At 56.9% G+C, this 81,105-nt stretch carries 70 protein-coding genes and 1 pseudogene; 61 read left to right on the top strand and 10 right to left on the bottom strand.

Translation table 11 applies throughout. From position 1 onward, the window contains the following. Nucleotides 1-254: 254 nt before the first annotated feature. Both MRX98_RS16395 and MRX98_RS16390 read left to right on the top strand, forming a co-directional pair. A complete protein-coding gene (locus MRX98_RS16395) occupies nt 255-401 on the top strand; it encodes a hypothetical protein (protein WP_246912427.1) in 147 nt (48 codons plus the stop codon). Nucleotides 402-477: 76 nt separating this feature from the next. Further along, complete coding sequence (locus MRX98_RS16390) at nt 478-2,037, top strand: acyl-CoA carboxylase subunit beta (protein WP_246912424.1); 1,560 nt, start codon at nt 478-480, stop codon at nt 2,035-2,037. Nucleotides 2,038-2,169: 132 nt separating this feature from the next. Here the strand turns inward: MRX98_RS16390 and MRX98_RS16385 are convergent, their stop codons facing one another. The 6 genes from MRX98_RS16385 to MRX98_RS16360 all read right to left on the bottom strand — a co-directional run bounded on the left by MRX98_RS16385 (nt 2,170) and on the right by MRX98_RS16360 (nt 8,432). Then, nucleotides 2,170-3,093 (bottom strand): DMT family transporter, encoded by a 924-nt coding sequence (locus MRX98_RS16385; protein ID WP_246912417.1) that lies wholly within the window; start codon nt 3,091-3,093, stop codon nt 2,170-2,172. A 4-nt stretch (nt 3,094-3,097) separates the two neighbouring features. After that, the gene (locus MRX98_RS16380) at nt 3,098-3,787 is read right to left on the bottom strand and encodes an ABC transporter permease (protein ID WP_246912415.1); all 690 of its coding nucleotides are present in this window, start codon (nt 3,785-3,787) and stop codon (nt 3,098-3,100) included. A 7-nt stretch (nt 3,788-3,794) separates the two neighbouring features. Next, entirely contained in the window at nt 3,795-4,490 is a 696-nt protein-coding gene (locus tag MRX98_RS16375; protein ID WP_246912413.1) for an ABC transporter permease, read from the bottom strand. A 77-nt stretch (nt 4,491-4,567) separates the two neighbouring features. Beyond that, on the bottom strand, nt 4,568-5,347 hold the full coding sequence (locus MRX98_RS16370) for an ABC transporter substrate-binding protein (RefSeq protein WP_246912411.1): 780 nt from the start codon (nt 5,345-5,347) through the stop codon (nt 4,568-4,570). Nucleotides 5,348-5,398: 51 nt separating this feature from the next. Beyond that, the gene (locus MRX98_RS16365; RefSeq protein WP_425523888.1) at nt 5,399-6,205 is read right to left on the bottom strand and encodes an ABC transporter ATP-binding protein; all 807 of its coding nucleotides are present in this window, start codon (nt 6,203-6,205) and stop codon (nt 5,399-5,401) included. 223 nt (nt 6,206-6,428) lie between these two features. Beyond that, complete coding sequence (locus MRX98_RS16360; RefSeq protein WP_281432387.1) at nt 6,429-8,432, bottom strand: ATP-dependent helicase; 2,004 nt, start codon at nt 8,430-8,432, stop codon at nt 6,429-6,431. A 365-nt stretch (nt 8,433-8,797) separates the two neighbouring features. Here MRX98_RS16360 and MRX98_RS16355 point away from each other — a divergent pair, with 365 nt between their 5' ends. Both MRX98_RS16355 and MRX98_RS16350 read left to right on the top strand, forming a co-directional pair. After that, entirely contained in the window at nt 8,798-9,178 is a 381-nt protein-coding gene (locus tag MRX98_RS16355) for a hypothetical protein (RefSeq protein ID WP_246912398.1), read from the top strand. 188 nt (nt 9,179-9,366) lie between these two features. Then, nucleotides 9,367-12,246 (top strand): M16 family metallopeptidase, encoded by a 2,880-nt coding sequence (locus MRX98_RS16350; RefSeq protein ID WP_246912396.1) that lies wholly within the window; start codon nt 9,367-9,369, stop codon nt 12,244-12,246. A gap of 215 nt (nt 12,247-12,461) precedes the next feature. Here the strand turns inward: MRX98_RS16350 and MRX98_RS16345 are convergent, their stop codons facing one another. Next, nucleotides 12,462-12,914, bottom strand: a complete 453-nt coding sequence (locus MRX98_RS16345) for a MaoC/PaaZ C-terminal domain-containing protein (protein WP_246912385.1) — start codon at nt 12,912-12,914, stop codon at nt 12,462-12,464. A 256-nt stretch (nt 12,915-13,170) separates the two neighbouring features. On the opposite strand from MRX98_RS16345, the gene resB reads away from it, so the two are divergent. The 19 genes from resB (at nt 13,171) to MRX98_RS16250 (ending at nt 34,328) form a co-directional block, all read left to right on the top strand. Further along, nucleotides 13,171-14,652 (top strand): cytochrome c biogenesis protein ResB, encoded by a 1,482-nt coding sequence (gene resB, locus MRX98_RS16340; RefSeq protein ID WP_246912375.1) that lies wholly within the window; start codon nt 13,171-13,173, stop codon nt 14,650-14,652. Nucleotides 14,653-14,765: 113 nt separating this feature from the next. Next, the gene (gene ccsB, locus MRX98_RS16335; protein ID WP_246912371.1) at nt 14,766-15,608 is read left to right on the top strand and encodes a c-type cytochrome biogenesis protein CcsB; all 843 of its coding nucleotides are present in this window, start codon (nt 14,766-14,768) and stop codon (nt 15,606-15,608) included. 217 nt (nt 15,609-15,825) lie between these two features. Then, nucleotides 15,826-16,515 carry a menaquinone reductase multiheme cytochrome c subunit QrcA gene (qrcA, locus tag MRX98_RS16330; RefSeq protein WP_246912368.1) on the top strand — a complete coding sequence of 230 codons (690 nt, stop codon included), beginning with the start codon at nt 15,826-15,828 and terminating at the stop codon, nt 16,513-16,515. Nucleotides 16,516-16,608: 93 nt separating this feature from the next. After that, on the top strand, nt 16,609-18,909 hold the full coding sequence (locus tag MRX98_RS16325) for a molybdopterin-containing oxidoreductase family protein (protein WP_246912354.1): 2,301 nt from the start codon (nt 16,609-16,611) through the stop codon (nt 18,907-18,909). A gap of 19 nt (nt 18,910-18,928) precedes the next feature. Next, entirely contained in the window at nt 18,929-19,765 is an 837-nt protein-coding gene (gene qrcC, locus MRX98_RS16320; protein ID WP_246912351.1) for a menaquinone reductase iron-sulfur cluster-binding subunit QrcC, read from the top strand. Nucleotides 19,766-19,927: 162 nt separating this feature from the next. After that, nucleotides 19,928-21,238 (top strand): menaquinone reductase integral membrane subunit QrcD, encoded by a 1,311-nt coding sequence (gene qrcD / locus MRX98_RS16315; RefSeq protein ID WP_246912348.1) that lies wholly within the window; start codon nt 19,928-19,930, stop codon nt 21,236-21,238. A 12-nt stretch (nt 21,239-21,250) separates the two neighbouring features. Continuing rightward, nucleotides 21,251-21,415 (top strand): hypothetical protein, encoded by a 165-nt coding sequence (locus MRX98_RS16310; RefSeq protein ID WP_246912346.1) that lies wholly within the window; start codon nt 21,251-21,253, stop codon nt 21,413-21,415. 119 nt (nt 21,416-21,534) lie between these two features. Next, nucleotides 21,535-22,788: a UDP-N-acetylglucosamine 1-carboxyvinyltransferase gene (murA, locus tag MRX98_RS16305; protein ID WP_246912343.1), complete on the top strand. Its 1,254-nt coding sequence runs from the start codon at nt 21,535-21,537 to the stop codon at nt 22,786-22,788. 482 nt (nt 22,789-23,270) lie between these two features. Further along, nucleotides 23,271-23,921 (top strand): prepilin-type N-terminal cleavage/methylation domain-containing protein, encoded by a 651-nt coding sequence (locus MRX98_RS16300; RefSeq protein ID WP_246912331.1) that lies wholly within the window; start codon nt 23,271-23,273, stop codon nt 23,919-23,921. 4 nt (nt 23,922-23,925) lie between these two features. After that, nucleotides 23,926-24,399 carry a hypothetical protein gene (locus MRX98_RS16295; RefSeq protein ID WP_246912328.1) on the top strand — a complete coding sequence of 158 codons (474 nt, stop codon included), beginning with the start codon at nt 23,926-23,928 and terminating at the stop codon, nt 24,397-24,399. Then, nucleotides 24,396-25,688, top strand: a complete 1,293-nt coding sequence (locus MRX98_RS16290; protein ID WP_246912325.1) for a hypothetical protein — start codon at nt 24,396-24,398, stop codon at nt 25,686-25,688. Before MRX98_RS16295 ends, MRX98_RS16290 begins: the two co-directional genes overlap by 4 nt. After that, nucleotides 25,685-26,251, top strand: a complete 567-nt coding sequence (locus MRX98_RS16285) for a hypothetical protein (RefSeq protein WP_246912323.1) — start codon at nt 25,685-25,687, stop codon at nt 26,249-26,251. The genes MRX98_RS16290 and MRX98_RS16285 overlap by 4 nt, the downstream gene beginning before the upstream one ends. Further along, nucleotides 26,248-27,762: a hypothetical protein gene (locus tag MRX98_RS16280; RefSeq protein WP_246912321.1), complete on the top strand. Its 1,515-nt coding sequence runs from the start codon at nt 26,248-26,250 to the stop codon at nt 27,760-27,762. The genes MRX98_RS16285 and MRX98_RS16280 overlap by 4 nt, the downstream gene beginning before the upstream one ends. Next, nucleotides 27,759-28,895: a tetratricopeptide repeat protein gene (locus MRX98_RS16275; RefSeq protein WP_246912318.1), complete on the top strand. Its 1,137-nt coding sequence runs from the start codon at nt 27,759-27,761 to the stop codon at nt 28,893-28,895. The genes MRX98_RS16280 and MRX98_RS16275 overlap by 4 nt, the downstream gene beginning before the upstream one ends. Beyond that, nucleotides 28,895-29,389: a hypothetical protein gene (locus MRX98_RS16270; RefSeq protein ID WP_246912309.1), complete on the top strand. Its 495-nt coding sequence runs from the start codon at nt 28,895-28,897 to the stop codon at nt 29,387-29,389. The genes MRX98_RS16275 and MRX98_RS16270 overlap by 1 nt, the downstream gene beginning before the upstream one ends. Before the next feature lie 85 nt (nt 29,390-29,474). Beyond that, complete coding sequence (locus MRX98_RS16265; RefSeq protein WP_246912306.1) at nt 29,475-31,010, top strand: ExeA family protein; 1,536 nt, start codon at nt 29,475-29,477, stop codon at nt 31,008-31,010. Beyond that, nucleotides 31,007-32,695 (top strand): GspE/PulE family protein, encoded by a 1,689-nt coding sequence (locus tag MRX98_RS16260; protein ID WP_246912297.1) that lies wholly within the window; start codon nt 31,007-31,009, stop codon nt 32,693-32,695. Before MRX98_RS16265 ends, MRX98_RS16260 begins: the two co-directional genes overlap by 4 nt. Nucleotides 32,696-32,730: 35 nt before the next feature. Continuing rightward, the gene (locus MRX98_RS16255; RefSeq protein WP_246912295.1) at nt 32,731-33,966 is read left to right on the top strand and encodes a type II secretion system F family protein; all 1,236 of its coding nucleotides are present in this window, start codon (nt 32,731-32,733) and stop codon (nt 33,964-33,966) included. 131 nt (nt 33,967-34,097) lie between these two features. Then, nucleotides 34,098-34,328, top strand: coding sequence for a hypothetical protein (locus MRX98_RS16250; RefSeq protein ID WP_246912292.1), 231 nt, complete (start codon nt 34,098-34,100; stop codon nt 34,326-34,328). A 131-nt stretch (nt 34,329-34,459) separates the two neighbouring features. Here the strand turns inward: MRX98_RS16250 and MRX98_RS16245 are convergent, their stop codons facing one another. Together MRX98_RS16245 and MRX98_RS16240 are read right to left on the bottom strand one after the other, a co-directional pair. Then, nucleotides 34,460-36,901, bottom strand: coding sequence for a type II secretion system protein (locus MRX98_RS16245; protein WP_246912288.1), 2,442 nt, complete (start codon nt 36,899-36,901; stop codon nt 34,460-34,462). A gap of 171 nt (nt 36,902-37,072) precedes the next feature. Beyond that, nucleotides 37,073-37,504: a hypothetical protein gene (locus MRX98_RS16240; protein WP_246912278.1), complete on the bottom strand. Its 432-nt coding sequence runs from the start codon at nt 37,502-37,504 to the stop codon at nt 37,073-37,075. Between the two features lie 293 nt (nt 37,505-37,797). On the opposite strand from MRX98_RS16240, the gene eno reads away from it, so the two are divergent. From eno to MRX98_RS16050, 38 genes are all read left to right on the top strand, one after another. Beyond that, nucleotides 37,798-39,075: a phosphopyruvate hydratase gene (gene eno / locus MRX98_RS16235; protein WP_246912276.1), complete on the top strand. Its 1,278-nt coding sequence runs from the start codon at nt 37,798-37,800 to the stop codon at nt 39,073-39,075. 87 nt (nt 39,076-39,162) lie between these two features. Next, the gene (locus MRX98_RS16230) at nt 39,163-40,098 is read left to right on the top strand and encodes an outer membrane lipoprotein-sorting protein (RefSeq protein ID WP_246912270.1); all 936 of its coding nucleotides are present in this window, start codon (nt 39,163-39,165) and stop codon (nt 40,096-40,098) included. Between the two features lie 237 nt (nt 40,099-40,335). After that, a complete protein-coding gene (gene pyrG / locus MRX98_RS16225) occupies nt 40,336-41,988 on the top strand; it encodes a CTP synthase (protein WP_246912267.1) in 1,653 nt (550 codons plus the stop codon). A gap of 202 nt (nt 41,989-42,190) precedes the next feature. Next, nucleotides 42,191-42,421: a PEP-CTERM sorting domain-containing protein gene (locus tag MRX98_RS16220; protein ID WP_246912264.1), complete on the top strand. Its 231-nt coding sequence runs from the start codon at nt 42,191-42,193 to the stop codon at nt 42,419-42,421. Between the two features lie 414 nt (nt 42,422-42,835). Next, nucleotides 42,836-43,207: a response regulator gene (locus tag MRX98_RS16215; protein ID WP_246912260.1), complete on the top strand. Its 372-nt coding sequence runs from the start codon at nt 42,836-42,838 to the stop codon at nt 43,205-43,207. A 12-nt stretch (nt 43,208-43,219) separates the two neighbouring features. Next, the gene (locus tag MRX98_RS16210) at nt 43,220-44,305 is read left to right on the top strand and encodes a sigma-54 interaction domain-containing protein (RefSeq protein ID WP_246912258.1); all 1,086 of its coding nucleotides are present in this window, start codon (nt 43,220-43,222) and stop codon (nt 44,303-44,305) included. Between the two features lie 1,029 nt (nt 44,306-45,334). Continuing rightward, nucleotides 45,335-46,711 (top strand): sigma-54-dependent transcriptional regulator, encoded by a 1,377-nt coding sequence (locus tag MRX98_RS16205; protein ID WP_246912256.1) that lies wholly within the window; start codon nt 45,335-45,337, stop codon nt 46,709-46,711. 14 nt (nt 46,712-46,725) lie between these two features. Continuing rightward, a complete protein-coding gene (locus MRX98_RS16200) occupies nt 46,726-48,321 on the top strand; it encodes an XrtA system polysaccharide chain length determinant (RefSeq protein WP_246912234.1) in 1,596 nt (531 codons plus the stop codon). Nucleotides 48,322-48,353: 32 nt separating this feature from the next. Beyond that, nucleotides 48,354-49,187 (top strand): polysaccharide biosynthesis tyrosine autokinase, encoded by an 834-nt coding sequence (locus MRX98_RS16195; protein WP_246912231.1) that lies wholly within the window; start codon nt 48,354-48,356, stop codon nt 49,185-49,187. Nucleotides 49,188-49,303: 116 nt separating this feature from the next. After that, nucleotides 49,304-50,695 carry a TIGR03013 family XrtA/PEP-CTERM system glycosyltransferase gene (locus MRX98_RS16190; protein WP_246912218.1) on the top strand — a complete coding sequence of 464 codons (1,392 nt, stop codon included), beginning with the start codon at nt 49,304-49,306 and terminating at the stop codon, nt 50,693-50,695. A 170-nt stretch (nt 50,696-50,865) separates the two neighbouring features. Continuing rightward, complete coding sequence (locus MRX98_RS16185; protein WP_246912208.1) at nt 50,866-52,227, top strand: UDP-glucose dehydrogenase family protein; 1,362 nt, start codon at nt 50,866-50,868, stop codon at nt 52,225-52,227. Nucleotides 52,228-52,496: 269 nt separating this feature from the next. Next, complete coding sequence (locus tag MRX98_RS16180) at nt 52,497-53,507, top strand: NAD-dependent epimerase (protein ID WP_246912206.1); 1,011 nt, start codon at nt 52,497-52,499, stop codon at nt 53,505-53,507. 103 nt (nt 53,508-53,610) lie between these two features. After that, nucleotides 53,611-53,871 (top strand): type II toxin-antitoxin system Phd/YefM family antitoxin, encoded by a 261-nt coding sequence (locus MRX98_RS16175; protein ID WP_246912203.1) that lies wholly within the window; start codon nt 53,611-53,613, stop codon nt 53,869-53,871. A gap of 270 nt (nt 53,872-54,141) precedes the next feature. Beyond that, nucleotides 54,142-54,729: a polysaccharide biosynthesis/export family protein gene (locus MRX98_RS16170; protein ID WP_246912200.1), complete on the top strand. Its 588-nt coding sequence runs from the start codon at nt 54,142-54,144 to the stop codon at nt 54,727-54,729. Nucleotides 54,730-54,815: 86 nt separating this feature from the next. Next, complete coding sequence (locus tag MRX98_RS16165) at nt 54,816-56,156, top strand: outer membrane beta-barrel protein (RefSeq protein ID WP_246912191.1); 1,341 nt, start codon at nt 54,816-54,818, stop codon at nt 56,154-56,156. 204 nt (nt 56,157-56,360) lie between these two features. Then, nucleotides 56,361-57,359, top strand: a complete 999-nt coding sequence (locus tag MRX98_RS16160; RefSeq protein WP_246912189.1) for a DUF3473 domain-containing protein — start codon at nt 56,361-56,363, stop codon at nt 57,357-57,359. A gap of 14 nt (nt 57,360-57,373) precedes the next feature. Then, entirely contained in the window at nt 57,374-57,799 is a 426-nt protein-coding gene (gene mntA / locus MRX98_RS16155) for a type VII toxin-antitoxin system MntA family adenylyltransferase antitoxin (protein WP_246912187.1), read from the top strand. After that, complete coding sequence (gene hepT / locus MRX98_RS16150) at nt 57,792-58,214, top strand: type VII toxin-antitoxin system HepT family RNase toxin (RefSeq protein WP_246912184.1); 423 nt, start codon at nt 57,792-57,794, stop codon at nt 58,212-58,214. Before mntA ends, hepT begins: the two co-directional genes overlap by 8 nt. Before the next feature lie 85 nt (nt 58,215-58,299). Further along, entirely contained in the window at nt 58,300-59,286 is a 987-nt protein-coding gene (gene nadE / locus MRX98_RS16145) for an NAD(+) synthase (protein WP_246912175.1), read from the top strand. A 172-nt stretch (nt 59,287-59,458) separates the two neighbouring features. Further along, nucleotides 59,459-59,647, top strand: a complete 189-nt coding sequence (locus tag MRX98_RS16140; protein WP_246912172.1) for a hypothetical protein — start codon at nt 59,459-59,461, stop codon at nt 59,645-59,647. Between the two features lie 173 nt (nt 59,648-59,820). Continuing rightward, a complete protein-coding gene (locus MRX98_RS16135; protein WP_246912169.1) occupies nt 59,821-60,036 on the top strand; it encodes a hypothetical protein in 216 nt (71 codons plus the stop codon). Between the two features lie 125 nt (nt 60,037-60,161). Then, nucleotides 60,162-60,380, top strand: coding sequence for a type II toxin-antitoxin system VapB family antitoxin (locus MRX98_RS16130; RefSeq protein WP_246912166.1), 219 nt, complete (start codon nt 60,162-60,164; stop codon nt 60,378-60,380). Next, nucleotides 60,377-60,679 (top strand): nucleotidyltransferase family protein, encoded by a 303-nt coding sequence (locus tag MRX98_RS16125; RefSeq protein WP_246912163.1) that lies wholly within the window; start codon nt 60,377-60,379, stop codon nt 60,677-60,679. Before MRX98_RS16130 ends, MRX98_RS16125 begins: the two co-directional genes overlap by 4 nt. Beyond that, the gene (locus tag MRX98_RS16120; protein ID WP_343217770.1) at nt 60,672-61,040 is read left to right on the top strand and encodes a HepT-like ribonuclease domain-containing protein; all 369 of its coding nucleotides are present in this window, start codon (nt 60,672-60,674) and stop codon (nt 61,038-61,040) included. Before MRX98_RS16125 ends, MRX98_RS16120 begins: the two co-directional genes overlap by 8 nt. 71 nt (nt 61,041-61,111) lie before the next feature. Beyond that, nucleotides 61,112-63,091 carry an asparagine synthase (glutamine-hydrolyzing) gene (gene asnB, locus MRX98_RS16115; RefSeq protein ID WP_246912150.1) on the top strand — a complete coding sequence of 660 codons (1,980 nt, stop codon included), beginning with the start codon at nt 61,112-61,114 and terminating at the stop codon, nt 63,089-63,091. Between the two features lie 488 nt (nt 63,092-63,579). Next, nucleotides 63,580-64,437, top strand: coding sequence for a N5-glutamine methyltransferase family protein (locus MRX98_RS16110; protein WP_246912148.1), 858 nt, complete (start codon nt 63,580-63,582; stop codon nt 64,435-64,437). A gap of 89 nt (nt 64,438-64,526) precedes the next feature. Continuing rightward, the gene (locus tag MRX98_RS16105) at nt 64,527-64,796 is read left to right on the top strand and encodes an acyl carrier protein (RefSeq protein WP_246912140.1); all 270 of its coding nucleotides are present in this window, start codon (nt 64,527-64,529) and stop codon (nt 64,794-64,796) included. A gap of 8 nt (nt 64,797-64,804) precedes the next feature. Continuing rightward, nucleotides 64,805-66,367, top strand: a complete 1,563-nt coding sequence (locus tag MRX98_RS16100; protein WP_246912138.1) for a class I adenylate-forming enzyme family protein — start codon at nt 64,805-64,807, stop codon at nt 66,365-66,367. A 67-nt stretch (nt 66,368-66,434) separates the two neighbouring features. Next, nucleotides 66,435-67,502, top strand: a complete 1,068-nt coding sequence (locus MRX98_RS16095) for a FemAB family XrtA/PEP-CTERM system-associated protein (RefSeq protein WP_246912135.1) — start codon at nt 66,435-66,437, stop codon at nt 67,500-67,502. 128 nt (nt 67,503-67,630) lie between these two features. Then, nucleotides 67,631-68,794 (top strand): DegT/DnrJ/EryC1/StrS family aminotransferase, encoded by a 1,164-nt coding sequence (locus MRX98_RS16090; RefSeq protein ID WP_246912132.1) that lies wholly within the window; start codon nt 67,631-67,633, stop codon nt 68,792-68,794. Nucleotides 68,795-68,906: 112 nt separating this feature from the next. Then, nucleotides 68,907-70,439, top strand: a complete 1,533-nt coding sequence (xrtW, locus tag MRX98_RS16085) for an exosortase W (protein ID WP_246912125.1) — start codon at nt 68,907-68,909, stop codon at nt 70,437-70,439. Between the two features lie 226 nt (nt 70,440-70,665). Further along, nucleotides 70,666-72,093 carry a DUF362 domain-containing protein gene (locus tag MRX98_RS16080; protein ID WP_246912123.1) on the top strand — a complete coding sequence of 476 codons (1,428 nt, stop codon included), beginning with the start codon at nt 70,666-70,668 and terminating at the stop codon, nt 72,091-72,093. Nucleotides 72,094-72,137: 44 nt separating this feature from the next. After that, nucleotides 72,138-73,553, top strand: a complete 1,416-nt coding sequence (locus MRX98_RS16075; protein ID WP_246912121.1) for a polysaccharide deacetylase family protein — start codon at nt 72,138-72,140, stop codon at nt 73,551-73,553. Then, nucleotides 73,544-74,944, top strand: a complete 1,401-nt coding sequence (locus tag MRX98_RS16070; RefSeq protein WP_246912119.1) for a glycosyltransferase — start codon at nt 73,544-73,546, stop codon at nt 74,942-74,944. The genes MRX98_RS16075 and MRX98_RS16070 overlap by 10 nt, the downstream gene beginning before the upstream one ends. Then, on the top strand, nt 74,928-76,010 hold the full coding sequence (locus tag MRX98_RS16065; RefSeq protein WP_246912117.1) for a GNAT family N-acetyltransferase: 1,083 nt from the start codon (nt 74,928-74,930) through the stop codon (nt 76,008-76,010). The genes MRX98_RS16070 and MRX98_RS16065 overlap by 17 nt, the downstream gene beginning before the upstream one ends. 81 nt (nt 76,011-76,091) lie before the next feature. Then, nucleotides 76,092-77,522, top strand: a complete 1,431-nt coding sequence (locus MRX98_RS16060) for a lipopolysaccharide biosynthesis protein (RefSeq protein ID WP_246912115.1) — start codon at nt 76,092-76,094, stop codon at nt 77,520-77,522. A 16-nt stretch (nt 77,523-77,538) separates the two neighbouring features. Beyond that, nucleotides 77,539-79,233 carry an asparagine synthase-related protein gene (locus MRX98_RS16055; protein ID WP_246912112.1) on the top strand — a complete coding sequence of 565 codons (1,695 nt, stop codon included), beginning with the start codon at nt 77,539-77,541 and terminating at the stop codon, nt 79,231-79,233. A 9-nt stretch (nt 79,234-79,242) separates the two neighbouring features. Beyond that, on the top strand, nt 79,243-80,451 hold the full coding sequence (locus MRX98_RS16050) for an O-antigen ligase family protein (RefSeq protein ID WP_246912104.1): 1,209 nt from the start codon (nt 79,243-79,245) through the stop codon (nt 80,449-80,451). Nucleotides 80,452-80,648: 197 nt separating this feature from the next. Here the strand turns inward: MRX98_RS16050 and MRX98_RS16045 are convergent. Then, nucleotides 80,649-80,948 (bottom strand): annotated as a pseudogene (locus MRX98_RS16045) (transposase); the annotation flags it as partial. Nucleotides 80,949-81,105: the final 157 nt, after the last annotated feature.

Below are 81,105 nucleotides of genomic sequence, written 5' to 3'. Positions count from 1 at the left end.
CCCCACCCGCCGGCGGTCGTTCAACGCTCCAAACAAGGGCCGTTGATGGCTCAACACATCGGTTGTTCAAGACGCAAAACAAGGGACGTCCAATGCTGACTTCAAACTTCCTTCGCGACTCCACCTGATCGCCCGGCACCAATGCGCAATGCCCATCATCACCCACCTTCACTGAATTTTATTCACCGTGCTCTCCGGTTGTTGTCTCACGCCTTTTTGTGATAGGCAGGGGCGATCCGCTGGATTGGCAGGGGGTGACGGATGCCGGGTTTGATGCACCGGCGGTGGCGCAGTTCGATTTCGGTATTGTCGAGGCCACCCCTTACACCATCGTGGATACGGACGCGCAACGAGGCGGTTGGCACATCAGCGACGCAGGGAGTTTGATGAAAAATGAGTGATTTCAATTCAAATGACGATGGGACCGGGACACCAGGGAACAACGATAACGCTCCGGCAGGAACGCAGGCGGGCGGATTGCGCCCGGAATTGGCCGAGTTGTACGCGCGGCTCTCCTTCGGGCTGGACGCCAACCGGCCCGATGCGGTGGACAAGCGGCGGCGGCAGAACCGGCGCACGGCGCGGGCCAACGTGGAGGATTTGTGCGATCCGGGCACCTTTCTCGAGTACGGGGCTTTGGCCATCGCCGCCCAGCGCAGCCGGCGTTCCATGGAGGACCTGATCCGCAAAACCCCGGCCGACGGCCTGATCGCCGGGGTCGCCGCGGTCAACGGGCAGTGGTTCGCCGAGGAGCGCAGCCGCTGCATGCTCATGGCCTACGACTACACCGTGCTGGCCGGCACCCAGGGCCACTTCAACCACAAGAAGATGGACCGCATGTTGAAGCTGGCCTACGACCAGAAACTGCCCCTGATCTATTTGGGCGAAGGCGGCGGCGGGCGGCCCGGCGATGTGGACGCCTCCGGGGTGGTGGTGGCCGGGCTCGACCTGGGCACCTTCGCCTCCTTTGCGCGCCTCAGCGGGCACGTGCCCGTGGTGGGCGTGGTCTCCGGGTTCTGTTTCGCGGGCAACGCGGCCCTGCTGGGCTGCTGCGATGTGATCATCGCCACCAGCAGCTCCAACATCGGCATGGGCGGGCCCGTGATGATCGAAGGTGGTGGGCTGGGGGTGTACCGGCCCGAAGAGGTGGGACCCATGGAGGTGCAGACCGAAAACGGCGTCGTGGACATCGAAGTGGCCGACGACGTGCAGGCCATGGCGGTGGCCCGGCAATGCCTCTCTTACTTTCAAGGCACATTGCCCGTCTGGGAAGCCGGCGACCAGCTGCGTTTGCGGGATCTGGTGCCCGAAAGCCGCCGGCGGGCCTATGATGTGCGCACGGTGATCGAGGGGCTGGCCGACATCGGCTCATTCCTGGAGCTGCGGCCCAAGTTCGGCCCCTCCATGGTCACCGGCCTGCTGCGCATCGAGGGGCGGCCCATGGGGGTGATCGCCAACAACCCGGCTTACATGGCCGGGGCCATCGAGGCCGAAGGGGCGGACAAGGCGGCCCGCTTGATGATGCTGTGCAACGCCCACGGTCTGCCCATTCTATCGCTGTGCGACACACCGGGCTTCATGGTGGGCCCGGAGGTGGAAAAGCGGGCCCAGGTGCGCCACGTGTGCCGCATGTTCGTGGTCGGGTCCCACGTGAGCGTGCCCTTTTTCACCGTGGTGCTGCGCCGCGGTTACGGCCTGGGCGTGATGGCCATGGCCAAGGGGGGCTTTCACGAGTCGTTTTTCTCGGCCGCCTGGCCCACCGGGGAGTTCGGCGGCATGGGGCTGGAGGGTGCGGTCAAGGCCGGTTTCAAAAAGGAGCTGGCCGCCGTGGAAGACCCGCAGGCGCGCGAGGCCCTGTACAACAAGTTGGTGGCCGGCATGTACGAGCGTGGCAAGGCCATCAACGCCGCCGCCCAGCTGGAAATCGACGCGGTGATCGACCCGGCGGTCACGCGCCAGTGGCTCCTGCAGGGGCTCAAGTCCTTACCGCCGCGTCCCCCCGGCGCGGCCCAGCACGCCTTCGTGGATCCGTGGTAGATTTCTCAGGGCACGCGCAACAATAACTTTCCATTTCATGCATTCCTGCTTGCGGCCCAAATCCGGGCGCCTGAAATGCGAATGGATTGTTTCGCGCGCCCTTGCCGGCGGCGGGCGCACCGACCCGACGGGTCATCCCGTGCCCGCCGCCTTCTTTTTTTCCTCCTGTTTGTCGCTTCCCCAAAGCTGCGACGCCAGCATGCCCGCCAGCATGAGGGCGCATCCTTGCCACCCGCGACCGGAAAGGGTTTCACCCAGGACGACAATGCCCGCCAATACGGCGAACACGGTTTCCAGGCTCATGAGGATGGCGGCGTGGGTGGGCGGCACGCGGCGCTGGGCCACCACCTGCAAGGTGAAGCCGATGCCGACGGAGAGCAGGCCGCCGTAGAGGATGGGCATCGCGGCGGCGGCAACCGCCGACCAGCGCAAGGTTTCCACGAAAAAGCCCGCCGCCAGGCTGATGGCGGCGCAGACCCAGAACTGGAGCACCGCCAGCTTGAGGGCGTCGAGGCGGGGCGCGAACCAGCCGATGACCAGTACGTGCAGGGCGTACATGACGGCGCAGAGCATCACCAGCAGGTCGCCGGTGCCGATGGTCAAACCGTCTTCGACGGTCAGCAGATAGAGGCCGCTGACCGCCAGCACCGCGCCGACCCACCCGCCGGTGCCGGGGCGGACGCGCCACACCATGCCCAGAAGCGGCACCAGCACCACATAGAGGCCGGTGATGAAACCGGCCTTGCCAGCGGTGGTGTGGATGATGCCGATCTGCTGCAAAATGGTGCCGCCGAACAGCAAGGCGCCGGCCAGCAGGCCGACGGGCAGCAGCGGGGGCGGCGGCTTTTGGGGCCGCACGACAAGCTGTGGTGCGGCGCGGCTGAACACCAGCATCAGCGGCGTGACGCAAAGAGCGCCCAGGGCGAAGCGGATGCCGGTGTAGAAGAAGGGGCCGATGTGTTCCATGCCGGCCTTCTGGGCCACGAAGGTCGAACCCCAGATCATGGCCGTGAGCAGCAGCAAGAGATCGCCGGTGAGGTGGGGGCGCAGGGACATGGGTTCAGAGGGCTTCCGCTTGCAGATGGGTGTTGAGCCGGCTTTCGATGCGCCGGAACACCCACAGGACACCGTAGACGATGACGATGTAGAGGGCCGCCGCGAACAGATAGACCTCGTAGAAGGCGAAGCTGCGGGTGGCGATTTCGCCGGCCACGCCGGTGATGTCCATCACCGTGATGATGGAGACCAGGGAAGAGGCTTGCAGCAGGAAGATCACTTCGTTGGTGTAGGCCGGCCAGACGACGCGCAGGGCCCTGGGCAGGATGATGCGCCGGTAGAGCAGCGCGCCCGACATGCCGCAGGCCCTGGCGGCCTCGATTTCACCGAAGGGCACGCCCTGGATGCCGCCGCGGAAGATTTCGGTGGAGTAGGCGGCGGTGTTCAGGGTCAGGGCGAGCACGGCGCAGAACCAGGGATTCTGGAAGAAATACCAGAGCCCCACGGCCTCGAGCTGGGCGACGAATTGGCCGGAGCCGTAGTAGATCAGAAAGATCTGCACCAGCAGGGGCGTTCCGCGAAAATAGAAGGTGAAGGCGTAGACCGGCCAGGAGAGCAGGGGCGAGCGGGAGACGCGCAGCACCGAGAGCGGCAGGGCCATGCAAAAGCCGATGAAGACGCTCAGGGCGGTGATCTGCAGGGTCAGCCAGGTGGCGCCGATGAAGCGGGGCAGGCTTTCAATGAGGATTTCCATGGTCGGCTCAAGCCCTCCGCAGGCCGCGCGCGGCGCGACGTTCGGCCCAGTGCTGCACGATGTTGGAGATGATGGTGATGGCCAGGTAGATCAGGGAAGCCGCGAAAAAGAAGGTGAAGGGCTTGCGGGTGTTGCGGGCGGCGATGTCGGCGCTGCGCATCAGCTCGGGCAGTTGGATGACCGAGATCAGGGCCGTGGCCTTGATCAGGATCATCCAGACATTGCCCAGGCCCGGCAGGGCGAAACGCATCATCTGGGGCAGCAGGATGCGGCGGAAGGTCAGGGGGCCGCTCATGCCGCAGGCCCGCGCGGCTTCGATCTGCCCCTTGGGCACGGCCAGCCGGGCGCCGCGGAACACCTCGGTGGCGAAGGCGCCGTAGATGAAGCCGATGGTGGCCACGCCGGCCGTGAAGGGGTCGAGGGCGATGTAAATATTGCGGCCGAAGTGCGCGGAGACATCCTGGATGAAAGTGGGCACGCCGTAGTAGACCAGCAGGATCAGCACCAGCTCGGGCACACCACGGACCACGGTGGTGTAGGTGTCCACCACAAAGCGCACGAGGGGCGACGGCGAGAACTTGCACCACATGCCGATCAGGCCCAGCAGTACGGCGAGGGCCATGGCGCAGACGCCCACGTAAACCGTCAACCGGGCCCCCTCCAGAAGAAGGGGGCCGTATCCGTGCAGATCGAACCGGCTCACGTCAGGGGGTGCCCTCCCGCGGTTCGGAACGCATCACGATGCACGCGATGCGCCGGTTGATGATTACGCCGCGGCCATCAATCGCCGTAGACGTCGAAATCGAAATAGCGGTCGTTGATCTTCTGGTAGGTGCCGTCCGCGCGGATGCGGGCGATGGCGGCGTTGAAGGCTTCCCGCAGGTCGTCCTCCCCCTTGCGGATGGCGATGCCGATGCCCTCGCCGAACCACTTCTCGTCGCTGTAGCTGGGGCCCACGAACGTGAAGTCCTTGCCGGGGTCGGTGTTCAGAAAGCCGTCCAGCAACACCACGGCATCGGCGAAGAGCAGGTCCAGGCGGCCCGAGACCATGTCCATGTTGGCCTCTTCCTGGGTCGCGTAGGAACGGATGTTGAGGATGTCCTTGAAGTTGTCGTTGATGAAGTTGGCCGACACGGTGGCCCGCTGCACGCCGACGGTCTTGCCCTTCAAGCCTTCGGGGTTGATTTCGATGTCCCTCTCCTTGTGCTTCACGAAACGGGCCGGCGTCTGGTAGTACTTCTTGGTGAAGTCCACGCGCCGCTTGCGCTCCTCGGTGATGCTCATGGAGGCGATGATGGCGTCGTACTTGCGGGCCAGCAGCGCGGGGATCATGCCGTCCCAGGCCTGGGTCACGAAGGTGCATTCCATTTCGGCGGCCGCGCAAAGGGCCTTGGCGATGTCGATGTCGAATCCCTGCAGGTTGCCGTCCTTGTCGGTGAAGTTGAAGGGCGGGTAGGCGCCTTCCGTGCCGATCCGGACCACCTGGTTCGCGCCGGCGGCGGTGGCGGCCAAGAGGAGGCAGAGGGTCAAAAGCAGGGCGATGGGCAGTATCCGTTTCATATTTCCTCCATTGGTAAGGGTTGGATGGATTTCGCGCTTTTGCCGGCCGCGTCAGGAAAACCGGGCCAGGAAACGGCGGCAGCGTTCCGAGGCCGGTTTTTGAAATATGTAATCGGGCGCACCTTCGTCTTCGATGACGCCGTCGTGCAGGAAGACGACATGGCTGGAGACGTCCCTGGCAAAGGCCATCTCGTGGGTCGCCATGACCATGGTGCGGCCCTCCCCGGCCAGATCCTGCATGACCCGCAGCACTTCCCCCACCAGTTCCGGGTCCAGGGCCGAGGTGGGCTCGTCGAACAGCAGCACCTCCGGCTCCATGGCCAGGGCGCGGGCGATGGCGGCGCGCTGCTGCTGCCCGCCCGAGAGCCGGGCGGGATAGTAGTGGGAGCGATCGGCGATGCCCACCTTTTCCAGATAGGCCATGGCCATTTCCCTGGCGGCTTTTTTGGGTGTTTTGAGAACGTGCACCGGCGCCTCCATCACATTCTGCAGCACCGTCATGTGGGACCAGAGATTGAAGTGCTGAAAGACCATGCCCAGCTTGGTGCGGATGCGGTCCACCTGCCTGCGGTCGGCGGGCACGGTTTCGTGCTTGCGGTTCGTGACAAGGCGGATCTGCTCGTCCCCGACGAGAATTTCCCCGGAGGTGGGCATCTCCAGCAGGTTGATGCAGCGCAGCAGGGTGCTCTTGCCCGAGCCGGAGGAGCCGATCAGGGAAATCACATCGCCCCCGCGGGCGGCCAGGGAGATGCCCTTGAGCACCTCCAAGGCACCGAAGCGCTTGTGCAAATCCTTCACCGCCACGGCGAACCGCGGAGCGTTGCTGCTGCTGTTGCTGTCGTTGTTCGATGAGATCACTGCGTTTTAGACCCGAACAGATGGCGGAATGGTTTCTTGGAATTGGGCGACATCTGTGGTTTTGCCGCCAGCTTGTCCACGGTTGTTCAGGAACGCTTTCATCCGCAGGATACTCAAGCGGGGGAGTCGCGTCAAGGGCCCTGACAGGCAGTTTCAAGTTTTGCGTTATAAGTTTTAAGTAATTGAAATTTATTGGGGTAATTGGTATGGGGTGCTCCTGACCCTACCAATCCGGATAGTTTTCCCTTCTAAGCACGTTTTCCGGAATCCCATCCAGAAACCGCGACGGGTCGCAGAGCAGGGATTGGGTGGCGCGGTCGAAGATTTGAACCGGGCAGGTAAAATGGAGTTCCCGCTCGGCACGGGTGGCGGCGACATACATCAGGCGGCGTTCCTCTTCCAGATCATCGGGGTCTTCCATGCTGCGCATGGAAGGAAAGCGGCCGTCCAGGGCCCAGAGGATGAACACGGTATCCCATTCCAGGCCCTTGGCCGAATGGATGGTGGAGAGGGTCAGGCACTCGGCGGTTGGTTCGGCGGCTGCCAGGCCGTCTTCGATGGCCGTGCTGGGCGGTTCCAGCACCATGTCGGACAGGAAATCGTCCAGGTGCCGGTACCGAGCCATGATGGCCAACAACTGTTCCAGGTCCCTTTGCCGCCGGGGGTGGTCGTCGTACTTGGCCCGGAGAATGGGCAGGTAGTAGGAGAACACCAGTTCGCCCCACCGGGCGACCGCCTCGGGGGCGTCCGTCAGGGCGCCGATCAGATCTTTCAGGGGTTGGAGCTTGGCCTGGTTCTTCATCTTCAGGGGCGCGCTCAGCAGTCCGCCGGCGCCTTGGCTGTGGGCACGCACGGCGGCGAAGATGCGGTCGGCGGTTTTGGGACCGATTTTTTCGATCAGCCCTAGCACCCGGCGCCAACTGAGCTGATCGTCGGGGGCCGCCACGATGCGCAGATGGGCCAGAAGATCCTTTATGTGGGCCGATTCGGTGAATTTAAAACCACCCACCTTCTTGAACGGGATTCCGGCCCGGTTCAGCTCCAACTCCAGGTCGAAGGCGTGAAAACCGGCCCGGAAGAGGATCGCCATGCGATCCAGTGAAGTTCCTTCGCGGCGCAGCCGCGCCACTTCCCTGACCACGTAGCGTGATTGGGCGTTTTCCCCCGCGGTCATCACCAACACCGGCGGCAGGCCGCCATGGCGGCGGGTGAAGAGACATTTGCTGTACTGCGCGTCGGCGCTTTCGATCAAACGGTTGGTGAAATCCAGGATGGGTTGCAAGCTGCGGTAGTTTTCCTCCAACTTGACGATGCGGGTACCCTGGAACCGTTTGGGAAAGTCGAGAATGTTCTGGTAGTCGGCGCCGCGAAAGGCGTAGATGCTCTGGGCATCGTCGCCCACCACCATCACGTTGTGATGGGCATCGGCGAGCAAGGAGACGATATCGGCCTGGATGGGATTGGTGTCCTGGTATTCGTCCACCATGATATAGCGGTACTTGGCGGCCAGGCGTTGCCGAACCGCTTCGTATTCGGTGAGCAACAGGTGCAGATGGATCAGTAGATCGTCGTAATCCAGAAAGTGATGTTCGCGTTTGCGCCGGGTGTATTGTTCCCGAATCGTTGTGATGGTGTCCACCATGTCGGAGAAGTGGCCGTAGTCGTCATAGAGCACGTCTTCAAGGGGGCGTTGTTTGTTGACGGCCCGACTGAAGATGGTGGCCAGTGTGGACTTGCGGGGCAATTGACGACCATCTCCCGGGGGGTCCATCTCCTTGCGGATGATGCCGATCAAATCCTCCGCATCGCCGCGGTCGATAATGGTGAACCCTTGTTCGAACCCGATAACCGCGGCATAGCGCCGCAGGGTGGCGTTGGCGAAGGAGTGAAAAGTGCCGCCGGCCACATCGCGGCAGCGTGCATCCAGCAAAAGGGAAGCCCGTTGCAACATCTCCTGTGATGCTTTGCGGGTGAACGAGAGCAAAAGAATGGACCGTGGATCGACGCCTTCTTCGACCAGGCGCGCCACGCGGTAGGTGAGGGTACGCGTCTTGCCGCTGCCGGCGCCGGCCAGCACCAGCAAAGGGCCGTCGCCGAAACGCACCGCCTCCAGCTGGGCCGGATTGAGGGCCTGGTGGTAGGCAATGCCGGCACCGGCCTCTGGTGGCATGGGGTCGGGAGGTGCGGTTGTTTTGGTGGGCGTCGATGGTTTTTTTGGTGCTGCCATTGGGGGACGACTCCATTGTTGTCGGGTTGTTCATCGGGTGACCCGTTCACTCCTAAGGCGTTTGATGAATATTTGTCAAGGGGGGCAGTTCTTTACTCGCGGTCCCTAAGGGTTGCAAGGCAAGAAAATGCCTTCGTCGGGACAACTTCGATCAGCGGTGAAGAGTTATTCGAGTTTGCCCTTATTTTAAGGCAGATGCAGCACACATGAGGATGTATGCCGATTGCAACAAAAAGAAAAAGGGGGAAAAAAAGAGGATACATACTTTTCTTTCAAGAAGTTGTTGACAATTGAAACAGTATATATTACGGCTGACTTATGACGCAAATTTCGTAAGGAAATTAAAACATTAAGGAGGTAGTGATATGAAGAAACTGCAAACTCAGATCAAGAACATTGCCAAGAATCTGGTGACCCTGGCGGACAAGCTGGAAAAATTGACCGCGCAACTGGAAAGCGCCCCCGCCGCCAAAACCAAGGCAAAAGCCGCTCCCAAAAAGGCCGCCGCCAAAACGAAGAAAAAAGCGGCACCCAAGAAAAAAGAGGCTCCAAAGGCCGATAGCGGCAAGAACACGGTGCTGGACAATGTCTACGATGTGATTGCCAGAAGCCGCAACGGCGCCAATATCGCCAGCCTGCGGAGCAAAACCGGTTTGGAGTCGCGCCAGTTGAGCAACGCGCTTTACAAGTTGGGCAAGAAGGGAAAGATCAAGACCATCAGCCGCGGTGTTTACGTCAAGGCATAGTTTTCGTCGCTCCCTGTTTCCAACCGAATGGATCGTCCGAAGCAGCGTCCGCCAATGAAAGGCGGACGCTGCTTCTATTTTTTGCGCACCACACCCTTGCCGCCGAGCCGTAGCGCCTTATTTTACGCTTCATGACAATGCGCAAAGGCACCCAACGCAACTTGGATGTAAAAAAAGGGAAGTCGATCATGAAACATCAAGGCCTTCGCCCCGTTGTTTTTGCACTGCTTGCAGCGATCCTGCTGTTGTTGCCCGCGGGCTGCGCCCACCTGTCCGTGGAAGAAGGGTACGTGCCACCGCGCAGCCTGGTGACCCTGTCCCAGTGGCCCCACGAGGGCAGCGACCTGGCGCCTGATCCGGACACCACCTTCGGTCGTTTGCCCAACGGCCTGCGCTACCTGCTCAAAGAGAATCAAACCCCCCGCGACCGTGTCAGTATGCACCTCTACGTTCAAGTGGGGTCGCTGGCCGAACACGATGGCGAGGAGGGGTTGGCCCACTTTCTGGAACACATGCTTTTCAACGGTTCGACCCACTTTTCACCCGGCGAGCTGGTCAAGTACTTTCAGCGCATCGGCATGCAATTCGGTCCCGATGCCAATGCACGCACCGGTTTTGCGCAAACGGTGTACGACATTCTTTTGCCCCGGGGTGACGCCGAGAGCATTGCGGAAGGGCTGTTGGTGCTGCGCGATTTTGCCGCCGGCGCATTGCTGTTACCCGACCAGGTGGAAAAGGAGATTCCGGTGGTGCTGGCAGAGAAGCGGGCGCGGGATTCGGCGCGCTACCGTGCTTTGGAGGCGGCCTTCGCCTTTGAAATGCCCGACAGCCTGCCGGCCCGTCGTTTTCCCATCGGCACCGAGGCGGCCATTGAATCCTTCGATGAAGCATCGGTGCGCGAATTTTATGATGCCTGGTATCATCCGGAGCGGATGTTTCTCGTGATGGTGGGCGATTTCGATCACGCCACCGCCCGGGAGTGGATCGTCGAAAGGTTCGGCGATTTGCAGCCCAGAGGGGCAGAGCGTGCGTTGCCCGATTTCGGAAGGTTCGCCCACCATGGGGTGAAAGCATTTTACCATTTCGACCGAGAGCTCGGGGCAACGAGTGTGAGCATCGGCACCGTTACCCAATCTTCCACGCCTCCGGACAGCACGGATCGTCGGCGACGGATGCTGCAGGAAGAGATCGCCTACCGCATCCTGCAACGGCGCCTCGATGCTTTGCTGCGACAACCGGAAAGCGTCATGACCAGCGTCCGCGCTTCGGCGGGCGACTATTTGCAGCAGATACGGTATTCCGAAATCACCGCCGAGACGACACCGCAGCAGTGGGAAGAGACCTTGACGACCTTGGAGAACACACTGCGCCAGGCGCTGGTGCACGGTTTTGCGCAGGCGGAATTGGATCGTGCGCGACGGGCCTATCTGGCCGAACTGCAACGGGAAGCGGACGAAGAAAACACCGTGGACAGCAAACGGCTGGCCGGTGCCATCATGGACAGTCTGGGCAGGCGACACGTCTTTCAGTCTGCGGCGCAACGCCTGGAGTTGCTCGCTCCGATGCTGGAGGAAATGTGCGTCGCACAGGTGAACAAGGCCTTCGAAACGAGTTGGGCGGCACCCCACCGCTTGGTGGCCGTCAGCGGCAACGCCGAGATCGCCCCCGCAAGTCTTTCAACCGAAGCCTATATCCGGCAGCGCTTCGAAATCGCCGGCGAGCAGCCGATCCAGCCACCGGCGGCCGGTGAAGCGATCGCTTTTCCCTACCTCGAACCGCCGGCCACACCCGGCGCGATTGCCCGGCGGACAGTTCACGAAGATTTGGGTATCGTGCAGATCGATTTCGCCAACGGACTGCGTCTTTCTCTGAAACCGACCGACTTCAAACAAAACGAAGTGCTGGCCGCGCTCTCCTTCGGCCACGGAAAATCGATGGAGCCGGCCGACATGCCCGGGCTGGCCCAGATGTCCCAGGCAGTGGTCAACGGCTCCGGATTCGGCGCCCTGGACCGTATTGAACTGGAGGATGCGTTGGCCGGCCGGCTGGCGGAGATATCCCTGGAAGTTCGCGAAGAGATGTTCGTCGTGCGCGGTGAAGCCGTGCCGCAGGAGTTGCCGCTGTTGTTTGAGTTGTACCACACACTGCTCAACGACCCCGGTTTTCAGCCCGACGCCTTACAGGTGGCACTGCGCCGTTTCGAGCAGCAGGACCGCGCCTTGCGTCACAGTGCCGAAGGGGTGCTCCAGCGTGAAGGGATTGCCTTTCTGGCCGGCGGCGACAGCCGCTTCGGCTGGCCGGCATGGGAACAACTGCAACAGGTATCCCTCGGACATATCGCCAGGTGGTTCGGTCAACCCTTGGGTGAAGCGCCCCTGGAACTGGTGATGGTCGGTGATTTCGATGTGGAGGAAGCGGTGGCTCTCGCCGCCCGTTATTTGGGCGGCCTGCCGGCCCGGCGGGAGAGCGACGGGCGGCCGGATCGCCCTGGCCCCCGCTTCCCCGCCGGGCAGGCACTGCAGCTGCACCCCGACACCGCCATGGAAAGGGCGCTGCTTATGGTGGCCTTTCCCACGGACGACTTCTGGGACATCCGGCGTACTCGGCGGCTCAACGTGCTGGCCGATTTGCTTTCCGAGAGGTTGCGGGTCGGCATACGGGAAAACATGGGCGCCGCCTACTCCCCCTTCGCCTACCATCGCGCCCATCGGGCGTATCAGGGGTATGGCTTTCTGGCCGCCTACCTGTTGGTCGATCCACGCCAGGTGGAGGCGGTTGCCGCGGAGGTGGACAGCATTGTCGACCGGTTGAGAGATGGGGGCATCGCTGACGATGAGTTGCGGCGGGCCTTGGATCCCACCTTGACCCAGATCAAGGATCTGCGTCGTCTGAACGGCTATTGGCTCAACAGCGTCCTGATCGGTTCCCGCCGTCACCCGGAACAGCTGGATTGGGCCCGTGAAATGGAAAAGGACTTTGCCGCAATCACCGTCGACGCAATGAATAGCTTGGCCGCCAAGTACTTGGATCAATTTAAGGCGGCGCGCATTGTGATTAGGCCGGAATAGAAGAGTTTTAAGTGTTAAAAAGAGTTTTAAGTTTTAAGTGTTAAGTTTTAAGTTGAGGAATTCTATCGATTACAGTGTGTTAAGTTTTACCTGGGTGGCACGGGCAACTTTTTGCCGGGGGCCGAAGGCCGGGAGGTTTTGCACCGAAGTTGCGTCAAGTGTACACCCGCCGACCTGTTGAGCAGATAGCCGATCGGAGCCGCGGCCGTCGCACGTCAGGGGGTGCGGCGGATCATGCGTTTGACGGTGTAGGTCATCACTTCGGCGCCATCTTGATTGCAGACGCGATGGCGATAGGTGACGATGCCGCGGTCCGGTTTGCGGGATTCCCGCTTGTCCACCACTTGGATCTCCACCATCAGGGTGTCCCCGATGAAGACCGGTTGCACGATGTTCATTTCAACCCCCAGCAGCGCCATGCCGGTGTCGTGCAGCATGCCGGACAGGATGGTGAGCCCTTCGGCCACGGAAAAGGTCAGTGCGCCGGGCACGATCCTTTTGCCGTAGGGGGTGCGGGTCGCCACATAATCCTTGTCCATGAACAGCGGTTCAAAGAAGCCGAAGGCCGTGGTGAACTGTACATGGTCGGTTTCGGTGATGGTGCGGCGGTCGGTGGTGAAGGTTTGATCCAACCGATAATCGTCGAAAAACAGGCCGTTGGTTTTCATGGCGCCTCCTATCCGGGTTTCCCTCCGTTTCGAATTGCCAGCCATAGCACGATCTGATATGAAATCCCAGCGATGCGGGATTGCAGGGCCGACCGAGTATTGAAAGTCAGCCGCCCCTGGTTGTGTTTGCCGCCATGGATGGACACAACGGGTTGAGTCCCAGGGGATGACGGCTGACTTTTCGTGTGCGCCCCATGCCTTGATCTTCAACGGCGCAGCGCGCCGGTATTCACCTGATAGCGAGGATCTTTATATAATGCAGGAAAACAAGGAACAGCCAAGCGGTCCGGGTCCGTCGGAGCGCTTGGCGGAATATATCGACCTCTGGTGGCGTTTTCTGGCCTCCGTCAAATTGAGCGTGGTGCTGCTGCTGTGCCTGGCGGCGTTGTCCATCATCGGCACCGTCGTACCCCAGAATTTGGCCGGCCAGGAGTATGCGCGCATTTATGGCCCGTTTTGGGCCACACTGGTACTGGTACTCGACCTGGACGGCATGTACCAGTCCTGGTGGTTTCGGGCCCTGTTGCTTTTGCTGGTGATCAATATCGTGATCTGCTCCGTGGACCGCCTGCAGAGCACCTGGAAAACCATCTTCGTGCGACACCCCAAATTCGATCTGAACGGTTTTCGCAACCGGCGACAGCGCCACGAAATGGATCTCAAGGTGGGCCCCGCCGCGCTGCAGGCGCCTTTCGAGCGCGCGGTGGGCAAGTCCTTTCGCTATCGCAAGGTGGTGCCCACGGAGAACGGGTACGCCATAACGGCGGAAAAGGGGCGCTGGACCCGGCTGGGGGTGTATGCCGTTCACTTGAGCGTGGTGGTGATGCTGTTGGGCGGGCTGATCGGATCCCGCTTCGGCTTCGAAGGTTTTGTGGCCGTGCCCGAGGGAGAAAGCGCCGATACCATCCAACTGCACGGCAGCGGTCAGCGGATGCGGTTGCCCTTCACCATTCGCTGCGACGCTTTCACCGTTGAGTTTTACGAGGGCACGCGCCGTCCCAAAGTGTATCGTTCCCGGCTCACCATCATCGAAGGCGGACAGGAAGTGGTGCAAAGGGAGATCGAGGTCAATCAGCCCTTGTACCATCAGCGCATCGGCATTTTCCAATCCAGCTATGGCCGCGCCGACGGCCGGGCGCCTGCCGCCGCCGCGCCCCGCGAGGCGCCCGATGAGGTGACCGTTACCCTTCGCAGTGCCGCCTCGGGCATGGTCTACACCCGTACGGTGGCCATGGGGCAGGCCATCGAGATCCCCGAAAACCTGGGATGGTTGGTGCTGGAGCGCTTCGAGGCCGACGCCGACTTTCAGGGAATGGATTTGGGGCCCGCCTTCATCGGCACCCTCACCACCGCCGAAGGCACCAGCCGGACCGTGACCCTTCCGCTGGACTATCCCCGGTTCGACGCCATGCGGCGCGGGGATGTGGTCATCGGCGTGGTGGACGGCGCCGCCGGCGATGCGGCCCCGGCGGAGCGTTACTACACCGGGTTGCAGATCACCTACGACCCCGGTGTGCCGGTGGTGTACACCGGTTTCACATTGATGATTATCGGTTGCTGGGTCGCTTTTTTCATGTCCCACCAGCGGTTGGTGGTGGAGGTGACCGCCCGCGGCGACGGCAGTCGGGTGATGGTTGCCGGCACCGCCAACAAGAACAAAACGGGCATGCAGGTCGTCGTCGAACGCATGACCGAAAAATTGACCGCCCTGGCCGAAGACCGGCAGGGGCGATCGTAACAGAGAATAGAACCCGATCACCGCGGGTGTGCCGATGCAAAACCGGACCGGCACCGCTCAGCCGGCGGTACGACCCGCGGCTTCAGCAGACATAACAAAATCGAGGACACACAATGGCCTACAACTCCCTGATTCTCTCCATCACCACCTTTATATACGGGTTGGCGGGGGTGTTATACATTTTCGCCTGGATTTTCGAAAAACCGACGGCGGGCCGCCTGGCCACCCGGGTGACCGTTCTGGCCGTGGTCGCCAACACCTTCGGTATTCTCCTGCGCTGGTACGAATCCCACCAATTGCACACGGGATACGGCTACGCGCCCTTGTCCAACCTTTACGAATCGCTGGTCTTTTTCGGTTGGACCATCGGCGTCATCTACTTGTGGGTGGAATACCGTTACCGCAACAAGACCATCGGCGCCTTCGCCGTGCCGCTGGCCTTTTTGACCATGGCCTACGCTTCCCTTTCACCGGACAAATCGATCCAGCCGCTGATTCCCGCCCTTCAGAGCAACTGGTTGATCGCCCACGTGATCACCTGCTTTCTCGGCTATGCGGCCTTCGCGGTGGCCTTCGCCGTCAGCGTCATGTACCTGATCAAGGCCGGCGACGAGAAACGTGCCGCCGCCAACGGCGGCTTGCGGATGCCGTCGGCCCTGGTGCTGGACGATATCACCCATAAGCTGGTGATGTTCGGATTCCTTTTTCTGACCGTCGGCATCATCACCGGCGCCGTGTGGGCCAAACAGGCCTGGACCCGCTATTGGAGCTGGGACCCCAAGGAGACCTGGTCCCTGATCACCTGGTTTATCTACGCCGCCTTGCTCCATTTTCGCTTGATGCGCGGCTGGCGCGGCAAAAGGATCGCCGTGCTCTCCATCATCGGCTTCGCGGCGGTGCTGTTCACCTATTTCGGGGTCAACTTCCTGTTGTCGGGATTGCACAGCTATGCATGATTAGACTTGACAAATCGAGGCGGTCTGGATAGTAAAAGGCCTTTCGTGGCGCCTTGGCACAAACGCCGCAAAGCATTGGATGATCTCATAAATAATCAAGCATCGATCGGGCAATGGCCCGTTTTGCATATGGCAGGTACGCCGCGGTACGGGCAACCCCTGTCCATGGGTGCAATAAAAGCGTGACTCGGATTTCCAACAACATGACGGAGTGTCCATGAGCAGCAATGACGATCCCAAAACCAACGGTGCCGACAGCGATGCCCACCTCCCTTCGCCCAGCGCGACAACCCACACCATCCCCCACATTCTCCTCTTTTTCATCCTGGGGATGGCTGCGAGCATGATCCTGGGATGGCTGATTTTTCCCCAACTGCTCTACAGTCAAAAAAACCAACCCATCGATTTCAACCACCGCCTGCACATGGAACTGGTGGACCAGGGGTGCCAGAGTTGCCACTTCTTCCGTGAGGACGGCACTTTTTCCGGCTCCCCCAAACTGGCCCAGTGCATCTCCTGCCACGATCAGCGGCTGGGCCTGAGCGAGAACGAGAAGATCTTTTTCGAGGAGTACGTCGCCAAGGACCGCGAAGTGCCTTGGCTTGTATATGCCCGCCAGCCGGATTGCGTTTTCTTTTCCCATGCGGCCCATGTGGAAGGCGCCCGAATGGATTGCGTGACCTGCCACGGCAACACCGGCACCTCCGAATCCCTGCGGCCCTATGAAGAGAATCGCCTCACCGGCTACAGCAGGGACATCTGGGGGCGCAAGATTTCCGGCTTGAAGGTCAACAGCTGGGATCGCATGAAAATGAGCGACTGCGCCAAGTGTCACGCGCAATACGCCGATATTCATGATTCGAGTGAGCAAACCCGTCGCGACGCCTGCTTTGTGTGCCACAAGTAAGTTTACACCCGGGCACGACAGGGCGGGATGCTGTGAAAATATCCCGGTAACCTTTTTCCACCAGCGATGAGCGACACAGGCCGAGGTAAATCTATGAAACTGTCCAGAAGATGCTTTTTATCCTTTGTCATCGGCGGCGCCGCGGGCACCGCGCTCTCCCCGTTGCCCTGGAAACTGACCGATGACATCGCCATTTGGTCGCAGAACTGGCCGTGGACCCCGGTGCCGCCCGACGGGGCCTACAGCTACACGCCGAGCACCTGCACCCTCTGCCCCGGCCATTGCGCCATCCAGGTGCGCAAAGTGGACAACCGGGCGGTGAAGATCGAGGGGCGCGGCGAGAAGGGACCCGCCGGCGGTATCTGCCCTTTGGGCCTCTCGGGTCTGCAACTGCTCTACGGCCCCACCCGCATCCAGGCGCCCCTGCAGCGGGTCGGTGATCGCGGCGCCGGCCATTGGCGCACCCTCACCTGGGCGCAGGCCATCGACGCGGTGGTCACCAAATTGGCGGAGATACGCGCAAAGGGCACCCCCCAAGCCCTGGCGGCCATCGCGCCCACCGATCAAGGCACCGTGGCGCAGCTGCTGCAACGGTTGCTGACCGCCTACGGCTCCCCCAACTTCCTGCGCATGCCCTCGGCCGACGATTCCGCTGAAGCCGCATTGCGGCTGACCACCGGCACCGATGCCTACACCGTCGCCGATCTGGACAAAACCGATTTCATCCTCAGCTTCGGCTGCGCCTTGATGGACGGCTATGGCGCGCCCGTGCAAACCATCCGGGCCGTCACCCGCATGCGCGAGCGCAAGGGCACACTGGTGCAGATCGAGCCGCGGCTGTCCAACACCGCAGCCAAGGCCGACACTTGGCTGGCCGCCCAGCCCGGCAGCGAAGCCGACCTGGCCTTGGCCATGGCCCATGTGATCATCGGTCAGGGACGTTTCGATGCCCGTTTCGCCATGGACCGCATCGACGGGTTCGACGGTTTCGCGCGCATGGTGCGCGACAAATACGCGCCCCGCAACGTGGCCCAGACCACCGGTATCGATGCCGAGACCATCACCCGCACCGCCCTGGCCTTTGCCGACGCCCGACGGCCCGTTGCCCTGCACGGCCGGGGCAAGGGCGAGATGCCGGGCAGCCTCAAAGAGGCGCTGGCGGTCCAGATCCTCAACGCGTTGGTGGGCAATATCGATCAACCGGGCGGCATGCAGATCCACCCCGCCGCCAACGGTTACATTCAGTGGCCCGCCGTGGCGAGCGACGCCGTGGCGAGCGCCGGCATGGGCGCCGGACGGCTCGATGAAGCCGGTGGCAGCCGCTTTCCCCATGTGCGTCACCTGATGCACCGTTTCATCGAGCGTATCGATCAAGATCCCGACGCGGTGCAGGCCCTGCTGGTGGCCGAAGCCAACCCCTGCCACAACCTGCCCGACAGCGACAAAGTCAAGGCCGCCTTGGGCAAAATCCCCTTCGTGGTCAGTTTCTCCTCTTTCATGGACGAAACGGCCATGCAGTCCGACTTGATTCTGCCCAGCCATCTTTACCTCGAGCGCTACGAAGACGTGCCGGTCACCCGGGGCGGCGCCAAGCCGACGATCCGCCTCTGCCGTCCGGTGGTCGCGCCGCTTTATAAAACCCAACACCCCGGCGACACCATTTTACGGATCGCCAAGGCGTTGCCGGCGCCGGTTGCCGCCGCATTCCCCTGGCGCGATTACGAAACCTGCCTGCGCGACACCCTGGCCCATCGCTGGAGCGCCATGGACAGCAAGGGCTTCTGGATCGAAAAACCGGTCGCCGCGGCCCCGGTTGCCGCTGCCGCGGCGGTTGAAACCACCAACCACAACGGTCCGGAGGAAGGGGTACCGGCCGCCGCCGATGCGCCTGCCGCACCCGCCGCCGCCACAGCGCAGGCGCGACGGCTGGCCCTGCTCAACGACGATCTGAGCGCCGTTCTCATGGCCGATAACGCTACCCTGTCGGACGAAGCGGGCCACCCGTTGACCCTGGTGCCCTTCGACTCCATCCGCACGGCCAGCGGCTACGCCGGTGATCCCCCCTTCATGGTCAAGATCGTCGAGGATACGGTCCTCAAAGAGCAGGACGGTTGCGTGGAGATCAACCCCACCACCGCCGCACAGGCGGGACTGCGGGAAGGGCAGGGCGCCCTTTTGAGCACGCCCGTGGGGCAAGCCCGGGTGCGGATCCACCTCAGCGAGGGGATCATGCCGGGGCTGCTGGCGTTGCCGCGTGGTATGGGGCACACCGCCTACGACGCCTATCTGTCCGGCAAGGGGGTGAATATCAACCAACTCATCGGTTCGGTGCAGGATCCGGCATCCGGTCTGGACGCGGTTTGGGGTATCCGGGCCAAGCTGACCAAAGCCTAATTGCTGAAATGAGGTTCTGATGAAACAGACGCAGTCGCAACAACGGCCCAAACGATACGGCATGGCCATCGACCTGGACAAATGCACCGGGTGCGGGTCGTGCATGGTGGCCTGCTTTGCCGAGAACAACGTGTCCTTCAAACAGGACGAAACCAACAAGCTGCTGAGCATCACCTGGCTGCGGGTCTACAAAATCACCAACGGCAAGCCGTTCCCCGACACCGAGGTGTGCTACGTGCCCCGTCCCTGCCAGCACTGCGCCGGTCAACACGAGGGCCATTCGCCGTGCGTGTCGGTCTGCCCGGCCACGGCCACCGACTACAGCTTGTACACCGGCATCGTCAGCCAGATCTACACCCGTTGTTTCGGCTGTCGCTACTGCATGGCGGCCTGCCCTTACCATGCCCGCTACTTCAACTGGTGGGATCCGATCTGGCCCGAGGGGATGGAGCGTTCCCTCAGCCCCAACGTGTCCCCGCGCATGCGCGGCGTGGTGGAAAAGTGCAGCTTCTGTTTCCACCGCTACCAACTGGCGCGGGACAAGGCCTATCTGGAAGGCAAACGGCCGATCCGGGAAGAGGAGTATCAGACGGCCTGCACCCAGGCCTGCCCGTCCGGCGCCATCGTCTTCGGTGACCTGAACGACCCGGCCCATGAGGTATATCGCATCGTGCAGCCCGATCCCGACAACCATTACAAGGCCCGCAATCCGCGCGCCTTTCGCCTGCTCGAACGGCTTGGGACCAACCCCAAGGTTTACTACCTTTCCAGTCGCGAGTGGGTCCGGCGGGCCGGCGACAATTACCTGGAAAACGAGGCGCCCGGCACCATCGGCGCGCCGCGGGGCGCCCATTGATGTTCGAGCCGGGGGCGCTGTCCGCGGATCGGGATGCAACGGTTCGCGGCGGGGATGCCCGGCAAGTGAAGCCGCCCGGTAAGCACGCGCGGCAAACACCCACAGGCTGCCAAGGGTTGCCGATACACTAATTTTCGCAAGGAGAACAAGGAGCACAACCGTATGGATTCTGCATTGATACCCGAGGGCGTCAAACGGTGTTCCCTATGGAAATTCCTCCTGGCACTGGCCCTGGTGGGCGCCGTCATGCTGTGGGGCGTCTATGCCATGTTGCTGTGCTGGATCAAGGGATTGAACCAGACCAACATGAACGACTACTACGGGTTCGCCCTCTGGATCTGGGCCGACCTGGCGGTCATCGCCCTGGGCGGTGGCGCGTTTTTCACCGGGCTGCTGAAATATGTGTTCGGCAAGGATCAACTCAAGTACATCATCAACTACGCGGTGCTGATCGGCTTCATCTGTTACAGCTCCGCCCAGCTGATCCTGGGTATCGACGTGGGGCAGCCCCTGCGCGGATGGTTCATCTTCTGGCACGCCAACGTGCACTCCATGCTCACCGAAGTGGCTTTCTGCCTCACCTGCTACTTCATCGTGCTGACCATCGAGTACATCCCCCTGGCCCTGGACAACCGCCAGATCCAGAAGGTGCCCTTCTTCGCCAATCTGACCCACAACATGCACTCGGCCATGGCCGTGTTCGCCGCCACCGGCGCCTTCCTTTCCTTTTTCCATCAAGGGTCCCTGGGCGGCGTCTCCGGCGTGCTGTTCGGACGGCCCTTTTCCTTCCGCGAGCACATCCTGATCTGGCCCTACACCTTCTTTCTGTTCACCTGGTCCGCCGCGGCCTTCGGCCCCTCCTTCACCCTGTTCGTCACCTGGCTGACCGAGAAGATCACCCGCAAGAAGCTGGTCAAGGACGAAGTGATCCACATGGTGGCCAAAATCTCCGGCTGGATGATTTTCACCTACATCATCGCCAAGAGCATCGACACCCTCTACTGGATGTTCGCCACCGCCCCGAGCCAGGGGTTGCAATGGTCCTTTTTCTACCAGAACAATCCGCTTTACGGAAAATGGATCCTGTTCACGGAGATCATCATCTGCGGCTTCCTGCCCGGCCTGCTGCTGATCTTCAAGGCGACGCGCGAGAACCCCACCACGCGGGTGGCCGCCCTGGTGCTCGGCATCGTCGGCGTCTGTCTCAACCGCTGGGTCATGGTGCTCCAAACCCTGGCCGCACCGGTGATGCCCTTCGACAGCTGGGTGATGTACATCCCCAGTTGGCAGGAGGTGGCCACCACCATTCTGCCCATCACCTACGGCATCATCCTGATCATGATCTCCCATCGCTACCTGCCCATTTTTCCGCAGGAGCGTGAGCTGAACCCCATTGACACCCCCGACGCCCCCGAAGCCGCCGAACTGCCCGAACCGGCACCAGCGGTGGTCGCGGAAGGGCAATCCGCATAAGGAGGAGCGCGCATGCTGCCATTTCTGTTCGAATGGGTCTGGGATATGGGCCACTATGTGTTTCACGGCGCCCTGTGGGTCGTTCTGTCGATCATCGGCATGGGCATGACCTTCTGCATCATCAAATCGGTGGTGGACACCATGCAGGGCAAACACGGTCACGACGAGCACCACTGAAGCCGGCGTGAAGTAAAAGACAGTGACTCCCGATGAACATCAAAGCGCCTTGACCAGCGGGTCGGGGCGCTTTTCCATTCCGCTTCCGCGCCGAAGCGGAATCAACGCAAAGCAGAGCCATGGATAAAATTCTCGTTCAAGGGGGCCATCCCCTCAAAGGCAGTGTCACCATCAGCGGGGCCAAGAACGCCGCCCTGCCCATATTGTCCGCCGCTTTGCTCTGTGACGGGCCCAACACCTTCAGCAATGTGCCCGATCTGCGGGACATCCACAGCACCATGGAGCTGCTCAGCCACCTGGGCGCCCGTTGCGAGATGGCCGATCACACGGTCCGGGTGGATGCCGCCGGCCTGAACAACCACGAGGCGCCCTACGACCTGGTGCGCAAGATGCGCGCCTCCATTCTGGTGTTGGGACCCCTGGTGGCCCGCTTAAAAAGAGCACGGGTTTCCCTGCCCGGCGGCTGCGCCATCGGGGCGCGGCCCATAAATCTGCATCTGCGCGGCCTGGAGCTGTTGGGGGCCACCATCGAACTTTCCCACGGTTACGTGGAAGCGGTGTGCGAGCAACTGCGGGGCGCGGAGATCTACTTCGACATGGTCACCGTCACGGGCACGGAAAACCTGATGATGGCCGCCGCCCTGGCCGACGGAACGACGGTGCTGCGCAACGCCGCCTGCGAACCGGAGGTGACCGCCCTGGCCGACGTGCTCAATGCAATGGGCGCACGCATCCAGGGCGCCGGCACCCCCGACATCGTTATCGAGGGGGTGGCGCGGCTGCACCCCGTCGAGGCGCGCATCATCCCGGACCGCATCGAGACGGGCACCTTCATGGCCGCCGCCGCCCTGACCAACGGCGATGTCACCATCCACGGCGCCGAACCCGATCACATGGAAGCGGTGATCCACAAACTGCGGCGGGCCGGCGCCTGCATCGAAGTGCGCAACGACGGCATCCGGGTGCAGGGATGCGCGCCCCTGCACAGCGTGGACCTGAAAACCCTGCCTTACCCCGGCTTTCCCACCGACATGCAGGCCCAGTTCATGGTGCTGATGAGCGTGGCCCGCGGTTCTTGCCTGATCACCGAAACCATCTTCGAAAACCGTTTCATCCACGTCAGCGAACTGCACCGCATGGGCGCCGACATCACCGTCACCGGCAACGTCGCCCTGGTCAAAGGGGTTTCACGGCTCTCCGGCGCCCCGGTGATGGCCACCGATTTGCGCGCCAGCGCCTGCCTGATCCTGGCCGGCCTGATCGCCGAGAACACCACCGAGGTCAATCGCGTTTACCACCTGGACCGGGGCTACGAGTCGCTGGAGCGCAAGTTCCAGCAGCTGGGCGCCGCCATCCGGCGGGTGAAGGGGTGATCGAACCTGCCGGGGAACGGTTTGCCGTGCCCCGCGGGGAGGTCGGAACCTCCTGTTCCCGGCCCAACCCAATGTGCCATGGCCGATGGCCGCCACTTCCGATCCAACCCTCCTGCAAACACCTTCAGCGCCGTCAACATCGCGACGCAACGGACCGCAACCGCAACTCGGGATGACGCCGGTCTGTTGACGCCATTTTCTTTGTGGCGCAAAAAAAGATAATAATACAAGTAGTTGATGTGTATATGGCTTTGGGCACGAATAGTGCATGCTGCCATATGTGGCAAGGGGCATCCATGATCTCTGTTACCCCTCGCTTTAGTTGAAGCACTGGTTAACCGATACCCATAGAGAGGATTTTCCCTGGCAGGCTGTACAGATGATAAACGTCGGTTCGTCAATCCTTGAAAACAGCCCTCAGGAGAGAAGGGCAAGCGCCCTTCAGGCTTTCAATCATCGAAAAGAAGAAGAGGTGACACATCATGATGCAGGACATGCGACGAATGTTGGGACAGAACAAAGGCTTCACACTGGTGGAAATGGCCCTGGTGCTGATCATCATCGGCATCATCATCGGCGCCGTGGTCAAAGGCAAGGATCTGGTGCGCGGCGCCGAACAGAAGAAGATTTACTCGAAATTCCTTAACGAGTGGCGGCTTGTCTACCTGAATTTTTATGACCGAACAGGTCGCATTTTAGGTGATACGCAGGATGCGAGTGTGGATCCGGCTACCGACGGACAGGACGGTCAAGCGGACACCAATGCCGGCAGAGATGCCTTGGTAGATAGCGGTGCTGCCACTGCATACAGGGGCTTGCGCCAAGTGGGGCTTACGCCACCAGTAAGCAATGTGCCGGACACGCCCTATGAATACCGTTATGTCAATAGCGAGGGCAATACCAACAGATTGACAATCCAGTTTTTATACGAAGATGGTGATCCTAGTTACAATTATATGGAAATTGAGGAGCTTCCCACGGAGCTTGCGATCGCCTTGGACACCATGATCGATGGCGAGGCCGATGGCACGGATGGTGATTTCATCAATGCCGATGGTACCAACGACTGGGATACATCCGGTGACACGCCGGCAACCAATACCAACACCGCCCGTTGGAAAATGCAATTCTAATCCCGTGAGGTGCTTTATCCGACGCTTCGGGCACTATGCGATCACCCTGCTGCTGGTTCTCGGCAGCGCCTTGGCCGGACAACAAATGTTGTCGGCCAAGGCGCTGCGCGACCATCAGGCCACCCAGGTGACGACCCGTGAGGTACAGTTGCAGGAGCTGAACCGGCGCCGGCAGGCGCTGGTGCGCCAGCGGCAGCAGTTGCAGCAAGTGCGCGCCTTCGAGGAGCGGGTGGCGCAACTGGGCCTGCAACGCGAAGATTGGCTCTTCTACAATGTCAATGTGCAAGGGGCGTTTCCCTTCGAGGCGGCCCGCCGACTCATCGAGCAGTGCGCCGATTCGCAGGTCGCCTACTACTGGCCCGCGTCTTTGGAAATCTTGGCCGAGGGGCCGACGGCCGACGGCCGGCGGGGATCGTCCGCCGACCGGGGCGATGTGCGGTTGTCGATTAAAGGGCAGTTTGTGGCCAAAAAAGAATGAAACCCGGAAGCGATAGCATACGGCTGTTCGAGATGGACGGGGAAGTGTACCGTCTGGACGGCACCCTTTTGACGCCGGTGGAGAGCGTGACCGCCGTTGCCGGCGACAAGTGGCTGGTCACCGATTTGCGCGAGGCCGCCAGCCGTTTGCTGACCGTGGAAGCCCCCGTGCGCTATGCCGAGCTGCTGGTGCGCAAGAAGTTGCAGGAGTCCGGCGAATTCGACGAGCCGGTGGAGATTTTCACCCACTGGAAAAAGAAGCGGGGCCGCAACAGCACCGACATCTTCTTCACCGCCGTACCCACCCGCCAGAGCCGCTTCTACCTGGAGGCGCTGCGGGAGGGCGATCACAGCACCCTTGTGTTTGCCATGTACGGCGTGTTGTGGGACGTGTTGCAACGCCGCCGCGCCAGGGAACCGGTGGCCGTGGTGCTGCGCCACGACCGATTTGCCGAAATGATTGTCGGCCATCGCAACCAGGTCTATTACGCCAACCGCTGCGTGGCCTTCGATACCGCGCCGGAACAGCTGCAAGCCCTCTGGGACAATGTGCGCAACGACATCGCTTCGGTGGAAGAAGATTCGGGCATGTCGGTGGCCAGGGTGATTTTGCTGCATTGGTTGGACGCCGCCGACATGCCGGATTGGCCGGCGGAGTGGCGGCAGCGGATCGAGGTCCATGCGGATCAAGAATGGATGGTGGGCGACACCGCCCAGCGGCTTTCGTGGCCCTGCGCCGCGGCGCACCAGGCATTGCGCAATAGCGTTTCGCCGCCGGCGGAGAAGACGTTTTATGCCGCACGGCGCTGGGCGCCGGCCGTCAATGGCATGCTGCTCTTGCTGTTGCTGGCGCTGGCCGGCGGATGGTTCATTCTGCGCGACGATGCGCGGCAATTGGCACGGCACAGCGACCAGTTGGCACGCCGCATGGCCGAGGTGCAATTGGAGACATTGCCCACCCCCTCCCGCGAGGCGTTCACCGCGCAGCTCGATTTTCTCCAGTCCCTGGATCGCGGTCGCCGCCGGCCGGCCTACCGGGAGGTGCTCGACGACTTGACCGCGTCGCCCTTCGAGGGCTTGCGTCTGAACCAATTGAAGCTCGAATACGGTTCGGGGGTGCTGCGGGTGGCGCTGTCCGGCGATGTGGCGTCGCCCTTCGAGTCGGCCCACGAGCAGTACCGGCGCTACCTGCGGCACTTGCAGCAGCGGGGGTACCGGATCGAAGAGAGCCGTTTCGATACCCGGATCACTGTTTCCCAGCTGATGTTGAAATTGCGGCGGCCGCTATGATCAGACCCAAACACCGCGGCATGCTCACACTGATCCTGGCCCTGGCGCTGCTGCTGGTCGGCGCCGGTTACTACTGGGGCGGCGGGTGGCAAACCCCGATCAATACAAAGGACCGGGCGGCACGCGGTCCGTTGCCGTCCACCGAACTGTGGGTGCCCGGCGCGGCGCAGTTGGACACAATGCAGTCCCTCGCCGTGCGTTTGCCGGAATTGGCGCAGCCGTCGCCAACGGCCCCCGAGGGGCCGCCCCTGGTACTGTTCGGCCAAGGCGTTCCGGCCGGGGATGATGGGCAGGGCGACGGACGGATCAAAGCCCTTGACGGTATCTACCACCTGAACCTCACCATGATGGCCGGCCCCCTGCGCTACTGCCTGCTCAATGACCGGTTGTACGCCGAGGGGGATCCGCTGCCCGACGGCAGCGAGATTGTGAAAATCGCGCACCACGGGGTGCTGCTCGCCAAGGGCGAGGAGACCCGCTGGGTGCTGTTGCCCGAGGACGCGTCGCCGGAACCGGGTTCGGACCATGAACGCCACGCAGGAAATGGGAAGGGACACTCATGAAGCATGCCTTTTGGGGAATGCTGACGGCTTTGCTGTTGCTGACCGGATGCGCCACGGGACGGGTCGCCGACGACTACCAGCCCGATCCGCAGCAGACCATGCGCCAACAGATGCGGGAAAAGTCGCAGGAATTGGAGCGGCGCCAAGCCGAGATGCGCCGGGAGCTCCAGCGGGCGCCCGATCCGCTGCACGATATGGCGCCGGTGCGGCCCGCCTTCGATCCGCTGGAGGCCCACAAAGTCTCCTTTTCCATGGTGGACGCATCGGTGCAGTCGGTGCTCTATGCCCTGGCACGGGTGGTGGGCATGAACATCATTTTCGACCCGGCGGTCAAAACCGACGATCAACTGTTGACGCTGCACTTTCAAGAGGTGTCGGCGGCCCGGGTGCTGCGCGAGGTACTGGGTAGTTTCGATCTCTACCACCAAGTGGACGACGGCGTGATCCGGGTGCAACCGTTCAAGGAGCAGTTTTTCAACCTCAACTTCCTCAACATCGAGACCGTTTCGGAGTTCGCCGTGGGTGGCGATGTGCTGGGGGCGGGCGACAACATCTCCATCGGCGGCTTGTCGGGCAACGTCAAGCTGGTGGGTCGCACCTCCGGCAAAGGCAATGTGTACGACCTGCTGGAAGAGAACCTGCGGGCCATGAAGTCCCCCAGCGGCAGCTACACCCTCAACCGGATTTCCGGCGGTCTCTATGTCAAGGACACGCCCGCGGCCATTCGTTCGGTGGCGCGGCTGGTCAACCACCTGACCGAAATGCTGGACCGCCAGATCCTAATCGAAGCCCGCATCATCGAGGTGGCCCTCTCCGACGAGCACCGCTACGGCATCAACTGGTCCGCCCTGCGCAGCCGCGCAGCCGACTTCATCGACACAACGCTGCTCAGTTGGGGATCGGGCCAAGGGCTGCTCTTTTCCCAGGAGAGCAACGAACTGGCCGTGGAGGCCGTGGTGGAAGCCCTGGACACCTATGGCGACACCCACGTGGTCTCCAACCCCAGCATCCGCTCCAAGCACGCCCAACCGGCGGTGATCAGCGTGGGCACCTCCTACAGCTACCAGAAAAGCGTGCGGCGCACCCGCACCTCCACCACCGCCACCGACGATATCACCACCGAAGTGGAGGTCTCTTCGGTGTTCGACGGCCTGATTCTCGGGGTGGTGCCCTTCATCGAAGCCGACGGCCGCATCTCGCTGCTGATCAATCCCATCCAGAGCGAGGTGGACCAAGAAAGCCTTCAGCCGCGCTCGGTCGGCGGACAAAATGGCACCGACAACAGCATTTCGCTGCCCCGCGTGCGCATCAAGGAGATCAGCACCAACATCTCCATGCGCAACAATGAAGTGGCCATTCTGGGCGGCCTCATCGATCAGCGGCGCACCGGCGAAGACAAGGAAGTGCCGGGCCTCGGCCGGGTGCCCGTGCTCAAATATCTGTTCCAAAACCGGATGCGCAGCGAACAGGCCCGCGAGCTGGTGATCATCCTGAGCGTGACGCTGGTATGAGCCTCATTTACCAAGCCTTGCGGCAATTGCACAACGATGCCGAAACCCACGACGGGGAGGCGCCGCCGGCAGCATCGGTGTCGTCTTCGGCGCCGGAAACCCCTTCGGCCCCGTCAGGCCGCAAATGGTGGGTGATCGCCCTTACCCTGGTCCTGGTGTTGGCCGGATTGGGCGCCGTGTGGGGCACCCGGCACCTGACGGACCGTTTGCAAACCAACGGTGCGCCATTCGCCGCAGCGGCCCGCGACGCCGTCCCGGTCCCTTCGTCCCCGGCCGTTCAGTCGGTGCCGCAAGCACCGTCGCCCACGGTTGCGCCCGTCGCCGATGCAACCTATTTCCCCCCTGACGCTTCACCGGCCGGGGCGCCGTCGCCGATCAAGGTGCCCGGCAGCGCGTCTGCCGACGCGCCCCATGCGGCACCCATGTCGTTCACGGCCGCCATTGGAACAGAGAACAACGATAGCCCGTCGTCCCAAGGGGTGGATCAATCCGGCGCGCTGCCCGACCAAGCAGAAGCGGTTCCTGGGATGCCGACCACCGCCACGGTAACCGCCACTGCCGAAGACGGGTTCGATGAACGCCCTGCGGCGGCGTCGGCGCCCGCCGTCGCCACTGAGGGCCGCCCTGAACACGATTCCGCGGTGTCGGCCACGGCAACGGCAGGGTCGCCGCCGGCGGGCGATGAGCGCGCTGCCCGGCCGGACCGGTCGCCGCCGCAATGGTCGGCGGAGCAGGCCCGGCTGGAACACGCCCGCCGGACAGCCCGCGAGCGCAGCAGCCGCATCCACCGGCTGGTGGCCGATCTGGAGACCGCCGTCGCCTTGAACCCTGATGATAACGGCACCATCCGTGCCTTGCTGGATCAACTGGCACAGGCGCAGGGTGCCGATGATCCCTATGTGGTGAAAATGCACGCTTATTGGCGTTTTCGGCGAGGCGACCTGGATGCCGCACGGACTTTGTTTCAGCAGGTGGCCGATGCCGATGAGAGCGATCTGGAAGCCGGCATCAATCTGGCCTTGATCGAAGCGCGCAGCGGTGAACGCGGGCAGGCCCTGGCGCGCCTGAATCAGTTGCGCCGCGCGCACCCGGACAACCTGCAAGTGGCGGAACTGCTGCGGCGGTTGAACTGATGCGGGCCGGGTTGGCAGCGGACAAACTGTTCTTTGCGGCCATCTATACCGCCGTTGCCGTGCTGGTGGTGCTCAGTGCGCGGGGCATGATCCACCATGCACGGGATGCCGCTTTTTACCGGGACTATTTGGCCCTCTGGGAGAGCGGTTTGACCGAATTGCGGCAGCGACAACCCGATTGGCCCGCGGTGACCTTGGACGATCCGGCGGCCTATATGGCCGCCCTGGTCGACTTGATGCGAGGCCAAGGCATTGTCGTCCCAAGGGGCAATACGGACAGCCCTTATATCTATCGGCTCAGCCGTTTCGGCAAGGCCCCGCGCAATTTGTTGCTGTTGGGAACCACCCGACAGATGCGCTTGTTCAACGTGCCCGAGCAGACCATGCGCCGTTTGGACCGTATCATCGACGGGCAGGCCGATCCGGACAAGGGACGATGGACCGCCGCGCCCAGCGCCGATGGCATGACCTGGAACATCCAATGGCGCTATTAAACGCAATGAATGGCCGCGCCGGACGTTGTGCCGTGCAAGTCACGGAGCGCGAGCGGCTGCCGGCAACCCCCGTGGAGGTGATACCATGACCCCGCTCCATCCCTGCCAGGCACTGGGACTGCGGCGCCACCCCTTTCCGGTGGCCCCCGACGACGCCTGTTTTTTCGTTTCCGACTACATCCGACAGGTGGTGGTCGAGATGGTGCACGGCATTGCCGCCCGCAAAGGGTTTCTGGTGCTCACCGGAGAGGTGGGGCTTGGGAAAACCACACTGACCCGCCGCATGCTGCGCCTGCTGGAAGCCAAAGGCGTGTGCACCGCCCTGGTGTTTCACACCGCCCTGCGGGATGTGGAACTGTTGCGGGAAATCAATCGCGACTTCGGCCTGCCGGTACCTCCGCGCGCGCGCTCCGGCGCTTCCCTGGGGGAAGAGCTGCGGCGGTTGTACAATTTCTTGATGATGCAATATAGCAAAAGGATCAACTGCACCCTCATCATCGACGACGCCCAGAACCTGGACCATGACAGCCTGGAGTTGGTGCGCATGCTGTCCAACCTGGAGGCCGGCCGGCAGAAATTGCTGCAAATCGTGCTGGTGGGGCAGAGTGAATTGCGGGCGGCCCTGCAGCGTCCCGCACTGCGGCAGTTGCGTAGCCGGGTGGCCATCCAGCACGTCATGCAGCCGCTGAACCGCCGGGAGTTGGGGGCCTATATCGCCTTCAAGCTCGATCGGGCCGGTAACCAGGGCCGCATCCGTGTTGATGACGGCGCCCTCAAAGCGATCCATCATTGCACAGCCGGCAATTTCCGCCAGGTGAACATGCTGCTGGACCGTTGCCTCTACGCCTTGTGCCGGGATCGCATCGAGCACATCGACAAAGCCGTGGTTCGAACCGCTCGGTCCGATATGCAGCCAAAAGGCCGCCGGCCGTGGATGGGACTGCCGGTGATGGTGCGCAACGGGGCGCTGGCGCTGTGCCTCGTTGCCGGTCTCTTGGGGCTGCACCTGCACACGCGGCCCGACGTTGCGGCCAACGCCCCTTTCAACGGCAGCTTTCATGCGGTGCATATTCCCGGCACCCAGGAAAAGGTTGCGACGCCGTCCGGCACCACGCTCACGGTCCCCGTGGTTGAAGATATTGCCGCGGCGCAGACCCCCGTGGCCCGTTTTCTCGGCCTGGCGGGTCTGGCGGATCGCGCGGCCGAATTCGAAACCGCCCGGTCCCGCGGCAACCTCTCTTTGTGGGCCGAACGCACCTACCACCAAACCGGGTATCGGCTCATTCAGCTGTCCCGGATGAACGATGCGCTGCGGCGGCGCTGCGGCGCCTTGTCTCTGCCCGCCGGCGCCGATGGCGGCGCCGTCTGGCTGGTGTGGTGGCGGCCCGACCTGCGCGTCCAACGATTTTTCGAGGGCTACCAGGGCGCGGAGATTCATGACCTGCAACAATTGTTGAGCGCCGCCGGGCACTATGCCGAGACACCCGACGGAACGGTGGATCAGCGCCTTATAAACGGCCTGACCGATTTTCAGCGCCGGGCGGGCCTGCCGCCGTCGGGTTTTCCCGATGCCGCCACTCTCTTTTTGCTCAGCCATCTTCAGGAGTCGGACTTGTCATGAACGAGACCCCCAAACGCAAACCCATCGGTGTACTGCTCAAGGAAAAGGGCCTGATCAGCGAAGGCCAGATTCAGTTCGCCCTGCAGGAACAGAAGGTCACCAAAGAGATCCTCGGCGAACTGTTCGAGCGCCTGGGCTTCGTCACCCAGGCCGACCTGGTGGGCACCTTGGCCGAGCAGAGCGGGGTGCCGTTCATCGATGTGGACACCCTGATGCCCGATCCGGAAGTGTTGAAGATCTTCAACAAGAACATCTGCCTCAACAACACCTTTCTACCCGTGCGACGGGAAGGCAATCAAATCGACGTGGCGGCCTACTTCGTCAGCGACGACAAACTGCGCCAGCTGATCGGCCGCCAGACCGGGCTGGTGCCGCGGATGCACATCGCCGAGCGGTCCAAGGTGGTCAACGCCATCCACCGTTTCTACTATTTTTTAGAGAACCCGGTCGAAAAATTGATCGAAACCGAAATCAACGTGCTGGCACAGGATGCCGAAAACGCCCGCGGTATGGACCAATTCATCCGCTTGCTGCTGCACCTGGCCATCAAGTTGCGGGCCACCGACATTCATATTCAGCCCACCCGCAAGACCATCAAAATCGGGTTCCGGGTGGACGGGGTGATGGTGCCGGTGATGTCCCTGCCGCTGCAGTTGGGCCGCCTGACGGCCAGTTTCAAAATGAAGGCCCAGATGGACATCGCCGAGCAGCGGCTGCCCCAGGACGGCCGCTTTTCCGCCACCATTTTGAACAACCCCTACGATTTCAGGGTCTCCACCACCGTTTCGCCCCAGGGGGAGAACATGGTGTTGCGGGTACTGCCCATGGAGAGCACCATCATGGGCATGGGGCAACTCGGTTTCTTTCCGGAGCACATCGCCATGGTCGAGCGGATGTTCAACGAACCGTTCGGCATCATCCTGCTCACCGGCCCCACGGGATCGGGCAAGTCCACCACCTTGTATGCCGGCATCCGCCGCTTGAACCTGCTGGCCAAGAATGTGGTCACCGTGGAAGATCCCATCGAGTACGACATTCCCATGATTCGCCAGACCCAGGTCAACGAAAAGGCCGGCTACAACTTCGCCAATGCCATCCGCTACTTTCTGCGCCACGACCCCGATGTCATGCTGGTGGGCGAAATCCGCGACAAGGATACCGCCGCCACCGCCGTCACCGCCTCCACCACAGGCCATTTGGTGCTCTCGACCCTGCACAGCAACAGCGCCATCGGCGCTATTCCGCGGTTGCGCGATCTGGGCATCCGCCCCTTTTTGATCGCCGATTCGCTCATCGGGGTGGTCAGCCAGCGACTGGTGCGCAAGGTGTGCGAAGCCTGCAAAACCGCCTACGCACCGAGCGCACGGGAGAAGCGCTATTTGCAACAGCCGCGGCTCGACAAACTCTACAAAGGCAAGGGGTGTGAAGTGTGCGGCGGCTCCGGCTATTTCGGCCGCACCCTGGTTTACGAACTGTTGACGGTGGATCCGGGGCTGGCTGAAATGATCGACAACGATGCCGAAACGTCGATGATCAAACAGCGGGCTTCCAGCAATGGATATGTGGACATCTTCGACGTGACCGCCCGTAAGGTGACGCAAGGCGTAACCACCGTCGAAGAGGCCATCCGTGTGCTGGGCAACATCCGCCAGATCGGCGTCGCGGCCTCGGACGAAGCCGCTTAACGAAAGGCACTCCGACCCATGGACTTGGCGCTCGCATGAATTACTTCCGCTACAAGACCATCACCGCCGAAGGCAAAATCGCATCCGGGATCGTGCAGCTGCCCTACCAGGAGACCCTCTCGGCGGTCAATCACCTGGAACGGGACGGCAGCACCACCTTGTTCGTCACCCGGTTGGGAAGGGTGGCTTCCGGACTGCTGCGCCTGGCGCAGTTGCGTCCCAAGCGGGGCCTGCCCACCCTGGTGGTGGCGGAAATCCTCAACAACCTGGCCTTGATGTTGCGCGCCGGCCTACCCCTGATCACCGCCCTGCAAGAGGTCTCCAAAGGCGACGACCACCCCGACCTGGAAAAGGCCTTTGCCTCCATGATCGAGGGTGTTCAGGGGGGCGCCACCTTTTCCCGGGTGGCCGAACGGCATCCCCGCATCTTTCCGCGCAGCGTCGTGTTCCTGATCCGCATGGGTGAAGAAACCGGGCGTCTGGACCAGATGCTCAAGGACGCTTCCGAGCATTTGCAGCGCACGCACCAGATCCGCAGTGACACCAAGCAGGCACTGCTGTACCCCGCCTTCGTGCTGGCGGCCATCAGCGGCGGCATGCTGTTCTGGTTCGCCTATGTGGTGCCCAAGATCGTGGGGCTTTTCATGGAGCTGGAGGTGGATTTGCCCACCATCACACTGTGGTTGATCGCCGCCGCCGAATTCGCCCAGGCGCACTGGTGGCACATGCTGGTGGGCCTGATCGGCTTTGTGTCGGCGGTTCTGCTGGCACACAAGCACAACCGGCGCTGTCGGCGGCTCATCGACGGGTTGCTGCTCAAGCTGCCCATCGCCCACGCCATCATTTCATCTTCCAACCTGGCCTACATCTCCGAATACTTCGCCATGCTGTTCAACGCGGGTATCGATGTGCTGCAATCCCTGGGCATTCTCGAGGCGTCGGTGCGCAATGAAGTGTATCGGGAGAAGATGGGCAGCGTACGGGAGACGGTGCAACGCGGCGACGGCATTGCGGCGGCCTTTCAGCAGGCCGGTCTTTTTCCGCCTTTCATGGTGCGCATGATCAGCGTGGGCGAGAACAGCGGCACCCTCTCCGAACAACTGGTCTATATCGCCGAGCAGTACCGCCGCAAGCTGGCCGTCATCGTGGCCACCATCGGCAAATCCATCGAGCCCCTGGTTCTGGTGGTGGCCGGCACCATCTTCGCCGTGATCATCATCGGTCTCTTCCTGCCCATCTACGATTTGGTTTCCACTGTTGGGGCAATGTAGGGTAAATCCGTGGGGTCGTTTTTGCTCCGGCGCCATGGCAGTTTTAAGTGTTAAGTGTTAAGTTTTAAGTTAATGAATTCTGTCGTTTAGATATAAATAAATGTGTGTGTGTCGGGTGTGTCGGGTGTGTCGTGGGTGGCACCGGCAACTGGTTGCCGGTGGCCGAAGGCCAAGAGGTGTTTCACAAAAGGGTCGTCAACCGGATTGTTTGTGGATGTGGCGTGAACGCTATCCGCCTTGCCGGTGGCGGCAGTGATGCGCAAGGCCTCTTGTTGCTGCGCAACACTGGCAACCAGTTGCCAGTGCCACCCGTGGCAACCGGATTGTTTGTGCATGTGGAAATCAAGTGGAAAGGATTTTGATCCGGTAGCCCCGGATTGGCTCACCAGGCAATTACACCGTCTCGCCCTTACACCGTTCTCCACCAACCCCAACCATCTCTAACCGATAGAATTCCTTCAACTTAAAACTTAACACTTAAAACTTAAAACTTTTATTGCAGCGCGATGGTGACGATCTCGCCCCGATCATTGTTCGGGCCACGATAAACCACAACGAACAAATTATTGCCCATGGCGATCATGGCCGGCTCGCGGCAAACGGCGGTTTCGAAAACCAGGCTGTCGAGCACCTCATCGCCGATGGCGCCGGAAGGATCGACGAGGAAGGTTTTGAACCATCCCTGATTGCCCGGGCCGGTGTAGGCGACGGCGAACACGCCGCCGCCGGCATTGACCACCACCGGGTCGGCGGCCTGTTGGGTTTCGAACACCAGGGTGTCCAGAGGAGGGACGGTGATGGCGCCGTCCGCTGCGATGGTGACCGTCGCGGCCACACCCTGTGCGTTTTGTCCCTGATAGGTGAGAACGAACACACCTGAACCGGCTGCCGCAATGCGCGGCTGGTTGCAACCACCTTGCACAAAGCGCTGTTGGTCCAGCAATGTCACGTCGGCGTTTTCATCGATGGCGATGGTGGTCAAGTAGCCGTCCTGGTTGCCGTGATGGGCCAGGGCGAAAATGTTGTCGGTCACATGTGTTAGGTCCACCACGCCCCTTGTGTTGGAGAAACTGAAGGCGGTGCGCCGGGTGATGGATTGACCATCCGGGCTGATTTCCAGAACGGCCAACCGGCCGTTGTCCCCCGGTCCGTTGCAGGCCACGGCGAACAGATTGCCGCCCACTTGTCGGATCACCGGTTGGGACCAGTTGTTGTCCAGGTTCAAAGAACTCAGCTGGGTTACGGATTGGCCGCCGTTGGTGATACGGACCGTTCTCACCCTTGCCCGGCCGCCTGACACGTAGGCAATGGCGTACACATCGCCGTCGACCCTTATGATGCGGGGCGTTTCCGTGGCCGCCGATTCAAAGACCGCAAAGTGGTCCCGCGTACCGATGTCGCCGTTAGCGGCAATGTCCACCGCGTGCACGTACCCCTGGTTGAACCAGCCACGGGTGATGATGGCGTAATCGGCACCCGACATGTGGACGATATCCGGCGTGAAGGATTGAAACGTGCTGAAGCGTAGGCGGTCCACAACGCCGGCGATGGCGCCCGGTGTGGCGCCGCCTTCGGCCGTCACGGTCACCTGAAAGATCAGGGCGGCGTTGTTATTGTTGCAGGCGCTGTCGCGGGCGGCCAAAGTGAAGGTGTAAACGCCGGGGGCGGTGGTGCCGGTTTTGCGCAGTAGGCAGGTATCGTCCCCGGTGGGGTACACGGCGAAGCCGGCGGCGCCGCCGGTGTCCAGGTTCCAGGCGACCGGTCCCAGCCGTCCGCCGTCGGCCCGGAAATGTTCCTGCTGCGCGGGCGAGGCCCAGGTGATAGCGCTGCCCGGCGTGCTGGTGCAGCGGACGCTCAGGTCGGCCGACACCTCCAGGGAAAAGGTGCGGCTGTCGGTTTGGGGGCCGTCGTCTTCCGCCGCGGTGGTGTCCTGCACCAGTGCGGCAATGGAATAGGTGCCGGGGCACTGATCCAACGTGCCGCTCACCATGCCGGTATAGGGGTCGATAGCCATATCGAAAAAACCACCCCCATTGGTCAGTTGCCATTCATACGGCGTGTTGCCGCCGGTTGCAGTTAAATCGGTTGCGTAGCTGCCACCAACCCTCCCGCCCGGGAGAACGGTTGTGATTATCCGCAGATCTTCGCCGCCCAGACAAGCCGGATGGCCGGCGCACTCCGGGCGATCGCAATCCACCACCCCGAATTCGTCCACGCAGCCGGCCCATGGGTTGTTGCCGCCCATGTTGCCGCTGCACAGGCGGCCCACCAGGTAAGTGAAAGAGACGGCCCGCACAATGTCGTCATAGGTGGCGTCGATGGTGCGGTTGGGGGTTTCGAACACCAGGTCGCCGTCCGCGTTGCGGCCGTCGAAAAAGCCGCCGCTGCCGGATAGATTCTTGGCGCCGCCGCTGACGATCAAGTAGGCCTGATTGTTTTGGTGCGTACCGTCGCTGGTGCTGAGATGTTCGGCGACGGGATTGTTGATGAAATCGTTCAGGCAGAGGGTGCAGGGTGGGGCGGCGCACAACGTGTCGTGGCGGGTGCGCACCATGTCTTCATAGACGGCGTAGCGGATCGGCTCCTGCCAGGGATCGAGGGCCGATGAAAGGCCCAGGGTGGCGTAGGGCAGGCGTCCGGCATAGGCCGCGCAACTGTCGTCGGTGGGCGGCGCGCTGCCCGCGATGCGGTCTTCCTGGCCGTCGCCGTTGCTGTCCGGGCAGGGCAGGCGGCCGTTGGCGGTCAGATAGCCGATCAGGGCCAGGTCCACCTTCTCCAGTTCGGCCCGGGCCTGGCGTATCCGGGAAGTGCTGATCAGAGACGGCAGCACACTGGCCACAATGGAGATGATGATGCCCACGACGACCAGCACCACGGCCATTTCGATCAATGTGAAGCCGGATCGGTCGGCCAGGTGTGGTTTATAAGCAACCATTGGTACTACCTCCATGGATCGGTCCGACCAAAGGTTTCCTGTCGCTTGCAGATGGTTGCGTGGAATCCGGAACATCTCCACGTATTGCATCATTCGCTTTTTCGGACAAATCTGTCCTTTGTCAAAATAAAATAGATAGAATTCATTAACTTAAAACTTAACACGTAACACTTAAAACTTACTCTCGGTATCTTTGCCCAGATCTTTCTTGAGCTTCTTTTCGATATCGGCAAACAGGTCCTTGCGTTTGCGCTCCTGCTGCTCCTTGATCGACGCGATCTTTCGGGTCATCGTGTCCCGTTCAGCCTGAAATTTTTGCAAAGCGCTGTCCAGTTGGGACGCTTCCACCTCGCGGGGCAGATCTTCCAGCTTCAGGTGATCGGCCACTGTCCAACGGTCGGCGAACGCTTTTTCCACCGGCGCGATGATACCCGCCGCGTGCAGGCGCCGGGCCATCAGCCCCACCTGTTCGTTGGACAGCCGCAGCAGGGCGGCGATCTGCTCCAAGGACGGCGGCGCCCCGTGCTGGTGTTCCAGGACACGCATCGCCGCGACAAAAAGATGGCCTTCGTTGTATGAACTCTTGCTTTCCGTGGCGCCCAATACGTTCCTCCTTTATATTATCGGCAGGTAGCCGGAGAATGTTGAATGCAGAATTCATTAACTTAAAACTTAACACTTAACACTTAAAACTTAAAATTTTGATTTCTTCATGCGATAGCCCTGTTCGCCCCGGTTCATCACCTTGACATGACACCGGGCGGCAGAGTAACATGCGCCCGTAAATTGTCAAGAAGGAAGGCCTCCAATGATATTAGGGGGTTTCGCTATGTTCAAGTACGGTGGATGGGAACGATCAGGATATCCATTTATAGATTACAGAAAAGGGGGGTGACATGACCGAAATCGTTGAAGTAAAAGGCAGGGAGATTCTGGATTCCCGCGGCAATCCCACCGTGGAGGTCGATCTGGTGCTGGCATGCGGCGCCACGGGACGGGCGGCGGTGCCCTCCGGCGCTTCCACCGGCACCCGCGAGGCACTGGAGATGCGCAACAACCGCGCCAAACGCTACGGCGGCAAAGGGGTGGTCAACGCGGTGAAGAACGTCAACACCACCATCGCCACCGCCATCATCGGTATGGACGCGGCCGATCAGATGGCGCTGGACCAGGCCTTGATCGCCCTGGACGGCACGGAGAACAAATCCAAGCTGGGTGCCAACGCCATCCTGGGCGTTTCCATGGCCGCCACCCGGGCCGCCGCCCAAGCCTACGGTCTGCCGCTGTACCGCTATATCGGCGGCATCAATGCGCACACGTTGCCCATTCCCATGATGAACGTGATCAACGGCGGCGCCCATGCGGCCAACAATATCGACATCCAGGAGTTCATGATCGTGCCCTTCGGCGCCAAGTCCTTTTCACAAGCGGTGCAGATGGGCGCGGAGACCTTTCACGCCTTGAAGAAAATACTCAAAGACAAGGGGCTCAGCACCGCCGTGGGCGATGAAGGCGGCTTCGCTCCGGACCTCTCCTCCAATGCGGAAGCATTGACCCTCATCATGGAAGCCATCGAAGTGGCCGGATACGCTCCCGGCAAGGACATCGGCCTGGCGCTGGACGCGGCCGCGACCGAGTTTTACAAACAGGGCAAATACCACCTCAAATCGGAGAAAAAAAGCTTCACTCCCGAAAAGATGATCGATTATTATGTCGCCCTGTTGGAGAAGTATCCCATCCTTTCCATCGAAGACGGTCTGGCGGAGCAGGATTGGCAGAGCTGGGAGAGCATGACCGAGCAGTTGGACGAGGTGATCCAATTGGTGGGCGACGACATCTTCGTCACCAACCCCAAGATCCTGGCCAAGGGGATCGAAGAGGGGGTGGCCAACGCCATTTTGATCAAGCTCAACCAGATCGGCACGGTCACCGAAACCCTGGACGCCATCGAGATGGCCCGCCTGGCCGGCTACGCCACCGTGATCTCCCATCGCTCGGGCGAAACCGAGGACGCCTTCATCGCCGACCTGGCCGTGGGGGTCAATGCCGGCCAGATCAAGACCGGCTCCATGTCCCGCACCGACCGCGTCGCCAAATACAACCAGCTGCTGCGCATTGAAGAGGAGTTGGGTGATGCCGGCCGCTATGCCCAGGACATTTTCATCGGCGACTGATCGCCGCCGTCGGGAATGCCATCGGCCGCGCTTGCCGGCGTCGATGGCATGCTCCCGGGGACTGCCCTTGGCCATCGAATTGAAGCAATGAAGCAAATGGATCGTATGCCCCGCGCCATCCGAAAATGCAAATCCCTTCGTCCCTTCACCGGATGCGGGCTGTTGCGCGTTTTGATGGCGACCGTGTTGCTGTGGTTTTTTTCCGCCATCCCCGCCCCGGCCGCCATGCTCCAGGGCGCCCATGTGCTGGAACTGATGGTGCGGGCCCTGTCGGGCGCCGACACCCTGCGCGTGGAGCAGTTGGTGGTGTTCGATGAACCGGACGCCGGCGAAGCGGCATCCCGGTCGCTGAATGAAACCCTTTTCTACGCCTTCCCCGGTCGATTGCGATCGGAAACCCCATACCGGCAATCCTTGCGTATTCGCATCACCCGCGATGATCGGCACACAACCCTGGTCGACGGCCGCCCGGTCGCCCGAAAAATCGCCCTTGATGAGCGTTACGGCGAGCTGTTCCTGTTTCGTTCGCGTCAAGATCTGCATCGCATGCTGCTGGCCGACGGTGTGGATGTGGAGAATACCAGCCTGGGCCTTGCGGATGAGCGAATCGTGTATGTTTTGGGCGCCCGCTACCCGGACCCATCGGTACCCCAGGTGTGGATCGATCGCGAGCGGCTGCTGCCGCTTCGTTGGGTTCGCATCCACGGCGATGATCCGACCCGGCGGGTCACCTTCCACTATCGGCAGTGGCGACAACAAGACGGCCAGTGGTATCCCGCACAGATTGCCGTTTACCAGGGCCTGCGCCTGGTCCGGCGCATCGACGTGCGCAAGGTGGAAACCGATGTTGCCTTGCCCGAACATTGGTTCGACCCGGAAAGTTTGATCGCCTCGCCGCCGGTTCCGACAGCGCCTTCCGCGCCTGAAGCGGCGACTACGCCGGACGATCTGTCGGCGGAAGAGGATCTGGTTCGGCAGCTCATCCAGGAAGCATTGCAAGGGCAGATGACCGAAGAAGAATAAGGCCAACAAAACAGGGGGTCGGGGGTGTCGGGGGTGACACCGGCAACCAGTTGCCAGTGTCACCCGCCACCTACCACCCACCACCTACCACCCACAACCCACCACCCACCACCCGCAAAATCCGCCTTTTCTGATTTCCCGCTTTGTGGTAACAAACCACCATCAACCACCACCATCGAAACCATCGGCGGCGGCAACCATTCCATCCACACCGATAACGGAGGCAATGCGGCGGGCATGAGCACAAAAGGGGCCAAATTCATTTTCGTGACGGGCGGTGTACTCTCTTCCCTCGGCAAAGGATTGGCATCGGCCGCCATCGGCGCCCTGCTCGAAAGCCGCGGCTTGACCGTCACCCTGCAAAAGCTGGATCCTTACATCAATGTGGATCCGGGCACCATGAACCCCTTTCAGCACGGCGAAGTGTTCGTCACCGACGACGGGGCCGAAACCGACCTCGACCTGGGCCATTACGAGCGGTTCACCCACGCCCGCCTGGGCCACAACAACAATTTCACCACCGGCAAGATCTACCACCAGGTGATCACCAAGGAACGGCGCGGCGACTACCTCGGCGGCACCGTGCAGGTCATCCCCCACATCACCGACGAAATAAAGAACAGCATACGCCTGGTCGCCGAGGGTGTGGACATCGTGATCGTCGAAATCGGCGGCACCATCGGCGATATCGAAAGCCTGCCCTTTCTGGAAGCCATCCGCCAGTTTCGCGCCGACGCCGGCAAGGACAATGTGCTCTACATCCACCTGACCCTGGTGCCCTACATCAAAACCGCCGGCGAGGTGAAAACCAAGCCCACCCAGCACAGCGTAAAGGAGCTGCGCAGCATCGGCATCCAACCCGACATCCTGTTGTGCCGCACCGACCGCTACCTGTCCAAGGAGATCAAGTCCAAAATCGCCCTGTTCTGCAACGTGGGCACCGATGCCGTGATCACCGCAAAGGACGTGGCTTGCATTTACGAAGTGCCCCTTGTTTTCCACAAGGAGGGGCTGGACAACAAGATCGTCGAACTGCTCAACATCTGGACCCGCACCCCGCGGCTGGAAGAGTGGGAAGTGCTCTGCCGCCGGCTCTGCAATCCCGAATACCGGGTGACCATCGCCGTGGTCGGCAAATACGTGGATCTCACCGAGTCCTACAAAAGCCTCAACGAAGCCCTCACCCACGGCGGCATGGTCAACAAGTGCCAGGTGGCGTTCTCTTTCGTGGACTCGGAAACCATCACCCCCGAAAACTGCGCTGAGATGCTGGGCAACGCGGACGGCATCCTGGTGCCGGGCGGATTCGGTTCCCGGGGGATCGAAGGCAAGATCAGCGCCGTGCGCTTCGCCCGCGAAAACAAAGTACCCTATTTCGGCATCTGCCTCGGCATGCAGATGGCGGTCGTGGAGTTCGCCCGCAACATGGCCGGCCTGGCAGGGGCCCACAGCTCGGAAATCGACACCGCCACGGCCCACCCGGTCATCTACCTGCTCACCGAATGGTACGACGACCAACGGCAAACCGTTCAAACCCGCGACGAGACCTCGGACAAAGGCGGCACCATGCGCCTGGGCGCCTATCCCTGCACCCTGGCCGATGGCACCCTGGCCTACACGGCCTACGGGCAGCGCGAGATTTCCGAACGGCACCGCCACCGCTATGAATTCAACAACCAATACCGCGAACGGCTGGAAGCCGCCGGCCTGAAAATCAGCGGCACCTCGCCCGCGGGGGACCTGGTCGAAATCGTTGAGATCGAGGACCACCCCTGGTTTCTCGGCTGCCAGTTCCACCCCGAGTTCAAATCCCGCCCCATGAATCCCCACCCCCTGTTCCGCGACTTCATCAAGGCCGCCCTGGTGCAGTCCGGGTATCGCAAGGTGTAACGCACCGAGTATGTAGTCCTTTACACAATTCTTGCTAAGCTGTGGTGTGGAATACCTATTCCTTGCCTTTCCTGACCTCCTCTTTATCCTTTCGACAAATTCTCGAATTGTATTCAACTCACTGAAAATAAAGATCAATAGGTTTTAAAAACACTACCCCTTCGATTTTGGCATTGCTGTTGCTTTACGGTTGTCAAGCTTCATGAAAGATCGCAGTGAAAAAGGGGGTGCTCAGATGAAAAAGACGTTCAAATTTGTTTTGCTTACTTCAAGCGTGGCCGCGGTAGTACTGTTGTGTGTCAGCGCCGCGGCAGGCATCGGCGATACACAACCCATGGCGGCAAGGGCTTTCTCGGAACCCATGAGCCTGTTGCTGTTCGGTGTGGGCCTCATCGGTTTCGGTAGTGTCGTAAAGCGAAAATTGCTGCGCTGATCTTCCTTCAGGCTTCCGTAGTCCCCTATTATAACTCACGAAATCCGTATATTGCCAAAAGGCCCATCAGGGTCCGGCATCCTTGCGTCGTGCCTTCCACCCTCCCCCCGTCGGGGGGTGGCACCCACCACTCACAACTCACCACCCACAACTCACCACCCACAACCCACAACCCACAACCCACCCCAACAAGTCCCGGCGGCTTTTTTCGCCCTGCGGATCGGGAGGGTAAATCCGCCGTACGCGACCCGTTCGCCGACTTGTTGGCTGAACTTGGTCTTGCCATGGCGCCCGGATTGAATTAATAATACAAAATTATACGGTTGAATCACATTCCGGTTCCGTGTGGAAAGCGGCCGGCTGGTAGCGACCGGGATTCCGAGGGCCGCGGCTGCAATGATCGAGGAGCGATAGATGGGTCCCCCTTTCAAAGTGTTGATCATCGAAGATACGGAAGAGGTGTTGTCGGCCTTGTGCAAGTATTTCAGGCAAAAGGGGTACGAAGTGCTATCGGCGGCCAACGGCCTGGACGGTCTGAAGGTGATCGAAAATGAAAAGGAAGGTCTGGACCTGATTATCACCGACTTGGTGTTGCCCAACATCAGCGGCGTCGCCGTTATCGCCATTGTCAAGAAAAAGCACCCGCACTTGCCCGTCATCGCCATCACAGGCTGGGGTGAGCATCCCGAGGCGCTCGCCAAGGAGGCCAAAGCCGACTTGGTGATGGAAAAACCTTTCAAACTACCGGAGCTGGAACAAGCTGCTCAGAAGTTGCTGAACAAATAGCATATGGCTGATATGGGACCCCCGATCATAGGTGTTAGCGAAAATATCCGCAAAATTCGCGAACTGGTGGAGCACGTCGCCCACACCGGATTCAACACGGTGATATTCGGTGAAAGCGGCGTAGGCAAAGAGGTCATCGCCCAGAACCTCTACATGAAGTCGCCGCGAATGGGAAAACCCTTCGTAAAGATCAATTGTGCCGCACTGCCCGAAGGGTTGTTGGAGAGCGAACTGTTCGGTTATGAACGGGGTGCTTTCACCGGTGCCGAGCAAAAACGCAAAGGCAAATTCCAATTGGCCCATGGCGGCGTGCTTTTGCTGGATGAAATCGGCGACATGTCCCTCGTGCTGCAAGCCAAACTGCTGCATGTGTTGCAAACCGGCGAATTCGCCCCCCTGGGATCCGAAAAGGATATCAAGACCGACACGTGGGTTATCGCGGCCACCAATCATGACTTGAAGCAAGAAATCATGGAGGGCAAATTCCGGGAAGACCTTTACTACCGGTTGAACATCATCAAAATCGTCATCGCTCCCCTGCGCGAAAGACCGGAAGATATTCCTCCCCTGATCGACTATTATCTTCAGGAATTCGCGTTGCAACTGGGCAGCATTAACGTGCAAAAGCTGGATCCCCATGTCGTCGATCGCCTGATGCGCTACCACTGGCCCGGCAATGTACGCGAACTGCAGAACGTCCTCAAGCGCATGCTGGTACTGGGTGACGCCGACAAGATTGTGGACGAGCTTTTCGAAGCCCCGGAAAATCTTCAGCAAACAGCTCCGCCCGTGCCAAGTCCGGAATCCAACGGCGCCGACCCGGCGCCACCCGTTCGTGGCCGGAACCCCATTTCCGAGTTGCTGGAAATGGACAACAAGGATCTGATCGCCAACGGCGCCTTTTCCCTCAAGGAAGCCAAGAAAAAAGCCGTGGACAAGGTGGAGCGCGAGATCATCACCTACGTCTTGGCCAAAACCGATTGGAATCGCAGCAAAGCCGCCAAGATTCTCAAAGTCAGTTACAAAACCCTGTTGAACAAAATCACCGAGCTCAGCATCAATCCCCCGAGCGGCAACGGTGGGTATCCCTTGGATTGATCCGATGGATTGATCCGAGGTGTCGCCTGCCGGCCGCCGGCAGCAACCTGTGGTGCCGCCGCAACCCCGATTGGTTAAAATATTACCATTCATTTGGTAGATAATTTCATATGGAACGGAACTACGGGCTGCCGGTATCGGGTTTGGTTTGCCGATGGTGAAACCTTGTTTTCGTGGAATTGCCTGTTAATTCAATCGGTAGGTTATGAATGCCGCTTTCGAATCAATTATTCTTGGGCCAAGGTATGAAATTTGCTTGGTTTCTAACATTGCATAACGACAACGACACCACGGTCATCACAACGCAAGCCGGGCAACCAACCCTGCAACAGGAACAAACCGTATCGTCATGAAAACCCGTCACCAAAGCGACCAAGGGGATAGCTGGGTGGATAAAACCATTGAAGATAACGGCGGTCGCCGTAAAAATATCGAGCGTAGGCAGTTCTCCTATACATTCCATATCCCGGAAAGACGAAGGGGAGCGGATCGCCGGAATGTTGAAGACCGGCGACGCGTTCCTCGAAACGGTAACGTTCTTACCCTTTTGGATGCATAGCGGCCAATTCGTTCCTCCGTGCACGCAACACAATCAGTGCGCCCACCCCGGCACTTCTCATGAAGGAAGGTGCGGTCGCGTTTGTTTTCTTTCATCCGAACCGTATCCCCCCGTATCCAAGCACCAGTGCGCCATCCCCATGCCGATTGCACTGATGTCCCAGACATCGACCGATGACCGTCATGGCAATGCAGTTATCAAAAGTGGCATTCCGTTACATAGATGGAATAGGGGGGAGCAGGTCGATCACCGGAGCTGCATCAGCGTTACTTTCTGTTTTCAAATTCCGTATCAAACTGTAAATACTAATTTAATTGCCATTGTGAAACGCGCCTGGATCGGAAGCAGGACGAAACCGGGCCGGCGGCACGTTCCTTGCTTTTTCAGGTGCAACACGAGCGCCCTGAGCGCTTCGGATCGAAACGACAGTGCCCTTATGTCGAAAACGACCAACCTGGATGTAGTAGACAATGGCCACCGCTTCCTTGCAGAAACCTGTTATTGTATTTGCCAAAAGCGCCGCCGAGCGCGGTCATTGGCGCAGCGTGCTCCTTCGGGAACGCCTGCGGGTGTTCTGTTTCGAACGGGAAACCAATTGTTTCGATAACCTCGCCTCCATCGACCCGGCGGCCGTCGTGCTGCGCACCGATTCGACCCCCCTCGTGTGGCGATTCGGCTGCGCCTTGCATGCCTGCAGATCGGGCGCACGGTTACTGGTGCTATCAAAAACAATGATGGAGAACCCCGTACAAACGTCGAATCCGCCGTTTCCGGTGCAGTACCTGGCCTCGGGCTTGGCGGAGCAACTGGATTGCGAAGCGTTGAAGACCACCCTGCGTGCGCCGCTGCCCGCCGCACCGTTGCAAGAGGAACTGCTGGTCGGCGATACGCCCGAGATCCGTGGCATTCGCACCGCCCTTGCAGGGGTGACCAAAAATTGTGATCCCATATTGATTACCGGCGAAAGCGGCACAGGCAAGGAACATCTGGCGCGCATGATCGCCCAACGCATCGACGGCGAAGGCGCCTTTATCCGTTTGGACTGTGCCCAACTCAATGGCGCGAGCGCAGACCACGACCGGATGGCCGCCGCCCACGCGGCCGGAGACGGCTGGTGGCCGGCATCCGTGGTGCAGGCAGGCACGCGCCCCGAGGGAGCGACCGTCTTATTGCACAACGTGCACTGCCTCGACGCTGCAGCCCAATCCAAAATATTGCTGCTGCTGGAGGACAATTGGTGGGCCTCGCGGGTGCTGTTCATCGCCACCGCGGGAGTTGGATTGGCTGATTTGGTTGAGCGGCGCCGCTTTCGTCGCGATCTTTTCTATCGCTTGAACGTGATTCCTTTCTACCTGCCGCCGTTGCGTAACCGCAAACCGGATCTGCCGCTGTTGATGGATCACTTCGTCATAGCGGCGTGCGCCCGGCGCAACAGGAGCTTCATGCTGCCCTCCGCCGACTTGGTCCAACGGCTTTACGGATACCCCTGGCCGGGCAATTTGGATGAACTGTGCGACACTATGCAACGGTTGGTTGACTTGGGCAGCGAAACATCCCTGTTTGCCGAATCGGATCAACCCTGGGCACAACCCACCATCCGCGATACCATGGCCGCCGCCTTTGAAATGGAGGCCGATTTGGATCCCTCCGAAATCCAAAAGTGCATGGCGGCCCTGGGCAGGGTGCCCCTCAAATCGATTTGCGACCATTATGTGCAGCGAACGGAAAAGAAGCTGATGCAACAGGCCCTGGCCGTCACCAGTTGGAATCGCAAGCGGGCCGCGGCCCTGCTCAATATCAGCTACAAATCGATGTTGAACAAAATGAGGAATTATGAGATTGTTTAACATATCGATTTTAAATGACAAAGAAAAAAGGTGCCGCCATGATGAGCATGCCCGCTAAAATCACCCCCGATCTGATCATCGATATGGTTGTGCGACGGCGGTGGATGATCTTGCTGCCCCTTGCCGCCGCCTTGATCGTAGGCATTTACTTGGCTTTTACGATGCCCCGCACCTACGAAGCCAAGACGCTTATTCTGGTCGAACCCCAACGGGTGCCGGAGGCCTTCGTGCGGTCCATCGTCACCGCCGACCCGGGAGAGCGCATCAGCACCATTTCCCAGCAGATCATGAGCCGGACCAACCTGGAAAAAGTCATAAGCGATTTCAACCTCTTCAGCGAACCTGCCCAGGCCAATATGTTTATGGAGGACAAAATCGCAGCCATGCGACGCCAAATATCGGTGGAGGTGATCCGTGACCGGCGCGGTACGGATGCTTTCTCCATCGCCTTCAAGGGCCGCGACCCGGAGCTGGTGACCCGGGTGACCAACGGTTTGGCCGGCTCCTTCATCAACGCCAATATCGTGGTCCGTGAGAGCCAGGCCGCGGGCACCAGTGAATTTTTGGATGCCGAATTGACCGCCATGCGCGACCGTCTCGAGATTCTGGAAGGCAATATCGAAACCTACCGCCGTACCAATATGGGTGAACTGCCCGAACAGCTCGATACCAATCTGCGTATTCTTGACCGCCTGCAGGAAAATCTTTCCAGCCGCCAGCAGAACCTGCGGGATGCCCGCGCCCGCCTTTCCGATTTGACCAACCAGGCATCGGCCCGCGGACCGTCCGTGGTGGTGATCGGCGGCGACCGCCGCGGTGATGAAGGCGGCGCCTCATTGCAGGAGCTCAAAGCCCAATTGGACGCCATGCGCGCGCGCTACACCGAACGCCACCCGGACATTCAACGACTGATCCGTCAAATAGAGGATCTTGAAGCCCGGGAAGCGCAGCGGTTGGCCGCCGATGACGGCAGCACGCCGCCGGCCGCCAATGTGCCGATAGAAGTGCGCGCCCAGGTCAGCGAAGTGCGCCGGGAGATCCAAGCCCTGGAGCGTGAAATCGACGAGCTGCAAGGCCAGGTCGCCTATTACAAAAGGCGCATCGAGAACACCCCGCGGCGGGAACAGGAGCTGCTGGGGCTGCGCCGGGATTATGAAAACATCCAGGCCAGCTACAACTCTTTGCTGGCCCGCAAGATCGAGGCCGACATCGCCGTCAACATGGAACGCAAACAAAAGGGCGAGCAGTTCCGGGTCGTCGACCCTGCCCAGGTGCCGCAACGCCCCATTGCCCCCGATGTGCGCAAAATGTTCATGATGACCATGGCCCTGGGATTGGCCATCGGCGGTGGTTTGGTGTTTCTGACGGAGTTTGTCATTAAGCCGTCCTACCGAAAACCCGAGGATTTGGAAGCCGAATACGGATTGCCCGTGATCACCGCCATCCCACGGATCATGCGGCGTCGCGACAAAGTCCTCAAATGGGCCAATGTCTGCGCTTCGGCCGTTTTCGGGGTTGTTGTGCTGGGTTTGGTCGGTCTCTTCGGATTGCTCACCGTCAAAGGCGTGGAGCCGGTTGCGGCCCTGTTACAAAAGATCGCGGTGCTGTAGGGCGCTGCAACCCACAGCCAAAAGGAATGCTTATGGGAAAGATCTACGATGCGCTGGAAAAGGCCGACAAACAAGAAAAGCCTGCCGAAGGTGGGCGTGCGATGCCCGAAAGGCAGCGAACGGAAAAGGCACCCGAGGAGAACGTGGTGCAATTTGTCGGCAACGCCTTGAAGCACAGTGACACCCGGCTGGATATCAACCTGATCACCTATCACCGGCCCCAGTCGGTTGAAGCCGAGCTGTTCAAGGTGCTGCGCACCAATTTGCTCTTTCCGGCCGAGGGCAATCCGCCCAAATCGATCCTGGTCACCAGCGCCGTACCGGGGGACGGCAAATCCTTCGTCAGCGCCAACCTGGCCATCAGCATTGCCGCCGGGCTGGAAGATTACGTCCTGTTGATGGACTGTGACATTCGACGTCCATCCCTGCACACCTGTTTCGGGTACGGGACCACACGTGGTCTCAGCGACTACCTCAACGGCCAGGCGCCCTTGGAGACATTGCTGCACAAGACACCGTTTCCAAGGCTTACCCTGCTGCCGGGCGGCCGGCCGCCGCGCAATCCCACCGAACTGCTTTCGTCCAAGCGCATGCGAACCATGCTCGACGAGGTGGTGCACCGTTATGATGATCGGTTCATCATCATCGACTCACCACCGCCCTCCATGGCCGCTGAAGTGGCAGCCATCGCCAAACAGGTGGACGGTGTACTGATGGTGGTCCGTTCGGGGAAAACCCCCCGTTCGGCCGTCACCGACACCATCGAGCAGATCGGCAAGGAGAAGATTTTGGGCATCGTACTGAACCAGGCACAACAGTCGGTCAAAAAATATTACGGCTACAGCAAGGGCTATTACCGTGAATAGGCAGTCTGGAAACCGTGAAGCGGATCCGGCACCTCCTTGCCGTTCCTACGCCCACAGGCCGAATGCGGTTGGTCAGCGAATCGCCCGGTAGGGCTTTACGAAACTGGACCGGAACCATGCTGAGACTCTTCAAACAGTACTATCCCGTTCGCAACGCCATCTTCGTTTTCGGCGAGGGGATTTTCATTTTCTTGTCCGTCGTCATTGCCTGCCTGTTGATCATCGGGTCCGATCAAGTGCACTTCGACCCGCCGTTGCTGCTCAAGGTCCTGCTGATCACCATCACCTGCCAGGCCTGCCTGTACTACAATGACCTCTACGACCTGCAAATCACCGACACGCTCAGCGAGCTGGGCATCCGCCTGCTGCAAGCCCTCGGTGCCGCCGCCATCCTGCTGGCGCTGTTCTATTTCCTCTTTCCCGATTTCATCATCGGAGAGGGCATTTTCATCGTCAGCATCGCCTTCGTATTCCTGTTGATTATTGCCTGGCGCATCGGCTACACCCAGATTCTCAACAAGGGCTTGTTCAACCAGAAGATCATGATCATGGGCTCCAGCGACACGGCCCACGAAATCGCCAACGAGATTCAACAAAAAAAGGATTGCGGGTACGAAATCGCATCCGTGCTTTCGGACAAACCGTGGGAAGTGTGGCCCTGCAGCAGCAACGCCGGCATGATCTGCCAGAACCACTTCGACAATGTGTGCGATCTGGCCAAGCAGATGCGCGTCGACAAGATCGTCGTCGCCCTCAAAGAGAAGCGCGGCACCCTGCCCGTCAAGGAACTGCTCAAATGCCGGGTGGACGGCATCGACATTCTGGAAGGCAACACGTTTTACGAGATGCTCACGGGTAAATTGATCGTGGAACAGATCAATCCCGCCTGGCTGATCTTTTCCGAGGGGTTTCAGAAAACAAAAGCCCAGAAGCTGATCAAGCGTACCGTCGACCTGGTGCTCTCCGCCGCCATGCTGATTGTGCTGATGCCCCTGATCCTGTTGGTGGCCATCGTCATCAAGCTGGACTCCAAAGGGCCCGCGATCTTCTCCCAGGAGCGGGTAGGGCGGCACCACAAGCCCTACATGGTGCACAAGTTCCGATCCATGCGCAGCGACGCCGAAAAAGAGACCGGACCGGTTTGGGCCCAGGACAACGACAACCGCATCACCCGCGTCGGCCACTTCATCCGCAAGTGGCGCATCGACGAGCTGCCCCAATTGTGGAACGTGATCAAAGGGCAAATGAGTTTCGTCGGGCCCCGGCCGGAGCGCGAGCATTTCGTCAAGCAGCTGGAAGAGATCATTCCCTATTACGGCGAGCGTTTTTCGGTCAAACCGGGGTTGACCGGTTGGGCCCAAGTGAGTTACGGCTACGGTGCCTCCGTGGAGGATGCCATCGAAAAGCTCAATTACGACCTGTTCTACATAAAGAACATGTCGATTCTGATGGACATCATGATCGTTGCCAGAACGGTCAAAACCGTTCTTTTCGGAAGGGGAAGATGAAGGCTTGTTCACGTTCGATCATTTTTCCGAAAAACACTTTTACAACGGCGACAACACAAACTAAAACAGAACCATCGTTTGCACCCTCTATGTAATCGACCGAGCGGAGCTATGCCGTTCGTCAATCTTCTTCGATTCCAATACCCATACAGCATCAAAGGATCCACCACATGAACGTCTCCATCGTCGGAACCGGCTACGTGGGCCTGGTGGCCGCCGCCTGCTTCGCGGAAATGGGCAACCAGGTCACCTGTATCGACGTCAATCCCACCATCGTCGAACAACTCAACCAAGGCCGCATCCACATCTTCGAACCCGGATTGGAACCCCTTGTCGAGCGCAACCGCCAGGAGGGCCGGCTCACCTTCACCACCGACCTGGCACAAGGCATGGCCGATGCGTTGTTTGTCTTCAATTGCGTCGGCACGCCCCCCAACGGCGACGGTTCCTGCGACCTGCGCTATGTGGACCAGGTGGCCGAAGCCATCGGCCAAACCATGGAAGATTACAAAATCATCGTCAACAAATCCACCGTCCCCGTGGGCACTGCGGACCGCGTGCGCGGCATCATCCAGGAACAACTGGACAAAAGGCAGTGCCGCATCGAATTCGATGTGGTCTCCAACCCCGAGTTCCTCAAAGAAGGCGACGCCGTCAACGATTTCCTCAAACCGGACCGGGTCATCGTCGGCACGGACAACGTCCGCACCGCCAAACTTCTGGAAACCCTATACGGCCCCTTTGCCCGCAGCCGCGACAAGATGATCGTCATGGGCATCCGCAGCGCCGAAATGACCAAGTACGCCGCCAACAGCATGCTGGCCACCAAAATTTCCTTTATCAACGAAATCGCCAATCTGTGCGAAAAAGTAGGGGCGGACATCAAGGATGTGCGCGTCGGCATCGGCTCCGACCGGCGCATCGGCTATCACTTCATCTATCCCGGCGTCGGCTACGGCGGCTCCTGCTTTCCCAAGGATGTCAAGGCCCTCATCCACACCGCCCGCGAGCACGGCATGACCCCCGAGCTGGCCCTCTCCGTGGACCGCGTCAACCAGCATCAGAAGCAGGTGCTCGCCGAGAAAATCAAAACCCATTTCAGCCCGACCCCCCTTACGGACAAAGTGCTCGCCATATGGGGCCTGGCCTTCAAAGCCAACACCGACGACATCCGCGAATCCGCCGCCCTGGATACCATCGAAACCCTCACCGCCCTGGGCATGCGCATCCGCGCCTTCGACCCCGTAGCCGGCGACAACGCCCGCACCGCCCTGGCAGAAAACCCGCTGGTGGAAATCGGGCAGGACCAATACAGCATCCTCCAAAACGCCGACGCCCTGGCCGTCCTCACCGACTGGAACCAGTTCCGCAACCCCGATTTCGCCAGAATCAAAAAACAACTCAACAACCCCCTGATCTTCGACGGCCGCAACCTCTACTCCGCCACCATGCTATCCGGTTTCGGCTTCACCTACCACGCCATAGGCCGTCCCCCAATCATAAACCCAACCCAACAAACCAAAGAAATATAGTGGGTGGTGGGTTGTGGGTGGTGGGTTGTGGGTTGTGGGTAGTGGGTGGTGGGTTGTGGGTAGTGGGTGGAAGGTGGTGGGTTGTTGGTGGAAGGTGGATCCGCTCCGCTTGATCCACCCTACATCCTACACCCTTACAATGCCGACAATGTAGGGTGGATCAAGCGAAGCGGATCCACCAAACCGAACACCAACCTTCCACCCCCAACAAACAACCAACCACCCCCAACCCACCACCCCCAACCCCCAACCAACCAACAAAGGTCACCATGCACACCACACTCGTCACCGGCGCGGCCGGCTTCATTGGTTTCCATCTGTCCCTGCGCCTCCTTCAACAAGGGCGGACCGTCATCGGTGTGGACAACGTCAACGACTACTACGACGTCCGCCTCAAGCAAGCGCGGCTCGAACAACTCAAGGCCCATCCGGAATTCATCTTTCACCGGGTCGATCTGGCCGATCGCGACAGCCTGAACACCATCTTCGCCGACAACGCCGTGCAAATCGTCGTCAATCTCGCCGCCCAGGCCGGCGTGCGCTACTCCCTGGAGAATCCCCAGGCCTACGTCAACGCCAACCTGGTCGGCTTCGTCAACATCCTGGAATGCTGCCGCCACCACAACATCAAACACCTGGTGTTCGCCTCATCCAGTTCCGTCTACGGTGCCAACACCAAAATGCCCTTTTCCGTGCACCACAACGTGGATCACCCCGTATCCCTCTACGCCGCCTCCAAAAAAGCCAACGAACTGATGGCCCACACCTACAGCCATCTCTTCGCATTGCCCTGCACCGGGCTGCGTTTCTTCACCGTATACGGCCCCTGGGGGCGCCCGGACATGGCCCTGTTCCTCTTCACCAAGGCCATCCTGGAAGGCCGTCCCATCCAGGTGTTCAACAACGGCAAAATGCAACGGGACTTCACCTACATCGACGACATCGTCGAGGGCGTCGTGCGCCTGATGGACCACATGCCCCAACCCAACCCCCACTGGAGCGGCAACGCCCCCGACCCCGGCACCTCCTACGCCCCGTACCGCATCTACAACATCGGCAACAACAACCCCGTCCAGCTAACCGACTTCATCACCGAAATCGAAAACGCACTGGGCAAAACCGCCGAAAAACAATACCTCCCCCTACAACCCGGCGACGTCCCATCCACCTACGCCGACATCGACGACCTAACCGCCGCAATAGACTTCAAACCCAGCACCCCCTTGTCACAAGGCATCGCAAACTTCATCACCTGGTACAAAGCCTACTACAACACCTAAAACAAGCCGGTATAAAAGGTGTGGAAAACGAACCTTCTTGACCCTAATGTCCATAATGTCTATTATGGACATATCTTTTTTAATAGAAAAAGCGAGGTTCAAAATGAGAACGATGCCGGCCGGGGAAGCGAAAAATAAATTCGGGGTGCTGATGGATACAGTGCAACGCGAGGCCGTAGCGATATCGAAGAAAGGCCGGACAACAGCCATCGTGTTGCCGGTGCATGAGTATGAGGAATACCAGGCACTGAAACTGGAACGCTTGCGTCGGGAGATTAAAACAGGCATTGACCAGATCGAGCGCGGTGAAGTCATTGACGGGGAAGCATTCTTCGATGAACTTGAAAAAGAGTTGGATGGTTGATGGCGCATTACAAAAACGGAGTGGCACCATAGAAGTTGCCCGTATCCTCCACCCTGCCATGGATCAAGAAAAAGCGATGGAAAAATAATCAAGGGTGGTATCCGAACCCAACAACTCTTACATAATCGTATGGTGGATCAAATCGTAGGGTGGATCAAGCGAAGCGGATCCACCAAACCGAACACCAACCCTCCACCCACCAACCCCCCACCCCCAACAACCAACAACCAAAAACCAAAAACCAACCCCGCACCCATCAGGAGACCCACCATGAAACTCACAAAACCCATGCAACCCATGAAACTAAAAACCCTCATTGCCACCATCCTCACCATCCCCCTGATCACCCTCGCCGCAAACACAACCCACGCCCAAGAATACCGCATCGGCAACGGCGACATCCTCGAAATCGTCACCTGGCGCGAACCCGACTTCTCACGCGAAGAAATCCTGGTCCGCCTGGACGGCCAAATCTCCTTCCCCCTGCTCAACGACGTCCAGGCCGCCGGCAAAACCCCAACCGAATTAAAAAACACCATCGAAACCGGCCTCAAGGAATTCATCTCCGACCCCCACGTCACCGTCACCATAAGAGACGCCGGCAGCCAACGCTTCTACATCCTCGGCGAAGTGGTCAACACCGGCGAGTATCCCCTGCTCAAAGACCTCACCGTTCTCCAGGCCTTCGCCCTCGCCGGCGGCTTCACCGAATGGGCCTCCAAAAAGGAAATCATCCTCTTCCGCCAAGAAGGCGGCCAAGAAAAAGTCATCCAAATCAACTACCGCGACATCATCCGCGACAAAGACTTCCAACAAAACGTAAAAATCCAAGCCGACGACACCATCATCGTCCCTTAAAAAATATACCAACCCCCAACCCCCAACAAACAACCCACAACCCCCAACCCCCAACCCACAACCCCCAACACCAACAGGGAGGCCCCATGCCAAATACAACCCCGAAACCCCTGTTCCTGATCATCATCACCATCTTCTTACTAATGGCGGCCCCCACCAACGCCGCCCAGTTCCTCTTCACCCCGGAACTGGCCGCCGGGGTTGAGTACACCGACAACCTCTTCCTCACGCCCACCAACGAAGTGGACGACTTCATCACCACCGTCGGCCTGACCCTGACCGGCCAACTCCTGGGACGCACCGCCGGCCTCGAGCTGATCTACAACCCGTCCTACAGCTTCTTCGCGGACAACCAGGACCTCGATTTCTTGCGCCATGTGGCCCGTGTCTACACCTGGAAAGACCTGCGCCGCAACACCCGCCTGTCCCTGGCCAATGACTACCTCGAAACCGAAAACCCACGGGACACCTCCCTCGATTTCGCACCCGACGACCCCACCGAAGGCCCCGTCATCGGCGAGGACCTCACCCGGCGCGGCCGCACCCGTTATCGTGTCAACACAACCGAGGGCCGGTTGGACCACCAGTACGGCGCCCGCAACACCTTCTACACCGCGCTGTCCTACAGCTTTCTCCAGGACATCGACACAACGCCGGGCACGACCGTCGCCGATCACCGCATCTGGGAACCCGCCCTGGGCATCGAACATTGGTTCACACAAAGATGGGGGGTAACACTGGACGGCTACTATTCGCACCGCGACTATGTGGATGAAAACGACCGCCAGGAATACAACGGCGCTCTTAGCCTGATGCGTTCATTCACACCCACCCTGACCGGTTTTGTCGGTTACCGGCACACCGTCTTGTACTTTGATGAACCTACTGACGAAGATTACCAAATCTATTACCCCAATGCTGGGATGCGCTACCAGTTTCAGGAAAACGCTTCCATCTCCATCGCCGGCGGTTATTTAATCCAGGAATTCCGGGACTCCGATACCCCCAATGAAGAAGGCTTCGTGGTAGAAGCGGCCCTGTTCAAACGCTGGCCCTTCCGTTCCGGCCACATCGAATTGACCGGCGGCAGCGGCTACCGAATAGACGACACCGGGGCCGAGGTCCGGGGGCTGAACATCTACTACGAAGGCGGGCTGGGCCTGCTTTACAACCTGACCCGCCGCATCTCAGCCACCGCCTACGGCGCCTACCGCTACGACGATTACCCCAACGACACACCGGAGCTCAGCGAGCAGACCATCGGCGCCGGAGCAGGCATAGGCTACCAGGCCCTGCAATGGATGAACATCGGCCTGACCTACAGTTACCGCCAGCGTTTATCGGACATACCCACCGAAGAGTACACCGAAAACAGCGTCATGCTCGTCATCACCATGAGCCCCACAAGGCCCTACCGCTGGAATTGAATTCAATCCATCGCCCGGCAGAAAAAGGTGGATCCGCTCCGCTTGATCCACCCTACAACCTACAACCCGAATACCGTGGCCGTATAACGCCATACAATGTAGGGTGGATCAAGCGAAGCGGATCCACCATCGAATTTTGCCGACATCCATCAATTCAAAACCATAATCCTCCAACACTACCACCCATAGCGCACCACCAAACCCATGCACCAAAAATCAGCCGCCAAACCAACAACACAATCACCGCCAACCATCCTTCTGACCATCGACGTCGAAGACTGGTTCCAGGTCGAAAACCTGCGCCCCTGGTTTCCGCCCGATCACTGGCATGAACACCCATTGCGCGTCGAAACCAACACCCATTGCCTGCTGGACCTGTTCGACAGCTTCAAAAAACCCATCCGAGCCACCTTTTTCATCCTCGGCTGGATCGCCCAAAGATGCCCACAACTGGTCCAAGCAATCCACAACCGCGGCCACGAAGTCGCCTCCCACGGCAACAGCCACCTGCTGTGCAACCAAATGGCGCCCGCTGACCTCCTGGAAGACCTCTGCACCAGCAAACAACGCCTCGAAGCGCTCACAGGCCAACCCGTATACGGCTACCGTGCCCCCAATTTCTCCATCGACGACAACGTCCTGCAAATGATCCACCAATGCGGCTACCGCTACGACGCCAGCTACAACTCCTTCGCAATGAACCACCGCTACGGCCGCATCAGCAACAACCACAAACAAACAGGAATGGCGCTCCAACTCGGCGAGCAGTTCCACGAACTGCCCATCAGCAACCTGCAACTGGCCGGCAAAACCATCCCCTGGGGCGGCGGCGGCTATTTCCGCCTTCTACCACCACCACTGTTCAACGCCGGCGTGCGCCATATCCTCCAAAAAACAGGCGTCTACCACTTCTACATACACCCCTGGGAACTCGACCCGGATCAACCCAAAGTCCAAACAAAACCGACCCTCAACACCTGGCGCCACTACCTGAACCTCCACCAAACCCAAACCCGGCTCCACCACCTGATCACCCGCTTCAAACACTGCCGCTTCCAAACCTGCACCCAATACATCGAAACCATAACAACAACCACAACCACAACCAACAACAACCAACAACAACCAACCCACAACCAACAACCGACAACCCACAACACCGTAGGGTGGATCAAGCGAAGCGGATCCACCAACACCCCCTAATCAAACCCATACCAATGATCAAAACCAACCAATTACCAAACAACATCCTTGAGCGCATCCCAGCCGCCGCCGCCTATCTCGATTCAAGACCGGACGTGGCCTTTTCATTACTCTTCGGGAGTCTGGCCAAAGGTAAACAAACACCCCTCAGCGATGTGGATATCGCCGTCTATCTGACCCATGACGACGAACTGGCGCAAGCAAAAATGGAAATCCTGGGATGCCTGAATGATATACTGGGAACCGACGAAATCGATCTGGTGATCCTCAACAAAGCCACCTTACCCATCAGCATGAACATCCTCAAAAACAGCAAAAGGCTCACCGACCGGCAGCCACACATTCGCCACCGGCACCTCTCCATCACGATGAGAAAATATTTCGATTATCACCGTAATATAGAATCGAAGATTCTGACCAGGAGGTATTTGGGTGGTTGATAAGACATTGATTCTGCGGAAAATATCTGAATTTGAGCAATATTATCAGCAAATCTCGGAATTTAGGGGTACATCTACCGATGCATATCGTGCGGATTGGAAATTGCAGCGCATCATCGAACGAACCCTGCAGATGATGATTGAAACCTGCGTGGATATCGCTGGGCACATCATTTCCGATCAAGGCTTCAGGTTGCCTGACAGTTACGCCGACACCTTCCGGGTATTGCATGAAAACACAATTATCGATGGGGACCTTTGTCGAACGCTGGAAAAAATAGCAAAATTCAGAAACATCATCGTTCATCATTATGACAGGGTTGATGTGGAAATCGTTGTGGGGATATTACGAAAGCACCTCGATGATTTCCATCACTTTCAAAAGGCCATCATCAATTGGCTCAAAACAAAATGAAAACCGGATAGCAATTCATAAACCACAACCAACAACAACCAACCCACAACCATCAACCCCCAACCCCAAACCCACGAAGGAAACCATGAAACCCTTCACCCAATCCCTGCTGGACATCAACCCCGAACAAGAAACCCAAAAAATAACCAACCAAATCCGCGAAACGCTCACCAAGCAACTCAAACGCCGCGGCCTCATCGTCGCCCTGTCCGGCGGCATCGACAGCAGCGTCACCCTCGGCCTGGCCGTCAAAGCCTTAGGCCCTGAACGCATCCTGGCCCTGCTCATGCCCGAACGCCACTCCGCCGACGACACCCTCGAGCTGAGCACCCTCGTGGCCGACACCTTCAAAGTCGCCCACGTAACCGAAAACATCTCAAACATCCTAACCGCCGTAGGCTTCTACACCCGCTACGACGACGCCGTGCGCCAAGTCATCCCCCAGTACACCACCGGATGGAAATCCAAGATCGTCAGCACCAACGTCACCCAATCCAACGCCTTCAACCTCTTTTCCATCGTGGCCCAATCCCCGGAAGGCGAAACCATCAAACAACGGCTGCCCCTGCAAGCCTACCTGGAAATCGTCGCCGCCACCAACTTCAAGCAGCGCACCCGCAAAATGCTCGAATACTACCACGCCGACCGCCTGCACTACGCCGTGGCCGGCACCCCCAACCGGCTCGAATACGACCAGGGCTTCTTCGTAAAAAACGGCGATGGCGCCGCCGACATCAAACCCATCGCCCACCTCTACAAAACCCAAGTCTACCAACTGGCCGCCCACCTGGGCGTACCCGAAAAGATCCGCCACCGTCCACCCACAACCGACACCTATTCCCTTGCCCAAGGCCAGGACGAATTCTACTTCTCACTGCCCTACGACAAAATGGACCTCTGCCTCTACGGCAAAAACAACGGCTACACCCCCGACCAAGTCGCCCAAACCGTCAACCTGACCCCCGACCAGGTCCAACGCGTATACGACGACATCGACACCAAACGCTCAACCACCCGTTACCTGCACCTGCCGCCCCTGCTGATCGAAAAAGTCCCAGAAATCGAACCCTAAAACAACCGGCCCAATCCACCCCCAACCCCCAACAAACAACCAACAATATCCAAACAGGGCAGAGTGGACAAACCGCCCCCAACCAACCACCAACAACAATCAAACAGACCAGGGTGGATAAACCGTAGGGTGGATCAAGCGAAGCGGATCCACCATCTTTCCTGAAACGAAAATGAAAATCATCATCAAATCCAGTGACAACACCTCCAAAAGGCGTTGGGGGCCTGATATCAAAACCAATCAAACTGCTATGAATTGGCCGGATGACATCCGGAAATTGGCCGGTGCATGGAAGGACCTGCCGAACACAGACCAACTACGCAAGACACTTGAAACCGATGTAAAGCGTGACCCCCGCTGATGTATGTCGAAATCACGAGAAAAAGGGACAAAATTAGCAGCCACTTTATAAAGAAATACGAACACAAGACAGTTTATGTCTAATTCCAAGAATCTATCACCGGCTTGACGACAAAGATCTCAAACTATATGTTGTCTATAAATCCGACAGCTTAAAATAGAGGTGAATATCTAATGAGCAAAATATTGATAGACATAAAAGACCAATCAAAAAAAGACATTGTTATAAGCCTGTTAAAGGAATTCTCCTTTCTTGAGTTTCATGAATTGGATAAAGTAGACAAATTGAAAAATACTTCAGATATCAGAAAACTTTTTGGAATATGGAAAGAAAGGGAGATTAACCTGAACGATCTGCGCACGAGAGCATGGAAAAGAGAAATTAAATGATTTTACACACCATCCCGATCTAATCCGAGAAATCATAAAAGGGCAGGGCGGATCAACCCTATGCTGAATCAACCGTAGGGTGGATCAAGCGAAGCGGATCCACCATCTTTCCATCGAGTATCGCCATGCGCACAAACATCGAAATTGATGACCAACTGCTAAAAGAAGCCATACAGGTAAGCGGCGTCCGCACCACAAAAGACTTGGTTCACGAAGCCTTGCGCACTTTGATCATCGTAAAAAAGCAAAAAGATTTAACAGACCTGGCAGGAAAAATCGATTTCCATAACGATTTTGACCATAAAGACTCGCGGAAGTTGCGCGCAGTTTCAGAGGACCCATGAAATCAAAACTTACGAAAGACGACATACTCAATAGTTTAAGGGCTGACAAAAAGGTAATGCAAGAACGATTCGGTGTTGTGGAAATAGGTTTGTTCGGTTCTTATGCAACGGGCAACCCCAATGAACAAAGCGATATCGACATCCTGATAAAACTAAAAGAACCTCGGTTTGAATATCTTGCCGGTCTCCAAATTTTTTTAGAGCGTAAATTCAGCAAAAATATTGAAATTACTAGAAAAAGTGACAAAATTAATAACCAATTCATAAAGAAAATAGAACACCAGACAATTTATGTCTAATTCGAAAAATCTAATCAGGGATTACTTGGCCAGGATAAGTGAAGCTATTCTAATGGTGGAAGGAAGAGCTGCCCAAATTGAATCACCGGATGATTTTGTGTCCTCATTCGAAGGAACGCTTGTCCTTGATGCGATTGCGATGCGTTTGCAAGTTATAGGTGAGTTAGTAAAGAAAATCGATAAGATAGATAGCACCATCCTTAATAGGTTCCCTGAGATCGAGTGGGTGATGATAATGAGACTGCGAGACATCATTTCCCACCATTACGAGATGATAGACTATGAAATCATTTTTGACATCTGCAAGAACCATATCCCGAAATTAAAGGCAACACTCAACCATCTGCTTCACAACGGATGATCCAAACTCTCCACCCCCAACCAACCACCAACAACCCTCAACAAACAACCCCCATACCCAAGGAACCACCCATGTGCGGCATATCAGGCATCCTGAACCTAACCCCCAACCAACAACCCCCAACCCCCAACCAACTAACCTCCATGGTTTCCGCCATCCGCCACCGCGGACCGGACGAAAGCGGCATCTACCTCGATGACCGCATCGGCCTCGGCCACGCCCGACTCAGCATCATCGGCCTCCAGGGCGGCGGCCAACCCATCGGCAACGAAGACGGCACCCTCTGGATCATCTACAACGGCGAGGTATTCAACTACATCGAACTCAAACCCGACCTGCTCGCCAAAGGCCACCGCTTCACCACCGACACCGACACCGAGGTGCTGCTGCACCTCTACGAAGAATACGGCCCAGCCTGCCTGGAAAAAATCAACGGCCAATTCTCCCTGGCCATCTGGGACAACCGCAAAAAAGAGCTCTTCCTGGCCCGTGACCGCGTGGGCATCCGCCCCTTCTTCTATACCCAGTGCAACAACCAGCTGCTCTTCGCCTCCGAAATCAAGGCGCTCTTAACTCACCCCCAAGTACCCCGCGCCATCGACCCCAAAGCCCTGCACCAGATCTTCACCTTCTGGACCACCCTCCGCGAAGGCACCCTCTTCGAAAACATTCACGAACTGCCCCCCGGCCACTACATGACCGTCAAAGGGGGCCGCATCGATTGTCGCGCCTTCTGGACGATCCCCTATTACGCCCCGGACCAACGCTGGCAAGGCACACTCCCGGAAGCCGGCGAGGCCCTGCGCGAACTCCTGCTTGACGCCGTGCGCCTTCGCCTCCGGGCCGACGTGCCCGTGGGCGCATATCTCTCCGGCGGCCTGGACTCTTCCCTGATCACCGCCCTGATATCCCGCAACTTCAACAACCAGCTCAAAACATTTTCCATCGGGTTTCAGGAAGGCGACTTCGACGAAAGCAGCTACCAGCGCCAAATGATCGCCCACCTGGGCACCGACCACCAACAGACCCTGGCCACAAACCAGCTCATCCGGGAAAACTTCCCCGATGTCATCTACCACTGTGAAAAGCCCATCCTGCGCACCGCCCCCGTCCCCCTCTACCTGCTCTCGCGCCTGGTGCGCGACAACAATTTCAAGGTGGTGCTCACCGGCGAAGGCGCTGACGAAGTGTTCGGCGGCTACAACATCTTCAAAGAGGCCAAAATCCGGAGCTTCTGGGCCAAGCAGCCCCGATCGACCCAGCGCCCCCGGCTGCTCCAGAAACTCTACCCCTACATCTTCAAAAACGCCTCTCGCGGCAGCGCCTTCCTCTACGCCTTTTACGCTGTCAAACCCGGCGACCTGGAAGACCCCTGCTTTTCACACCGCATCCGCTGGAACAACACCGGCAAGAACACCGGCTTTTTCTCCAACGACCTGGCAGCCGCCCTGTCCGGCTACGCCCCCGACGAACAGGCCCTGGCAAACCTACCCCCAAATTTTTCAACCCGCGACACCCTGTCCAGAGCCCAATACCTGGAAATGGACATCTTCTTGTCCAACTACCTGCTCTCCTCCCAAGGAGACCGCCCGGCCATGGCCCACTCCCTGGAAATCCGCCTCCCATTCCTGGATTACCGGGTGATCGATTTCGCCGCGCGCATGCCGCCCCATTGGAAAATCAACGGCCTGAACGAAAAATACATCCTCAAAAAAAGCTTCCAGGGCCTGATCCCCGACACCGTCCGCACCCGGCCCAAACAACCTTACAGAGCCCCCATTCAGGAGGTCTTTTTCAACCCGGGCCCCAGCGACTACGTAGATGCCCTGCTCTCCGAAGAAAACCTCAAAAAAACAAACCTCTTCGACCCGCTCAAAGTGACCCGCCTGCTGCACAAATACCGCAACGGCGGCCACGGCAGCGAAGTCCAAAACATGGCCGTGGTAGGCATCCTCTCCACCCAACTCGCCCACCACCACTTCATCGCCAACACCCCAACCCCAAACACCCAACACATCACCCCCAACAAAATCATCCAAAAACAACCCTAACCCCCACACCCCGTAGGGTGGATCAAGCGAAGCGGATCCACCACCCAACGGAAAGGGCAGGCCGAACCAAACAAAGCCGATCCAACGCCCCTTATATCAACCCCCAACCCCCAACCCACAACCAACAACCCACCCACATACAAACAACTATGTCACATCATACCCATAATTGGCACAATGTTACCCTGAAAACCGCCAATAAATTGCTACCCATCGCGCCAATTTTATTGACAAAGCGCTCCCAATAGCCCCAGAACAATCCAAATTCTTGAATTCCCATACATTCCCAAAAATAGGCACACGATATGCATGAAGACACACTTGAAAGTGTAATAAAAACCTTTGACACCAATAACACTATCGGCAGCTCTCAACACATGTAACCGACCAGGCGGAGCTATATCAACGTGCGTATACACGCCAACCTACCAAACCCGCTCTCGGCATTATTCGCAGATCTAACCGCAACGGTCACCACCCAGCTGCATATGCTGCCCGACAAGCCCGAGGAAAACGCCGAAGCCACAGTTTGTGCCCTCTGGCACAAAGCCGCAGGCAACCCCATGAGCGTGGAAACCGCCAGCAAAACCGCGCTGCCCATCCTCGACGATCAGCGCCGAGCCGTGCTCCAAACGCTCATTAAACAAAGGCTGAGCGGCATTCCTCTGGCGCACCTGACCGGCCGGCAGCAATTTATGAACATCGAACTCCTGGCAGATGCACGCGCCCTGATCCCCCGCAAGGAAACCGAACTGCTCGGCAACACCGCCCTGAACATCCTGCACGATATTGGTGCGAATACCGATAAACCGTTGATCGCCATCGACCTTTGCACCGGCGCCGGCAACCTGGCCTGTGCCCTGGCCACCCACATACCGCATTTACAAATAACAGGTTCCGACATATCCATCGAAGCGCTCACCTGCGCCAAGGACAATAGAAATTACCTAAATCTCGATCCTCAACGCGTCGGCTTTGTAGCAAGTGATTTGCTCCAAGCCTTCAACCCAATCTACTGCCGGCAAAACATCTCCATGATAATCTGTAATCCACCATACATATCCGAAGCCAAGGTCACCCAATTGGCCGACGAAATCATCCAACACGAACCCCGCGAAGCATTCAACGGCGGCCCACTCGGCCTGTCCATCCTGACGCGCCTGGTCAAGGAAGGCGCCAATTACCTGTCCGACCAAGGCTGGATCTGCTGCGAAGTCGGCCTCGGCCAAGGCAAATGGCTCGCCCAACGCTTCGAACGCACCAACCAATACCAGCAGGTCACCACCACGTGCGACGCCACTGGCGAGATCCGCGTCGTCGCCGCCCAAAAAAAGAAACCCATTTGAAAATCACCCAAACCATCGTAGGGTGGATCAAGCGAGGCGGATCCACCAATACGCAAGCACCCGCGATATCAAGAAAAGGAACATCAACCATGTCCGACCTCAAACAAACCATCAAAACCTTCATCGTCAACAACTTCACCTTTGGTGACGAAACCATGGTAACCGACACCGACTCCTTCCTCGAAACCGGCATCATCGACTCCACCGGCATCCTGGAACTGGTCGAATTCATTGAAAAAGAATTCTTCATTACCATCGAAGACGACGAACTCATCCCTGAAAATCTCGAATCCATCGATAAAATAGAGCAATTCCTCCAACGCAAACGTGCAGCCGCGCCCGTTTCCCAAGTCAATTGAGGCCCACCATGCTGGTCCACGGTTTCCTCGAAAATTCGGCCCAACGCCTTGGCGACAAAACCGCCTTGATAGCCGACAACCAGCGCATCAGCTATCAGGCCCTCAACACCACCGCCGACAACCTGGCCCATTACCTGGTCACAATCGGCATTAAAAGAGGCGACCGTGTCGTCATCCTCTTGGACAACAGCGCGGAAGCCGTCACTGCTATATTCGGCATCCTCAAAGCCGGCGCGGTCTTCGTTTGCCTGAACCCGACCATCAAACCCGTCAAACTCAACTACATTTTCCGGGATTCCGGCGCCGCAGCCTTGATTACCCATACAACCAAACAAAAAGTAGTCCAAGAATCCACAACCGACACCCCAGCACTAAAACACATCATCTGGCACGGCTCCCAACCCCAAACCACCACCGGCTGGCCATCCACCATAACTTCCCACAACTATGCGGATGCCACCACCAACCTCCAACCATCAACCCCCAACCTACCACGTTCAATTGATGTCGACCTCGCCACCATCATCTACACCTCCGGCTCAACCGGTGAACCCAAAGGCGTCGTCTCCGCCCATTACAACGTGGTGGCCGCGGCCCGCAGCATCTCCACCTACCTCAAGAATGTGGAAAACGACATCATCCTCAGCGCCCTGCCGCTGTCATTCGATTACGGTCTTTACCAGATCCTCATGGCCACGCTCTTCGGCGGCACCGTGGTATTGGAAAAATCGTTCATGTTTCCTTACAAGGTGCTGGAAAAGATCGATCAGGAAAAAGCAACCGGGTTCCCCATCGTGCCCACCATGGTCGCGCTGCTGCTTCAACTCGATCTGTCAAAATTCCAATTCAGCCACCTGCGTTATATGTCCAACACCGCCGCAGCGTTGCCCGTCGCCTACATCCAAAAGCTGCAAAACCTGCTGCCCCATGTGCAAATCTACTCCATGTACGGATTGACCGAATGCAAACGGGTCGCCTACTTGCCACCCGAATATCTATCCGTCAAACCCACCTCCGTCGGCATCCCCATGCCCAACGAGGAGGTTTTCATTGTCGATGAAAACGGCAACGAACTCGGACCGGACCAAACAGGAGAGCTGGTTGTACGCGGCGCCAACGTCATGCAAGGCTACTGGAACAGCCCGGAAGAGACCGCCCGCACCTTCCGCCCCGGCCGCTACCGAGGCGAAACCCTGCTGTACACCGGCGACCTGTTCAAGCGGGACGCGGACGGCTTTCTCTACTTCGTCGGCCGCAAGGACGACATGATCAAAACCAAAGGCGAACGCGTCAGCCCCAAAGAAATCGAAAACATGCTCTGCAGCCTCGAAGGCGTCAGCGAAGCCGCCGTCATCGGCGTCCCCGACGACATCCTCGGCCAAGCCATCAAAGCCTTCATCGTTCCAAGCAACAACGCCAAACTCACCAACGAGGAGATCCAACGCCACTGCACCAAAAACCTCGAACCGTTCCTGGTCCCAAAATACATCGAATTCCTCGACAACATGCCCAAATCAAACTCCGGCAAAATAGACAAAAAAGCCCTACAACGACCAACAAACAATACCTAACCGTAGGGTGGATCAAGCGCAGCGGATCCACCAACCGACCACCCACAAATGCAATAAATTGTTTCAAATGGCTGACAACGAAATCACCATAAAAACAGCCCAAGAACCCGACAAGCCACAATGGGACACCTACATCCTAAACCACCCCAACGCCACCCCATATCACCTATGGGCGTGGAAACAAGCCATCGAAACCGCATACGGCCACCGCGCCACCTATTTACTTGCCCAAAAAAACAACAACATTTCAGGTGTGCTCCCGCTATTCCAATTGCGCCTGGCACCATTCATCAACCAATTGGTCAGTTTGCCTTATTGCGACGTCGGCAACTGCTTGGCCGATGATTCAGCCACACAAGATATGCTTCTCAATCAGGCCATACGACTCAAACACAACACCAAATCCACCACACTCCACCTTCGTGGCGACCTCACGCCGGCAGCAGCCGCCGATCACCATTTCAACCGGATAAACACCGGAAAAGTCCGTCTAATCCTCAACTTGCCATCCACTTCGCAAGCCTTGTTCAACAGTTTCAAATCCAAACTGCGCAGCCAAGTACGGAAAGCAGAAAAAAACGGCGTCCAATTTCGCTGGGGCCACCTTGCAGACATCGATGCCGCTTACCACGTTTTTGCGAAAAACATGCACGAGCTCGGATCACCCGTGCATTCCAAGACTTTCTTGCGAGAGGTCCTTTCCCGGTTCTCAAATCGCGCAAAAATAGGACTGGCGGAATATAACGGCAAAACAATCGGCATGGGCATCATCTTAGCGACGGACAATAAAATTTCCATACCCTGGGCATCCACCCTGCGGGTTTACAACCGTTTGGCACCCAACATGCTCCTTTACTGGAACTTTCTGAAGTTCAGTTCCGATAATGGATTTCAACTCTTCGACTTCGGACGATCCACCATGGGTGAAGGGACATACAAATTCAAACAACAGTGGGGTGCGAAACCGATACCACTGATCTGGTATGATGCCGTTAATACGCCCTCCAATAAAGCGCCGCACCCACAAAATGGCACCCACGCAAATCGAGAGCACCTTTCGGCGGCATGGCGAAAGCTGCCGCTAACCCTGGCAACCCGTATAGGGCCCCAAGTAAGAAAATACATAAACCTCTAACAACCCAAATGCCGAATGAGACTTTCCTCATCGGCACCACCAAGCAAAAAACTCAATCCCGTAGGGTGGATCAAGCGAAGCGGATCCACCTTCCTTCTTATCTCCCGGGGTAGCGATCACCCTCTATAATGTCCGAACTATTCAAAAAATACTATTGGTACCCCCCAGCCGAAACCCAAATACCCTGGGCGGTCATCTTCAGTGGCTTTTCCGAACAATCGGAAAGCTTCAGCACAGCCCTTTGCCGCTACCTCAACGTCAAACACTGCGTTCTGGGCCAAAGCGGCCGAGCCTTGCTTTTCAGACTGCTCGAAACCCTCAAAAGCAATAAGACCGAGCAACGCAACGAAGTCCTCATCCCCGGCTACACCTGCTATTCCGTTGCCGCTGCAATCGCAAAAGCCGGCCTCACAATCACCGTCTACGACCTTGACCCCAAGACCCTGTACCCGGATCTCGATTCCCTTGAGAGTGCCGCAACCGACAAAACACTTGCAATCATCGCCCAGCATCTCTTCGGTAGACGAACGCCGATGGATGGCCTTCAGCGGGTTGCAAAAGCCAACGGTGCCTACCTCATCGAAGATTCTGCGCAGTTGCTCGGGAGGCTTCCGCAAGGCCAGAACACCGGCGCCATGGGTGATTTCGGGATACTGAGTTTCGGCCGGGGCAAACCATTGCCCATAGGAGAGGGGGGCGCATTGCTTTCTAATGACCACCCTTCCATTATATCAACGCTTCCTTTGCCCAATTCCGCGACTGGATACATTCAACCATTGGTATCCTCCGCGGTGGTGAAGATGATGTCCAAGCCGTTCTGCTATTGGCTGCCGGAAATGCTGCCCCTCGGGCTTGGGGAAACGATCTTCGAACCCGGCTTTCCCATCAAGAACATTTCTGAGACAACAGAACGGATGGCCTCCAAGGGGTTGCCCGTTTTGGATACTTTAAATGCCCATAGACTTAGGCTGGCCAATCTTTACAGCAACCGGATTGATAAACAATACCGGATGAGCGCAACCGAAGTACTGACATCTGCCATACGTTACCCCGTGATGCTGCCTATCAAGACCTTAACAAAAAGCCTTAAACGGCTGGGTGTCCGTAGAATGTACCCGAATTCGATCCCGACGGAAAAATCAATTCGGCCTTATCTGAAGATAGGCGCACATGCAACGCCGGGTGCCGATGAAATTGCCGACAAGCTCTACACGCTCCCCACCCACATGGCGATCGATGATACGCTATCAGACGAAATTGCGACGGAAATCAATAATGCCGTTGCTCTATAGGTGACAGGACAATTTGAACCCGGTGTCGAAGATTGCAGAACACAACCGGAAACTGCTGGACGGTTCGTTTGTGTACCCTGAGCTGCTGAGAAGCAATAAGGATTAAGCTGAAATGAATTTCAAGAAAATGCTATTGACAGCCGTTCTTGCCGGCGCATTCATTTCGCTCTATTATGACGCTTTGCAGCATCTCATTGCCAAAACACTCACCACCGACGGCTCCCACGCACCCCTGATCCTTGCCGTCAGCCTATACCTGATTTGGCTCAAGCGCCAAGAATTGCGAACGCTACCTGCGCAACCGGCGCTTCTGCCCGGCACGCTGCTGATCGTTTTCAGCGGTCTTGTTCTGTATGCCGGAAAGATCAGCAGCACGATGCTCATTCAAGTTGTATCCATGGTGCCGATGATCTTGGGCTATATCTGGTTGCTTTTAGGTTATGGGTTTTTAAAAACGTTATTGGTGCCGGTCGGATACCTGATATTTTTGTCAGGGCTGATTGAATATGGTTTGGGCAGCGTGGCCGACCAGCTCCAGCAGATTTCTGCATGGATCGCCGTCAAACTCCTTGCATTGACGGGAATGCCCGTTTTCCATAGGGGCATCATGATTGAGCTGCCCCATATCTCATTGGAAGTAGCCAGAGCTTGCAGCGGCATCAGTCATATCATTTCTCTTGCGGCCTTGTCGGTCCCCTTGGCCTATCTGACGCAACGCACAACCGCCCGAAAAGCGCTGGTTGTCATAGCTTCCCTGGTCATTGGTATTTTAGCCAATGGGTTGCGCATTGCCCTTATCGGAATTTACGCTTTGTACAACCCGGATGCCGAATTGCATGGCCCCTACGAAACCTTATACGTTTCTTTCATTTTCTTTTTTGGCATGATCGTGCTTGTTATTTTCAATCAAGTGCTCAGAAAGCTGGATGGAAAGAAAAACGAGGCCCGCGAACAGCTAAATGGCGGGGACGCCCTGGATGACCGCCGAATATCATCCCCTGCAAAGCAGTCTTTGAATGGATCAACCCCGAAATACAAGACACCAGCCCTCGTAGCCTCAACCCTGTTTGTGCTCACATTGGGGATCACACACCTCTATACGCCGCAACAGGTGCCGCTCAAGACGCCTCTCGCGGAATTGCCCGTCTATATTTCCGGCTTTACCGGGACAGCGTTGGATCAGTTCGATGAGCGACTTAGGCCCTTTGCCGCCGACCAAGAGCTAATGCGGCGCTATCGGGACAATGACGGCAGCAGTGTTGAACTCTACATCGGCTATTTTGAAAGCCAGGGCAGGGACAGGAAAATTATCGACGGCCGGCGTTACTGGATGCACCTGGAGGCGGAAAAAGTCGAAATTTCCAAACACCGGCCCTCATTTTTTATTAATAGATCACAATTGAGAGATGACCAACCACCATCCACAGTTTATCATTGGTATTATATCGATGGCCGGATCGTTACCAATGAATTGGCTGGCAAAATCATCACTTTCTGGAGTGGATTTGCTAAAAGAAAAACAAATGGTGCCGTCGTTGTGCTGCGAACGCATAATGATTCAAGTCAGATAAAAGCGGTAATAGAAGAGATGGTCTCAATGATCGAGGCGCGGCTGCCTCTTTTGATTAGCGGAAAGCAAATATGACTTTCCGGGCTGCGCAACCATTTGTGAAGAAGCCAAAAATTTAAAGAACAAATCGATGGAAACCGGAATTCAACAGGGCTGTGATCAATGAATGGCAGCGGCCTTCATCAGCGCCGTTCATCATGTGTTTGTCAAAAGCCGCTTGTACAAAACTTCAGTGCCGGGGGCTATGCGATCCTGTTGAAAACGGCAGGGCCATCGATCATCAATAAGGAGTTGATCTCAAATGGCTAAACACAACAATGAAACACATCACCAAGAGAGCACGCCTTGCTCAATCGCTGCAAGGCGTTTAAATAAAAGGACTTTCCTCAAGGGTATAGCCGGTCTTATTGTTGCAATAACTTTGGGATTCTTGGGTTTCTTCCAAAAACTCGGCCGAAAGGGCAATGGCAATCATACGGTATCAAACGCCGGATTGGCTCACGCCGGAAATAACGTAACGCAACAATATCCTTTGGGTGTTGGGCCGGATGGGCGCTCTCGCGTCTATTTGGCCCAGGGAGATACCCCCGAAAACAACATGGCTGCTATCCTAGATGCCTTGGGTGGCATAGAACAATTTATTGGCCCTGAAGATATCATAATCCTCAAACCAAATTCACAGTGGTGGGCCCAGGGCATGACCAACACCAACACCATGAAGGCATTCATGGAAACGGTTCTGGCCATCCCGGGTTTTTCGGGGGAAATCATCATCGCCGACAATCACCAGTTTGCCGAACCAAACTCGCGCGGGTGGACCACCGAAGAGCGCAATGGCGATTTCAACTATAATGAGCTGGTGGCCCATTTCCAGGATCGCGGCCACCCGAATGTGACCAAATACCACTGGCGGGGCGCAGGCCCCAACCCGAACCCCATCGAAGGCGACGATCAGCTCGGGTCCAAGATCGTCAAGGGGCCCGGCGAGGGCGATGGCTACGTCTGGAGCCGCGACATCGTCTATACCAGTTCCCTGGGGCGCCGCTGCCTCCTGACCTGGCCGGTTTTCACCTCGGCTTACAGCGGCGTCACCATCGACTTCAAAAACGGCGCCTGGAAAGACGGTGCCTACATCGATCAGCCGGTAAAGTTCATCAACTTCTCCGCCATCAACCACCACGGGCCCTATGTGGGCGCGACCGCCTCCATCAAAAATTACATGGGCATCGTGGACATGACCTGTGGCTTCCATGGCAGCACCCCGGACGGGTATTACAACACCCATTTCATCGGGTTGCGGGATTTGCGCCTTCCGCTTCAGGATAAATACCCCTGGCGGGTAAGAAATTGGATCAATCAATACAACTGGCAATATTTTGAGCATACCGGCGGCGTACTTGGCACTTTCATGCGGGAAGTCCGGATCGCGGATTTAAATATCATAACTGCCCACTGGGTGGGTTGGGGGTCAAGAACGCAAAAAGAGCTAAGTGGTTATCCCAGAGCCATTTTGGCATCCCGGGATCCCGTTGCTTTGGATTATACGGCCTGCCGCGAAATTCTATTGCCCATGACCCGAAACAACAATGATTATATATGGCATGACGGCTTGATGAAATTAAATGATCCGACCCAAAAAGACCAACCCCTGTACCGCTTTATTGAAAAGTGCCACGAAGAGGGTATCGGAAACATCATGCCGCGAAAAATCGATCTGGTTGCAGTTTGAAATAGTCGTTCAGATAATCTTCCTGATGGCCTTGGGGGCAGGATATGCAGATAACTTTCCTCATCGATGACAGTTCATTCAAGAAGGAAGTGGAATATGTTGCCAGGGTATTTTCAAGTGTCCTGGCAGCAGACATCCAGGTTCAGGATTTCCAAACACCCCTTGAAGCGGACGCCGTTGCCTTAGGCTACTTTTCACCAGAAAATATCAAAAACCTTGCAGTACCTGAAGAATGTCGAATATGGATCATCGCGGATAGCCTGTTCTGGAAGAAGTATACCCAGGGAAAACGCGCCAAAACAATCAAGCGTCGGTTCGGGGACTGCCCGATCATCCAGTCTCCAGATAAAGCGACGCCCGATGCCGGAAATTATAAAGGGTTGATGATCGATCAGGATATCATCCTGTCGAGCTTTTGGCTTTTGTCGCGATACGAAGAATGCTTCGAAATTGAGGATCGCGATCAACACGATAGATATAAATTCAGCAACAGCGTTTTAGCCGAAGACCTGGGAAAATCGCTGATCCATCTCTATTTGCAGCAACTCGTTCTCTGGATAAAGGAACAATACAAGGTAACCATACCGTTTCGTTCCGCCAATCTGGAAGCGGTCATCAGCCATGATATTGACATTCCGTATCATTTCGGCAAGATCAGATCGGTGCTGTCGGCGGCAAAAGCAAGGCTGACCTCACAAGGCATGGGGAGCTCTGCCGCGCACCTGTTAAGGTATATGAAGGTCCGTGCCGGGATGGGAAAAGATAGAAACGAGACCTTCGATTACATCATGCAAACCCAGGCGCAGCGAGGCATTAAATCCACCTGGTTCATTTTGCTCTGTTCCGACAATCTCTGGGGTCTGGACCTCGACAAGTACGCTAAACAGTTACAAAGTATCGCCGCCGCCGGTCATGAAATCGGTTTGCACCCCGGATACGACTCTTATATCAATACGGAAAAACGCACCACCGAGAAAATAGCCATTGAACAAATGGCCGACTGTACCATCATCGGGGCAAGAAATCATTTCCTCCGGTTCAAGATTCCTGAGTCATACCATATCGTTCACGAAACCGGGTTGATATACGATTCCACATTGGGCTTTGCCGAGCGCGAAGGGTTCCGCGCGGGCTTTTGTTCGCCTTTCAAACCCTTCGATCCGCAGCGACGCCAAACCATCGATATGCTTGAGATTCCCATGTCGATCATGGACGGCACCTTCCGCGACTATCAGCACCTGCCGCCGCCGCAGGCCGAAGTGCGTATCAAGGCCATGATCGATCATGTGGCCGACATCCGCGGTAGTATTGTCTTTAACTGGCACAACACCTTTCTCCTGGCCGAAGAGCCTGCATGGAGACAGGTTTATGAAAACAGCCTGGATTATCTGATCGAAAAGAATGCGTCTTTTTCCACCGCCGACGAACTGGCCCGCACGTGGGGTGGACGATGGCAATAATGGGGCGGGGTGATCACCGGGACATCGCAGCGAATGCCACAGGGCGCAACCTCCTGATGCTCTGTTACTACTATCCACCCTTAACGGATGTCGGCTGCCGCCGCAGCGTCGCCTTTTCCCGCTATTTCAAAAAATACGGATGGAAGCCGACGGTGCTGAGTGTAAGTAACCCGGATCCTGTCTTCTGCAGGGTCGGTAACGATAGGCCACCGGAAGGGGTTGATGTCGTTTATTGCCGTTCGTGGGTGAACACCTATTGGTTTCTTGGAAAATTGAACGGCCTGCTCACCCGTGCCCTGCGATCGTTCGGTATTCAATTAAAACGCAATCCCTTTTACGATCTGATGAATATCCCCGATTTGTTCTGGGGCTGGATTCCTGCAGCAACCATCAAAGGGTGTCAGTTGATGCGCAAACAGAGCATCGATCTGATTTATGTTTCCTGCACGCCGTTCAGCTCCGCAGTTGCCGGCGTGCTGCTCAAAAAGTTGACCGGCAAGCCGCTGGTTATCGATTTTCGCGACCCCTTTGCGCTGGAAATACCACCGTTTCCCCTAAACGACGTGCCAAGTTATCGGCGTTACATCAATCGCACACTGGAAACCTGGCTGCTGCGCCACACCGATGTATTTGTGGTCACGCCGGATGAAATAAGGCAACGCTACATCCAGCAGTATCCCTGGATACACGATAAAATCTGTACCATTTACAACGGCATAGAACCCGCCGATATCAGGGTCGATGAGCGTGAGGATTTCCCTAAATTCACGGTTGTCTACGGCGGTAATTTTTATTTTGACTATATAAAGTCCGATGTGTTTTTTCAGGCCCTGGCTCACCTGCAAGCTGCCGGCAACATCACCGCCGATAACTTTCAGTTTTTGTATTATGGTGGCGATGGAAAGCGTATCAAAGACAAGGCAAAAGAGTACGCCATAGAAGACCTGGTCATCGTCAACGGGATGATTCCTTACCAGAAAATGCTCAATATTCTGGCCGGTGCTGATTTACAGTTATTGCGAATTGTCGAGGCCAACATGGGGACAAAAATTTTTGACGGGTTGGCTCTCAATGTGCCTTTGCTGGCAACCATTCCCGAAGGCGAACCCAGCGATATCGTGCGCAAGTACAGCCCTGATTCCTACCTGGTCGGGACACGGGAACCCGAGAAGGTTGCAGACGCCATTCTCGATGCCATGAACAAGCGTGAAGGGGGCCAACGAAAAGAGCGCCGGTCGAATACCGAATTTTTCAAAGTTTTTTCCCGTGAGGCGACCGCAAGGCAACTGATGGAAATTATCGAACAGCAGCTGTACATGATGCATGACACCCAATGTGCTCCAACATCTGGTTTTCAAACAAAGAATACAGACGATGAACTACGAAATTAGGCCCTATCAAACGGGCGATGAAACAGGAATACTTGATCTATACAGGCAAATCTACCCCCAGCCCAGAACATTGGCGCAGTGGGCGTGGGAGTATCGCGATACGGCAGCCGGACCATCAGTCATTTACGTTATATGCAAAGACAAAGAAATCATCGGACATTATGCCATCCTTCCCCTGCCGGCATTCTGCAATGGAAAAAAAATATATCTCGGCAAGGCCGAAGGCGCCATGATCAAGCCACAGGAGCGCTTCGTTGCCGTGAGAAAAGGCTTTTTCAAGGAACTGGTGAATAGAGGTAGAACAGACGCATTTAACCGTGGTATCCCCGTTATTTTCGGATTCACCAGCAAACCGCGTGATTTCGTCATGGCCGGGTTTCAGGAGGCGGGTAAGTTGTATGCCCTGCAGCAAGACTTGCGTTTGAAATACAAAACAAAGGTGTGGCTGAAAAACAAGCTCGGCAAATCAAACGACCTGCTTGAGGCTTCTTTCTTAGATAAAGTTTGCAGCACAATAAAGCTTCGAAAGGAAATTGCCAATCAACAGATTGAAACAACTACGGGGCCGATGATGCCCGCTGATGCCGCAAAAATTGCGGCGGAAATACCTACACAAGGTGTAATCGATGTCGAGCGCAGTCGTGATTACCTGGAGTGGCGTTATCAGCACAACCCTTTTGCCCAGGCATTTTTTATCGCAGCCCGGTGCGAGGGAAAGTTGCTTGGATGGATGGCTGTTTCGGTTGACGGCGGTGATCACGGAACCGGATATATCCTCGATACCTGTATCGAGGGGGGGAGTTCCGATGTCGTTCTGTACGCGCTATATCAACGGGCAATGTCCCATTTCAAAGCGAAAAATGTTTCCTATGTCAATTGTTGGCGCTCAGAACACCCAAAGGATGCCGGCATAATGGATCATTATATTCGGTGGGGACTACGGAAAAGGGTTCATGTGATAAATTTCGTGCTACATATCGATGATCAACAGGTAGATCCCTCTTTTGTGATGGATATCAAAAATTGGTCGATATCCATGGCCTTGACGGAAGGAAGAATGGGGTAACCCTTTTTAAATTCGTAAAATAGACGCAGGGTCAACACTGATAACTGCTTTTTTAATGATCATGGAACTGTTGAAAGTCTAATGAATCTAAAACAAAAAGTCATGTCCGGACTTGCTTGGTCGGCATCGGGTAGGTTGTTGGCTCAGTTGATCACTTGGTGTATTACCATTGTGATCATTAGATTGCTATCCCCTGAAGATTATGGGTTGATGGCTTTGGCTGGAGTTTTTGTCGCTTTTTTGGCTTTATTGAATGAGTTGGGGCTTGGTGCTGCTATTGTGCAGCGCAAGCATATTGACAATTCGACACTTTCATCTTTGTTCGGATTAGTCCTGCTGGTGGGCACACTTTTTTATTTAATAATGTTCTTTTCAGCGCCATTAATTGCAGAGTTCTATAATGATCATCGTCTTGTGTCATTGGTTAAGGTCTTGGCACTGGAGTTTATGATTAATTCTTTTGCCGTTATACCAAGAGCACAATTGCTGCGTGATATGAAATTTCGGCAAATTGCTATCGTTGATTTTTCTTCGGCAATATCCGGTTCTGTATTAACACTTATACTTGCATTGATGGGCTACGGTGTATGGGCGCTGGTTTGGGGAACATTAACAATTCGTATTATATCAACTCTTGGTTTTAATATATCTCAACCGATCATGTATTTGCCAAGAATCAGCATGCGTGGGATGAAATCATTTGTCATATTTGGTGGCTATGTTACCGTCGGAAGAATTCTATGGTACCTGTATTCAAATGCAGATACTTTAATTATTGGTAAAATGCTTGGAAAAGATCTCTTAGGTTTTTATTCCGTAGGTTTGATGCTGGCAACCATGCCAATGGAAAAAGTTTCAGGAATTATTAACCAAGTAGCCTTTCCCGCATTTTCCAGCGTTCAGACTGATATCGAACTGGTAGGTCGACACTTTTTAAAAGCGGTAAGGGTTATGAGTTTTATAACTTTTCCGGTATTATGGGGGATTTCAAGTATTTCTCCGGAAATCATTCAGGTTTTTTTGAGTGAAAAATGGTTGCAGGCTGTTGTGCCGATGCAAATCATAGCACTAATCATACCCCTGCGGATGATCAGTAATTTGATGTCGACAGCCGTTTTTGGAGTTGGTCGGGCCGATGTTTCATTTATGTTGGTTGTCATTCCTTCTGCGTTGTTACCAATAGCTTTTTTTGTCGGGTCGCATTGGGGGTTGTTGGGTGTGAGTTTGTCATGGTTACTGGTGTTCCCATTCGTCTTTACATTGCAGATTCTGTTGACAATCAGAGTGTTAAAGGTGGCATTCTTATCAATTTTCAAGGCTATTTCAATGCCCTTGATCTCCGGTGCGGTAATGTATGGTTCCGTATTTTTCATTAGAAGTTTAAGTACTTTAGACATTAATATTTTGCAAATGCTTCTGCTGATATTTAGTGGAGCACTTAGCTACATGATAATAACGCTAGTTATAAATCGGTTTGGTCTTCGTGAGGTAGCGAATCTTGTAAAAAATTAATGATAGGGTGAATTATATGTTTGCTGGTATAGTTTCGATGAACAAAAATTGTATCGATAAAAAAGTAGTTGATGAAATTAAAAGTATTTTTTCTGCAAAAAGTAGTTTGGAGTTGGAGGAAAAATATGAAAAAAGTTACTTTGTAATTCGGGGATACACGAAAGCTTTAACAAAATATCCTGGCATTAAAGCCGATGACAACAATTCATTCTCTTTGTTGGCCGGAGAACCATTCCTGTCCGAATTCGGAATAGAGGCCGATCATATATCGATTAATGAAATCTTAAAAAACAAGACTTATGCTAAATTGGCACCCGTTAGGGGAGTTTTTTGTGCAGCAAGATTTATAAATGGGCAAAATCCAATATTTGAGTTGTGTGCAGACAAGCTGGGTATCAGGCCTATTTACTACTGGTCGGATAATAATTTTGTCATTTTTTCTACAGCCCTTAAAGTTCTTGAAACCGTGTCTATGATTCCTAAGGAAGTAGATCAATCGGCTCTATCTGAAATATTTGCTTTTGGAATTCCCCTGGCGGACAGAACTAGATATAAACACATTAAGGCAATACGGGAAGCAGAAATAGTAAATTTCGCAGATAATAAAACCATTTCTACGCATTATTGGCGCTGGGATCAGATCAAGCAACGTGATATACAAATGGTTGACGCATTAAACAATACATATGAAATTTTTTGTGACGCCATCAAATTACGACTCAAAAATGATTCGAGTGTGCTTGCTTTTTTGAGTGGCGGTATGGATTCAAGAACAATTGTTGCCACACTGGTAGATATGGGCGTTGATGTGCACACATTCAATTGTTCGGCAGATTCAGCGCAGGATAAGATTTTCGCAAAGCAATTTGCTGATGTGGCAGGGTGTCCATTCCATGTCATGCCGTACCCTGAAAAATCAATGAGCCACATGGCAAAATCAGTTATGTATTTATCAGAGGAGAAAAAAATTAATTGTTCTCGTTCTCAAACTATTTGGTCAGGTGATGGCGGTAGTGTTGGGCTTGGATGCGTTTATTTAGATGAATATGTGGTCGAGCAATTCCGGTGTTCTGATCAATTGGATGCAATTCAATATTTCAATGATAAAAATTCCTATGCATTGCCGATAGGAGTAATAAAAACTGAGAAAAAGCAAGAATATTCTAAATTACTTCAAAATGCAATATCTAAAGAGTTGGGTCGAATTGAATGTGAGGATAAGGGCCAAAAGATTTTTTTGTTTTTAATGTTTAATGACCAGAGAAGACATCTCCATAACATTTATGAAAATCTTGATTTTCATGGCACCGAATATCAACTTCCATTTTTCGATTCTCTACTTCTCGAATATGTTTTGAGCTTACCACTTGATTATAGACTTAACCATAAGATGTATCATGAATTATTTAGGCTATTTCCTTCCATAGTCTATGAAGTTCCTTGGCAGACTTATCCAGGTCATGTTCCATGCCCACTTCCAATTGAAAGGGACCTTGAATATCAATGGGATAGGACTAATCAAAGATTTTTCGATAGAATAAAGAAACAAACGTCTGAAGGTATCGAAGGATTCAAGGTCGGTATATTTGCTAGAACTATTGATCCACTAAATCGGGCCAAGTATCTTTTTGTTGTGTTGGCGCATTTACTGTGCTTAAAAAACTTTGATTATATAATAAAAGCAGGCAAAATATTTGCTCACAAAACTTGATTGACGATCATGCAGGAAACAAAATCGAATAACATTTCTAATGTTAATTTTATTTTCTATTTATGGACCTTTTTTCTCTTGTGCCGTCCTCAGGACTTGTTCCCTATTTTTGCTCCCTTTCGGCCTGCAATGATAACTAGCGGTCTGGCATTGACCACAGTTATTGCCTATTATAAATATTTGCCTGGCCAATTATTATTTCAAAGCAGCCAATTAAGAAAGTTTCTTCTGCTGTATGTAGTTATGATCTTGGGTATTCCATTTTCACTTTACGCCAGGGTCTCCTTTGAGATCGTCCTTACCGAATATATTGTTGCAGTATTGTTTGTTTGCATATTTTTTAAGTTGATCAATTCTATTGAGCGATTGAGGAATGTTTTGTTAACTTGTTGTATAGGAAGTGGACTCTATTTTTTCTTTGCTTTACGCGAATTCGCTCCTGGAACAGGCCGGTTGTCTTATGGGACTATGTTTGACCCAAACGATTTAGCATATTTTGCCCTTGGATTTTTGCCAATTAATTTATTGTTTCTTTTCAAACCTAATCCTCTTTGGGTTCGCATAGCATGTCTTTGCACCTTTTCATTTGGCCTTTTGTTGATATTATTTACAGGTTCAAGGGGTGGATTATTAGGCCTTTGTCTATCATTTTTAGTTTTGTTATTTTTTACTTTTAAAACTCTAAAAATTTCTTTTAAAGCGGTTCTTATTGTGGCGTGTGTGCTCCTTTTCTCATTCACAAATATTGATACCGAGCGATATCTTTCCATTTTATCATTCGAAAGTGACTACAATGTTCAGGACGAAACAGGGCGATTGGGAATCTGGAATATTGGCTTGCGTGCGTTGATGTCAAATCCGATCACCGGTGTCGGTGTAGGCAATTTTTCATTTGCAGTTGGTTTGGATCGTCAACAAAGAGGACTTGAGATCGCTAGATGGCAGAATGCACATAATTCAATTGTACAAATCGGAACTGAAACTGGCTTTGTTGGACTTATTCTTTACATTGCATTGAGTTTAAATGCCGTCCGTATATTTATTAGGGCTATGAAATATACAATAAATGATCAGTTGACTAAGGTCGGAGAGATGGGGCTGGTTGGATTTTCAGGTATGTTTGTTGCCAGTATGTTTGTTAGTCAGGCATACTCGTTATACTGGGTTTTTTATATAGGGTTCACAGCGGTTATGGGGCAAATTATTGATGATAAGTAAGCGTCTATTAACTAGTGTCCATCCAGAAATAGCTAGTTTTGGGCAACACATTTACTTTTATGATCCGAAAAATAGAAAAACCTGATGCCGTTTCGCCTGAATTTGTCAGATCGTCATTATTCTTTAACTTCAGCGAATACTTCGCGCGCACCTGTTCTGGAAGAGCCCATGGCAGCCTGGTTTCCCGAGCATTTCTTCTATGCTGCGGCCAACCTCTTCCTTGCGATGGTCAACAAGTTGGCCGCAACGACCGAAGACCAAACATAGGATTTGAAGGCCTCCCAGCCTTTCCAGGTGCAACGGGTGAGTCCCATGCTGCGCTTCAACCAGGATATGCCGGATTCAATACCGGCACGAAAGCAACGCAGCCGATGATACACATACTCGCTGCGGCACATATCGGTTTCTTGCCACCCGCGCTTTTTGGCAAAGCACACATCCTTGATCTTGCGGTCCTTGGCAAGCTTGAGGTTGTTTTTCGATGCAAAGCCTCCGTCGGCCACCTGGTCAGCCGCAAGGTCCGTATTGGTGGTGAGCACCCACTTGCCGTCAAACCGGGCTTCGTGCTCGATCTTGCGCTCGTCGATGCTGGTACTGCCTTTTTCGATTTTCAGATACTTTCGAGAACCCTTGTTGCCCACCAGGCTTTTGGGA

This window comes from Desulfatitalea alkaliphila (assembly GCF_022968795.1).
Lineage (GTDB): Bacteria > Desulfobacterota > Desulfobacteria > Desulfobacterales > Desulfosarcinaceae > Desulfatitalea > Desulfatitalea alkaliphila.
The sequence above is the reverse complement of the archived record's forward strand: the minus strand, read 5'-3'. Positions and strand labels throughout refer to the sequence as shown.

Coding starts and splice junctions, on each gene's coding strand:
- MRX98_RS16070 (WP_246912119.1), top strand. CDS start 73,544: ATGGCAATAATGGGGCGGGGTGATCACCGGGACATCGCAGCGAATGCC.
- MRX98_RS16220 (WP_246912264.1), top strand. CDS start 42,191: ATGAAAGATCGCAGTGAAAAAGGGGGTGCTCAGATGAAAAAGACGTTC.
- MRX98_RS16380 (WP_246912415.1), bottom strand. CDS start 3,787: ATGGAAATCCTCATTGAAAGCCTGCCCCGCTTCATCGGCGCCACCTGG.
- MRX98_RS16280 (WP_246912321.1), top strand. CDS start 26,248: ATGAAGCATGCCTTTTGGGGAATGCTGACGGCTTTGCTGTTGCTGACC.
- MRX98_RS16195 (WP_246912231.1), top strand. CDS start 48,354: ATGGGAAAGATCTACGATGCGCTGGAAAAGGCCGACAAACAAGAAAAG.
- MRX98_RS16300 (WP_246912331.1), top strand. CDS start 23,271: ATGATGCAGGACATGCGACGAATGTTGGGACAGAACAAAGGCTTCACA.
- MRX98_RS16310 (WP_246912346.1), top strand. CDS start 21,251: ATGCTGCCATTTCTGTTCGAATGGGTCTGGGATATGGGCCACTATGTG.
- MRX98_RS16165 (WP_246912191.1), top strand. CDS start 54,816: ATGCCAAATACAACCCCGAAACCCCTGTTCCTGATCATCATCACCATC.
- MRX98_RS16290 (WP_246912325.1), top strand. CDS start 24,396: ATGAAACCCGGAAGCGATAGCATACGGCTGTTCGAGATGGACGGGGAA.
- MRX98_RS16325 (WP_246912354.1), top strand. CDS start 16,609: ATGAAACTGTCCAGAAGATGCTTTTTATCCTTTGTCATCGGCGGCGCC.
- MRX98_RS16090 (WP_246912132.1), top strand. CDS start 67,631: ATGTCCGAACTATTCAAAAAATACTATTGGTACCCCCCAGCCGAAACC.
- MRX98_RS16075 (WP_246912121.1), top strand. CDS start 72,138: ATGCAGATAACTTTCCTCATCGATGACAGTTCATTCAAGAAGGAAGTG.
- MRX98_RS16210 (WP_246912258.1), top strand. CDS start 43,220: ATGGGACCCCCGATCATAGGTGTTAGCGAAAATATCCGCAAAATTCGC.
- MRX98_RS16170 (WP_246912200.1), top strand. CDS start 54,142: ATGAAACTCACAAAACCCATGCAACCCATGAAACTAAAAACCCTCATT.
- MRX98_RS16385 (WP_246912417.1), bottom strand. CDS start 3,093: ATGTCCCTGCGCCCCCACCTCACCGGCGATCTCTTGCTGCTGCTCACG.
- MRX98_RS16095 (WP_246912135.1), top strand. CDS start 66,435: ATGGCTGACAACGAAATCACCATAAAAACAGCCCAAGAACCCGACAAG.
- MRX98_RS16265 (WP_246912306.1), top strand. CDS start 29,475: ATGACCCCGCTCCATCCCTGCCAGGCACTGGGACTGCGGCGCCACCCC.
- qrcA (WP_246912368.1), top strand. CDS start 15,826: ATGAGCAGCAATGACGATCCCAAAACCAACGGTGCCGACAGCGATGCC.
- MRX98_RS16350 (WP_246912396.1), top strand. CDS start 9,367: ATGAAACATCAAGGCCTTCGCCCCGTTGTTTTTGCACTGCTTGCAGCG.
- ccsB (WP_246912371.1), top strand. CDS start 14,766: ATGGCCTACAACTCCCTGATTCTCTCCATCACCACCTTTATATACGGG.
- nadE (WP_246912175.1), top strand. CDS start 58,300: ATGAAACCCTTCACCCAATCCCTGCTGGACATCAACCCCGAACAAGAA.
- MRX98_RS16060 (WP_246912115.1), top strand. CDS start 76,092: ATGAATCTAAAACAAAAAGTCATGTCCGGACTTGCTTGGTCGGCATCG.
- MRX98_RS16270 (WP_246912309.1), top strand. CDS start 28,895: ATGCGGGCCGGGTTGGCAGCGGACAAACTGTTCTTTGCGGCCATCTAT.
- MRX98_RS16260 (WP_246912297.1), top strand. CDS start 31,007: ATGAACGAGACCCCCAAACGCAAACCCATCGGTGTACTGCTCAAGGAA.
- MRX98_RS16160 (WP_246912189.1), top strand. CDS start 56,361: ATGCACCAAAAATCAGCCGCCAAACCAACAACACAATCACCGCCAACC.
- MRX98_RS16255 (WP_246912295.1), top strand. CDS start 32,731: ATGAATTACTTCCGCTACAAGACCATCACCGCCGAAGGCAAAATCGCA.
- MRX98_RS16275 (WP_246912318.1), top strand. CDS start 27,759: ATGAGCCTCATTTACCAAGCCTTGCGGCAATTGCACAACGATGCCGAA.
- qrcC (WP_246912351.1), top strand. CDS start 18,929: ATGAAACAGACGCAGTCGCAACAACGGCCCAAACGATACGGCATGGCC.
- MRX98_RS16105 (WP_246912140.1), top strand. CDS start 64,527: ATGTCCGACCTCAAACAAACCATCAAAACCTTCATCGTCAACAACTTC.
- MRX98_RS16050 (WP_246912104.1), top strand. CDS start 79,243: ATGCAGGAAACAAAATCGAATAACATTTCTAATGTTAATTTTATTTTC.
- asnB (WP_246912150.1), top strand. CDS start 61,112: ATGTGCGGCATATCAGGCATCCTGAACCTAACCCCCAACCAACAACCC.
- MRX98_RS16230 (WP_246912270.1), top strand. CDS start 39,163: ATGAAGCAAATGGATCGTATGCCCCGCGCCATCCGAAAATGCAAATCC.
- murA (WP_246912343.1), top strand. CDS start 21,535: ATGGATAAAATTCTCGTTCAAGGGGGCCATCCCCTCAAAGGCAGTGTC.
- MRX98_RS16355 (WP_246912398.1), top strand. CDS start 8,798: ATGAAGAAACTGCAAACTCAGATCAAGAACATTGCCAAGAATCTGGTG.
- eno (WP_246912276.1), top strand. CDS start 37,798: ATGACCGAAATCGTTGAAGTAAAAGGCAGGGAGATTCTGGATTCCCGC.
- MRX98_RS16140 (WP_246912172.1), top strand. CDS start 59,459: ATGAAAATCATCATCAAATCCAGTGACAACACCTCCAAAAGGCGTTGG.
- xrtW (WP_246912125.1), top strand. CDS start 68,907: ATGAATTTCAAGAAAATGCTATTGACAGCCGTTCTTGCCGGCGCATTC.
- MRX98_RS16125 (WP_246912163.1), top strand. CDS start 60,377: ATGAAATCAAAACTTACGAAAGACGACATACTCAATAGTTTAAGGGCT.
- MRX98_RS16190 (WP_246912218.1), top strand. CDS start 49,304: ATGCTGAGACTCTTCAAACAGTACTATCCCGTTCGCAACGCCATCTTC.
- MRX98_RS16175 (WP_246912203.1), top strand. CDS start 53,611: ATGAGAACGATGCCGGCCGGGGAAGCGAAAAATAAATTCGGGGTGCTG.
- MRX98_RS16080 (WP_246912123.1), top strand. CDS start 70,666: ATGGCTAAACACAACAATGAAACACATCACCAAGAGAGCACGCCTTGC.
- MRX98_RS16135 (WP_246912169.1), top strand. CDS start 59,821: ATGAGCAAAATATTGATAGACATAAAAGACCAATCAAAAAAAGACATT.
- MRX98_RS16215 (WP_246912260.1), top strand. CDS start 42,836: ATGGGTCCCCCTTTCAAAGTGTTGATCATCGAAGATACGGAAGAGGTG.
- qrcD (WP_246912348.1), top strand. CDS start 19,928: ATGGATTCTGCATTGATACCCGAGGGCGTCAAACGGTGTTCCCTATGG.
- MRX98_RS16245 (WP_246912288.1), bottom strand. CDS start 36,901: ATGGTTGCTTATAAACCACACCTGGCCGACCGATCCGGCTTCACATTG.
- MRX98_RS16055 (WP_246912112.1), top strand. CDS start 77,539: ATGTTTGCTGGTATAGTTTCGATGAACAAAAATTGTATCGATAAAAAA.
- MRX98_RS16370 (WP_246912411.1), bottom strand. CDS start 5,347: ATGAAACGGATACTGCCCATCGCCCTGCTTTTGACCCTCTGCCTCCTC.
- MRX98_RS16200 (WP_246912234.1), top strand. CDS start 46,726: ATGACAAAGAAAAAAGGTGCCGCCATGATGAGCATGCCCGCTAAAATC.
- mntA (WP_246912187.1), top strand. CDS start 57,374: ATGATCAAAACCAACCAATTACCAAACAACATCCTTGAGCGCATCCCA.
- resB (WP_246912375.1), top strand. CDS start 13,171: ATGCAGGAAAACAAGGAACAGCCAAGCGGTCCGGGTCCGTCGGAGCGC.
- MRX98_RS16285 (WP_246912323.1), top strand. CDS start 25,685: ATGATCAGACCCAAACACCGCGGCATGCTCACACTGATCCTGGCCCTG.
- MRX98_RS16065 (WP_246912117.1), top strand. CDS start 74,928: ATGAACTACGAAATTAGGCCCTATCAAACGGGCGATGAAACAGGAATA.
- pyrG (WP_246912267.1), top strand. CDS start 40,336: ATGAGCACAAAAGGGGCCAAATTCATTTTCGTGACGGGCGGTGTACTC.
- MRX98_RS16110 (WP_246912148.1), top strand. CDS start 63,580: ATGCTGCCCGACAAGCCCGAGGAAAACGCCGAAGCCACAGTTTGTGCC.
- MRX98_RS16130 (WP_246912166.1), top strand. CDS start 60,162: ATGCGCACAAACATCGAAATTGATGACCAACTGCTAAAAGAAGCCATA.
- MRX98_RS16185 (WP_246912208.1), top strand. CDS start 50,866: ATGAACGTCTCCATCGTCGGAACCGGCTACGTGGGCCTGGTGGCCGCC.
- MRX98_RS16360 (WP_281432387.1), bottom strand. CDS start 8,432: ATGGCAGCACCAAAAAAACCATCGACGCCCACCAAAACAACCGCACCT.
- MRX98_RS16120 (WP_343217770.1), top strand. CDS start 60,672: ATGTCTAATTCGAAAAATCTAATCAGGGATTACTTGGCCAGGATAAGT.
- MRX98_RS16100 (WP_246912138.1), top strand. CDS start 64,805: ATGCTGGTCCACGGTTTCCTCGAAAATTCGGCCCAACGCCTTGGCGAC.
- MRX98_RS16180 (WP_246912206.1), top strand. CDS start 52,497: ATGCACACCACACTCGTCACCGGCGCGGCCGGCTTCATTGGTTTCCAT.
- MRX98_RS16345 (WP_246912385.1), bottom strand. CDS start 12,914: ATGAAAACCAACGGCCTGTTTTTCGACGATTATCGGTTGGATCAAACC.
- MRX98_RS16205 (WP_246912256.1), top strand. CDS start 45,335: ATGGCCACCGCTTCCTTGCAGAAACCTGTTATTGTATTTGCCAAAAGC.